Origin of the sequence: Aromatoleum tolulyticum (assembly GCF_900156155.1) — a bacterium.
Lineage (GTDB): Bacteria > Pseudomonadota > Gammaproteobacteria > Burkholderiales > Rhodocyclaceae > Aromatoleum > Aromatoleum tolulyticum.
The window spans coordinates 113,767-229,109 of the sequence record NZ_FTMD01000007.1 but is presented as its reverse complement, the minus strand read 5'-3'; the positions used below and the strand labels follow the sequence as shown (position 1 = coordinate 229,109).

The 115,343-nt window shown below is 67.6% G+C and carries 94 protein-coding genes, 1 tRNA gene and 1 pseudogene (2 of these 96 only partly in view); 42 read left to right on the top strand and 54 right to left on the bottom strand.

The window, feature by feature from the left end; translation table 11 throughout:
- The 10 genes from BW991_RS12650 to BW991_RS12605 form a co-directional block, all read right to left on the bottom strand.
- A protein-coding gene (locus tag BW991_RS12650) for a porin (RefSeq protein ID WP_076602473.1) crosses the window boundary here: on the bottom strand, window positions 1–564 show its 5' portion. 480 nt of this gene lie to the left of the window's left edge; the window shows 564 of its 1,044 coding nt (coding positions 1–564); the start codon lies at window positions 562–564; its stop codon lies off the left edge, out of view.
- Window positions 565–713: 149 nt separating this feature from the next.
- The gene (locus BW991_RS12645; protein ID WP_076602472.1) at window positions 714–956 is read right to left on the bottom strand and encodes a hypothetical protein; all 243 of its coding nucleotides are present in this window, start codon (window positions 954–956) and stop codon (window positions 714–716) included.
- A gap of 98 nt (window positions 957–1,054) precedes the next feature.
- Window positions 1,055–1,693: an urease accessory protein UreG gene (gene ureG / locus BW991_RS12640; RefSeq protein WP_076602471.1), complete on the bottom strand. Its 639-nt coding sequence runs from the start codon at window positions 1,691–1,693 to the stop codon at window positions 1,055–1,057.
- Window positions 1,690–2,370: an urease accessory protein UreF gene (locus BW991_RS12635; RefSeq protein WP_076602470.1), complete on the bottom strand. Its 681-nt coding sequence runs from the start codon at window positions 2,368–2,370 to the stop codon at window positions 1,690–1,692. The genes ureG and BW991_RS12635 overlap by 4 nt, the downstream gene beginning before the upstream one ends.
- Before the next feature lie 157 nt (window positions 2,371–2,527).
- Window positions 2,528–3,070, bottom strand: a complete 543-nt coding sequence (gene ureE / locus BW991_RS12630) for an urease accessory protein UreE (RefSeq protein WP_244551681.1) — start codon at window positions 3,068–3,070, stop codon at window positions 2,528–2,530.
- Window positions 3,071–3,082: 12 nt separating this feature from the next.
- Window positions 3,083–4,798 carry an urease subunit alpha gene (gene ureC, locus BW991_RS12625; protein WP_076602468.1) on the bottom strand — a complete coding sequence of 572 codons (1,716 nt, stop codon included), beginning with the start codon at window positions 4,796–4,798 and terminating at the stop codon, window positions 3,083–3,085.
- Complete coding sequence (locus BW991_RS12620) at window positions 4,798–5,103, bottom strand: urease subunit beta (RefSeq protein ID WP_076602467.1); 306 nt, start codon at window positions 5,101–5,103, stop codon at window positions 4,798–4,800. Before BW991_RS12620 ends, ureC begins: the two co-directional genes overlap by 1 nt.
- Window positions 5,104–5,308: 205 nt before the next feature.
- Entirely contained in the window at window positions 5,309–5,611 is a 303-nt protein-coding gene (ureA, locus tag BW991_RS12615; RefSeq protein WP_076602466.1) for an urease subunit gamma, read from the bottom strand.
- Window positions 5,612–5,639: 28 nt separating this feature from the next.
- The gene (locus tag BW991_RS12610) at window positions 5,640–6,518 is read right to left on the bottom strand and encodes an urease accessory protein UreD (protein ID WP_076602511.1); all 879 of its coding nucleotides are present in this window, start codon (window positions 6,516–6,518) and stop codon (window positions 5,640–5,642) included.
- A gap of 94 nt (window positions 6,519–6,612) precedes the next feature.
- Complete coding sequence (locus BW991_RS12605; protein ID WP_076602465.1) at window positions 6,613–7,227, bottom strand: alternative oxidase; 615 nt, start codon at window positions 7,225–7,227, stop codon at window positions 6,613–6,615.
- Between the two features lie 264 nt (window positions 7,228–7,491).
- On the opposite strand from BW991_RS12605, the gene BW991_RS12600 reads away from it, so the two are divergent.
- Complete coding sequence (locus BW991_RS12600; RefSeq protein WP_244551680.1) at window positions 7,492–8,409, top strand: YihY/virulence factor BrkB family protein; 918 nt, start codon at window positions 7,492–7,494, stop codon at window positions 8,407–8,409.
- A gap of 71 nt (window positions 8,410–8,480) precedes the next feature.
- Here the strand turns inward: BW991_RS12600 and urtE are convergent, their stop codons facing one another.
- From urtE to BW991_RS12535, 13 genes are all read right to left on the bottom strand, one after another.
- Window positions 8,481–9,173: an urea ABC transporter ATP-binding subunit UrtE gene (gene urtE, locus BW991_RS12595; protein ID WP_076602463.1), complete on the bottom strand. Its 693-nt coding sequence runs from the start codon at window positions 9,171–9,173 to the stop codon at window positions 8,481–8,483.
- 379 nt (window positions 9,174–9,552) lie between these two features.
- Window positions 9,553–10,407 carry an urea ABC transporter ATP-binding protein UrtD gene (gene urtD / locus BW991_RS12590; RefSeq protein WP_076602462.1) on the bottom strand — a complete coding sequence of 285 codons (855 nt, stop codon included), beginning with the start codon at window positions 10,405–10,407 and terminating at the stop codon, window positions 9,553–9,555.
- Entirely contained in the window at window positions 10,404–11,633 is a 1,230-nt protein-coding gene (gene urtC, locus BW991_RS12585) for an urea ABC transporter permease subunit UrtC (RefSeq protein ID WP_076602461.1), read from the bottom strand. The genes urtD and urtC overlap by 4 nt, the downstream gene beginning before the upstream one ends.
- A 272-nt stretch (window positions 11,634–11,905) precedes the next feature.
- Complete coding sequence (gene urtB / locus BW991_RS12580; RefSeq protein WP_076602460.1) at window positions 11,906–13,516, bottom strand: urea ABC transporter permease subunit UrtB; 1,611 nt, start codon at window positions 13,514–13,516, stop codon at window positions 11,906–11,908.
- Window positions 13,517–13,724: 208 nt separating this feature from the next.
- A complete protein-coding gene (urtA, locus tag BW991_RS12575; RefSeq protein ID WP_076602459.1) occupies window positions 13,725–14,978 on the bottom strand; it encodes an urea ABC transporter substrate-binding protein in 1,254 nt (417 codons plus the stop codon).
- 201 nt (window positions 14,979–15,179) lie between these two features.
- Window positions 15,180–16,646: a TrkH family potassium uptake protein gene (locus BW991_RS12570; RefSeq protein WP_076602458.1), complete on the bottom strand. Its 1,467-nt coding sequence runs from the start codon at window positions 16,644–16,646 to the stop codon at window positions 15,180–15,182.
- Window positions 16,643–18,049: a Trk system potassium transporter TrkA gene (gene trkA, locus BW991_RS12565; RefSeq protein ID WP_076602457.1), complete on the bottom strand. Its 1,407-nt coding sequence runs from the start codon at window positions 18,047–18,049 to the stop codon at window positions 16,643–16,645. Before trkA ends, BW991_RS12570 begins: the two co-directional genes overlap by 4 nt.
- A gap of 89 nt (window positions 18,050–18,138) precedes the next feature.
- The gene (locus BW991_RS12560; protein ID WP_076602456.1) at window positions 18,139–19,383 is read right to left on the bottom strand and encodes a sigma-54-dependent transcriptional regulator; all 1,245 of its coding nucleotides are present in this window, start codon (window positions 19,381–19,383) and stop codon (window positions 18,139–18,141) included.
- 10 nt (window positions 19,384–19,393) lie between these two features.
- Complete coding sequence (locus BW991_RS12555; RefSeq protein ID WP_076602455.1) at window positions 19,394–21,508, bottom strand: sensor histidine kinase; 2,115 nt, start codon at window positions 21,506–21,508, stop codon at window positions 19,394–19,396.
- Window positions 21,505–22,086 (bottom strand): DUF4390 domain-containing protein, encoded by a 582-nt coding sequence (locus tag BW991_RS12550; protein ID WP_076602454.1) that lies wholly within the window; start codon window positions 22,084–22,086, stop codon window positions 21,505–21,507. Before BW991_RS12550 ends, BW991_RS12555 begins: the two co-directional genes overlap by 4 nt.
- Complete coding sequence (gene rsmB, locus BW991_RS12545) at window positions 22,061–23,392, bottom strand: 16S rRNA (cytosine(967)-C(5))-methyltransferase RsmB (RefSeq protein ID WP_244551679.1); 1,332 nt, start codon at window positions 23,390–23,392, stop codon at window positions 22,061–22,063. Before rsmB ends, BW991_RS12550 begins: the two co-directional genes overlap by 26 nt.
- A 25-nt stretch (window positions 23,393–23,417) precedes the next feature.
- Window positions 23,418–24,314, bottom strand: coding sequence for a polyamine aminopropyltransferase (gene speE / locus BW991_RS12540; protein WP_076602509.1), 897 nt, complete (start codon window positions 24,312–24,314; stop codon window positions 23,418–23,420).
- 41 nt (window positions 24,315–24,355) lie between these two features.
- Entirely contained in the window at window positions 24,356–25,135 is a 780-nt protein-coding gene (locus tag BW991_RS12535) for a sulfite exporter TauE/SafE family protein (protein WP_076602453.1), read from the bottom strand.
- A gap of 612 nt (window positions 25,136–25,747) precedes the next feature.
- On the opposite strand from BW991_RS12535, the gene BW991_RS12530 reads away from it, so the two are divergent.
- On the top strand, window positions 25,748–27,472 hold the full coding sequence (locus BW991_RS12530) for an RNA-binding domain-containing protein (RefSeq protein WP_076602452.1): 1,725 nt from the start codon (window positions 25,748–25,750) through the stop codon (window positions 27,470–27,472).
- Window positions 27,473–27,743: 271 nt separating this feature from the next.
- On the opposite strand, the gene mnmE is transcribed toward BW991_RS12530, so the two are convergent.
- From mnmE to rpmH, 5 genes are read right to left on the bottom strand one after another with little or no spacing between them, the layout of a single operon-like run.
- Window positions 27,744–29,099 carry a tRNA uridine-5-carboxymethylaminomethyl(34) synthesis GTPase MnmE gene (gene mnmE, locus BW991_RS12525; protein WP_076602451.1) on the bottom strand — a complete coding sequence of 452 codons (1,356 nt, stop codon included), beginning with the start codon at window positions 29,097–29,099 and terminating at the stop codon, window positions 27,744–27,746.
- Entirely contained in the window at window positions 29,071–30,729 is a 1,659-nt protein-coding gene (yidC, locus tag BW991_RS12520) for a membrane protein insertase YidC (RefSeq protein WP_076602450.1), read from the bottom strand. The genes mnmE and yidC overlap by 29 nt, the downstream gene beginning before the upstream one ends.
- 26 nt (window positions 30,730–30,755) lie before the next feature.
- The gene (yidD, locus tag BW991_RS12515) at window positions 30,756–30,965 is read right to left on the bottom strand and encodes a membrane protein insertion efficiency factor YidD (RefSeq protein ID WP_212566894.1); all 210 of its coding nucleotides are present in this window, start codon (window positions 30,963–30,965) and stop codon (window positions 30,756–30,758) included.
- On the bottom strand, window positions 30,965–31,324 hold the full coding sequence (gene rnpA, locus BW991_RS12510) for a ribonuclease P protein component (protein WP_076602448.1): 360 nt from the start codon (window positions 31,322–31,324) through the stop codon (window positions 30,965–30,967). The genes yidD and rnpA overlap by 1 nt, the downstream gene beginning before the upstream one ends.
- Before the next feature lies 1 nt (window position 31,325).
- Entirely contained in the window at window positions 31,326–31,460 is a 135-nt protein-coding gene (gene rpmH, locus BW991_RS12505; protein WP_002926183.1) for a 50S ribosomal protein L34, read from the bottom strand.
- Window positions 31,461–31,744: 284 nt separating this feature from the next.
- On the opposite strand from rpmH, the gene dnaA reads away from it, so the two are divergent.
- The 3 genes from dnaA (at window position 31,745) to gyrB (ending at window position 36,981) form a co-directional block, all read left to right on the top strand.
- A complete protein-coding gene (gene dnaA, locus BW991_RS12500; RefSeq protein WP_076602447.1) occupies window positions 31,745–33,184 on the top strand; it encodes a chromosomal replication initiator protein DnaA in 1,440 nt (479 codons plus the stop codon).
- A gap of 98 nt (window positions 33,185–33,282) precedes the next feature.
- The gene (dnaN, locus tag BW991_RS12495; protein WP_076602446.1) at window positions 33,283–34,389 is read left to right on the top strand and encodes a DNA polymerase III subunit beta; all 1,107 of its coding nucleotides are present in this window, start codon (window positions 33,283–33,285) and stop codon (window positions 34,387–34,389) included.
- 84 nt (window positions 34,390–34,473) lie between these two features.
- Window positions 34,474–36,981, top strand: coding sequence for a DNA topoisomerase (ATP-hydrolyzing) subunit B (gene gyrB / locus BW991_RS12490; RefSeq protein ID WP_076602445.1), 2,508 nt, complete (start codon window positions 34,474–34,476; stop codon window positions 36,979–36,981).
- Between the two features lie 86 nt (window positions 36,982–37,067).
- On the opposite strand, the gene BW991_RS12485 is transcribed toward gyrB, so the two are convergent.
- The gene (locus BW991_RS12485; RefSeq protein WP_076602444.1) at window positions 37,068–39,272 is read right to left on the bottom strand and encodes an OsmC domain/YcaO domain-containing protein; all 2,205 of its coding nucleotides are present in this window, start codon (window positions 39,270–39,272) and stop codon (window positions 37,068–37,070) included.
- Between the two features lie 664 nt (window positions 39,273–39,936).
- On the opposite strand from BW991_RS12485, the gene BW991_RS12480 reads away from it, so the two are divergent.
- Entirely contained in the window at window positions 39,937–40,632 is a 696-nt protein-coding gene (locus tag BW991_RS12480) for a phosphatase domain-containing protein (protein WP_076602443.1), read from the top strand.
- A gap of 81 nt (window positions 40,633–40,713) precedes the next feature.
- Here the strand turns inward: BW991_RS12480 and BW991_RS12475 are convergent, their stop codons facing one another.
- The gene (locus tag BW991_RS12475; protein ID WP_076602442.1) at window positions 40,714–42,804 is read right to left on the bottom strand and encodes an LTA synthase family protein; all 2,091 of its coding nucleotides are present in this window, start codon (window positions 42,802–42,804) and stop codon (window positions 40,714–40,716) included.
- A 249-nt stretch (window positions 42,805–43,053) separates the two neighbouring features.
- Between BW991_RS12475 and BW991_RS12470 the strand changes: the two genes are divergently transcribed.
- Window positions 43,054–43,530, top strand: coding sequence for a hypothetical protein (locus tag BW991_RS12470; RefSeq protein ID WP_076602441.1), 477 nt, complete (start codon window positions 43,054–43,056; stop codon window positions 43,528–43,530).
- On the opposite strand, the gene BW991_RS12465 is transcribed toward BW991_RS12470, so the two are convergent.
- A complete protein-coding gene (locus BW991_RS12465) occupies window positions 43,527–43,925 on the bottom strand; it encodes a hypothetical protein (protein WP_076602440.1) in 399 nt (132 codons plus the stop codon). The two genes, BW991_RS12470 and BW991_RS12465, sit on opposite strands and share 4 nt — an antisense overlap.
- A gap of 199 nt (window positions 43,926–44,124) precedes the next feature.
- Here BW991_RS12465 and BW991_RS12460 point away from each other — a divergent pair.
- Window positions 44,125–44,209: transfer RNA gene (locus BW991_RS12460), tRNA-Leu, on the top strand.
- Window positions 44,210–44,384: 175 nt separating this feature from the next.
- Here the strand turns inward: BW991_RS12460 and ald are convergent.
- A complete protein-coding gene (gene ald / locus BW991_RS12455; RefSeq protein ID WP_076602439.1) occupies window positions 44,385–45,473 on the bottom strand; it encodes an alanine dehydrogenase in 1,089 nt (362 codons plus the stop codon).
- Between the two features lie 302 nt (window positions 45,474–45,775).
- Here ald and BW991_RS12450 point away from each other — a divergent pair, with 302 nt between their 5' ends.
- The 3 genes from BW991_RS12450 (at window position 45,776) to BW991_RS12440 (ending at window position 49,577) form a co-directional block, all read left to right on the top strand.
- Window positions 45,776–46,933, top strand: coding sequence for an HD-GYP domain-containing protein (locus tag BW991_RS12450; RefSeq protein WP_076602438.1), 1,158 nt, complete (start codon window positions 45,776–45,778; stop codon window positions 46,931–46,933).
- Window positions 46,934–46,944: 11 nt separating this feature from the next.
- Window positions 46,945–47,355 (top strand): bacteriohemerythrin, encoded by a 411-nt coding sequence (locus BW991_RS12445; protein WP_076602437.1) that lies wholly within the window; start codon window positions 46,945–46,947, stop codon window positions 47,353–47,355.
- 140 nt (window positions 47,356–47,495) lie between these two features.
- Window positions 47,496–49,577: a diguanylate cyclase gene (locus BW991_RS12440; RefSeq protein WP_076602436.1), complete on the top strand. Its 2,082-nt coding sequence runs from the start codon at window positions 47,496–47,498 to the stop codon at window positions 49,575–49,577.
- 12 nt (window positions 49,578–49,589) lie between these two features.
- On the opposite strand, the gene BW991_RS12435 is transcribed toward BW991_RS12440, so the two are convergent.
- Window positions 49,590–50,501 (bottom strand): LysR family transcriptional regulator, encoded by a 912-nt coding sequence (locus BW991_RS12435; RefSeq protein ID WP_076602508.1) that lies wholly within the window; start codon window positions 50,499–50,501, stop codon window positions 49,590–49,592.
- 287 nt (window positions 50,502–50,788) lie between these two features.
- On the opposite strand from BW991_RS12435, the gene BW991_RS12430 reads away from it, so the two are divergent.
- The 4 genes from BW991_RS12430 to BW991_RS12415 all read left to right on the top strand — a co-directional run bounded on the left by BW991_RS12430 (window position 50,789) and on the right by BW991_RS12415 (window position 57,218).
- Complete coding sequence (locus BW991_RS12430; RefSeq protein WP_076602435.1) at window positions 50,789–51,976, top strand: acyl-CoA dehydrogenase; 1,188 nt, start codon at window positions 50,789–50,791, stop codon at window positions 51,974–51,976.
- 297 nt (window positions 51,977–52,273) lie between these two features.
- Window positions 52,274–53,434, top strand: coding sequence for a sensor histidine kinase (locus BW991_RS12425; RefSeq protein ID WP_076602434.1), 1,161 nt, complete (start codon window positions 52,274–52,276; stop codon window positions 53,432–53,434).
- Window positions 53,431–53,862 carry a response regulator gene (locus tag BW991_RS12420; protein WP_076602433.1) on the top strand — a complete coding sequence of 144 codons (432 nt, stop codon included), beginning with the start codon at window positions 53,431–53,433 and terminating at the stop codon, window positions 53,860–53,862. Before BW991_RS12425 ends, BW991_RS12420 begins: the two co-directional genes overlap by 4 nt.
- A gap of 5 nt (window positions 53,863–53,867) precedes the next feature.
- Window positions 53,868–57,218 (top strand): EAL domain-containing protein, encoded by a 3,351-nt coding sequence (locus tag BW991_RS12415; RefSeq protein ID WP_076602432.1) that lies wholly within the window; start codon window positions 53,868–53,870, stop codon window positions 57,216–57,218.
- A gap of 1 nt (window position 57,219) precedes the next feature.
- On the opposite strand, the gene BW991_RS12410 is transcribed toward BW991_RS12415, so the two are convergent.
- Both BW991_RS12410 and BW991_RS12405 read right to left on the bottom strand, forming a co-directional pair.
- On the bottom strand, window positions 57,220–58,188 hold the full coding sequence (locus BW991_RS12410; RefSeq protein ID WP_076602431.1) for a recombination-associated protein RdgC: 969 nt from the start codon (window positions 58,186–58,188) through the stop codon (window positions 57,220–57,222).
- A gap of 111 nt (window positions 58,189–58,299) precedes the next feature.
- The gene (locus BW991_RS12405) at window positions 58,300–58,770 is read right to left on the bottom strand and encodes an SRPBCC family protein (RefSeq protein WP_076602430.1); all 471 of its coding nucleotides are present in this window, start codon (window positions 58,768–58,770) and stop codon (window positions 58,300–58,302) included.
- Between the two features lie 87 nt (window positions 58,771–58,857).
- Between BW991_RS12405 and BW991_RS12400 the strand changes: the two genes are divergently transcribed.
- The 5 genes from BW991_RS12400 to uvrA all read left to right on the top strand — a co-directional run bounded on the left by BW991_RS12400 (window position 58,858) and on the right by uvrA (window position 68,594).
- Entirely contained in the window at window positions 58,858–59,574 is a 717-nt protein-coding gene (locus BW991_RS12400) for a pseudouridine synthase (protein ID WP_076602429.1), read from the top strand.
- 1,012 nt (window positions 59,575–60,586) lie between these two features.
- Complete coding sequence (gene earP, locus BW991_RS12395) at window positions 60,587–61,753, top strand: elongation factor P maturation arginine rhamnosyltransferase EarP (protein WP_076602428.1); 1,167 nt, start codon at window positions 60,587–60,589, stop codon at window positions 61,751–61,753.
- A 55-nt stretch (window positions 61,754–61,808) separates the two neighbouring features.
- Window positions 61,809–62,366: an elongation factor P gene (efp, locus tag BW991_RS12390; protein WP_076602427.1), complete on the top strand. Its 558-nt coding sequence runs from the start codon at window positions 61,809–61,811 to the stop codon at window positions 62,364–62,366.
- A 132-nt stretch (window positions 62,367–62,498) separates the two neighbouring features.
- Window positions 62,499–62,906, top strand: coding sequence for a prolipoprotein diacylglyceryl transferase (locus BW991_RS12385; protein WP_076602426.1), 408 nt, complete (start codon window positions 62,499–62,501; stop codon window positions 62,904–62,906).
- 3 nt (window positions 62,907–62,909) lie between these two features.
- Window positions 62,910–68,594, top strand: a complete 5,685-nt coding sequence (uvrA, locus tag BW991_RS12380; protein ID WP_076602425.1) for an excinuclease ABC subunit UvrA — start codon at window positions 62,910–62,912, stop codon at window positions 68,592–68,594.
- Window positions 68,595–68,603: 9 nt separating this feature from the next.
- On the opposite strand, the gene BW991_RS12375 is transcribed toward uvrA, so the two are convergent.
- Entirely contained in the window at window positions 68,604–70,247 is a 1,644-nt protein-coding gene (locus BW991_RS12375; protein ID WP_170879095.1) for an outer membrane protein assembly factor BamB family protein, read from the bottom strand.
- A 283-nt stretch (window positions 70,248–70,530) separates the two neighbouring features.
- Between BW991_RS12375 and BW991_RS12370 the strand changes: the two genes are divergently transcribed.
- A complete protein-coding gene (locus BW991_RS12370) occupies window positions 70,531–71,223 on the top strand; it encodes a cytochrome b/b6 domain-containing protein (protein ID WP_076602423.1) in 693 nt (230 codons plus the stop codon).
- A gap of 7 nt (window positions 71,224–71,230) precedes the next feature.
- Here the strand turns inward: BW991_RS12370 and BW991_RS12365 are convergent, their stop codons facing one another.
- Together BW991_RS12365 and BW991_RS12360 are read right to left on the bottom strand one after the other, a co-directional pair.
- Window positions 71,231–71,713, bottom strand: coding sequence for a YbaK/EbsC family protein (locus BW991_RS12365; protein ID WP_076602422.1), 483 nt, complete (start codon window positions 71,711–71,713; stop codon window positions 71,231–71,233).
- 71 nt (window positions 71,714–71,784) lie between these two features.
- Window positions 71,785–72,705 (bottom strand): LysR family transcriptional regulator, encoded by a 921-nt coding sequence (locus BW991_RS12360; RefSeq protein ID WP_076602421.1) that lies wholly within the window; start codon window positions 72,703–72,705, stop codon window positions 71,785–71,787.
- A 110-nt stretch (window positions 72,706–72,815) separates the two neighbouring features.
- Here BW991_RS12360 and BW991_RS12355 point away from each other — a divergent pair, with 110 nt between their 5' ends.
- Both BW991_RS12355 and BW991_RS12350 read left to right on the top strand, forming a co-directional pair.
- Window positions 72,816–73,613: a thioesterase family protein gene (locus BW991_RS12355; RefSeq protein WP_076602420.1), complete on the top strand. Its 798-nt coding sequence runs from the start codon at window positions 72,816–72,818 to the stop codon at window positions 73,611–73,613.
- 69 nt (window positions 73,614–73,682) lie between these two features.
- Window positions 73,683–74,903, top strand: coding sequence for an MFS transporter (locus tag BW991_RS12350; RefSeq protein WP_076602419.1), 1,221 nt, complete (start codon window positions 73,683–73,685; stop codon window positions 74,901–74,903).
- Between the two features lie 84 nt (window positions 74,904–74,987).
- Here BW991_RS12350 and BW991_RS12345 read toward each other — a convergent pair whose 3' ends face one another.
- From BW991_RS12345 to BW991_RS12335, 3 genes and pseudogenes are all read right to left on the bottom strand, one after another.
- On the bottom strand, window positions 74,988–75,461 hold the full coding sequence (locus BW991_RS12345) for a c-type cytochrome (RefSeq protein ID WP_076602418.1): 474 nt from the start codon (window positions 75,459–75,461) through the stop codon (window positions 74,988–74,990).
- A 218-nt stretch (window positions 75,462–75,679) separates the two neighbouring features.
- A complete protein-coding gene (locus BW991_RS12340) occupies window positions 75,680–77,134 on the bottom strand; it encodes a DegQ family serine endoprotease (RefSeq protein WP_076602417.1) in 1,455 nt (484 codons plus the stop codon).
- A gap of 64 nt (window positions 77,135–77,198) precedes the next feature.
- Window positions 77,199–78,980: pseudogene (locus BW991_RS12335) on the bottom strand (TonB-dependent receptor plug domain-containing protein); the annotation flags it as partial.
- 313 nt (window positions 78,981–79,293) lie between these two features.
- Between BW991_RS12335 and BW991_RS12330 the strand changes: the two are divergent.
- Both BW991_RS12330 and BW991_RS12325 read left to right on the top strand, forming a co-directional pair.
- Window positions 79,294–80,232 carry a hydrogen peroxide-inducible genes activator gene (locus BW991_RS12330; protein ID WP_076602416.1) on the top strand — a complete coding sequence of 313 codons (939 nt, stop codon included), beginning with the start codon at window positions 79,294–79,296 and terminating at the stop codon, window positions 80,230–80,232.
- A 107-nt stretch (window positions 80,233–80,339) separates the two neighbouring features.
- A complete protein-coding gene (locus BW991_RS12325) occupies window positions 80,340–81,488 on the top strand; it encodes an FAD-dependent oxidoreductase (RefSeq protein ID WP_076602415.1) in 1,149 nt (382 codons plus the stop codon).
- 13 nt (window positions 81,489–81,501) lie between these two features.
- Here BW991_RS12325 and BW991_RS12320 read toward each other — a convergent pair whose 3' ends face one another.
- From BW991_RS12320 to BW991_RS12305, 4 genes are all read right to left on the bottom strand, one after another.
- On the bottom strand, window positions 81,502–84,096 hold the full coding sequence (locus tag BW991_RS12320) for a DNA topoisomerase III (RefSeq protein ID WP_076602414.1): 2,595 nt from the start codon (window positions 84,094–84,096) through the stop codon (window positions 81,502–81,504).
- Window positions 84,097–84,246: 150 nt separating this feature from the next.
- Window positions 84,247–84,714, bottom strand: a complete 468-nt coding sequence (locus tag BW991_RS12315) for a Smg family protein (protein WP_076602413.1) — start codon at window positions 84,712–84,714, stop codon at window positions 84,247–84,249.
- 16 nt (window positions 84,715–84,730) lie between these two features.
- Window positions 84,731–85,894 (bottom strand): DNA-processing protein DprA, encoded by a 1,164-nt coding sequence (gene dprA / locus BW991_RS12310; RefSeq protein WP_170879094.1) that lies wholly within the window; start codon window positions 85,892–85,894, stop codon window positions 84,731–84,733.
- A gap of 11 nt (window positions 85,895–85,905) precedes the next feature.
- Window positions 85,906–86,931 (bottom strand): LysM peptidoglycan-binding domain-containing protein, encoded by a 1,026-nt coding sequence (locus tag BW991_RS12305; protein ID WP_076602412.1) that lies wholly within the window; start codon window positions 86,929–86,931, stop codon window positions 85,906–85,908.
- A gap of 162 nt (window positions 86,932–87,093) precedes the next feature.
- Here BW991_RS12305 and def point away from each other — a divergent pair, with 162 nt between their 5' ends.
- From def to mobB, 6 genes are all read left to right on the top strand, one after another.
- The gene (gene def / locus BW991_RS12300; RefSeq protein ID WP_076602411.1) at window positions 87,094–87,597 is read left to right on the top strand and encodes a peptide deformylase; all 504 of its coding nucleotides are present in this window, start codon (window positions 87,094–87,096) and stop codon (window positions 87,595–87,597) included.
- Window positions 87,594–88,556, top strand: a complete 963-nt coding sequence (gene fmt / locus BW991_RS12295) for a methionyl-tRNA formyltransferase (protein ID WP_076602410.1) — start codon at window positions 87,594–87,596, stop codon at window positions 88,554–88,556. Before def ends, fmt begins: the two co-directional genes overlap by 4 nt.
- A gap of 97 nt (window positions 88,557–88,653) precedes the next feature.
- Window positions 88,654–89,502 (top strand): zinc metalloprotease HtpX, encoded by an 849-nt coding sequence (gene htpX / locus BW991_RS12290; RefSeq protein WP_076602409.1) that lies wholly within the window; start codon window positions 88,654–88,656, stop codon window positions 89,500–89,502.
- A 215-nt stretch (window positions 89,503–89,717) separates the two neighbouring features.
- On the top strand, window positions 89,718–91,793 hold the full coding sequence (locus BW991_RS12285; protein WP_076602408.1) for a sensor histidine kinase: 2,076 nt from the start codon (window positions 89,718–89,720) through the stop codon (window positions 91,791–91,793).
- Window positions 91,794–91,893: 100 nt separating this feature from the next.
- Complete coding sequence (locus BW991_RS12280) at window positions 91,894–93,282, top strand: sigma-54-dependent transcriptional regulator (RefSeq protein WP_076602407.1); 1,389 nt, start codon at window positions 91,894–91,896, stop codon at window positions 93,280–93,282.
- Window positions 93,283–93,316: 34 nt separating this feature from the next.
- On the top strand, window positions 93,317–93,820 hold the full coding sequence (mobB, locus tag BW991_RS12275) for a molybdopterin-guanine dinucleotide biosynthesis protein B (RefSeq protein ID WP_076602406.1): 504 nt from the start codon (window positions 93,317–93,319) through the stop codon (window positions 93,818–93,820).
- 18 nt (window positions 93,821–93,838) lie between these two features.
- Here the strand turns inward: mobB and BW991_RS12270 are convergent, their stop codons facing one another.
- From BW991_RS12270 to BW991_RS12240, 7 genes are all read right to left on the bottom strand, one after another.
- A complete protein-coding gene (locus tag BW991_RS12270; RefSeq protein WP_076602405.1) occupies window positions 93,839–94,462 on the bottom strand; it encodes a LysE family translocator in 624 nt (207 codons plus the stop codon).
- 4 nt (window positions 94,463–94,466) lie between these two features.
- On the bottom strand, window positions 94,467–94,721 hold the full coding sequence (locus BW991_RS12265) for a hypothetical protein (RefSeq protein ID WP_076602404.1): 255 nt from the start codon (window positions 94,719–94,721) through the stop codon (window positions 94,467–94,469).
- A gap of 8 nt (window positions 94,722–94,729) precedes the next feature.
- Window positions 94,730–94,990, bottom strand: coding sequence for a hypothetical protein (locus BW991_RS12260; protein WP_076602403.1), 261 nt, complete (start codon window positions 94,988–94,990; stop codon window positions 94,730–94,732).
- Window positions 94,987–95,445, bottom strand: a complete 459-nt coding sequence (locus BW991_RS12255) for a DUF2778 domain-containing protein (protein WP_076602402.1) — start codon at window positions 95,443–95,445, stop codon at window positions 94,987–94,989. Before BW991_RS12255 ends, BW991_RS12260 begins: the two co-directional genes overlap by 4 nt.
- A gap of 176 nt (window positions 95,446–95,621) precedes the next feature.
- Complete coding sequence (locus BW991_RS12250; protein WP_076602401.1) at window positions 95,622–96,545, bottom strand: helix-turn-helix transcriptional regulator; 924 nt, start codon at window positions 96,543–96,545, stop codon at window positions 95,622–95,624.
- A gap of 148 nt (window positions 96,546–96,693) precedes the next feature.
- Window positions 96,694–97,278, bottom strand: coding sequence for a molybdenum cofactor guanylyltransferase MobA (gene mobA, locus BW991_RS12245; RefSeq protein ID WP_076602400.1), 585 nt, complete (start codon window positions 97,276–97,278; stop codon window positions 96,694–96,696).
- Window positions 97,275–98,111 (bottom strand): formate dehydrogenase accessory sulfurtransferase FdhD, encoded by an 837-nt coding sequence (locus tag BW991_RS12240; RefSeq protein ID WP_076602399.1) that lies wholly within the window; start codon window positions 98,109–98,111, stop codon window positions 97,275–97,277. Before BW991_RS12240 ends, mobA begins: the two co-directional genes overlap by 4 nt.
- A gap of 117 nt (window positions 98,112–98,228) precedes the next feature.
- Here BW991_RS12240 and BW991_RS12235 point away from each other — a divergent pair, with 117 nt between their 5' ends.
- The 11 genes from BW991_RS12235 (at window position 98,229) to BW991_RS12185 (ending at window position 109,195) form a co-directional block, all read left to right on the top strand.
- Window positions 98,229–98,696, top strand: coding sequence for a DUF3305 domain-containing protein (locus BW991_RS12235; RefSeq protein WP_076602398.1), 468 nt, complete (start codon window positions 98,229–98,231; stop codon window positions 98,694–98,696).
- Window positions 98,693–99,256, top strand: a complete 564-nt coding sequence (locus tag BW991_RS12230; RefSeq protein ID WP_076602397.1) for a DUF3306 domain-containing protein — start codon at window positions 98,693–98,695, stop codon at window positions 99,254–99,256. Before BW991_RS12235 ends, BW991_RS12230 begins: the two co-directional genes overlap by 4 nt.
- Before the next feature lie 165 nt (window positions 99,257–99,421).
- Entirely contained in the window at window positions 99,422–101,476 is a 2,055-nt protein-coding gene (locus BW991_RS12225; RefSeq protein ID WP_076602396.1) for a 4Fe-4S binding protein, read from the top strand.
- Window positions 101,473–102,117, top strand: a complete 645-nt coding sequence (locus BW991_RS12220) for a TorD/DmsD family molecular chaperone (RefSeq protein WP_076602395.1) — start codon at window positions 101,473–101,475, stop codon at window positions 102,115–102,117. Before BW991_RS12225 ends, BW991_RS12220 begins: the two co-directional genes overlap by 4 nt.
- 52 nt (window positions 102,118–102,169) lie before the next feature.
- The gene (locus tag BW991_RS12215) at window positions 102,170–102,376 is read left to right on the top strand and encodes a hypothetical protein (RefSeq protein WP_076602394.1); all 207 of its coding nucleotides are present in this window, start codon (window positions 102,170–102,172) and stop codon (window positions 102,374–102,376) included.
- A gap of 15 nt (window positions 102,377–102,391) precedes the next feature.
- Window positions 102,392–105,298, top strand: coding sequence for a molybdopterin-dependent oxidoreductase (locus BW991_RS12210; protein ID WP_076602393.1), 2,907 nt, complete (start codon window positions 102,392–102,394; stop codon window positions 105,296–105,298).
- Between the two features lie 16 nt (window positions 105,299–105,314).
- On the top strand, window positions 105,315–105,920 hold the full coding sequence (gene fdh3B, locus BW991_RS12205; RefSeq protein WP_076602392.1) for a formate dehydrogenase FDH3 subunit beta: 606 nt from the start codon (window positions 105,315–105,317) through the stop codon (window positions 105,918–105,920).
- Entirely contained in the window at window positions 105,917–106,141 is a 225-nt protein-coding gene (locus BW991_RS12200; protein ID WP_076602391.1) for a hypothetical protein, read from the top strand. Before fdh3B ends, BW991_RS12200 begins: the two co-directional genes overlap by 4 nt.
- Before the next feature lie 10 nt (window positions 106,142–106,151).
- Entirely contained in the window at window positions 106,152–107,156 is a 1,005-nt protein-coding gene (locus BW991_RS12195; protein WP_076602390.1) for a formate dehydrogenase subunit gamma, read from the top strand.
- Window positions 107,157–107,307: 151 nt separating this feature from the next.
- Complete coding sequence (tpx, locus tag BW991_RS12190) at window positions 107,308–107,808, top strand: thiol peroxidase (protein WP_076602389.1); 501 nt, start codon at window positions 107,308–107,310, stop codon at window positions 107,806–107,808.
- 184 nt (window positions 107,809–107,992) lie between these two features.
- Window positions 107,993–109,195: an HD-GYP domain-containing protein gene (locus BW991_RS12185; protein WP_244551678.1), complete on the top strand. Its 1,203-nt coding sequence runs from the start codon at window positions 107,993–107,995 to the stop codon at window positions 109,193–109,195.
- Between the two features lie 12 nt (window positions 109,196–109,207).
- Here BW991_RS12185 and pbpC read toward each other — a convergent pair whose 3' ends face one another.
- Window positions 109,208–111,514 carry a penicillin-binding protein 1C gene (pbpC, locus tag BW991_RS12180; RefSeq protein ID WP_076602387.1) on the bottom strand — a complete coding sequence of 769 codons (2,307 nt, stop codon included), beginning with the start codon at window positions 111,512–111,514 and terminating at the stop codon, window positions 109,208–109,210.
- A protein-coding gene (locus BW991_RS12175; protein ID WP_076602386.1) for an alpha-2-macroglobulin family protein crosses the window boundary here: on the bottom strand, window positions 111,511–115,343 show its 3' portion. Its footprint extends 1,315 nt past the window's final position; 3,833 of the gene's 5,148 nt are visible here — the last part of the coding sequence; its start codon lies off the right edge, out of view; the stop codon is at window positions 111,511–111,513. The genes pbpC and BW991_RS12175 overlap by 4 nt, the downstream gene beginning before the upstream one ends.

Sequence of the window (115,343 nt, the reverse complement as noted above, 5' to 3'; positions counted from 1 at the left end):
CTTGAGCGCGTCGCCGTTGCCGCTCTTCTCCCCCAGCCAGTACCCGAGATCGAACTCGAGGCCGGCAAACGTCGGTGAACGGTACTTCACCATGTTGTCGAAGCGCGTCTCGTAGGCCGGCTTGATGCCGCCCGTCTTGCGCGTCAGCAGGCCGACGCTGCGGTCGGCCGAGCCGGTGGCGTCGAAGGGGTCGAGGGCGACGAAGGCCGGCGAGTACTGGCGGCCGAGCGTGAGGCGGCCCCAGCTGGCGCTTTCGAGGCCGACGAAGGACTGGCGCCCGAACAGCCGGCCGCCCTGCTCCGCGGTGCCGGTCGAGGGGTCGAAGCCGCTTTCGATGGTGAAGATCGCCTTCAGGTCGCCGCCGAGCGCCTCGCTGCCCTTGAATCCCAGGCGCGAGCCGTTCAGTTCGCCGTGATCGACGCCGGTGCGTTCCTTGTCGCCCGCCGTTTCGCGCGCGAGGTTGAGATCCAGCAGCCCGTAGATCGTGACGTTGGACTGCGCCAGCGCCGCGAACGGCATGGCGACGGCCGCCGCGATGGCCGCGGCGATGATTTTCTTGTGCATTGTGCTCCTCCGGTTGCGCTCATTCGCCCTCGGCCACACCTGCGTGGCCGGGTGCAACGCATTCGACACGAACTCGCTTTCAGTCTGCTTTCTGCGCACGGAGCCGAACGCAGTCCGCGTTCAAAGCGCGGAGCGAACGCCGTGCGCGCCTACAGCGCGAAAGTCAGCGCGCCCGCCGCCGCCGCAACGCCGCCCAGCGTCCAGCGCAGCGCTCCGCTCGAGCGGACGGCGAAGAAGGCGCTGACCAGTGCGACGAGGGCCGCCGGCAGGTGCTCGACGCCGGACGAGAACATGTGCGCGAGGCCCGGCACGAGGCCGTGATCGCCGTGCGCCAGCGCCGGGCCGGCGACGAGCGTGAAAGCCAGGGCGGCAGCGATGCGGGGTAATGTCATGGCGATATCCGTGGAATGCGTTATGGGAGGTTACTGGATCGGCGAAGGTCGAAACAAGGTAGGAGCCCACGGTTGCAGACGCGGCGGCGCCGGCGTGATCAGGCGCGCTCCGCCGCCGACGGGCGCAGCAGGCCCTGGCGCTCGATGAAGTCGATGATCTCGGCCAGCCCCTGGCCGGTCTTCAGGTTGCTGAAGACGAAGGGGCGCTCGCCGCGCATCTTCTTCGCGTCGCGGTCCATGACCTCGAGGCTCGCGCCGACCATGGGCGCGAGGTCGATCTTGTTGATCACCAGCAGGTCGCTGCGCGTGATACCCGGGCCACCCTTGCGCGGGATCTTGTCGCCGGCGGAGACGTCGATGACGTACAGCGTCAGATCCGAGAGCTCGGGTGAAAAGGTCGCCGCGAGGTTGTCGCCGCCGGATTCGACGAACACGATCTCGACGCCGGGGAAGCGGCGGATCAGGCGGTCGACCGCCTCGAGGTTGATCGACGCGTCCTCGCGGATCGCCGTGTGCGGGCAGCCGCCGGTCTCGACGCCGATGATGCGCTCGGGCGCGAGCGCCTCGTTGCGCACGAGGAACTGCGCGTCTTCGGCGGTGTAGATGTCGTTGGTGACGACGGCGATGTCGTAGCGCTCGCGCAGGGCAAGGCACAAGGCGAGCGTCAGCGCCGTCTTGCCCGAGCCGACCGGGCCGCCGATGCCCACGCGCAGGGGCTGGGAGGTGTGGGGGGTCATGATCTGAAGAGCCTCGTATATTGGGTTTCGTGCCGACTGCTCGCGAGCGCGAGGCCGGGAGTGAAGTTGCTCCATTGATCTGCGCGAAGCCGCGCGGCCTGCGCGGCAAGTTCCGGGATGCACGCCCCGAGCGTCGCGAGCAGGCGCTGGCCGGCGGACTGGCCCAACGGCACGGCCTTCACCGCGGCCATGACCTGGTTCTCCAACCACGCCCACAGGTAGGCGGGCAGCGCCATGTCGACCGGGATTGCCCACGCGGAGGCCGCCGCCGCCCAGGCTGCGGGAAAAGACGGCGTATCGAGCGCGCGCAGCCGCACCCGCCAGCCGGGCCGCGCGGCGAAGGCGTCGAGGTCCGTGAGCAGGCGCACCAGCGAATAGCCCATCTGGACCGTCTCGGCGCGCAGCTCCCCGGTCTCGCGGCTGGCGAGGAAATCGGCGTTGAGCGCTGCGACCTGCGCATCGTCGCCGTCCGCCCAGACGCGCATCAGTTGCGCGAGCAGCGGCGCCTCGAAGCGCGCGAGATTCCATTCGAGCAGATCGCCGATCCAGCGCCCGGCCGACGCCTCGTCACGCACCGCACCCGACTCGACCGCCCACTCCAGCCCCTGCGAGTAGGTGTAGGCGCCGACCGGCAAGGCCGGACTGGCGAGCTGCAGCAGGCGGATCAGCGGCAGCATCGCGGCCTCCCGAAGGCCGCGTGGCGGAGAACGCCTTCGGCTCCTCCCGCCCTGCGTTCCGTGCCAACGACACGCGCAGCTGAAGCACGGACCCCGTAGGGCGGGAGGAGCGCAGCGTATCCCGCCAATCCAGTCGCCGAAGGCCGCTCGAACATCATCAGCGACCGCCCATCATGTGGATGCGCGCCCCGCTGCCGTCCCCCGGATGCTGGTGCCCATGCGCGTAGGCCCCCGCCTCGGGTTCGAATGGCGCACGCAGCGCGGTGACCGTCGCGCCGAGCCCAACCAGCATGCCTTCGAGCACGTGATCGGCCTGGATGCGCAGCCAGTCTCCCGCCGCGTCGGCACCGACCTCGACCGCGACGTGGCGATTGCCGAGGTGGTAGGCCGCACGCGCGAGCGCCGACGGATTCGCGCATCGCGCTTCCAGCAGGTCTTCGGGCGCCGCGACGACCTCGACGATGCGACCGTCCCGCCCAGTGAGCTTCTGCCCGCCGCGCAGGATCGTGCCGCGCGGCAGGAACAGCCCGACCTCCTCGCCCGACACCAGCCTCGCGCGCAGACGGCTCTTGGTGCGGTAGGAAAAATCGAGCTCCAGCCGCTCGCTCGCGGCCTCGGGGCCATCGTACAGCGCCTCGAGCAGCAGCATCGGACGCACCGCGCCGGCGGTGGCGGGAGTCACGGAATCGCTTTCAGCCATCGCTGGAATCTCTCAGAACAGGAAATACCGCTGCGCCATCGGCAACACGTCGGCAGGCTCGCAGGTCAGCAGCTCGCCATCAGCGCGCACGACGTAGGTCTCCGGGTCGACGTCGATCGCCGGCGTCGCGTCGTTGTGGATCATGTCCGCCTTCGTCACCTTGCGGCAGCCGCGCACCGCTACGAGCCGCTTCGCCAACCCCAGCGCCGCGACCGCCGGATTCGCCAGCGCCGCCTGCGACACGAAGGTCACGGAGGTCTTCAGCCCGCCGCCGAAGGCGCCGAACATCGGCCGGTAATGCACCGGCTGGGGCGTCGGGATCGACGCGTTGGGGTCACCCATCGCGGCCGCCGCGATCATGCCGCCCTTGAGGATCAGCGAAGGCTTCACGCCGAAGAAAGCCGGCTTCCACAGCACGAGGTCCGCGAGCTTGCCGACCTCGATCGAACCGACGACGTGCGAGATGCCGTGCGTGATCGCCGGGTTGATCGTGTATTTGGCGATGTAGCGCTTCACGCGGAAGTTGTCCGCTTTTCCGTCACCTCGCACCGAATCCTCAGGCAGCGGTCCGCGCTGCACCTTCATCTTGTGCGCGGTCTGCCACGTGCGGATCACGACCTCGCCCACGCGGCCCATCGCCTGCGAGTCCGACGACATCATCGAGAACGCGCCGCTGTCGTGCAGGATGTCCTCGGCGGCGATCGTCTCGCGGCGGATGCGGCTCTCGGCGAAGGCGACGTCCTCGGCGATCGCGGGGTCGAGGTGGTGGCACACCATCAGCATGTCGAGATGCTCGTCGATGGTGTTCACCGTGTACGGCCGCGTCGGATTGGTCGACGACGGCAGCACGTTCGCCTGCCCCACCGCGCGGATGATGTCGGGCGCGTGCCCGCCGCCCGCCCCTTCGGTGTGGAAGGTGTGGATCGTGCGCCCCTTGAAGGCCGCGAGCGTCGTCTCGACGAAGCCCGACTCGTTGAGGGTGTCGGTATGGATCGCGACCTGGATGTCCAGCTCGTCGGCGACCGTCAGGCAGTTGTCGATCGCCGCCGGCGTCGTGCCCCAGTCCTCGTGCAGCTTGAGCCCGATGGCACCGGCTGCGACCTGCTCGCGCAAGGGCTCCGGCAGGCTCGCGTTGCCCTTGCCGAAGAAGCCCAGGTTCATCGGGAAGGCATCGGCCGCCTGCAGCATGCGGTGGATGTGCCACGGCCCGGGCGTGCAGGTCGTCGCGAAGGTGCCGGTCGCGGGGCCGGTGCCGCCGCCCAGCATGGTCGTCACACCGCTCATCAGCGCCTCATCGATCTGCTGCGGGCAAATCCAGTGGATGTGGCTGTCGATGCCGCCGGCGGTGAGGATCATGCCCTCGCCGGCGATGATCTCGGTGCCGGCGCCGATCGCGATCGTCACACCCGACTGGATGTCCGGGTTGCCCGCCTTGCCGATGCCGGCAATACGCCCGTCCTTGAGCGCGACGTCGGCCTTGACGATGCCCCAATGGTCGACGATCAGCGCATTGGTGATCACCGTGTCCACGACCTCGGCGGCGACCTTCTGGCCCTGCCCCATGCCGTCGCGGATCACCTTGCCGCCACCGAACTTCACCTCCTCGCCATAAATCGTGAAGTCGCGCTCGACCTCAATCCACAGTTCCGTGTCGGCAAGCCGCACGCGGTCACCGACGGTCGGGCCGAACATCTCCGCGTAGGCGCGGCGCGAGATTTTTACGCTCATCACAGCGCCCCCATCACGTCGCCATTGAAGCCATACACCTTGCGCTCGCCCGCCAGCGCGACGAGTTCGACGGTGCGCGACTGCCCCGGCTCGAAGCGCACCGCCGTGCCGGCGGCGATGTTGAGCCGGAAGCCGCGCGCCGCTGCACGGTCGAAGTCGAGTGCCGCATTGGTCTCGGCGAAGTGGTAGTGCGAACCGACCTGGATCGGCCGGTCGCCCGTGTTGGTCACCGCCAGCGTCAGCGTCGCGCGTCCGGCGTTGAGTTCGATCTCGCCGTCGGCGACGAGGGTTTCACCGGGAATCATCTATCTTTCTCCAAATGTCCGATTCGCCTCACGCCGGCAACGGCACGGCGTAGCGGTCGGCCTGTCGGGTGTTTGCGGAGCAGGCGAGGACTGTCTGAGCGCAGGCGCGGAAGCGCGCCGCTGCGCGAGTTCCGCAGCCAGCGGAGCAAATACCCGGCAGGACGAGCGCGGGCAGTCATCACCGAAGGTTGCACGGCCCTTTCCCTCACACGATCGGGTTATGCACGGTCACCAGCTTCGTGCCATCCGGAAAAGTCGCCTCGACCTGGATCTCCGGAATCATCTCCGGCACCCCTTCCATCACCTCATCGCGCGCGAGGATCGTCGTGCCCTCGCTCATCAGCTCGGCCACCGTGCGCCCGTCGCGCGCACCTTCGAGGATCGCGCACGAGATCAGCGCGACCGCTTCGGGGTAATTCAGCTTCAGGCCGCGCGCACGCCGCCGCTCGGCGAGCAGGCCGGCGGTGAACAGCAACAGCTTGTCCTTCTCGCGTGGGGTCAGTTCCATTTGTTCTTGTCCTCGTTCAGGTATTCCCTCAGGTGTTCCAGATGCGCGGCACGCACATCGGCAAGCCCGCAACCACCGGCCGAACCGCGCCCCACAGCCGCGTGAACCACTGCCGCCCCGGTTCGCACGCCGGACCGAGATAACGCGCCACCAACAACCCCGGCAACAAGGTCACCGCGCCCTCGCCCGCGCTCGGCCCGATGTCACGGCAGACATCGCGCAAAGCCGCGTCGCAGGCCGGCGCCGCCACCAGAAAAGTGCCCACGACAGGCTGGCCCGCCAGCCCCACCGGCGAATCCAGCAGCGCGCTGCCACCACCGATCCGCCCGCGCTCCAGCCACACAGGGCGCCCGTCGCGGCAGATGCGCGTATGCAGCGCCAGTTCGCCGCGGGTGAAACGCTCACCCGCGCCGGTACGGCCGAAACACAGCATCTCGGCACCGATGAAGCGCGCATCGCCGTGCAACGCCACTTCCGTGCCGAGCGTACCCAAAGCGCCATCGAAGACGATGCTCTCCTGCGGCAACCACTCGCACACGGCACCGTCGGCCACCGCGATGCGCTGCGTCATCCCTGCGGACGGCCCGGCGCTGCGATACCACTTGCCGGCACCCGGCGTCGTCAGCAAGGCGTGCGCCCCCGCATCCACCTTGATGTCGATCGCCAGCGAGTCGCCCCCGGCGATGCCGGCCGGCGGATGCAGCACGATGCCGTGGCACACGCCCTCGCCTTCCGGGTACAGCGCCTTCTGCACGCGCAACGGCCCAACATGGTGCCGACGCACGAGAACAGTGCGGGCACCCCGGCGTGCGAACTCGAGCCCGAGCTCGGCGCACCATCCGGATGCGCCCGGCGGCGGCGAAAACGTGGGCTCAAGGCCGGCAAGGGCTTCGACGACGGCATTCATGCACGTCATGTAGCAATCCTCAGGCCAGGCGCAAGCGATCGGAGATCCCCGCCACGTGCCGGTCGTCCGCCCCGCATGCCGGCACCGTTTAGGTTCAGCTCAACTCGTCGGCAAACGCGTGATTGACGTCGCGGTGATGGAGTTCATCCGCACGCACCGCGACGATGACCTCGCGCAGGCGCGCGTCCTCGGCGAGATGCCAGTAATCGATCGCGATCTTCGGCGCCGGGATGTTGGCGTAGGTGCCGTTGTCCACACCGGCCAGATACTCGGTGTAGCTGTACACCGCCTCCTCCTCGAAGTACCCGACGACGCGATGCGCGGTGCGGGGCGAGATCAGGTACAGCAGGAAGTACAAGTTGAAGAAAACGCCCTGCGCGATCACGATAAGCGCACGTTCGAGCCGCGTCGGCTGTGCGACGTGAATGAAGGTCATCAGGTGAATGCGTTCGTTGTCCGCTTCGTCGAGGAGCGTGCGGATCCAGCCGCGGTCGCCTTCGATCCGGCGCAGCGCGCGCAGGTGCTGCAGCGCGCCGCCCACCATGCCGGGCACGGCCGCAACCGTTTCCAGCACCACCGCACGATGGCCGTAGCGACGGGCGAAGACCGTGTCGGCGAAGAAGCGCATCGCCTTGGTGAAGGCGAGCGCAAAGCGGTCCGAGAAATCGCGCGGAACGTGGTGCCGCTCCAGCGGGGGAGTATCTGACATAAGCTGCCAAGGGTCGTGAACTAACGCAATGCTCGTCCTTGCTTCGTGCAATCTGACTGATATTGCGGCGCGCATCCGTTCGTTACCGAACACACGGGAAATTTTTCGGATGACCCGAATCGTCGTCTTTCGGGCTTCGCTAAAGCATCTGCTGAACGGTTGTCGATCGCCGCGCGAATCCGCGCATCCGATCCGGGTCCGCCCGCTGCGCAATGGTGCATGGCGCGGGTGCGGGTGTAGTCTGACGCCACCTTCCGACAACTTGTGCGCGCCTCCGCAGCCATGCTGACCGACCACGCCACAGAAGTCCTCAAGCATCCGGGTGCATTCGCGCTCCGGACGCTGAAGGCGTTCCGCGCCAACCAGGGCCTGCTGCTGGCCGGCGCGATCGCCTATTACGCGCTGCTATCGACCGTGCCGCTGCTCATCCTCACCGTGATCGGGCTGTCACACGTCATCAGCGAGAACGAGTTGCTGCAGACCCTCGGGCGATACCTCGAATGGCTGCTGCCGGGCCAGTCCCATGCGATCGTGGCGGAATTGGCGAATTTCCTGGCGCACCGCGAAGTCATCGGCTGGGTGTTGCTGGCCACCATGCTGTTCTTCAGCTCATTGGCGTTCACCGTGCTGGAGAACGCGATGTCGGTGATCTTCCACCACCGGGTGGCGATCAGGCGGCGCCACTTCCTCGTCTCGGCCGTGATGCCCTATGTCTACATCCTGTTCCTCGCGTTCGGCCTGCTGTTGGCGACGCTGGTGGCGGGAAGCTTGCAGGCCATGGGCCAGGAACAGGTGGAGTTCCTCGGGCACAGCTGGTCGCTCGGCGGCGTGTCCGGCGTGCTGCTCTATCTGCTCGGTTTCGCGGGCGAAATCTTCATGCTGACTTCCGTCTACCTCGTGATGCCGGTGGGTCGGCTGTCGCTGCAACACGCCCTGCTCGGTGCGGTCACCGCGGCGCTGCTGTGGGAGCTTTCGCGCCATGTGCTGGTGTGGTATTTCGCCACGCTGTCGCAGATCAGCACCGTCTACGGTTCCCTGACGACGGCGATCGCAGTTCTGTTGAGCCTGGAGGTTGCGGCGACCCTGTTGCTGCTGGGGGCGCAGGTCATTGCGGAGTACGAGCGCAGCGGCACTGGCGCCCCTGACGCACGCCCGCAACCGTTCACGACCGGACGGGGCTGACGGGCTCGACGGTCCGGCGCCGGATCGAACTGCCGGGGGCGATCGGGTCCGGAAGGGACTGAATCCCGGTCCTATACCGACAGCGCCTCGCGCACGCCGTCCGCGTCCATGTTGGCACCCTCCCCGCGCATCACGATCTCGCCGCGTTCCATCACGAGGTATTGGTCGGCGAGCGAACGGGCGAAGTCGTAATACTGTTCGACGAGCAGAATCGCCATCTCGCCGGTTTCGGCGAGGCTGCGGATGGCACGTTCGATGTCCTTGATGATCGAGGGCTGGATGCCTTCGGTGGGCTCGTCGAGGATCAGCAGTCGCGGCCCGAAGGCGAGCGCACGGCCGATCGCGAGCTGCTGTTGCTGCCCGCCGGAGAGGTCGCCGCCACGCCGCCCGAGCATCTGGCGCAGCACCGGGAACATGTCGAAGATGCGCGCAGGCAATTCGGTGCCGCGCGGACGCGTGGCGAGGCCCATGAGGAGGTTTTCCTCGACGGAGAGGCGCGGAAAGATCTCGCGCCCCTGCGGCACGAAGCCGATACCGGCGTGCACGCGAGCGTGCGAGGGCGCGCGGGTGATGTCCGCGCCGCCAAACGTAACCTTGCCGCTGGCAGCGGGCACCAGTCCCATCAGCGTCTTCAGGAGCGTGGTCTTGCCCACACCGTTTCGTCCAAGCAGCGTCGTGACCTTGCCGAGCGGCACGTCGAAAGAGAGGCCGCGCAGGATGTGGCTGCCCCCATAGTATTGGTTCAGATTGTCGACTTTGAGCATCTGACACGCCTTTCAGTAGTTTTCGATAAACCCCGGCGTGAGCCGGACATAGGGGGTGTTCCCGGAGCGGCGAGGACTGTCTGAGCGGAGGCGCGGAAGCGCGCCGTAACGCGAGTTCCGCAGCCGCGGAGGGAATTCCCCTGTGGCCGGCGCTTAGCAGCACGAACGTCTCGTTTCTTGTTCTCGGTAAACCCTGAACAGCGCCAGGACCTTCACTTCACGGGAGTAATCGCCGGCTGCGCCGGGTATTTGCTCCAGGGCTGCGGAACTCGCGCAGCAGCGCGCTTCCGCGCTTGCGCTCAGACAGTCCTCGCCCTTCCGCAAACACCCGCCACATCCGGCTTGCGGTGTTCGTTATCGACGGCCGCCAAACGCGCTCTTAACGACCCAGATACACCTCGATCACCCGCGCGTCCTCCTGCACCTCCGCGAGATCCCCCTCCGCCAGCACCGAACCCTCGCACAACACCGTCACCTTGCCGCCCAGCGCCTCCACGAAAGCCATGTCGTGCTCCACGACCACCAGCGAATGCTTGCCGGCGAGGCTCACGAACAACTCCGCGGTGCGCTCCGTCTCGTCGTCGGTCATGCCCGCGACCGGCTCGTCCAGCAACAACAGCTTCGGCTCCTGCATCAGCAGCATGCCGATCTCCAGCCACTGCTTCTGGCCGTGCGACAACAGCCCCGCCGGGCGATCGGCCTCGCCGTCGAGGCGGATCTGCGTCAGCACCTCCGCGATGCGGTCGCGGTCGTCGTCGAGGAGCTGCGCGAACAGCGTCCGGCGCACGCGCTTGTCGGCCTTCATCGCCAGTTCCAGGTTCTCGAACGCCGTGTGCTGCTCGAAGATCGTCGGTTTCTGGAACTTGCGGCCGATGCCCGCGTGCGCGATCTGCGGCTCGGTCAGGCGCGTCAGGTCGATCGTCTGGCCGAAGAACGCCCTGCCCGAATCGGGCCGCGTCTTGCCGGTGATGACGTCCATCATCGTCGTCTTGCCGGCGCCGTTCGGACCGATGATGCAGCGCAGCTCGCCGACATCGATTGCCAGGCTCAGCCGGTTCAGTGCGCGGAAGCCGTCGAAGCTCACCGTGATGTCCTCGAGATAGAGGATCACGTTGTGCGACAGGTCCAGCGCCCCCGGCTCAACGACGTGACCGGTCGAGGCGTTGCCGCTCCAGTTCTCGCGCTGGTCCTCGCTCTCCATCGCGGCGCGCTCCACGTCGGTGACGGTGCTCATGCCTCGGCTCCTTTCGCCGCCGGGAGACGGTTCGATTCGATCGGCACTGCAGCGGGCTGCATCTCCCTGCGCGCTTCCGCCTGCGGTTTCGACTGTTGCGGAGCCGGCACGGTCGGGGTGGCGGGGGCCGTCCGCGCACGCAGCCTGCGCCACAGGCCGACCACGCCGTCGGGCAGGTACAGCGTCACTGCGATGAACAGGAAACCGAGGAAGAACGGCCAGTACTCCGGGAAGGACATCGTGAACCAGCTCTTCGCGAGGTTCACGATCCCCGCGCCGAGCACCGCACCGACGAGCGTGCCGCGCCCGCCGACGGCGACCCACACGGCGATCTCGATCGAGTTCGCCGGACTCATCTCGGACGGGTTGATGATGCCCACCTGCGGCACGTAGAGCGCCCCCGCCAGCCCGCACAGCACCGCCGACAGCGTCCACATGAAGAGCTTGTAATGCAGCGGGTTGTAGCCGATGAACATGACGCGGCTCTCGGCGTCGCGGATCGCCGCGAGCACACGGCCGAAGCGCGAGGTCACGAGGTAGCGGCCGAGCACGAGGCAGGCCATCAGGAGCGCCGCCGACAGCGCGAACAACGTCGCGCGCATCTCCGGCGACGTGATGCTGTAGCCGAGGATGCGCTTGAAGTCGGTGAACCCGTTGTTGCCGCCGAAGCCGGTCTCGTTGCGGAAGAACAGCAGCATCGCGGCGTAGGTGAGCGCCTGCGTGATGATCGAGAAATACACCCCCTTGATACGCGAGCGGAACGCGAACCAGCCGAACACGAAAGCGACCAGCCCCGGCACCGCGACGACCAGCAACAGCGTCCCCAGGAAAGAGTCCGAGCCCGCCCAGTACCAGGGCAGTTCCTTCCAGTCGAGGAACACCATGAAGTCCGGCAGATCGCTCTGGTAGCTGCCGTCGCGACCGATCTGGCGCATCAGGTACATGCCGAAGGCGTAGCCGCCAAGCGCGAAAAACAGGCCGTGGCCGAGGCTGAGGATGCCCGCGTAGCCCCAGATCAGGTCCATCGCGACAGCGACGACCATGTAACACAGGATCTTGCCCAACAGGCTGACGGTGTAGGCCGACAGATGCAGCGGATGAGCCTCCGGCAGCACCGCGTGCGCGACCGGCACGGCGATCCAGGTAAGCGCGGCGAAGACCGCCAGCGCGATCCAGCCGGCGCGCGGAGTGCTGTGCAGGATTCGTAGCGTCAATGGGGTGCGCATGTGCGCCTCTCCTGTTGTTTTCGTTTCATCGCGCGTGCGCGGTTCGTGCCTGCGTTTTCGTCGGTCGGGGGTATTTGCTCCGGACTGCGGAACTCGCGCAGCGGCGCGCTTCCGCGCCTGCGCTCAGACAGTCCTCGCCCTCCGCAAACACCCCCGACCGACTTGTGTTCTCTGTTCGCAAATGCCGCAATTCGTAGGGCGGAACTAGCGCAGCGCATCCCGCCAAGCAGACCATCGAGCCGGCTGGCTCGATCCGCTTTGCTCCTCCCGCCCTACATGTCCGCAAACCGTCCCTTCAACGCAAAAATCCCCTGCGGCCGCTTCTGGATGAACACGATGACGAACACCAGCACGAGGATCTTCGCGATCACCGCGCCGGCCCAGCCTTCGAGAAATTTGCCGACGATCCCGAGCCCCAGCGCCGCCCACACCGCGCCGGCGAGCTGGCCGACGCCGCCCAGCACGACCACCATGAAGGCATCGACGATGTAGCCGGTGCCCATCGCCGGCCCGACGTTGGCGATCTGCGACAGCGCGAGCCCGCCCAGGCCCGCCACACCCGAGCCGATCGCGAACGCCAGCGTATCGACGCGCGCCGTCGGCACGCCGACGCAACCCGCCATCGCGCGGTTCTGCGTCACCGCGCGCACGAACATGCCCAGCCGCGTCCTCTGCATCATCAGCCAGATGAGCAACAGCACGAACACCGCGAAACCGACGATCACGATGCGGTTCCACGGCAGCACGACGCCCGCCGCGAGCGCGATGCCGCCCGACATCCACACCGGGTTCGCGAGTTCGACGTTCTGCGGGCCGAAGACCACGCGCGCCGCCTGGATCAGCACCAGCGACAGACCCCAGGTCGCGAGCAGGCTCTCCAGCGGACGGCCGTAGAGGTGACGCAGCACCAGGCGCTCCATCGCGACGCCGACCAGCGCGGCGGCGAGGAAGGCAGCGGGAATCGCCGCCGCGACGTACCAGTCCACATAGGCCGGCAGGTAGCTGCGGAACAGCCCCTGCACGAGGAAGGTCGCGTACGCGCCGACCATCAGCAGCTCGCCATGCGCCATGTTGATCACGCCCATCACGCCGTAGGTGATCGCCAGCCCCAGCGCCGCGAGCAGCAAAATCGAGCCCAGCGACAGGCCCGAAAACAAGGTGCCGACGGCCTCGGCGGTCGCAATGCGGCGGTCGATCGTGTGGATCGCCATGTCGGCCGCGGCGCGCACTTCGCTGCTCGGCTCGACCCACTCGCCGTCCTTCTTCTCGAGCAGCGCCGCGAGCAGGTTCTTCACCGCCGGGTCCGAGGATTCGCCGAGCGCCTCGGCCGCCTTCAGGCGCTTGGCCGCGTCGGCGGACGCGAGATTCACGCGCGCCGCCGCACGGGCGAGCACGCTGCGGATCTCGTCGTCCGATTCCTTCGCCAGCGCGCGCTCGAACATTGGCAGCAAGGATTCGGTCGTATTGTCGGCGAGCGTCCGTGCGGCGCTCAGGCGTACGTCACGATCGGACGCAGCGAGAGCAAGGGCCGCGCGCGCCGTGCCGAGCGCGCGGCGCACCCGGTTATTCACGGTGAAGGTTTCGGCCGCCGCCGGTGCAAGATCCAGCTTTTCGCCGGTCGCCGCGGAGACCACCGAATCGCCGGCGACGATGACGAGCACGCCCGCCGCAAGGCCCAGCCGGCCCCCTTCGAGCGCGTCGAGCACACGGCGCGCGTCGTCCCCGCCGGCTACGCCGAGCGCCTCGATGGTGTCGAGCCGGCTCTGGAAGTCGCCCGCAAGACCCGCGACCTTCGCCTCATCGAGCGCGGCACGCGCCGGTGCCGCCAGCATTCCCAGCAGGGCAAGACCGCACAGCAGCCGTGTGAATCCGGATCGCAGCATCGGAAGATCTTCCGCCTCGCGCCCCGCCGCGCAGGGCCGGGCGCAGAATGTCGCATGGAAAGAATGGGCCGGCCGTAGCCGGCCCCAAAGTGACGCGAGGAGAGATGGCTCGCAGTGCTGCAGGCGGCGGATCGACGATCCGCCCCGGGCCATGCCAGCCGCTGGCCCGGTGGTCTCCTCGTTCTCCCCCTCCCCGGTTAAATCCCCATCAGATCTTCTGCTTGCCCTCGTTGCCCGCAATGAACGGGCTCCACGGCTGGGCGCGGATCGGTTCCTTGGTCTTCCACACCACGTCGAACTGGCCGTCGGCGCGCACTTCGCCGATGTACACCGGCTTGTGCAGGTGGTGGTTGGTCTTGTCCATCGTCAGCGTGAAGCCCGACGGCGACTTGAAGGTCTGCCCGCCGATCGCCGCGATGACCTTGTCGGTGTCCGTCGACTTGGCCTTCTCGACCGCCTGCTTCCACATGTAGATGCCGACATAGGTCGCCTCCATCGGGTCGTTGGTGACCACGGTGTCCGCGTTGGGCACGCCGTTCTTCTTCGCCCAGTCCTTGTACTTCTTCGCGAACGCATCGTTCTCGGGGTTCTTCAGCGTCATGAAGTAGTTCCACGCCGCGAGGTGGCCGACCAGCGGCTTGGTATCGACGCCGCGCAGCTCCTCCTCGCCGACCGAGAACGCCACCACCGGCACGTCGGTCGCCTTCAGCCCGGCATTGCCGAGTTCCTTGTAGAAGGGCACGTTCGAGTCGCCGTTGATCGTCGAGATCACCGCGGTCTTCTTGCCCTCGGCGGCGAACTTCTTGATCTTCGCGATGATCGTCTGGTAGTCGGAATGGCCGAAGGGGGTGTAGTCCTCCATGATGTCGGCCTCGGCCACGCCCTTGCTCTTGAGGAAGGCGCGCAGGATCTTGTTCGTCGTGCGCGGATAGACGTAGTCGGTGCCGAGCAGCACGAAGCGCTTGGCGCCGCCGCCTTCGGCGCTCATCAAGTATTCCACGGCGGGGATCGCCTGCTGGTTGGGCGCAGCGCCGGTGTAGAAGACGTTCTTCTCGAGCTCCTCGCCTTCGTACTGCACCGGGTAGAACAGCAGGCTGTTCAGTTCCTTGAACACCGGGTTCACCGACTTGCGGCTCACCGAGGTCCAGCAGCCGAACACCGCGGCGACCTTGTCCTGGCTAATCAGCTGACGCGCCTTCTCGGCGAACAGCGGCCAGTTCGAGGCCGGATCGACGACCACCGGCTCGAGCTTCTTGCCCATCACGCCGCCCTTGGCGTTGATCTCCTCGATCGTCATCAGCGCCACGTTCTTTAGCGCCGTCTCGGAGATCGCCATCGTGCCCGACAGCGAATGCAGGATGCCGACCTTGATCGTGTCGGCCGCATGGGCCCCGACGGGCAGACCGATCGCGGCGATGGAAGCGGAAAGAGCCAGTGCCTGGACGAAAGTGCGACGATTCATCGACAGATCCCCCTGATGGAAAGTGGTACAACGCGCGCTGCGTTGTTACCGTTCCCACCGCAAGGGATATGCCAAGTTATGAAAATCGCTAACTTTCAATATGTTGCGATCAATAATCGCTTGCCGCGCATGCGGCTGCAGCGACGCTCCGCCCCGTCGTGACGCGCTGCATCAATCCGCGGCACCAGCCTGGTGCGCCGCTCAGCGCCGCCAGAACACCGGCGTCATCACTACCAGCAGCGTGAAGATCTCCAGGCGGCCGAGGATCATCGTGAAGGAGAGTACCCAGGTCTGGAAATCGGTCAGCCCCTGGTAGTTCGATGCCGGACCGAGCGCGCCGAGGCCCGGGCCGGTGTTGTTGAGGCAGGCCACCACGCCCGAGAACGCCGTGACGATGTCCAGCCCGGTCGCCGACAGCAGCAAGGTCAACGACACGATCGTCACCATGTACATAAAGCTGAAGCCGAGCACCGCGTGCAGGATGTCGTCAGACACCGGCTGGTTGCGGATGCGCACCGGATGCACCGCGTGCGGGTGCAGCGAGCGCACGATCTCGCGGAACACCTGCTTGTACAGGATCATCGCGCGCATCATCTTGATGCCGCCGCCGGCCGAACCGGAGCAGGCGATGAAGCTGCCGAGGAACAGCACCCAGATCTGCGCGAACATCGGCCATAGCGTGTAATCGTAGGTCGCCAGCCCGAGCGAGGTGGAGATCGACACGACGTGGAAGGCGACGTAGCGCAGCGTGCTGAGGAAATCCGGGTGGGCGCCGAACTGCATCAGGTAAATCGTGAGCACGACGATGCTCAGCGCGAGCGTCGCGAAATAGAACGGCAGCTCCGGATCGGCAAGGTAGGGCTTGAGGCTGCGCCGGGCCAGCGCCAGGTAATGCGTCGCGAAGTTCAGGCCCGACAGCAGCGCGAACACGATCACGATCATGTCGACCGACACGTTCCCGAAATGGCCGAGCGAGGCGTCCTTGCTCGAAAAGCCCCCCAGCCCGACGACGCTGAAGGTGTGGATGATCGCCTCCCAACCGTCCAGCCCGGCGAGCCACAGGCTCACGGCGCAGGCCACCGTGAGCAGGCAGTAGGTCATCCACAGGCCCTTCGCGGTCTCGGCGATGCGCGGCGTCAGGCTCTGCTCCTTCATCGGCGTCGGCACCTCGACCTTCATCAGCTGCCGGCCACCGATGCCCAGCAGCGGCAGGATCGCGACCACCAGCACGATGACGCCCATGCCGCCGATCCAGTGCATGAAGGTGCGCCACAGGTTGATCGACAGCGGCAGATGCTCCAGCCCCACCAGCACCGTGCCGCCGGTCGCGGTGAGGCCCGACACGGCCTCGAAATACGCATCCGTCACCGACAGGTCGGGAATGAAGTCGAGCAGCGGCAGCGCGCCGAACACCGGCATCACGACCCAGGTCAGCGCCACCAGCAGGAAGCCGTCGCGCGTATGCAGGTCGCGCTTGCGCCCGCGCGTCGGCAGCCACAGCAGCAGCCCGGCCGCGAGGGTGACGAGCACCGCGTGGTCGAATGCGACCGTCGCCCCGTCCCCCACGAACCACGACACCGCGAGCGGAAAAACCATCAGCACGGCGAACAGCATCACGATCAGGCCCAGTGCGTTGAGCACCGGGTGGGAAGCCGCGCGCCACCTCATAGGAAGCCGAAGCCCACCTGGAACAGCTTCTCGACCTGGCGCACGAGCTTCTTGTGCGTACAGAACACGATCACGTGGTCGCCGCTGTCGACCACCGTGTCATGGTGCGGCATCACCACCAGGCGGCGCGCGACCTTGCCGTCGGGCCGCATCTCGTCGCGCACGATCGCGCCGATGGTCGCCCCCTTGGGCAGCGCGATGTCCGCGATCGCGCGGCCGACCACCTTGGAGTCCTTGCGCGTGCCGTGGGCGATGATCTCCAGCGCCTCGGCCGCGCCGCGGCGCAGGCTGTGCACGGCGACCACGTCGCCCTGGCGCACATGCTGGAGCAGCGAGCCGATCGAGGTCTGCGCCGGCGAGATCGCGATGTCGATCGGCCCGCCCTGCACCAGGTCGACGTAGCTGCGGCGGTTGATCAGCGCCAGCGTGCGGTGCGCCCCCATGCGCTTGGCGAGCGACGCGGACATGATGTTGTCCTCGTCGTCGTTGGTCAGCGCGAGGAACATGTCTGCCTCGTCGATGCCCTCGTTCTCGAGCAGCTTCTCGTCCGTCGAGTCGCCGCGCAGCACCAGCGCACGGCGCAACTGGCTGGCGAGGAATTCCGCGCGACGGCGGTCGACCTCGATCACCTTGACGTTGTGATCGTCCTCGATGCCGCGCGCCAGGCGCAGGCCGATGTTGCCGCCGCCGGCGATGATGATGCGCCGGATCGGCCGGTCCTCGCGTCGGATCTCGCGCATCACCTGGCGGATATGCACCGTCGAGGCGAGGCAGAACACCTCGTCGCCGGGCAGGATCATCGTGTCGCCCTCGGGGATGATCGCCTCGCCGTCGCCGCGGTAGATCGCCGCGATGCGCACCTCGACGTTGGGCATGTGGTAGCGCAGCGCCTTCAGCGGATGCCCCACCAGCGGCCCGCCCTCGAAGGCGCGCACGCAGATCAGGCTCAGCACCCCGCCGGCGAACTCCATGACCTGCAGCGCCTCGGGGAAGGCGACCAGGCGCTTGATGTAATCCGTGACGATCTGCTCCGGGCAGATCGAGAAATCGACCGCGAAGTTGTTGCTGTCGAGCAATTCCGGGTAATCGACGAAATCGCTCGAACGCAGCCGCGCGACGCGCGTGGGCAGGTTGAACAGCGTCTTCGCGACGCGACAGGCGCACAGGTTGGTCTGGTCGGACTGCGTCACCGCGATCAGCAGGTCGGCGTCGTCCGCCCCCGCCTCGCGCAGCACCGACGGCGACGCGGCGTTGCCGATCACCGTGCGCAGTTCCAGGCGGTCGCGCAGCACCTCCAGATGCTCGGCACTGGTGTCGATCAGGGTGATGTCGTTGGCCTCGGAGACGAGGTTCTCCGCCACCGACGCGCCGACCTGGCCCGCTCCAAGGATGATGATCTTCACCTGAAAGACGCCCCGAGCATTATGGAAGCCTGATTCTACGCGAGCGCTCGGCCCGCGCAGCGGGACTGTTGTGCGGCCGCCTCAATCCCTCAGGTTTCCTCGGTGCGTCGGCTGCCGTGCAGGCCCAGTTGCTTGAGCTTGCGGTACAGGTGCGTGCGCTCGAGGCCGCTCTTCTCCGCGAGCCGCGTCATGTTGCTGCCTTCGAGGCGCAGGTGGTGCTCGAAGTACAGGCGCTCGAAAGCCTCGCGCGCCTCGCGCAGCGGCTGGTCGAGCGATACCGCGACCGCCCCCTCGCTGGCCGGGATCAGCAGCCTGCGCACGTCGGTCAGCGCAACCTCCTCGTCCAGCGTCCCCAGCGCCAGCGACTTCACCGCCGCCCGCAGTTCCGCATAGCCGCCCGGCCAGGGCTGCGCGCGCAGCGCATTCAACGCCGCCGTCGAGAAATGGCGACGCGGCACCTCGCCGGCCTCCACGAGGTGCAGCAGGAGCTGCGCGGCGATCTCCGGCAGATCGTCGCGCACGTCCGCGAGCGAGGGCGGCGCGAGGCTCACCTCGAACAGGCGGACCGCAAGCGACTCCTCCCAGCCTTCGCGCACCAGCGACTCCAGCGTGTGGTCGGTCGCGACGACCAGGCGCAGGTCGTAGCGCTCCAGCCGTTCCAGCGCGAAAGCGAGGTTCTTCTGCTGCGTGCGCGACAGGCGCGCGAGCTCGCCGACGAACAGCACCCCGCCCTGGCAGGCCTGCAGCTGGTTCACGTCCAGCGGCGCCGACACGGCAGCGAGGTCCAGCCACGGCGACGCCTTCGGCTGCACGCTGCGCGCGGCGAGTTCCGCGATACTTCCCTGCCCCACGCGCAGCAGCAGCACGCGCGAATTGACCACCACCTGCTGCACCAGCCGCGCCAGTTCGCGCAGCGGCGCCGAGCGCGTGAAGGCCGCGAGCGTCAGCGGCGCCGGCGCACCGGGTGCGGCGGGGCGCTGCAGGCCGCGCTTCACCGCCGACAGCAGTTTCTGCAGGCCGATCGGCTTCTCGAGATAGTCGATCGCGCCGATGCGCGTCGCCTCGACCGCGGTGTCGATCGTGCCGTGTCCCGACATCATCACGACCGGCATGTTGAGCTGGCCGTTGGCCGACCACTCCTTCAGCAGCGTTATGCCGTCGGTATCGGGCATCCAGATATCCAGCAGCACCAGGTCCGGACGCCGCGCATTGCGCACCGCGCGCGCCGCGGCGGCGTTCTCCGCCAGCGCCACGTCGTGCCCTTCGTCGCGCAGGATCTCCGACAAGAGTTCGCGGATACCGACTTCGTCGTCAACGATAAGTATGTTTGCCATCTGTCACTAATCACATTTCCGCGGTGGCGAGGCGCAGGCGGATGCGCACTTCGGCCCCGCCGGTTTCGCCGTTCAGCAGGCGAACCTCGCCACCATGTTCGTCGATGATCTTCTTCACCATCGCCAGACCCAGGCCCGTCCCGCGGCTCTTGGTCGTGAAGTACGGCTCGAACGCGCGCGTCAGCAGCTGCGCCGGGAAGCCCGGCCCGTTGTCGCGCAACTGCAGCGCCACCCGATCGCCTTCCAGGCGCGTCGTCAGCGTGACCACGCCGTCTTCCTGGCCGGCGAGCGCGTCCTCCGCATTCTGCAGCAGGTTGTGGATCACCTGCCGGATCTGGCTCGCGTCGCCCGCCACCGGCGGCAGGTTGCGCCCCAGCTCGGCGCGGATCATCACCGGCGAGCTCTCGTACAGGTTCAGCACCTCGCCGACCAGCGCGTTGAGGTCGAGGCGACCGAGCACCGGACTCGGGAGCTTCGCATAATCCCGGAAATCGTTCACCATGTTTTTCATCGCCTCGACCTGGTTCACGATCGTGCGGGTGCCGCGCTCGAGCACCTCGCGCCCCTCGTCGTCGAGACGGTCCGCGAGCTTGTACGCGAGCCGCTCGGCCGAAAGCTGGATTGGCGTGAGCGGATTCTTGATCTCGTGCGCCAGCCGGCGCGCCACCTCCGCCCATGCCGCCGTGCGCTGCGCGGCAATCAGGCGCGAAATGTCGTCGAACACCACCACCAGACCCCCACCCGAGGCCTGCGGCAGGCGCGCTCCATGGATCAGCAAGGTCTGCGATGCCCCCTCGTGCGACACCAGCTCCAGCTCCTCGTGCCAGTCGCCGGCGTTATCGGCGAAGCCCTTCACCAGTGCATCGCGAAAGCCATGATGCTTCGGCCACTGGGTCAGCGTGAGTTCCTCGTAGCCCTCCAGCTCGTCCTGCAGGATCGCCATCGCGCCGGCGTTGGCCGCCCGCAGCTTGCCGTCGGCGGCGAACGCCAGCACCCCGGTCGACAGGTTCGCCAGCACGCTCTCGAGGTAGGCACGCGACGATTCGACCGCGGCACGGTTGCGCTCGGCGAGATCGCGCGCCTCCACGAGCTGGCGCGTCATGCGGTTGAAGGACTGCGTCAGCACCCCCAGCTCGTCGCGTGCCGGCAGCGCCTGGCGCGGACTGAAGTCGCCCTGCGCCACCGCCTGCGTGCCCTCGGCTAGGATCAGCAGCGGCGCCGCCAGCCGCCGCGACAGCACGAAGGCCACCGCCACCGCCGCGAGCAGAGCGACCAGCAGGGTCAGCGTCAGGGTCAGCGTGTAGATGCGGTTCAGCCCCGCGCGACCGAGCGTCAGCTGCTGGTATTCGCGATAGGCCTCCTGCACCGCCTCCGCGTTGCGCACGAAAGACTCCGGCACCGCCTGCATGAGCTGCAGGTAGTGGGTATCCATGTTGAGCGTGCGCGACGGGATGGGCACCACGACGCGTATCGTCAGGCCTGCGCCCGCGCGGCTGTCGACGACGTGGTAGCGCTGCGTCTGGCGGGCCTCGCGCAGCTGCGCGGCACTGGGGAGCTCGGGAAAGAGTCCGCCGAGGCCGTCCGAGACGGTTGCCACGACCTGACCCGAGGGCCCGATCACGGTCGCGCTGCCGACGCCCGCCTGTTCGCGCAGACGGTTGAGCAGGGTCGGCGGCACCGGCTCGACCCCCTCGAGGTCGAGCGCCATCTCGCGTGCCTTGTCGCTGACCTGGCTGGTGAGGTAGTCGAGCGCATTCTGCCCCAGCGCGATTCCGCCCTCGAGCGCGGAATCGACGCGCACGTCGAACCACGACTCGATACTGCGCACGACGAACTGCAGCGACACGGCATACACCACGACGCCCGGCACCAGCGCCATCAGCGCGAACATCAGCATCAGGCGGTACTTCAGGCGCGAACCGAACTGGCGCGTGCGGTACTCGCGCCACAGGCGGCGCAACTGGAAAGCGACGAGCCCGAGCAGCGCGACGACGATCGCACCGTTGATCGCGAGCAGGTAGGGATAGCTTGCCGCGAAGAGGTCCGTATTCGAGGTCGCCGACGCGAGCAGGAACAGCGAGATGCCGGCGATCGCCGCGACCACGACGAGGAGCGTGCGCTTCATGGATTGCCGCCTGCGAGGAAGGTCCAGCGCTGCCAGTCGGTGGTGAGGTTCCAGTCGCGGCTGCCGATCGCCGTGACCTGGAAGGGCCTGGGCAGCAGGCTGGTGTCGAGCTGGAAGCGCAGCGCGGCACGATACGTGGTGCCGGTCTTGAGGTCGCCAGCGGGCGCGATCAGCCAGTTGCGGATGCGCTGCATCGTGCGCACCGCGGACTCCAGGGTCTCGAAACTCTGGTGGAAGTTGCCGACCGACAGCCGGTAGCTGCGTGCGATCGCGTTGTAGGTGAGGCGGAAATTCAGCGAGCGCTCGGCGACGACCTCGTCGAGCCAGTACCAGCGGTCGCGCTCGACGACGAACTGTGCGCTGAAATACAGCGATACGCCGCGATTGACGGCTTCGACCAGGCGCGGATTGAGCTCGAGGTCGATGTCGGCATTGACAACATAACCCTCGTCGCCCGGCACGATTTCGGCGTAATCGATGCGCCCCTCGGCAAGTGCCGCGAGCGGCACCAGCAGGCACAGCACGACGGCAGCGAGCGCGCGCCTCAGCCGCTCAGGCACGCTTGGCGAGCAGCGCATAATAGAACCCGTCGTGGTCCGCGTGCGGCAGGAGCTGGCACTCGGGCCGGCCGTCGATGTCCGCCCGCTGCGCATCGGCGTGGCGGGCGCAGAAGCGCGCGATCTGGCGCGCGTTCTCCTCGTCGAACACCGAGCAGGTCACGTACAGCAGCCTGCCGCCCGGCGCGAGCGTCGGCCACAGCGCGTCGAGGATCTCCGCCTGCTGCGCGGCGAAGCGCGCGATGTCGTCGGCACGGCGCAGCCACTTGATGTCCGGATGGCGGCGCGCCACCCCCGAGGCCGAGCACGGCACGTCGGCGAGGATGCGGTCGAAAGGCCGCCCGTCCCACCATTTCGCGCGCTCGCGGCAATCGGCGGTGCGCACCTCGCCCGCCAGCCCCAGCCGCGCGAAGTTGTCGGCGATGCGCCGGGTGCGCACCGGGTCCAGCTCCAGCGACAGCAGCTCGACCGGCGCGGTCTCGAGGATGTGTGCCGACTTGCCGCCCGGCGCGGCACAGGCGTCCAGCACCCGCTGACCCGCCGCGAGATCGAGCCAACGCGCAGCCCACTGCGCCCCCGCATCCTGCACCGACACGCGGCCTGCGGCAAAACCCGGCAGCGTCGCGACGGCCACCGGCCGCTCAAGCACCAGCGCATCGTTCCCAAGACGCCGGTGGCCCAGCCCGGCCGCCTCCAGCTCCTGCACGTACGCATCGACGCCGCCACGCAGGCGATTCACGCGCAGACCCATCGGCGGCCGTTCGTTGCCGGCGGCGAGCGCCGCCTGCCAGTCGTCGGGGAAGGACGCGCGCAGGCGCTCGATCCACCATGACGGGTGGCGGTAATACGCCGCCTGGTCAGCGACCAGCTCCGCATCGAGCTCGGCGGCGTTGCGCTGGCGATTGCGCAGCACCCCGTTCACGACCCCCTTCAACGGCGCCATCAGCGCCGCAGCGGCTTCGACCGCCTGATTCACGACGGTATGCGCCTGCTCCGGACGGGTCTCGAGACGATGCAGCGCGACCAGCAGCAAGGCGTGGATCGCCTCCGGCAGCGGCTTGTGCAGCAGGCGGCGCAACACTGCATCGCCGCGCCCATAGTCGCGCAGCGTGCCCCACGCCAGATCGCGTACGGCGCCGCGCGTCGCGTCGGGCCAGTCGGGATGCTGCGCGAGCATTCCCTCGAACGCATCGGTGAGGTTCGCCCCGGCCAGCACCGATTCAACGAGCGCCGCGGCGCAGCTGAAGCTGAACGCCAGGCTGTCGGCCGGCAGGACATCGGAACGGGGCTCGGGTCGCGGAGATCGGTTCGGTCTGTGATTCTTCAAAACTTGGGACTCGCTCGCGAAAAGCTCATGCGAGCAGTTCGCGCAGAAAATTCGGCTGGGCGAACTGCCCGGCGTGGACCTCGCCATTGTAATACCGCAGACCCGCGATCCCCCTGCGCACGAGCTCCGCGTCGATCGCCGAGGCCGAACGCGCCTGCGGATCGACGCGCTCCGACGCGCACGCCAAGCCCCACAGCCCGCCGTACAGCGGGATGAACATGAAATACGGCCGCACGATCGCGAACACCGTGCGCAGCCGCTGCACCAGCGCACGCACCTGCTCCGCCTGCCGCCACGGCGCACCGAGGTGCAGCGTCAGCGCCCCCTCCCCGTGCAGCAGCGTACGGCAATCGGCGAGGAAGGGTTCGCGGTACAGCGCCGCGGCCGGCCCCTCGCCCGGCTCGGTGAGGTCGAGCACGATCAGGTCGAAGACCTCGCCCGCCGCGACCGCGCCGCGCACGTAGTCCAGGCCGTCGCCGATATGCAGCTCGGTGCGCGGATCGTCGAACGCCCCCTGGTGGATCGCCCCGAGATGGCGGCGCGCCAACTCGACCACCTGTTCGTCGAGCTCGACGACGACCACCCGCTCGATGTCCGGATGCCTGAGCAGCTCCCGTGCCGAACCGCCATCGCCGCCACCGACCACCAGCGCACGACGCGGCGCCGGATGGCACAGCGCGGGCACATGCACGAGATTCTCGTGGTACACGAACTCGTCGCGCTCGGCGCTCATCAGGCTGCCGTCGAGGCGGAAGAGCCTGCCGAAGGTCGGCGTGTCCCACACCTCGTAGCGCTGGTAGCGCGACCGGCCCGCCTCCAGCAAGCGCGCACCGCGACAGAAGAAGCCGTGGTGCGGGTCGAGCTCCTCGATCAGCGTGTCTGAGGTAGGGAGCGGCTCTACCGGCCTCTCGTCGTCTTTCATCATCTCTCCCCGGACAACTGTTTCACGTGGAACAGCAGCGCTCAATGCAGGCGTGTGACGAGGTCATACGCAATCTTCCCGATCAGCACACACAGCACGCCGAGAAACATCCTGCGCACGAAGCCCGCCCCGTGCCGCAGCGCCAGGCGCGATCCCACCAGCGCCCCCGCCAGGTTGCACGAAGCCATCACTGCAGCCACCGCCCACAGCAGCTCGACCGAGCTCGCGAAGAACAGGATCGCGGCGACGTTGGTGGAAACGTTGAGAATCTTCGCGCTCACCGAAGCTCGCAGGAAATCCATGCCGAGCAGTCGGACAAACAGGAAGATCAGAAAGCTCCCGGTGCCCGGCCCGAAGAAACCGTCGTAGAAACCGATCACCGCCCCGATCCCCAGCGCCACCACCACTGACCGGCGCCCGTCGAGCAGCACGTCGCCGCCGGTACCGAAATCCTTGCGCCGGAAAGTGTAGATCGCGACGAGAATCAGCAGCCCGAGCACCAGCGGGCGCAGCAACTCCGGTGACAGGTAGGCGACGGTCCGCGCGCCGAACCAGGAACCGATGAAGGCGGCGAGCGCCCCCGGCAGAGCCACCCGCCACGGGATGGCCACCCGCCTGCCATACTGGATCGCCGCACTGGTGGTGCCGACAACGCTCGACAACTTGTTCGTCCCGAACAGCGTCGCCGGACTCCCGTTCGGAAAGGCCGAGAACAAGGCCGGAATCTGGATCAGGCCGCCCCCGCCGACAACAGCATCCACGACACCGGCAAAGAAGGCCGCCAGGCCGAGACCGACGAACAGCCACTCAGAGTCGAGCATCGTGGTCCTGTTTCACGTGGAACAATGGGAGCACCCCGGCAGCTCGCCCGGACATGCCCGATGCATTACATCGTACCAGTATAACCATTCACTTCCTGGTGCAGAATATGGAACTCGCGCTGAAGTCACGTATGTCTTGCGCGTCCGCACCATCGAATCACGAGATGGATACACTAATGGGAACGTCCAGAGAAAGGGACCGCCCATTCTACCGCCCGCCCCGACCCAAGGCATCCAATCGGCCGTTCCTGCACTTGCCCCGCATCCGTGCATCCCATGTAAGGACTGCATGTACCCCTGCTGCCTAGTCTCCTCTTGAACCAGAGCACAGCATCTAGATGATCAGGGGCTATCCGCGAAACCTGTGTTCGTGTTCAACACCCGACCTGAAGCTCTTCCTTAGTTCAGGTTTCAAGTTTGAATATGGACTTTCTTGCTTACGAAACTCGACTCTTCGTGCGGATCGGATAGGGCAGAGAAGTTGGAAAGGCGCACGAATGAAGACCAATTTCGAAATAGAATCCCTCTCCGCCCTGCGCGCCCCCCTGCCGCAGCGTCTGACCTCCGGCCCGTGCGCCTGCCAGTGGCGGAGTTGATGATGGACGAATCCCTATGAGCGTTCCGGACTGCACCGAACTCCTCCACTTACTCGATGCGTTAGAGCATTGCACCGCCGATGATCTGGAGAGCCAGTTCCTCGACTTCAAGCCGTGGCAAGGTCCAAAGGAGGACCTGCGAGTAGCCTGCGAATACGCCTCGTGCTTTGCGAACGGATCCGGCGGGGTTGTGGTATTCGGTGCGTCCGACAAGGTTCGCGGGCGCGCTCAGGCTATCCACGGCGCTGCGGGCTACGACCTCGACATGTTCCGCAAAGGCATCTACGCTGGAACCAAGCCCGGAATCGACGCCGAAATCATCGAACTCCGCGTTCCGGAGGGCACCGGCACCGTGCTCGCAGTGCGCATACCCGAAGGCACGCAGAAGCCCTATGGCACGGTCAGCGGAATGTTCAAACAGCGGATCGGCAAAAACTGCATGCCGCTCGATCCGGCTGTATTCCTGCGAACGCAAATCAGCACGGCAGCGGTGGACTGGAGCGGAGCGCCGGCGGCCGGCGTCACCATTTCGGATCTCGACCCACTGCAGATCGAACGCGCTCGTCAAATCCTTCGTAGCAAGGCCCCCTCGTCTGGTCTCATCGAGCTTCCGGACCAAGCGTTTCTCGAGGGATTGGAGGCCATACGCGCCGGCTACATCACCCACGCGGGAATGCTGCTGTTCGCGCGACGAGAAGTCCTGGCACGCCACTGCCCGCAGGCCCAATTCCACTACGTCTTCCACGACAGCGAAACGACCGTCGCGCGCAACGACCTTGACCGCTTACCCTTGCTGGAAGCCGTCGAGCGCATGGACCAGATCTTTTCCGGCCCGATCAACCCCGAGAAGGAAATAGAAATCGGACTGTTCAAACTGCGCATTCCCCAGTTCCCGCTAGAAGGCGTGCGCGAAGCGGTGCTCAATGCGCTGACGCATCGTGACTACCTGAACCCAGGGGAAGTGCTGGTGCGGCACTCTGCTAAGGAACTGGTAGTCACCAGCCCGGGCGGCTTCATCGATGGGATCACACCAGAGAACATTCTTCGTCACGAAGCCGTACCGCGAAATCGCACCCTGGCCAACGCGCTCGTGAAGCTTCGGTTAGTCGAGTCGTCCGGGATCGGTCGCCGGCGAATTTTCCGCTCGGCCTTGGTGTATGGAAAGCGCCGGCCCGAGTACTCCACAGACGGGCATTCAGTCACCTTGCGGATCTTCAATCAGGGAGCACACGAAGCACTCGCTCGTCTCATTGCACGCCTGGACGCTCAAGGGGCCGACGTCGGGCTGGACCAGCTATTGGTGCTGGATGCGCTGCGTTCACAGGACTACATCGACACGGCTCAGGCCGCGGAAGTGCTGCAACTCCCGCGAGACGATGCACGCAGAGTTCTCGACGCGATGTGCCAGCCTCCGCTACACCTGATCGAGCGCAAGGGCCATACACCGGCGGCCACATTTCACTTGTCGAAGGGCGTCGCGAAGGACTTGAAAGGCAAGGCTGCCTACACCAGAACGCGGGGCCTGAATCCGGTGCGATATGCCGAGATGGTTCGCGAGTACCTGAAGGACCACCGGGAAATCAAGAATCGCGAACTGCGAGAGCTTCTGGGTTTGGGCGATTCGCAGTCGGCACAGGTGGAAGCCTCGCGCCTGCTGAAAAAATGGAGCAGCCCGACCGGCTTCCTCGACCGACATGGCGCCGGAAATAGCATCTTCTACGTATCACGAAACAGCTCTTAGCAGTTGCTTAGCACTTCAGACCGCCCGTCCAGATTCGATTAAAAAGTACAGCACAAACAGCCACTTACAAAACTAACGTGCTAAGCACATTGTTAAGAAGTGATCAAAAAACGGCGTGAATCAGCCCAGGAAGAATGTCCGAAACCCACTCGGACAGGAAACGCCCGGTTGGCTGGGCGAAATGGGTTTCTCGGCGCTTCACGGACCGGACATCGCCCCCGAACGTGACCGGCTGGGCCGCCCTTGAGAGCGTAAGGGCCGAGCGGGATATCTACTTACCGATGCAGAAGCGCGAGAAGATCACCCCGAGCAGATCGTCGGCCGTGAATTCGCCGGTGATCTCGCCGATGCGCTCCTGCGCCTGGCGCAGCTCCTCGGCGAAGAGTTCGAGCGCCGCGCTCTGCCCCTGAGCGGCCTCGACATGCGCCAGCGCCGCGCGCAGCGCGACGAGATGGCGTTCGCGCGCGAGCACGACGTCCTCGCCGTGCGCATGCCAGCCCGCCACCCGCAGCAATTCCGTGCGCAGCAGATCGACCCCTTCGCCGCGCTGCGCCGACAGGTACACCGACACCTTGCCGTCGGTCTCGCTGCAACCCGGTGCGATCCCGCACAGGTCGATCTTGTTGTGCACCGTGATGCGCTCGACCCCGGCCGGTAGCGCCGCGTCGATCGCCTCGTCCGACTCCCCCGCGCCCGTGCGCGCATCGACCAGGCGCAGGATCACGTCCGCGCGCCCGATCTCGCGCCAGGTGCGCTCCACCCCGATCTTCTCCACCGGGTCCTCGGTCTCGCGCAGCCCCGCAGTGTCGATCACATGGATGGGGATGCCCTCGATCGCGATCGTCTCGCGCAGCGCATCGCGCGTGGTGCCGGCGATCTCCGTCACGATCGCGCGCTCCTCGCCGGCGAGGCAGTTCAGCAGGCTGGACTTGCCGACGTTCGGCCGGCCGACCAGCACGACGTTCATGCCGGTGCGCAGCAGCGCCCCCTGGCGAGCCCGCTCCAGCACATCGACGAGCTGGCTGCGGATGCCTTCTAGGCGCTCCAGCGCGCGCGCCTTTTCGAGGAACTCGACCTCCTCCTCGGGGAAATCCAGCGTCGCCTCGACCAGCATGCGGAGGTCGATCAGCGCGTCGGTGATGCGGTGCATCTCGTCGGAGAACGCCCCCGACAACGAGCGCAGCGCCGAGCGCGCCGCGGCGACCGTCGACGCCTCGATCAGGTCCGCGACGGCTTCCGCCTGCGCGAGATCCATCTTGCCGTTGAGGAAGGCGCGGCGCGAGAACTCGCCCGGCTCGGCCAGGCGCGCGCCGAGTTCGACGCAGCGCGCGAGCAGCATCTGCATCACCACCGGCCCGCCGTGCCCCTGCAGCTCGAGCACGTCCTCGCCGGTGAAGGAATTCGGCGCCGGGAAGTACAGCAGCAGGCCCTCGTCGATCGCGCGCCCTTCGCCGTCCAGAAAACGCGCGAACCCCGCAGAGCGGGGTTCGGGGGTCTTGCCGGTAAGCGCCCGCGCCATCGGCACGAGCGCTGCGCCCGACACGCGGATCACGCCGATCCCGCCGCGACCGGGCGCGGTCGCGACGGCGGCGATGGTATCAGGCAGGCTTCGCGCCGGACTTTCCACCTTCGATCATCCTCGTAATCTGCCACTGCTGGGCAATCGACAGCGTGTTGTTCACCACCCAGTACAGCACCAGGCCGGACGGGAACCACAGGAACATGAAGGTGAACACGATGGGCATCGCCAGCATCACCTTCGCCTGGATCGGATCCGGCGGCGTCGGGTTGAGCTTGGTCTGGATCAACATCGTCGCGCCCATGATGATCGGCAGGATGTAGTACGGGTCCTTGGACGACAGATCCTGGATCCAGCCCAGCCACGGCGCATGGCGCATCTCGACGCTGCCCAGCAGCACCCAGTACAGCGCGATGAACACCGGGATCTGCACGAGGATCGGCAGGCAGCCGCCCAGCGGGTTGATCTTCTCCCGCTTGTACATCTCCATCATTTCCTGCTGCAGCTTGACCTTGTCGTTGCCGTACAGCTCCTTCAGGCGCTGCATGCGCGGGCCGAGCACGCGCATCTTGGCCATCGACTTGTAGCTCGCCGCCGACAACGGGAAGAACGCCGCCTTGATCAGCACGGTGACGAGGATGATCGCCCAGCCCCAGTTGCCGAGGAGCTTGTGGAACCACGACAGCACCCAGAACAGCGGCGCCGCGATCACCGTGAGCCAGCCGTAGTCGACGACCAGGTCGAGGCCCTTGGCGACGCCTTCGAGCTTGTCCTGCTCCTGCGGTCCGGCATACAGGCGCGTCGCCACCGTGCCCTTCTCGCCCGGCGCAACCGCGGCGACCGGCATGATCAGGCCCGACGAGTACAGGCCGTCGCCGACCTTGCGCGCGAAGAACTCGCGCTCGACGCCGTCCTGCGGCAGCCACGCGCTGACGAAGTAGTGCTGCACCAGCGCCGCCCAGCCGTCGTTCGCCTTCTTCACGAACTTGGCCTTGCCCTTGTCGATCTCCTCGAACTGCACCTTCTGGAACTTCTCGGCCTCGCTGTAGAAGGCCGGGCCGGTGAACACGTTCACACCGAAGCCCTCGACTGCCTCCGCGGGTTTGCCGTCGCGCGTCATCTGGAAATACGCGTGCGCGTTCACCGGCGCGCCGCCGCCGTTGGCGATCTCGTAGGCGACATCGACGAGGTAGCTGCCGCGATGGAAGGTCATCAGCTTCGTGACCTTCACGCCGTTCTGCTCCGGCGCCTCTAGGCGCAGCGTAAGGGTGTCCTGGCCGTCCTTGAGCGACTGCTCGCCGGCGGGCAGCGCGAACACCGTCTTGTGGCTCGGCAGGCCGTCGCCGATCAGGCCCGACTGCGCGGCATACAGGTGCTCGGCACCGTCGTCGAAAAGCACGAAGTTGCGCGACACATCGGTCTTGGACTTGTGCTGCGCCAGTTCGAGGCGAACGATGCTGCCGCCCTCGGCGGAAACGTCCGCGACGAGCACGTCGGTGCGCACCGTCACGCGCGGGGCGTTCGACGCGGCAGCGCGCGCTTCCGGAACCACCGGCACGCCGGCCATGTTCGCGCTCGGGGTCGGCACCGCGCCGGGAACGGACGAACCCGGCGCCTGCTGCTCGGCCACCGCCGCGGTCGGCGCGGGGGCGGGACGGTTATGCTTCTGCCAGCCGTCCCACAGCATGATCACGGCGAAGGAGAAGATGAGGAAGAGTATCAGTCGACGCTGGTCCATCGGATTCTTATATGTTCTGGGAAGAGTCAGGGAACGGGATCATACCCGCCCGGATGGAATGGGTGGCAACGGCCCACCCGCTTGAACGCCAGCCACCCGCCCTTCAGGGCGCCGTGGCGCTGTACGGCCTCGGCCGCGTATTCGGAACAACTCGGATGAAAACGGCAGTTGCGCCCCAGCATCGGGCTGATCGCGTAACGATAGACGCGCAGCAGGCCGAGGAGCAGAGACTTGATCACGGTCGCAGGCGCGCGAAAAGTTGCGCGATGTCGTCGTTGATCATCGCGCGCGTCGCATCCCTGACGGGCGCGTGCAGGCGCACGATCAGGTCGTGATGAGGGAGCGTCACACGAATTTTGCGAAACTGTTCGCGCACGATGCGTTTCACCAGATTGCGCACGTTGGCGCGTTTCGCCAGCTTCTTCGCCACAACGACGCCGAGGCGTGCCGTGCCGAGTTCGTTGGGACGATAATGAACGACGAAGAAGCGTCCCTTGATCGCCCGCCGGAAAGCAAAAACGGATGAATACTCATCCGTTTTTCGTAATCTGTAGGCGCTGAGAAATCTTTGATCAACGCCCGACGGGCTGCTCACCTCAGACAGCGAGGCGATGACGGCCCTTGGCGCGACGAGCGCGGATGACGGCGCGACCGCCGCGGGTCTTCATGCGGACCAGAAAACCATGGGTGCGCTTGCGACGGACGACGGACGGCTGATAGGTGCGTTTCATTTCGGTTGGCCAGTGAAAGGGTCAAACCGCGGATTTAATTGGATAATACCCTGTTTGTCAAGCACAATTTTTGGCCCGGGCTGTGGATAACTCTTCCGCCGGGGGGTAGAATCCAGCGTTTCCCCTCCCGACCGCCCCTGTGCGCCGCCCATTCAGGCCCGTCGCGCTGCGCGGACGGCCGGGATGTCCCCGAAACGAGTTCGCGCCGCCGTTGCGCTTCACCGCTCCGACTGCCGAGCCGAGGTGTTTTGGAAATCGTGTCACAAGCCCTAACCATCGAGTCCGTGAGTCAAGATTTTTGGTCCTTCTGCCTGTCGCGCCTTGAGAGTGAGCTGCCCCCGCAGCAGTTCAACACATGGATCAAGACGCTGCGTGCGGAGGCCGGCACGAGCGACGAACCGTCGCTGCGCCTGTTCGCCCCCAACCGCTTCGTCATGCAGTGGGTGCGCGAACGCTACCTCAAGCGCATCGCCGAGCTCGGCGAGGAATTCCACGGCGGCCCGCTGCTGCTCGAACTCGTGATGGCCGAAGCGGGCAGCGCGCGCACGGCCGCGCGCCCCGTCGCCCCCGTCATGCCGGTCGCGTCGGAAGGCGCGGCCTCGGCCTCGGCCGCGAACGCCACCCGCGCGCCCATCGCCGCCCCCGCCATCATCACGCGCCCGGAACCCGAACCTGCCACCACCTCGGCCGACCTCGCCTACGAGAAGACGCGGCTGAACCCGGACTTCACCTTCGACACGCTGGTCACCGGCCGCGCCAACGACCTCGCGCGCGCCGCCGCGATGCAGGTCGCGCAGAACCCCGGCACGTCCTACAACCCGCTGTTCGTCTATGGCGGCGTCGGCCTCGGCAAGACCCACCTCGTGCACGCCATCGGCAACGCCGTGTACCGGCGCAACCCGCGCGCGGTGATCCGCTATGTGCACGTCGAGGACTACTACGCCGACGTCGTGCGCGCCTACCAGCAGAAGAGCTTCGACGCTTTCAAGCGCTACTACCGCTCGCTCGACCTGCTGCTGATCGACGACATCCAGTTCTTCAACAACAAAAACCGCACGCAGGAAGAATTCTTCCACGCGTTCAACGCGCTCACCGAGGCGCGCAAGCAGATCGTCATCACCTGCGACACCTACCCGAAGGACATCCAGGGCCTCGAAGACCGCCTCATCTCGCGCTTCGACTGGGGCCTCACGGTGCAGATCGAGCCGCCCGAGCTCGAGATGCGCGTCGCGATCCTGCAGAAGAAGGCCGAGGCGCTGCGCGTCGATCTGCACGACGACGTCGCCTTCCTGATCGCCAAGAACCTGCGCTCCAACGTGCGCGAGCTCGAAGGCGCGCTCAACAAGGTCGTCGCCTTCGCGCGCTTCCACGGCCGCGGCATCTCGCTGGAAGTCGCCAAGGACGCGCTCAAGGACCTGCTCAACGCGCACAACCGCCAGCTCACCATCGAGCACATCCAGAAGACGGTCGCCGACTACTACAAGATCAAGGTCGCCGACATGCACTCGAAGAAGCGCACGCGCGTCATCGCGCGTCCGCGCCAGGTCGCGATGTGGCTCGCCAAGGACCTCACGCCGATGTCGCTGCCGGCGATCGGCGAGGCCTTCGGCGGACGCGACCACACCACCGTGCTGCACGCCTGCCGCACCATCGCGGACCTGCGCCTCGCGGACCAGCAGCTCAACCACGACGTGCACGTGCTCACGCAGGTGCTGCGCGGATGAGCGCTCCCCGCATGCCCACGCCCTGCGTGCCTTCTCCCCGCAGCACCGCTTCCCTGCCCGGACAAACGGAATAACCTCAAACGGAAGATCCTGACGCCATGCTTCTGCTCACCACCACCCGCGATGCGCTCCTAGCCCCGCTGCAGTCGGTCGCCGGCATCGTCGAAAAGCGCCACACCCTGCCGATCCTGTCGAACGTGCTGATCGAGAAGCACGGCGACCAGCTCACGCTGCTCGCCACCGACATCGAGATCCAGATCCGCACGACCACGGGCGGGCACATCGGCGGCGAGGACACGTCCATCACCGTCGCGGCGAAGAAGCTGCAGGACATCCTGCGCGCGCTGCCCTCCGAGGGCGAGGTGGTCGTGACCCTCGACGACAAGCGCCTCACCGTCAAGGCCGGCCGCAGCCGCTTCGCGCTGCAGACCCTGCCCGCCGCCGACTACCCGCGCATGAACCTGCCCGACGGCGACGCCACGCGCTTCAGCATCAGCCAGAAGAGCTTCAAGCGCCAGCTCGCCCAGGTCGCCTACGCGATGGCGCAGCAGGACATCCGCTACTACCTCAACGGCCTGCTGCTGATCGCCGACGGCAAGGAACTGCGCATGGTCGCCACCGACGGCCACCGCCTCGCCTTCGCCTCCAGCCCGCTCGAGGCCGAAGTGCCGCGCACCGAGGTCATCCTGCCGCGCAAGACGGTGATGGAACTCGCGCGCCAGCTCGCCGACAGCGAAGACCCGCTCGAAGTCGTCCTCGCCGGCAACCAGGTGGTGTTCCGCTTCGGCCCGATCGAGCTCGTCTCCAAGCTCATCGACGGCAAGTTCCCCGACTACGAGCGCGTAATCCCGCAGAATCACCAGAAGCTGCTGACCTTCGAGCGCACCCCGCTGCTCGCGACCCTGTCGCGCGTCGCCATCCTGACCAACGACAAGTTCCGCGGCGTGCGCCTCGTGCTCGGCGACGGCACGCTGAAGATCGCCAGCACCAACGCCGAACAGGAAGAAGCCCAGGAAGAGCTGGAAGTCGACTACCACGGCGACCCGCTCGACATCGGCTTCAACGTCACCTACCTGCTCGATGTGCTCACCAACACCCACGAAGACCAGATCGAGTGGCGCTTCAACGACGGCAACTCCAGCGCGCTGGTGACCCTGCCGGGCAACGACCGCTTCAAGTACGTGGTCATGCCGATGCGCATCTGACGCGAACCGGCGCCCGCCGCCGACGCGTTCTGACGCCCCGGGACCTCCCGGGGCGCGTTCTTTGATGATTCATAGAGATTGACGATGTCCGATCCGCAAAACCTGCCTCAGTCCGCCCCTGTCCCCGCCCCCTCCGGCGAATACGACGAATCCAGCATCCAGCAGCTCGAAGGCCTGGAAGCCGTGAGGAAGCGTCCCGGCATGTACATCGGCGACACCTCCGACGGCACCGGCCTGCACCACATGGTGTTCGAGGTCGTCGACAACTCGATCGACGAGGCGCTGGCCGGCCACTGCGACGACATCGTGATCACGATCCACGCCGACAACTCGATCTCGGTGGCCGACAACGGCCGCGGCATCCCGGTCGGCGTGAAGATGGACGACAAGCACGAACCGAAGCGTTCGGCGGCCGAGATCGTCATGTGCGTGCTGCACGCCGGCGGCAAGTTCAACCAGAACAGCTACAAGGTGTCGGGCGGCCTGCACGGCGTCGGCGTCTCGTGCGTGAACGCGCTGTCGAAGTGGCTGCGCCTGATCGTGCGCCGCGACGGCAAGAAGCACTTCATGGAATTCCACCGCGGCGTGCCGCAGGACCGCGTGATCGACGTCGTCGACGGCATCGAGGTCAGCCCGCTGAAGGTCATCGGCGAAGCCACCAAGCGCGGCACCGAAGTGCATTACCTCGCCGACGAAGAGATCTTCGGCACCATCGAATACCACTACGACATCCTCGCCAAGCGCCTGCGCGAACTGTCCTTCCTCAACAACGGCGTCAAGATCCGCCTCGTCGACCAGCGCAACGGCAAGGAAGAGGACTTCGCCTTCGCCGGCGGCGTGAAGGGCTTCGTCGAATACATCAACCGCACCAAGTCCGTCCTGCACCCGACCGTGTTCTACGCCGCGGGCACCACGCGCATCCCCACCGGCCACGGCCACGACGCCGAACTGGGCGTCGAAGTGGCGATGCAGTGGAACGACACCTACGCCGAACAGGTGCTGTGCTACACCAACAACATCCCGCAGGCCGACGGCGGCACCCACCTCACCGGCCTGCGCGCGGCGATGACGCGCGTCATCAACAAGTACATCGAAGAAAACGAGATCGCCAAGAAGGCCAAGGTCGACATCACCGGCGACGACATGCGCGAAGGCCTCGCCTGCGTGCTGTCGGTCAAGATGCCCGACCCGAAGTTCGCCAGCCAGACCAAGATGAAGCTGGTGTCCTCGGAAGCGCGCCCCGCCGTCGAGGAAGTCGTCGCAAACAAGCTCACCGACTTCCTGCAGGAAAACCCGATCGACGCGCGCACCATCTGCGCCAAGATCGTCGAAGCCGCGCGCGCCCGCGACGCCGCCCGCAAGGCGCGCGAGATGACACGCCGCAAGGGCCTGCTCGACGGCGTCGGCCTGCCCGGCAAGCTCGCCGACTGCCAGGAGAAGGACCCCGCGCTGTGCGAGATCTACCTCGTCGAGGGCGACTCCGCAGGCGGCTCCGCCAAGCAGGGCCGCGACCGCAAGTTCCAGGCGATCCTGCCGCTCAAGGGCAAGATCCTCAACGTCGAGAAGGCGCGCTTCGACAAGCTGCTGCAGAGCCAGGAGATCGCGACGATGATCACCGCGCTCGGTACCGGCATCGGCAAGGAAGACTACAAGCCCGAGAAGCTGCGCTACCACCGCATCATCATCATGACCGACGCGGACGTCGACGGCGCCCACATCCGCACCCTGCTGCTGACCTTCTTCTACCGCCAGATGCCCGAGCTGGTCGAGCGCGGCCACATCTACATCGCCCAGCCGCCGCTGTACAAGATCAAGCACGGCAAGAACGAGATGTACATCAAGGACGAGGCGGCGCTGAACCAGCACCTGCTCAAGCTCGCCCTCGACGGCGCCGCGCTCGTGCCGCGCGCCGGTGCCGCCCCCATCGTCGACGAGACGCTCGGCGGCCTCGCGCGCAGCTACCTGCTCGCCGAAGCCGTCATCAACCGCCTGTCCGGCTACATCGACGGCGCCGTGCTGCACGCGATGCTCGCGCACGACATCGAAGTCAGCCTCGCCGACGAAGCCTCCACCACCGCCGCCGCCGATCGCATCCGGCCGCACCTGCCCGACGAAGTGCAGATCCGCGCCGAGTACCACGAGGAATCGGAAACCTGGCGCATCGCCATCGAGCGCATGCTGCACGGCAACCGCAAGCTCGGCTGGGTCGACGAGGAATTCGTCGTCTCCGGCGACTACCGCAGCATCCGCACCGCCGCCGCCGCCATCTCCGACCTGATCGGCGAAGGCGCCGAGATCCGCCGCGGCGAGAAGGGCCAGCCCGTCACCCGCTTCGCCGACGCCATCCGCTGGCTGCTCGCCGAAGTCGAACGCGGCCTCAGCAAGCAGCGCTACAAGGGTCTGGGCGAAATGAACCCCGAGCAGCTGTGGGAAACCACGATGGACCCCGCCGTGCGCCGCCTGCTGCGCGTGCAGATCGACGACGTCATCGCCGCCGACGAGATCTTCACGACGCTGATGGGGGACGATGTGGAGCCGCGCAGGGCGTTCATCGAAGGCAACGCGCTATACGCACGGAACATCGACGTGTGATGCGGTCTGTCGGGTCGCGCTGGTAACGAAAAGAGCTCCTTGCGGAGCTTTTTTCATGTTCGCAGATTGTGATCGAAGTCCGGCATTCAGCCCTGGCCAGCCGCCACATTGGCCCGCGCCCTGTGCAGTTTCCTGTAGCTATCGATCAGGCGCTGGTGCCTGTCGAGCCCGTCCAGTTTCATGCTCGTCGGCGTTAGCCCGAAGAAGCGCACGCTCCCGTCCACCGACCCCATCACCGCATCCATCCGCGGGTTGCCAAACATCCGGCGGAAATTGCCCTCGTAATCGTCCATTTCCAGGTCGTCGTCCAGCAGCACCTCGAGCACCACATTCAAGGCCTGATAGAACAATACGCGCTCGACCGTGTTCTCGTTGTACTGCAGGAAGGCTCCCACCAGCTCCTTAGCCGCTTCAAACTGCTGCAAGGCGAGATTAATCAGCAGCTTCAACTCCAGAATCGTTAGCTGACCCCAGGCCGTATTCTCATCAAACTCGATGCCGATCAACGTGATGATGTCGGTGTAATCATCGAGTTCACTGTCTTCCAGGCGTTCGAGCAGTGCTTCCAGGCCGGCATCGTCGAGGCGATGCAAGTTCAAGATATCGGCGCGGAACGACAATGCCTTGTTGGTGTTATCCCAGATCAAGTCTTCGACCGGATAAATCTCCGAATAACCCGGCACCAGGATGCGGCAAGCCGTTGCGCCTAGTTGGTCATACACCGCCATGTACGCTTCCTTGCCCATGTCTTCGAGAATGCCGAACAAGGTTGCGGCTTCCTCGACATTGGAGTTTTCACCCTGGCCGGAGAAATCCCACTCGACGAAATCGAAGTCGGCCTTGGCGCTGAAGAAGCGCCACGACACCACGCCGCTGGAATCGATAAAGTGTTCAACGAAGTTATTCGGCTCGGTTACGGCGTTACTTTCAAAGGTGGGCGGGGGTAAATCGTTCAGGCCTTCAAAACTGCGCCCCTGCAGCAACTCGGTAAGACTGCGCTCCAGCGCCACCTCCAGGCTCGGGTGCGCCCCAAACGAGGCAAACACCCCACCAGTACGGGGGTTCATCAGGGTGACGCACATCACCGGAAACTGCCCGCCCAGCGACGCATCCTTCACCAGCACCGGGAAGCCCTGCTTTTCCAGCTCCTCAATGCCGGCCAGAATGCCGGGATATTTCGCCAACACTTCATTCGGCACATCGGGCAGCGCGATTTCACCTTCCAGAATTTCGCGCTTTACCGCCCGCTCGAAGATTTCCGACAGGCATTGCACCTGTGCTTCGGCCAGCGTATTACCGGCACTCATGCCATTGCTGAGGCACAGATTGTCGATCAGGTTGGCGGGGAAATACACCACCGCGCCGTCCGACTGACGCACGTACGGCAGCGAACAGATGCCGCGCTGCACATTGCCGGAGTTGGTGTCGTACAAATGCGAGCCACGCAACTCGCCATCGGGGTTGTAGATCTGCAGGCAGTACTCGTCGAGAATTTCAGCCGGCACCGCATCTTTAGGACCCGGCTTGAACCAGCGCTCATTCGGGTAATGCACAAACGCCGCGCTGGCGATGTCCTCCCCCCAGAACTGGTCGTTGTAGAAGTGATTGCAATTCAGGCGCTCGATAAATTCGCCCAACGCCGACGCCAACGCGCTTTCTTTGGTAGCCCCCTTGCCGTTGGTAAAACACATCGGCGAGTGCGCATCACGGGTATGCAGCGACCACACGTTAGGAACAAGATTGCGCCACGAAGCGATTTCGATCTTGATGCCCAAACCCGCCAAAACCCCCGACATATTGGCGATGGTTTTCTCCAGCGGCAGATCCTTTCCCGCAATATAGGTGCTTGCTTCTGAATCCGGCTTCAACGTCAGCAAGGCCTGAGCATCGGCATCCAGATTTTCCACCTCCTCGATCACAAACTCAGGCCCGGTTTGCACCACCTTCTTCACCGTGCAACGCTCGACGGAGCGCAAGATACCCTGACGGTCTTTGGCGGAGATATCCTCGGGCAACTCGACCTGGATCTTGAAAATCTGCTTGTAGCGGTTTTCCGGATCAACAATATTGTTCTGCGACAGGCGGATGTTATCGGTAGGAATATTGCGAGTTTCGCAATACAACTTCACAAAGTAAGCCGCACACAAAGCCGACGAAGCCAGGAAGTAATCAAACGGGCCAGGCGCCGAGCCATCGCCCTTATAGCGGATAGGCTGATCGGCCACCACCGTGAAGTCATCGAACTTGGCTTCAAGACGGAGCTTGTCGAGAAAATTGACCTTGATTTCCATCGGGGAATCCTGAAATAGCGTTCAAATCGAATTGGCCGCCATTATCGCCGTTTTCCCAGTGGAAAAGCCGTGCTTCTCCGCAGTTTGAGGAACCGGGTGCTGGCTCGGACAACAGCATGCGCAGCCGCGACGAACGTTTCAAAGGTCGGGCACACCAGACAGCCAAGCCCGACCCGCCCTACGACAAGGCAAGTCCGAAGAAACGTTGATCTACACGCGTACCAGGAATCGGTGGGCCGTTCAGCTGCTGCGGGCTCATGCCAAGTTGGAATGCATGGCCAGGTATCTCGGGATCGAGGTGGACGACGCACTGGAGATTTCGAAGCGGACTGAAATCTTGCGAGCACCATGCGGTTGCTCATGACACGTGCGGCCGCTTTCTGGCTACACCGCGTACGCGGGCTGTCGGACAACGGCAAATTGCATGCACTGAATCGCCCCTCCAGAGTGCGATCACACGCATTAAAATGTCATCTTCCTCCGCTTGATGACGAACTAATTACTACAGCCTCCACGGGCGCACCCGCCACATGCGTCCGCGGCTACATCTTGCATCTGCCGTCGCGGAGTACCGACACCCGCTTCGCCCTTATCTTTCACAATGTCTTGACGCTGTCTTCACGCGTAAAGCCTATGCTTCACACCACCGATGCGCGGAGCCGTTATGCTCGTTTTCTCCCGACTCGATTCCCTTCTTCACAGCACTGCTGGCATCGTCGCCTTCTGCCTACTGCTAACCGGCCAAAACGCCGCGGCAGGCGCCGCGCCTGCCATGCCAAGCGCGCATCCGGACACCTGGGCCACGCCGGTGGACAAATCCATCAACCTCCACCGAATGTCGCCCACGCTTTACCGCAGCGCCCTTCCGAACCGCCAGAGCATGTCCCTGCTGCAAACGCTGCAGGTACGCACCGTCGTCAGCTTCGTCAAGGACGATGACGCCGAATGGCTCGGCAATGCCGCCGTCGAGCGCGTGAGTATCCCGCTGCACGCGGACCGGGTTAAGGACGCCGACGTGCTGCGAGTGCTGCGCGTGGTGCGGGACGCCGAGACCCGCGGCCCGGTGCTGATGCACTGCAAGCACGGACGCGAGCGTACCGGCCTGATGGCCGCGATGTACCGCACGGTAATTCAGGGCTGGAGCAAGGAGGAAGCCCTCAGGGAAATGCACAACGGCGGCTTCGGCGACGAAAAGGACATCGTTGACGCGACGCGCTACGTGGAAAAGGCCGACATCGCGAAGATCCGCCAGGCGCTCGCCGACGGCAAATGCAGCACGACGCTGCTCTCCACCTGTTACGTGCGCGACTGGTACCAGAAAACCTTCGGCAGCGCGTCCAAGACCGCGCTCACGCAGTGACGCCGCTACACCCGGCAAACGCGGGTGGGACCGCGAGCCGGCAGCCGTAACTCCCAACGGCTGCCGAAACGGTTGCCGTCCTCAATTCTTGGTCGGTACGCCGTCCACGATCCCGGCGGTGTTTTCCAGCAGACTCTTGGTTGCGGTCTGCAGGAAGGCGTCGAGCTTTCTCTGCAATTGCGGGTCGCTGTCCCCGGGAATGCGCTCGGCTTTCGGATTCGCGCCCAGTTCATAGCGGTACAGGCGCGGCGCGAAGTCCTTGGGCTGCACCAGGATGCGGTCGCTGCTGACGACGGCGACGGTCTGATCGCCACCCGACGGCTTGATCACGCCAATGCCCTGATCCCCAGCCGGCAGGTTGAGCAGATCGCGGCCCCAGCACTGGTGACGCACCTCACCACCCAGGCGGCCCATGATCGTCGGCACGATGTCGATCTGGGTGCCCACGGTGTCGCGGCGGGCACCGAACTTGTCCTGGATGCCCGGGGCGATCAGCAGCAAGGGCACGTTGAAGCGGAACAAGTCCATCTCGGTGAGCTGTTCATCGCTACCAAAGCCGTGGTCGCCGACGACCACGAACAGCGTGTCCTTGAAGTACGGCAAGCGGCGCGCCTTTTCGAAGAACTGGCCGAGTGCCCAGTCGGAATAGCGCATGGCGGTCAGATGCTCGTCCAGCGTCCCGTGGCCGGTGACCCGTTCGACCGGCAGGTCCTTGGGCAGCGCATAGGGGGTGTGGTTGGAGAGCGTCTGCAGCAGCGCATAGAACGGCTTGCTGCCGTAGCCCTTGGACAGTTCGGCGGCGGCACGGTCGAACATGTCCTGATCGGACACGCCCCAGGTCGGGTCCATGAAGACCGGATCGACGAAGTCTTCGCGGCCGACGAAGGTCGTCATGCCCTGGTTGCTGAAGAAGCCTGACTGGTTGTCCCACTGGAAATTGCCGTTGTAGACGTAGAGGTCGTCATAGTCGCGAGCGCTGAGCAACTGCGGCAGACCGGAGAATTTGTGTGCACCCTCGGGGGTGCGCATCAGGTATTCGAAGCTCGGCAGGTTGGGGAAGCACGCCATGGTGGCGAACATGCCCTGATGGGTGTGGGTGCCGTTGGAGAAGAAGCGGTCGAACAACAGGCCTTCCTTCGCGAGCTTGTCGAAGTAGGGCGTGATGTTGGCCGGACTGCCGAGCGCACCGACGTAATGGCCGGCGAAGCTTTCCATCAGGATAACCACCACGTTGCGGATCGGCAGCGTGCCGGCGGCCGGCGGCGTGAAGTTGCGGCGGATGGCTGCCTTGTCGGCGGCCACCAGCTGGTCGTACGTGGTCAGCAGCATCTCGCGCACGGTCTGCACCGCCTGCTGGTCCGGCATGGTCGGCTTCCAGGCATTGTCGCGATGCGAGGAGAAGCTGTTCCTCGCGGCGTCCACCAGGGTCAGTGTGCCGTTCAGGCCCAACTGGTTGGCGAACATCGAATCGGTGGTGTAGGCATCGCCCCAACGCAGCGGGGGGCCCTGGCGCAGGTTGCCGCGTGCGGCGGTGACGGCGACCAGCAGGCAGACGAAAAACACCGGAATGCGCCAGGACCAGGGCGGAATCACCCGAACCGCCGCGACTTGCGGCGCCGCCTCGGTCTTCGGCCGGCTAAGCCGGTCCAGGCCCTGAAACAGCTTGCACAGCAACCAGGTCGCAGCAGCCCACGCGAGCAGATAGCGTCCGACCGGAAAGCCGTTCCACAGCATGCTCAATACGGTCCGGGCATCTTCCTGGAAATACTGGAATACCAGACTGTTCAGTCGCTGATGGAACTCGCGGTAGAAATCCAGTTCGGTGATGCCGAGGAACAGGGTGAGGCTGGCGACCGCCGTCAGCCACAGGCGATGCAGCCCGCGCGCCGCCATGGCGCGGACGCTGAGCAGGGACAGCAGCAGCGGAACACACGCGAACACCACGACGCGCAGATCGAAGCGGATACCATTGTAGAAGGCTTCGGCGAGCGCGGCGGCCGAGGCTGTACCGATCAACTCGCGGTTGTATGTCAGCAGCGCCACGCGTAGCAGCGTGTACAGCACTAGCAACGCGAACGCGCTGGAAAGCGTGAACAACAGGTGATTCTTGATCGTCGGATGGGCCAAACGAAAGCTAGACGGATTAGAACTCTGGGCGTCCTTGGAGGTCATGCAGATCAGGATCCGTTCGATTGATAGTTGATTTCAAGATTGCGCATGCGGTCCGGCCGATCACTGAGCACCGCAATCGAAGGTCAAAATGGCCGGAAGTGTCGTGAGGGATTCGCTGTATGGCGCTCGCTCCATGGCGCCCCAGGAACGGCGGCAACACAAGGCCCCGCTGCCGTCGCCGCATGATTGAAGCAGCCGAGACTTTACCTGATACGCAGTGAAAAATTCGTTAATCAGAAGGGTACTGTGATGCGTGCCGTATGGATCTCCGGACTGACCGCGCTGGCGCTGCTCGCCGGTTTTTTCTGGTATCTCGCGCCGCTGGACCCCGGCGCTCTGGCGCTTCAGTTCGCGTTCACGCCCAGGATGTTCGGGCAGATCGTCCACTTCTGGTCGCCGGCCGATCTCGCGCGTTACCGCATCCATCTGCCGGTGGATGTCGCCTTGCTGCTCGCATACGGACTGTTCGGCTATCTGTACGCGACGCGGGCGGACGTGTTCGCTGCCCGTGCGCCAGCGTTCCGGCACGTTCTCGCGTGGCTGCTGCCGGTCGCGGCATGCCTCGACGCGCTGGAGAATGCGCTGCACTGGTGGCTCACGGAGGTGCCGCGCTTCGGGGTCGCGCCGCTGTACGCGCTGTCGGGTGGCGCGTCGTCGCTGAAGTGGCTGCTGATCCTGGGATTCGGGCTGCTGAGCGTGTATGCCCTGTATCGCGCGGACGACTAGCCGCGCTCGAACTGCACGCGGCAGTCGCTGCGCCCGCCGCACATCACCGCGTCCGCCAGCTGCTCGACCGCATCCATGTTTTCCGCGTAGTTGTGGAGCGGAATGCGCACGGTGCGGCTGGCGAGCTGTGCAGGATCCTGGCCGATCACATGTACCAGGACGGGCAGCGGCCGGCGGATGCGCTCGCTTGTCGGCACAAGCCACGGTACCGCCGATTCGGCACTGGTTTCGTCGATCCGCGGGGGCGCGGTCAGCAGGCGGCACAACACGGATGCCGATCCGTTGTACCAGCACGTCCACACCGTTTCGATGCCGGTTTCGGCGGCTCCGCCGGACGCAGCGACACCGTTCGCAAGCACGCAGAAACCGCCCAGATACGCACGAAATTTTCCCATCCCATGCCGCTCCAATATCCGCAGGGCATTCTAGCGGTCGCCCTGGCACGGATCGCGGTAATCCCTCACGACGGACGGGCTTTGCGCCCTGCCATGTCCGATGCGGCGACGATTGACGAGCACCCGGCAACCCGGGCTATAATCCGCGCCCTTCCGCAGTGATTGCGGTCCGCCACGAGCGGCCGCAGACCGCGATGAAGCCTTGGTGGTGAAATTGGTAGACACGCTATCTTGAGGGGGTAGTGTCGAAAGACGTGCGAGTTCGAGTCTCGCCCAAGGCACCATTCAGAAATCCAGAGCAGTCCGATCGAGGCCAGCAATCCCAAGCAGCACGAGGGTTCTGGCCTTTTTCACGTCTACGGCCTGCCGCGACCCCGCGTGCGGGAACGGGGCGCTTCCGGGGGCATTCGCGGGGGCACGCAGCGCTCCTCCTCCGCCCGATGCCCCAACCCCCTGCACTCACGCCGCCGCGAAGGCCTCGGCGACCGCCGGGCAGACGATGCGCCCGGCATCGATGTTCACGCCCGCGGCGAGATGCGGATCCTCCGCGGTCGCGAGTTGCCAGCCCTTGTCGGCGAGCGCGAGCACGAAGGGCAGGGTGGCGCTGTTGAGGGCGAAGGTGGAGGTGCGCGCGACCGCGCCGGGCATGTTGGCGACGCAGTAATGCACGATGCCGTCCACGACGTAGGTCGGGTCGGCATGGGTGGTGGGGTGGCTGCTCTCGAAGCAGCCGCCCTGGTCGATCGAGACGTCGACCAGCACGGAGCCGGGCTGCATGCGCGCCAGCCACTCGCGCGGCACGAGGCGGGGGGTGCGCGCGCCGGGCAACAGCGCGGCGCCGATCGTGAGGTCGGCCTTCAGCACCAGCGACTCGATCGCGCCGCCGGTCGCGTGGCGGGTGCGGATGCGCCCGGCGAAGAGTTCGTCGAGACGGCGCAGGCGGTCCAGCGAGGGGTCGGCGACGGTGACGTCGGCACCCAGCCCGACGGCCATGCGCGCGGCGTTGTAGCCGACCACGCCGCCGCCGAGGATCACGACGCGCGCGGGCGCGACGCCGGGAACGCCGCCGAGCAGCACGCCGGAGCCGCCGTGCGGCTTCTCGAGGCAGCTCGCGCCGGCCTGGATCGACATGCGTCCGGCGACCTCGCTCATCGGCGCGAGCAGCGGCAGGCCGCCCGAGGGGCTGGTGACGGTCTCGTAGGCGATCGCGGTCGTCCCGGATGCGAGCAGCAGGCGCGTCTGCTGCGGATCGGCGGCGAGATGCAGGTAGGTGAACAGCACCTGTCCGGGCCGCAGCAGCGCGCATTCCTGCGGCTGCGGTTCCTTGACCTTGACGACGAGTTCGGCGCGGGCATAGACCTCTTCCGCGCTATCGACGATTTCTGCGCCTTCGGCACGGTACTGCTCGTCGGCCAGGCCGATCGCCGCACCGGCGCCGCTCTGCACCAGGACGCCATGACCGTGGGCGACCAGTTCGCGCACGCTGTGCGGCGTCGCGCCGACCCGGTATTCGTGGGTCTTGATTTCCTTCGGGATTCCGACTTGCATGATCGAGGGTCCGTTGCAGCGCAGGCGGCCCGCCTGCGGGGTCCGTGCCGGAGCGATGCGTGGCGGCTGCGGGAACTGCCGATGATGAACGCCTTGGTGCCCGCCTGTCATGCTGCAGCACAACATGCGTGCGAAGGTCCGAGGCGGTATCTGCGGCACTATTACCAAGGTGTTAGACGTCGTCGCGCCGCGGCGCACCACGGCGCGATTTGCGGTTTTTCTTTTCATTCCTCCGGATAGCCTGCTAGCCTGTCGGCATCGCAAGAAAGATCCGACCGACCACACGCTGTCACTCGACGAAAATGACACCTCGGCAAGGTTTCGAACGCGTCTCACCCACCGACATCCGTCTCGGCGAGCCGCTGCCCTACGCGGTGTATGACGGGTCCGGGATGCTGTTGCTGCAGGCCGGTTTCGTCATCAATACCGCGAAGCAGCGCGATGTGCTGATCGCCAACGGCTGCTTCATCAGCAACGACGCACGGCACCCCAAGCCGGCGCATCCTGCGCTGCCGGTGGCGTCGGTGAGCGAGGAGCACAGCTCCTTCGAGATGTTCGATCTGCTCAAGCTGCGCCTCAAGCGCACCTTCGACCTGTACAAGCACGGCGGCCTGGGTAACGAATTCGTGCCGCGCATCGAGGGCATCGCGCTGACGATCCAGGAGGCGTGCACGCACGACACCGACTCGGCGCTGGCCAACCTGCATCTCGACTACGACAGCTCCTACGCGGTCATTCATCACCTGCAGGCGGCGATGTTGTGCGAGCTGATCGGCAAGAAGCTGGGCGTGCCGGACGAGTCGCGCCTGCCGCTGATCAAGGCGGGCCTCACCCACGACATCGGACTGCTCGACATCCAGGACGTGCTCGACCAGCAGCTCGAGCCGCTGACCCCGCTGCAGCGCGAGCGCATCAACCGCCACCCGATCGACAGCGAATCCATCCTCGCGGACCTCGGCGTGCGCGAGAAGACCTGGCTCGACCCGGTGCGCCACCACCACGAACGGCTCGACGGCACGGGCTACCCCGACGGCAGCTCGGGCGACGCGATCAGCCTGCCGACGCGGGTGCTGGCGATCGCCGACATCTACAGCGCGATGGTGCGCGACCGCCCTTACCGCAAGGCGATGGTGTCGACCGAGGCGATGCGCAAGCTGATGCTGGAGCAGGGCTCGGCGACCGACAACCGCCTGATCGGCATGATGATCAAGGAGATCGGCGTGTTCCCGCCGGGTGCGACCGTGCGCCTCGCGAACGGCGAGATCGCGGTCGTGAAGAAGCGCACGACGAACACGGCCTGTCCGCTGGTATTTTCCTTCGTCCGCGCCGACGGCATGCCGATGCTGACCCCGGCGCAGCGCGACACCGCGCACGAGCACTGCCGCATCGAGGGCATGGTGCCGTTTTCCAGCCACCGCGGTTCGGTCGTGGTGCTGCGCGGCCTGTGGAACCGCCACTGAGGACGAGCCCGATGAACCGTTTCGAATGGAAGCCCGAATACTCCGTCGACGACGCCGAGATCGACCGCCAGCATGCGGAACTGATCGCGATCATCAACGAACTCGCCGGCCAGCTGCACGGCGAGGGTCCGTCGGACGGGGCACGTCGCGTCTTCGACCACCTCGCGCATTACGTGACGACGCATTTCGCGTACGAGGAGGAACGCGTCATCCGCGCCGGCTACCCCGACGACAAGGTCGCCGCGCACCAGGCCGAGCACAACGCGATCCTGCGCCAGCTGCAGGAATTCGAGCGCGTGTTCGAAAGCGGCGATGCCGCGGCGCTGCAGGCGATGATGCCCTTTCTCTATGGCGAATGGCTGATCCATCACATCTGCGGCACCGACAAGGAATACGTGCCCTATCTCACGGCCGCCCGCTGAAGCGGCGCGCCGGCCGGGCTGCCGCGACCGCCCAATCCGGGTAGCCTTACGACATCGGCAACACGCCCCGCTCATGACATTCTGATCGATGGCGGACTAGAATGGGTCGTTAACCCGTTTCTTGCGCGGCTCCTATCGCCATGCTCCGCATCCCTGACCGCTTCTACTGGGTGCTTCCGCTCGGGGCATGGACGGTACTGATCCTGCTGTCCCTCGGCGTGATGCTGCACCAGAACCAGACTGCCGCGTTCGCGACCGCACGCCAGCAGGGCCGCGACATCTTCCACATGATCGAGGCGATGCGCCTGTGGAATTCCGAGGCCGGCGGCGTGTTCATGCGCCAGAGCGCGTCGACGCCGCCGAACAAGTACCTGGAGCTGCCCGAGCGCGACCCGGTCACGACTTCCGGCATCCCCCTCACCACCGTCAATCCCGCCTACATGACGCGCCAGATGGCCGGCGTCATCGAACGGGAGAGCGGCATCCGCATCCACATCACCAGCCTGCGCCCGATCAACCCCGGCAACCTCGCCGATCCGTGGGAGACGGCAGCACTGCAGGCCTTCGAGAAGGCCGCCGAAAAGGAACGCAGCGAGATCCTCCACACCACGGGCGACCCGGTGATCCGCTATATGGCGCCGCTGTATGTGCGCAAGGAATGCCTGAAGTGCCACCAGAAGCAGACTTACAGCATCGGTGACGTGCGCGGCGGCATCAGCGTGTCGATCCCGGCGACGGATTTCGTCGCACGGCTCGACGCGTCGCGGCGCCAGCTCGTGATCACGCACGCCGGCGTGTGGGCGCTCGTCGCGCTGATGCTGACGATCTATCTGCATCGGTATCGCGCGCAGTGGACCAGCCTCAAGGTCCTCACCGCAACCCTCGAGGACCGCGTGCGCGAACGCACCGCCAAACTCGAGGAGGAATCCGCCGCACACCGCGCCAGCGAGCTGGAGGCGCGGCAGCACCACCAGCGCTTCCTCGACCTCGTGAACACCACCGACGGCATCGTGTGGGAAGCCGACGCACGGACTTTCGTGTTCGGCTTCGTCAGCCGCAAGGCGGAGAGCCTGCTCGGCTACCCGATCGAGGACTGGCGGACGCCCGGCTTCTGGGTCGCGCACCTGCACCCCGAGGACCGCGAATGGGCGCCGCAGTACTGCGCCTCATGCACCGGCCGGCTCGAACCCCACCGCTTCGAGTACCGTTTCATCGCCGCCGACGGCCGCGTCGTGTGGCTCGAGGACATCGTCACCGTGGTCGCCGAAAACGGCGAACCGAAGCTGCTGCGCGGCCTGATGGTCGATATCACCGCGCGCCGGGAAGCCGAACTCGAAGTGCGCCACCTGACGCAGCGCCTGACGCTGGCGACGCGCGCGGCCCACATCGGCATCTGGGAATACGAACCGCACAGCGGCAAGGTCGTGTGGGACAGCACGATGTACGAACTCTACGGCCTCAGCCCGGACGAGTTCAGCGGCCGCTTCGACGACGTGCTGGCGCGGGTCGTGCCCGAAGACGTGCCGCACCTCACCAAACTGATCGACGAGTCCCTGCGCACCGGCAGCGACTTCGTCACGACCTTCCGCATCCTGCGCCACGGCACCGAGATCCATCACATCGACGCCCAGGCGGTGCTGGTGCCCGGCAACGGCCACCAGCCGGTGCGCATGATCGGCGTCAATCGCGACGTCACCGATCGCAAGCGCAACGAGCAGGAGCTGCTGCGCCTGGCGACGACCGACGTGCTGACCGGCTGCTACAACCGCGGCTACCTGCAGCGCATGCTGGAACTGGAGATCGACCGCTCCCGGCGCCACGGCGACGTGCTGTCGCTGCTGATGTACGACCTCGACCGCTTCAAGACCATCAACGACACCTGGGGCCACGGCGTCGGCGACGCGGTGCTGGCGGACGGCGCAGCGGTCGTGCGCGAGACCATCCGCCGCACCGACACGCTGGCGCGCTGGGGCGGCGAGGAATTCATGGTGCTGTGCCCGCGCACCCCGGCCGCGGAAGCGAAGGTGCTCGCCGAACGCGTGCTGCAGGCGCTGCGCGAACACCCGACGCCGCCCGCCGGGGTCGTCACCGCGAGCATCGGCGTCGTCACGCTGCGCCCGGAAGACGGTGCCGACACCCTGCTCAAGCGGGCCGACGACCTGATGTACCGCGCCAAGGAATCGGGCCGCAACAACGTCTGCTGCGACGCGGACGCGGCCTGAGCACGCCCGCGCTCACGCCAGCCCCGCAGCCACCCGGTAGCCGGCCGCCGCCTCCACCAGCCAGTCGCGGAAGGCCGCCAGCGACGCCGTCTCCGCCTTGCGCTCGGGGATGATCAGGTAGTACGCCTTGGTGCTGAGATAGACGTGCTCGCACGGGATCACGAGGCGCCCGCTGTCGAGTTCCTCGCGGATCAGGAAGGGCGGAATCAGCGCGATCCCCATGTCCTGCATCGCCGCCTGCGCGAGCATCGAGAACAGCTCGTAGCGCGTGCCGGTCATGTCGTGCGCGACCTGCAGCCCCTGCGAGCCGAACCAGTCGCGCCAGCCATAGGGCCGCGTCGACTGCTGCAGCAGCGGCAGCGTCGCGATCTCGTCCGGCGCGAGCGCGGTGCGTCCCTGCAGCATCCGCGGACTGCACACCGGGGTGGCGTTCTCGCGCATCAGGAAATGCGCCTCGGTGCCGGGCCAGCCGGCGTCGCCGAAGTACAGCGCGGCGTCGAACTCGGTGTCGGCGAACAGGAAGGGGCGCGTGCGGTTGTTCATGTTGACGGTGACGTCAGGATGGCGCGCGAGGAACTCGCCCAGCCGCGGCAGCAGCCAGCGGGTCGCGAAGGTCGGCATCACCGCGAGCTCGATCGTCGCGCCGCGGCCGTGGTGGGCCATCACCGACAGGGTGTCGCGCTCCATCGCGTCGAGGCGCGCGCTGATCTGGCGGCTGTAGGACAGGCCCGCCTCGGTGAGCGTGACGCCGCGCTTGGTACGGCGGAACAGGCGCAGCCCGAGGAAGTCCTCGAGCGAGGCGATCTGGCGGCAGATCGCGCTCTGCGTGAGCGCGAGCTCCTCGGCCGCGCGCGTGAAGCTCTCGTGCCGCGCAGCGCGCTCGAAGGCGAGCAGGGCGGCGGTGCTGGGGATCTTGCGGCGCATCGAAGGCTCCATAAAGTGCGCAATGCGCATGACACTAAGAACGTAGGAAGGAAAAGCGCAGCGCATTCCGCCATGCAGCAGTCGATTCCGCAAAGCCGATCATTCGGCGGAAGGCGCCTGCGGCTTTTCCGCCCTACGAGTCTACGCGTCTCTCGAAGTGCGTTTTACGCACAAGCTACCACGAAATTTTCGTTTGTCGGGACGCGCTGCGCTGACTACAGTTCAGTCACCGAGCAGAGCCGGGTGGTCCCGGCCCACGACCAAACGCCGCATTGAGGAGATTCAACATGGCAACGAACCGCGTGACTTTCGACTGGGCCGACCCCCTGTATCTCGACAGCCAGCTCACCGACACCGAGCGCATGGTGCGCGACAGCGCCCGCGCCTACTCCCAGGAGCGCCTGCTGCCGCGCGTGCAGGAAGCCTTCCGCCACGAAAAGACCGACCCGGCGATCTTCCGCGAGATGGGCGAACTGGGCCTGCTCGGACCGACCATCCCCGAGCAGTATGGCGGCGCCGGCATGAACTACGTCGCCTACGGCCTGATCGCCCGTGAAGTCGAGCGCGTCGACTCCGGCTACCGCTCGATGATGAGCGTGCAGAGCTCGCTCGTGATGGTGCCGATCAACGAATTCGGCTCCGAGGCGACCAAGCAGAAGTACCTGCCCAAGCTCGCGACCGGCGAATGGATCGGCTGCTTCGGCCTGACCGAGCCCAACCACGGCTCCGACCCCGGCAGCATGGTCACCCGCGCCAGGAAGGTCGACGGCGGCTACAGCCTGTCGGGCGCCAAGATGTGGATCACCAACAGCCCGATCGCCGATGTGTTCGTCGTGTGGGCCAAGGATGACGAGGGCCAGATCCGCGGCTTCGTGCTGGAGAAGGGCTGGAAGGGTCTGTCCGCCCCGGCGATCCACGGCAAGGTCGGCCTGCGCGCCTCGATCACCGGCGAGATCGTCATGGACGAGGTGTTCTGCCCCGAAGAGAACGCCTTCCCGACCGTACGCGGCCTGAAGGGTCCCTTCACCTGCCTGAACTCCGCCCGCTACGGCATCGCCTGGGGTGCCCTCGGTGCCGCGGAAGCCTGCTACGAGACCGCACGCCAGTACACGATGGACCGCAAGCAGTTCGGCCGCCCGCTCGCCGCCAACCAGCTGATCCAGAAGAAGCTCGCCGACATGCTCACCGAGATCACGCTGGGCCTGCAGGGCTGCCTGCGCCTCGGCCGCCTCAAGGACGAGGGCAACGCGCCGGTCGAACTGACCTCGATCATGAAGCGCAACTCCTGCGGCAAGTCGCTCGACATCGCCCGCGTCGCCCGCGACATGCTCGGCGGCAACGGCATCTCGGACGAGTTCTGCATCGCGCGTCACCTGGTGAACCTCGAAGTGGTGAACACCTACGAGGGCACGCACGACATCCATGCGCTGATCCTCGGCCGCGCCATCACCGGCCTCGCCGCGTTCTCGAACTGAGTTCCGCGCCCTCGCCGGCCCGGCACCGACCTCATGCGGGTCGGGCGCCCGGGCAGGGCGACGACCCCGGCCACCGGGGTTCCTTCTTCCTCCGGGACGCGACCGGGCAGCATCCGCCGGTCGCGGCTCATCCCTCCGCGCGACGCACAGCGTCCTGATTACCCGATTCCGGCACACCGGCGGCATTGGCGCGGAACACTCCACAGCATCCGCCGGGCAGGGCGGTAGAATCCTCCGACAAGCAGCCCGGGCGCCCCGCACTGGCGGTCCCGCGACGCACCAGGCCGGAGGAACACGATGGAAAAACCGACGGATGCGACCGCCCCGTGCAACGCGACGGACGCCGCCCGCATCACCGCGCTGATCAACCGCTCGCCGGTGGTGGCGATCGAGTGGCATAACCAGCCCGGTTGGCCGGTCCGCTTCGTCAGCGACGGCGTCGCACAGTGGGGCTACGGCCGCGACGACTTCATCTCGGGCAGGATCCAGTACGCCGACCTGATCCACGCCGACGACCGCCCGCGCATCGAGCGCGACGTCGCCGAACACCTCGCCAACGGGCCGGACGACTACCGCCAGGAATACCGCATCCGCACCGCCTCCGGCACGTGGGTGTGGCTGGACGACCGCACCTGGCTCACGCGCGACGAACACGGCGCCGTGACCGAGATCCACGGCGTGCTGCTCGACATCACCGCGACCAAGGCCGCCGAGGCCGAAGTCCGCCGCCTCAACGCCACGCTGGAAGACCGCGTCGCCGAGCGCACCGCGCAGCTGCAGGCCGCCAACCAGGAACTGCGGTCCTTCTCCTACACCGTCTCGCACGACCTCAAGGCGCCGCTGCGCGGCATCGAGGGCTACAGCCAGCTGCTGCTCGAACAATACCGCGATCGCCTCGACGAGGACGGCCGCCACTTCCTGATGAGCATCCGGCGCGGCGCGCTGACCATGCACGAGCTGATCGAGGACCTGCTCGCCTACTCGCGCATCGAGCGCCAGGCGCTGGACATCCGCGCCGTCGATCTGCCCGCCGTCGTGCAGGGCGTACTCGACGGCTTCGCACACGAGATCCAGACGCGCGCCGTCGAGGTCGTCGTGAAGGAGCTGCCGCCGCAGGTCCGCACCGACCCGAGCGGGCTCACGCTGGTGCTGCGCAACCTCGTCAGCAACGCCCTCAAGTTCACCCGCACGGCGCCCGCAGCGCACATCAGGATAGATGCGTACCGGCATGACCGTCACATCGTCCTGACGGTGGCCGACAACGGCGTGGGCTTCGACATGAAGTATCATGATCGCATCTTCGAGATATTCCAGCGTCTGCATCGCGCCGAAGACTATCCCGGCACCGGCATAGGGCTCGCGCTGGTACGCAAGGCGCTGCAGCGCATGGGTGGAACGGTCTGGGCGGTCAGCGAACCGGGCCAGGGCGCGACCTTCCACGTGGAGCTTCGGCAATGACAGGCGAGCACGGCGGACGCAGCATCCTGCTGGTCGAGGACAATCCGGTCGACCTGGACCTCGCGCTGCGTGCCTTCGCGCGCCGCGGCCCGGACCGCAGGATCGAGGTCGCCCGCGACGGCGAGGAAGCGCTCGCCTACCTCCGCCGCTGGGAGCAGGGACACCCGCCGCCGGCGCTGGTGCTGCTGGACATCAAGCTGCCGCGCGTCAACGGCCTGGAGGTGCTGCGTCAGCTGAAGTCGCATCCGCGTTTCGGCTGCCTTCCGGTCGTGATGCTCACGACTTCGGGCGAAGATGCCGACGTCGGCCAGGCCTACGAACTCGGCGCCAATTCCTACATCATCAAACCGGTCAACTTCGCGCGCTTCATCGAGGTGACCGAACAGATCGAGCAATACTGGTGTCTGCTGAACGCACTTCCGAGTTAGGCGGATTGCGCGTCCTCTACGTCGAGGACAACACCGCCGACGCCGATCTCGCGCAGCGCATGCTCGCGCGCGTCGCACCGGACATCGCGCTGGATGTCGTGCCGACGCTGGCAGCGGCGCTGGCGCTGCTGTCCGGCCCCCTGCCTTACGACCTGCTCTTGTCGGACCTGAGACTGCCCGGCGGGTCGGGCCTCGAGCTGCTCGCCGAGGTGCGCCAACGTCAGCTGCCGCTCGCCGTCGTGATGCTCACCGGTTCCGGCGACCAGGTCGCCGCACTGGCGGCGCTGAAGGCCGGCGCCGACGGCTACGTGGTCAAGCGCGGCGACTACCTCGCGCAGCTGCCGGCGACGCTACGCGCCGCATTCGCGCGCTTTCTGGCCGCTCCGGCGCGCCGGCTGGCGCCGCTGCACGTACTGTACGGCGAACACGACACCCGCCGCGCGACGCTGACGCGCCAGCACCTCGCCCGCCATGTGCCGCATATCCGCCTCGACGTCGTCGCCGACGCGGCCGCGGTGCTCGCCGCCGTTCCGGCGGACCCGGCGCAGGCGCCCGACTTCGACGTGCTGCTGCTCGACACCGGCATCGGCGGCATGGACGGCCTCGAACTCGTGCGCGTCCTGCGCGAGCAGCGCGGCCTCGCGCGCCCGATCGTGCTGCTGACCGGCAGCGGCGCCGAGGAAATCGCGGTACAGGCGCTGAACGCCGGTGTGAGCGACTGCATTGCGCGCTACGAGGGCTATCTCAATGCCCTGCCGGCCACCCTGGAAAAAGTGCGCGAGCAGGCTGAACTGCTGCGCGAACGCGCCGAACTGCGGGCGACCAGCGCGCACCTCGCCTACCTGCTGTCGGCCAGCCCGGTCGTGCTGTACACGCTGCGCCTGCACGACGGCAGCCTCGTCGCGAACTGGGTCAGCGCAAACGTCGGGCGCATCACCGGCAGCAGCGTCGACGAGGTCCTCGTTCCCGGATGGTGGCTCGCCCACCTGCACCCGGCGGACCGCAAGGCGGTGCTCGACGCGCAGACCGGCCTGCTGCGCGACGGCCGGCTCGACCATGAATACCGCTTCGTCGCCGACGACGGCCGCGTGATCTGGATCCGCGACCAGATGCGCGTGATGCGCGCCGACGGCGGCGGGCTGCTCGAAGTGGTCGGCACCTGGACCGACATCAGCGCGCCGAAACAGGCCGAACAGCTGAAAGCCGCGCGCGGTGCCGTGCTCAACCGCCTGGTCGCGGGCGACCCGCTGCCGGTGATCCTCGAGGACGTCGTGCAACGCCTCGAACAGCTTGTTCCGCAGATGCGCGCGTCCATCCTGCTGCTCGACCCGGCGACCGGCCGCCTCACGCACGGTGCGGCGCCCCGGCTGCCCGACTATTACCGCGACGCCGTCGAGCAGCTGCAGCCGCGCGAGGGCATGGGCTCCTGTGGCACGGCCGCCGCGCGCGGCACGGCGGTGATCGCCGCGGATGTGACGACGGACATCAACTGGGTGCCGTTCCGCGACATCGCCGCGCGCGTCGGCTTCCGTGCCTGCTGGTCCTTCCCCGTCCGCGACGCCGGCGGCACGGTGCTCGGCACCTTCGCCGCGTACTTCGACACCCCGCGCGAGAAGGACGAGGCGCTTGTCGCGATCATCGACGAATTCACCGCGATCACCGCGCTGGCGGTGCAGAAAGTGCGCGCCAACGACGCGCTGCGCCAGGCCGCGGCGGTGATCGAGAGCACCCGTGACGGCGTCATGATCACCGACCTCGATCGCCGCATCGTCAGCGTGAACCGCGCGTGGTGCGAGATGACGGGTTTCTCGCGCGACGAAGCGATCGGCCACGCGCCGCAGCTGCTGAAATCCGGCCTGCAGAACGACGCCTTCTACCGCCGCATGTGGACACAGATCGCGCGCACCGGCGACTGGCAGGGGGAAATCTGGAACCGGCGCAAGAACGGCGAGCTGTACCCGCAGTGGCTCAGCATCAGCGCCGTGCATGACGACGAGCGCCGGCCGACGCACTACGTCGGGGTCATGACCGACATCAGCAAGCTCAAGCAGTCCGAAGCCCAGCTCGAACACCTCGCGCACTACGACCCGCTCACCGACCTGCCCAACCGCCTGCTCGTGCAGTCGCGCCTGGAGCATGGGATCGAGCGCGCTGCGCGCCAGGGCAGCCACATCGGCGTGCTGTTCATCGATCTCGACCGCTTCAAGACGATCAACGACAGCCTCGGCCACCGCGCCGGCGACGATGCGCTGATCGCGATCGCGCAGCGCCTGCGCGGCTGCCTGCAGCGCGACGACACCTTGGCGCGCTGGGGCGGCGACGAGTTCCTCGTGGTCCTGGAAGACCTCGCCAAGCCGGACGAGGCCGCCCACGTCGCGCAGACCCTGATCGACCGCCTGCGCGAGCCGCTGGAGCTCGCGGACGGCCAGCCGGTGTATGTCGGTGCCAGCATCGGCGTGAGCATGTATCCGCAGGACGCACGGACCGCGGCACCGCTGATCCAGCATGCCGACACCGCCCTGAACCAGGCCAAGGCGCAGGGGCGCAACACCTACCGCTTCTTCACCGACGCGATGAGCGCGGAGGCGCAACGCCACCTGAGCCTGGAACGGCGCCTGCGCCACGCCCTCGAACACGAGCGCTTCGTGCTGCACTACCAGCCGCAGGTCGACATCGCCAGCGGCCGCATCGTCGGCTGCGAGGCGCTGCTGCGCTGGAACGATCCCGAGGAAGGCCTCGTCGCGCCGGGACGCTTCATCCCCTTCGCCGAGGAAAGCGGCCTGATCGTGCCGATCGGCGAGTGGGCGCTGCACTCCGCGTGCCGGCAGGCGCGACGCTGGGCCGACGCCGGCCTGCCGCCGCTGCAGGTGTCGGTGAACCTGTCGGCGCGCCAGCTGTGGCAGGCCGAGCTGCCCGACCGCATCGCCGCAATCCTCGAGAGCACCGGCCTGCCGCCGCAGTCGCTGGAACTCGAGCTCACCGAGAGCATGATCATGGGCCACGAGGCGCAGGCCGTCGAACGCCTCGGCCAGCTGCGCAGCATGGGCCTGCGGCTCGCGATCGACGACTTCGGCACCGGCTACTCGTCGCTGTCCTACCTGAAGAACCTGCCGATCGAGGTGCTCAAGATCGACCAGAGCTTCGTGCGCAACATCCCGCAGGACCGCAACGACATGGAGATCGCCGGCGGCATCATCGCGCTGGCACGCAAGCTCAACCTCGCCGTGACCGCCGAGGGCGTCGAGACCGCCGCCCAGCTCGCCTTCCTCGCCGAACAGGGCTGCGACAGCTACCAGGGCTACCTGTTCAGCCGCCCGCTGCCGGCGGAGGAATTCGAGAAGCTGCTGACGCGCTGAGTCAGAACGGCGCGTCGCTCGCGGCCTCGGTGGCAAACGCGACACCACCCGCGGCCGCCGGCGCGTCGCCGCCCTTCAGTTCGCCGCCCAGCGCACCGACAACGGCCGGCAGCAGGCGCTGCAGCTCGCCGGTCATCAGCGCGAAGCCCGCATCGAACAGCGCGCGCGCGTCCTCGGCCCCCTGCTGATCGAGGTTTTCCTTCACGACGTCGAGGAAGTCGAGGCGCTTGATCTCGAACTTCTCGGTCAGCACGAAGCTCACGCGGTCGTCGAAGGTCAGCGCGAGGCGGGTCGGCAGCTTGCCGGCGGTCAGGTGGCCGCGCACCTCGTCGCCTTCGAGCGGATGGCGCACGTAGCGCACCGCGGCCTTGTCCTCGGTGACCGAACGCAGTTCGCAGTCCTGGTCGATCGTGAAGCCGGCGGGCGCCTCGCCGCCCGCGAGCCAGTCGGCCATCGCGCTGGTAGGCGACAGCTCGGTGCGCACCAGCGCGAGCGGCAGGGTGTCGAGGGTCTGGCGCAATACCTCCAGGACGTCCTCTGCGCGGGCCTGGCTGGGTGCATCGATGCCCAGCCACCCCCCGGTGGGGTCGATCCATGCAAAGACCTTCCTGCGCCTTGTAAACGCGCGTGGCAGCAATTCCTGCAAAACCTGCTCGCGCAGATCCTTCATCTGCTTGCGTCCGGGCTTGTAGCCCTGCTGCTCGGCCAGCGCCTCGGCGCGTTCCTCGGCTTCCTGCTTCACCACCGACGAGGGCAGCAGCTTCTGCTCCAGGCCCAGCGCGATCAGCCACTGGCCGCCGACGCGATGGACGAGGAATTCGTCACCGGTGGGCGAGAGCCATCCGCGGGTTTCCTGGTCCTGGCTGCCGCAGGGCACGAAGCGCTTGCGCGCGAGCTGCTCCTCCAGGGCTTCGGCCGTCATCGTCCAGCCGGCGGGAACGCGATAGATCTGCAGGTTCTTGAACCACATGGGAAATTCGTCCGTGTGCGGGGTTGTTTGGAAAATGCGCGAAAAATGCGCCGGAAATGCGGGCGGCGCTGCCGGAAGAAGCGCCGCCGCAGCAAGGGCCGGGCGGGTGCGCTACTGGATGCGGCCCGACTCCGCGATCATGCGGATCACGCGCAGGGTGTCGACGTCGGACTGGTGATAGGCCGACTTGACGTATTCGACATAGGGAACGTCGTCGCCGACGCCCTGTTCGGTCAAGGTCGTACGGTAGTGGAAGCGCAGCACCATCGTGTCGGGGGCCGGTTCCTCGATGCCGATCGTGAGGCTGCCGCCGGCATGCGCGTCGGTGTGCTCGGTGTCGAAACGCACCCATTCCATCGGCTGCAGCGTCACGCGGTCGCGGATCACCGCGCTGCCGAACCTGAGTTCGCGCACCAGCTCGGTGTCGCTGCGCGACAGGATCGTGCACGCCTCCAGGCCGGGCAGGAAGGGCCGCGAATCCTCGGCCCGGCACAGCAGGCCGAACCACAGCTCCTCGCGCGTGAGCGGCGCGACGAGCGGATTGTCCGGGTCGTTCACGACCAGCAGATGTTCAAAATTCACCAGCAGGCTCCAAGTGCGGGGTCGATGCTCGGGTCGACCATGGTACCGGGGCGATAGTGTCCCACATGTTTCGGTTAGCATCCGCCCATGCAGATCGAACGACTACTCCATTCCCAGGGGTTCGGCAGCCGCAAGGAATGCCGCACCCTGATCCGTGCCGGCCTGGTCGCTGTCGCAGGCCGGATCCTCGACAACCCCGCCGAAGAGTTCATCCCCGAGGGCCTCGAATTCAGCGTAGACGACGAAACCTGGGTGTATCGCGAAAAAGCCTACCTGATGCTGCACAAGCCCGCCGGCTATGAGTGCTCGCGTCATCCCCAATTCCACCCCTCGGTGTTCGCGCTGCTGCCCGACATGCTGGCGAACCGCGACGTGCAGTGCGTCGGTCGGCTCGACCAGGACACCACCGGCCTGCTGCTGCTCTCCGACGACGGCCAGTTCATCCACCGCTGGAGCTCGGGCAAGAAGCGCACGCCCAAGGTCTATGAGGTCACGACCAAGCATCCGGTCGACGATGCGCTGGTCGCGGCCCTGCTCGCGGGGGTCGAGCTCGTCGACGAGCCGGCGCCGATCGCCGCGGCGGCCTGCCTGCAAACGGGGGAGCGGAGTCTAAGGCTCACGATCACCGAAGGCAAGTACCATCAGGTCAAGCGCATGCTCGCAGCGGCGGGCAACCGCGTCGAAGCCCTGCATCGCAGCGTCGTCGGCGGCTTGGCCCTGCCCGGGGAGCTCGCAGCGGGCGAATGGTGTTGGCTCGACGACGCCGACCTCACCCGACTCGCCACGTATTCCGAAGAAGCCTGAACACCGGCCCGCACCGGGCCTCCCTGCACGGGCTGCGTCCGCAGCGCCGTTTCCGGACCGTGCATTTCCCCTTCTCTGCAGACCACGCTCCCCTTGATCGAGGGGAGCACCCTATTCCGGGGGTACCCCGGCCGTCTTCCGCAGCCTTGTGTTTTGTTCTTCTGTATTTCTTTAAATTTAAAAGATAAAGAAGAAGATAGGCGACGGATTTCTGTGGATAAGTGCTGAACCGCCAATGCCTGCAGCGGTTTTGGCGTTGTAGAACCCCGTACACAAGTGCCCGGTTCACCTGTGCACCGAATGTGACCCGTTTTGGCCGTTGGGGAATATTCGCCCCCTGCCCACAAACGCTCCCTGTGCTCCTCCACGGACTTATCCACTGCGGGGACCTGCAGAATGCGATTGATGCCGCCGCGGAGGCCTTATCGACTCCGGCAAGTACCCACGTGACCAGTCCGGTCGCTCCCTCCGCGACCGGACTTCACGTATTCGATTGCCGGAGTGAAACGAAACCCGGCTTGCAGCACCGAGCGATGTTCGCGAACACGAGGCGACGGAATTCGCTGCGATCGACCATCCGCAAAACCGCAGGCGTGACGACGCGATGGTTGGTCCGATCGTCAAGGGGTCGTCACGGCCTTGCGCTGCCGCGGTCGGTCATGAGCGTTTGCAGCCGGTAGAGGGGCTCCGGACATCGGACGGTCGGAGAGTCCTTCGCTGTCGCAGCCGCAGGTGAAGTGCCTGTTTGCGTCCGTGCCGGCTGTCCGCCGGGCGTTTTGGGTTTTGCTTTTTGTATTTAGTTTTAATTAAAAGATAAAGATATATATAGTGTCGCGTTTTCTGTGGATAAGTTCGGATTGGCCAGTGTCTGCGGGCACTCCGGGACGGTAAAAGTCAGTAGATAAGCCCCGGGTTCACCTGTGTGCCGATTGTGTCCAGTTTTACGGTCCATGCCGATCCAGCCCTTTTCCCACAAAGCATTCCTGCCCTTTTCCCGCACTTGTCCACTGCCATGAGCCTTTCCGACGCCCCGTCCGTCTTCGACTGGGACATCTTCTGCCGGGTTGTGGATAACTTCGGGGATATCGGCGTCTGCTGGCGGCTTGCCAAGGCATTGGCGCACGACCACGGGTGCTCGGTCAGGCTGTGGGTGGACGACTGGACGACCTTCGCGCGCCTGTGTCCGGCCGCCGCCGCAGCGGGCGATTCGCTGCGCGCACAGGGCGTCGAAGTGCGCCGCTGGCGCGAGCCTTTTCCCGACGTGCTGCCGGCGCGTGCGGTGGTCGAGGCCTTCGCCTGCGAACCGCCCGCGTCCTACGTCGCGGCGATGGCAGCCGCTACGCCGCCGCCGCAGTGGATCAACCTCGAATACCTGTCGGCCGAGGAGTGGGTCGAGGATTGCCACGGCCTGACCTCGCCGCATCCGCGCCTGCCGATGACCAAGCGGTTCTGCTTTCCCGGCTTCACCGCGCGCACCGGCGGCCTGTTGCGCGAAAAAGGCCTGCTCGTGGCGCGCGAGCGTTTCCAGGCCGATGCGGCGGCGCGGCGCGACTGGCTCGCCGGCCTCGGCATTGCGGCGGTGCCGGAGGGCGCGCGCCTCGTGTCGCTGTTCGCCTACGAGCAGCCGCAACTGCCGGAACTGCTGCGCCTGTGGGCCGACGCGCCGTGCCCGACCCTGCTGTTGGTGCCGGAAGGCCGCGTGCTGGGCGACGTGCTGCGCTTCTTCGGGCACGCGGACGCGCAGGCGGGCGAGATCCTGGCCGCGGGCGGGCTGACGGCCGCGATCCTGCCCTTCCTCGACGCCGAAGACTATGACCGCCTGCTGTGGGCGTGCGAGCTCAACTTCGTGCGCGGCGAGGATTCCTTCGTGCGCGCGCAATGGGCCGCGCAGCCCTTCGTGTGGCACATCTACGAGCAGGACGAGGCCGTGCATCACGACAAGCTCGACGCCTTCCTCGCCCGTTACCTCGCCGGCCTCGATGTGCCGGCCGCGCAGGCGACGCGCGCGTTCTGGAAGGCGTGGAACGGCGAGGGGAGCCTTGCCGCGGCCTGGCCCGCCTTCGCCGATGCGCTGCCGCGGCTCGCGCCGCACACGCGCCGCTGGTCGGACGGGCTCGCGAGCCGGCAGGATCTTGCTTCGGCGCTGGTGCAATTTGCAGAACTAAAGGTAAAATCATAGGTTTATTACAATGTGCGGCCAAAATGTCCGCGCCCGATCTACATCAGGAAACAGCATGAAAACCGCACAGGAACTCCGCTCCGGCAACGTCATCATGGTTGGCACCGACCCGCTGGTCGTGCAGAAGGCCGAATACAACAAGTCCGGCCGCAACGCTGCGGTCGTGAAGATGAAGCTCAAGAACCTGCTCACCGGCGCTCCGTCGGAGTCGGTGTACAAGGCCGACGACAAGTTCGAAGTCGTCCAGCTCGACAAGAAGGAAGTGACCTTCTCGTACTTCGCCGATCCGATGTACGTGTTCATGGATGCCGACTACGAGCAGTACGAAGTCGAAGCCGAGAACATGACCGACGCGCTGAAGTACCTCGAAGACGGCCTGCAGTGCGAAGTGGTGTTCTACAACGGCAAGGCGATCTCGGTCGATCTGCCGAACTCGGTGGTGCGTGAAGTGGTCTACACTGAACCCGCCGTGAAGGGCGATACCTCGGGCAAGGTGATGAAGCCCGCCAAGCTCGCGACCGGCTTCGAACTGCCGGTGCCGGCGTTCGTCGAAATCGGTGACAAGATCGAAATCGACACCCGCACCGACGAGTACAAGAACCGCGTGAAGTAATCCGCGCGTTCCGCGTCGCGACCGGAAGGGCCCGCCGAGTGCGGGCCCTTCGTCTTTTCCGGACCGCATTTGCCTTGAACTTTCGGCGCCGGGCGATATCTTGAGAGCACCCTGTCAGCAAGGAGCAAAAGAATGAACAAGACCCTGTTTGTCGTGCTGATCGCGAGCCTTTCCCTCGGACTGGCCGCCTGTGGCAAGAAAGAACCCGACAAGGCCAGTACCGCCGGCAGTCAGGCAATCGAGGCGGCGAAGGAGTCGGCGCAAAAGGCCGGCGAGGCCGCGCAGAAGGCCGGTGAAGCGGCATCCGCTGCGGCCGAATCGGTGAAGGAATCGGCGAAAGAAGGCGTCGAGAGGAGCAAGGAAGTCGCCGGCGAGGTCGGGCAGGCCGCGAAGGAGAAGGCGGCCGAGGTCAAGGAGGCGACGACCGAGGCCGCGCAGAAGGCCGCAGACTCCGCACGCGCGACGGCCGAGAAGCTCAAGGAAGCCGGCAAGGATGCGGTCGACGCCGCAAAGGACGCGACGCGCAAGGAAGAAAAATAAACGATGTCCGACCGCATCCGCATCTTCGGCGCGCGCCAGAACAACCTCAAGAATCTCTCGCTCGATATCGCGCTGAACGAGCTGACGGTCGTCACCGGAGTCTCGGGCTCCGGCAAATCCTCGCTGGTCTTCGACACCCTGTACGCCGAGGGCCAGCGCCGCTACGTCGAGACCTTCTCGCCGTACGCGCGGCAGTTCCTCGACCGCATGGACAAGCCGCAGGTCGATCGCATCGAAGGCGTGCCGCCGGCGATCGCGATCGACCAGACCAACCCGGTGCGCACTTCGCGCTCGACGGTCGGCACCATGACCGAGCTGACCGACCACTTCAAGCTGCTCTACGCTCGCGGGTCGAGGCTCTACTGCCGCGGTTGCGGCAAGGCAGTGCGGCGCGACGATCCGGACAGCGTGCATGCGGCCCTGGCCGAACGCTGTGCGGGCGAGGATCCGCGCCTGGTGCTGACTTTCGCGGTGCCGGTGCCGGCGAACTTCAGCGAAGAAGAAGTCACGCAGCTGCTCAACCAGCAGGGCTATACGCGCATCCATGCGCGCGAAAGCGGTAATGGCAGCAACGGCGGCGACGTGCTGCACGTCGTGCAGGACCGCTTCCGCTTCGCGAACGCCGAACGCAGCCGCGTGATCGAGGCCGTCGAGACCGCGATGACCCACGGCCACGGCAAGCTCGCGGTGCGCGCGCAGGGGGAGGGTGGCGAGACGGTGTGGCGCTTCTCGCGCGATCTGCACTGCGCCGACTGCGACATCCACTACTCGGATCCGACGCCCGGCCTGTTCTCCTTCAACTCGCCGATCGGCGCCTGCGACACCTGCCGCGGCTTCGGGCGGGTGATCGGCGTCGACTTCTCGCTCGTCGTCCCCGACGAATCGAAGACGCTCGCCGAAGGCGCGGTCAAACCCTGGCAGACCGCGAGCTACCGCGAATGCCAGGACGACCTCGCGAAGATGGCGAAGAAGTACGGCGTCGCGATGGACGTCCCCTTCCGCGAGCTGCCGCCCGAACACCGCCAGTGGGTGCTCGAAGGCGACCCCGAGTGGAAGAGCTGGGAGTCGTCGTGGCCGCGCAAGTGGTACGGCGTCCGTCATTTCTTCGACTGGCTGGAGACGAAAGCCTACAAGATGCACATCCGCGTGCTGCTGTCGCGTTACCGCAGCTACACGGAATGCCCCGCGTGCAAGGGCGCGCGGCTCAAACCGGAAGCGCTGTTGTGGCGTCTGGGCGAGAAGAAAGCGGGTAGCGAAATAGGGGACAGACCCCAATTTGAGATTCATGAATTGGGGTCTGTCCCCTATTTCGCGGGATCCGGGCAAGGCCTCGCGATCCACGAACTGATGGCCCAACCGGTGAGCCGCGTCCGCGACTTCATCGCCCGCGTCGAGCTCCCGTCCGGTCTCGACGAAGCCACCGAACTGCTGCTCGGCGAGATCCGCAGCCGCCTCGACTACCTCGCCAACGTCGGCCTCGCCTACCTCACGCTCGACCGCCAGTCGCGCACGCTGTCCGGCGGCGAAGTCCAGCGCATCAACCTCACCACCGCGCTCGGCACCTCGCTTGTGAACACCCTGTTCGTGCTCGACGAACCCTCGATCGGCCTGCATCCGCGCGACATCGACCGCATCCTCGCGGTGATGACGCGGCTGCGCGACGCCGGCAACACGCTGGTGGTCGTCGAACACGACCCGCAGCTGATGTCCGCCGCTGACCGCCTGCTCGACATCGGCCCCGGCCCCGGCGAACGCGGCGGCGAGATCGTCGCCTATGCGACCCCGGCCGAGCTCGCCGCCGACCCCGCCTCGTTGACCGGCGCCTACCTCGCCGGCAAGAAACGCGTCGACGCCGGCCGCAAGCTGCGCCCGGTCGCCGCCACGGATCCCGTGCTGCGCCTCGTCGGCGCGCGCCAGCACAACCTGCGCGACGTCGATATCGCGATTCCGCTCGGCAAGCTGGTGTGCGTCTCCGGCGTGTCCGGTTCCGGCAAGTCCAGCCTGATTCAGGACGTCCTCTATCCCGCGCTCGCCAAGCACTTCGGCCAGGCGACCGAAGCCCCCGGCGCGTTTTCCCGCCTCGAAGGGCTCGACCAGCTCGCCGGCGTCGTGATGGTCGACCAGTCCGCGATCGGCAAGAGCGCGCGCTCGAACCCCGTCAGCTACGTCGGCGCGTGGGACGCCATCCGCACCCTGTTCGCCGTGCTGCCCGAAGCCAAGACACGCGGCTACACGCCCGGCACCTTCAGCTTCAACTCCGGCACCGGCCGCTGCCCGACCTGCACCGGTTCGGGCTTCGAGCACGTCGAGATGCAGTTCCTGTCCGACGTCTATCTGCGCTGCCCGGACTGCGACGGCAAGCGCTACCGCCCGGAAGTGCTCGAACTGCAGTGGCGCGACAAGTCGGTATCCGACGTACTGGATATGACGGTATCCGAGGCGCTCGCCTTCTTCGCCGACCAGCCTGCGGTGCAGGCCGCGCTCGCGCCGCTCGCCGATGTCGGCCTCGACTACCTGAAGCTCGGCCAGCCGGTGCCGACGCTGTCGGGCGGCGAGGCCCAGCGGCTGAAGCTCGCCGGCCATCTCGCCGAAGCGGCGAAGCTCGCCGGGAAGAAGTCCAAATCCAGGGCCAATCCCGGCCGCCTGCTGTTCCTGTTCGACGAACCGACCACCGGCCTGCACTTCGAGGACGTCGCGACGCTGCTGCGCGCCTTCGAAAAACTGCTCGACGCCGGCCACGCGCTGGTCGTCATCGAACACAATCTCGACGTGCTGCTCGCCGCCGACTGGATCCTCGACCTCGGCCCGGAAGGCGGCGAAGCGGGCGGCGAGCTGGTCGTCGCCGGCACGCCGCGGAGCGTGATGGCCTGCGCCGCGTCGCACACCGGCAAGGCGCTTGCCGCCTACGCGGATTCGCTCGGCAAGCCGGTGACGGCGGTCGCCGAACCGGTCGCGCGCTACCGCCCGGTCGCCGCCCCCGCGATCGAGATCCGCCACGCGCGCGAGCACAACCTGAAGAACGTCAGCCTGACGATCCCGCGCGACCGCTTCACGGTGATCACCGGCCTGTCCGGCTCGGGCAAATCGACATTGGCCTTCGATATCGTCTTCGGCGAAGGTCAGCGCCGCTACCTCGAATCGCTCAACGCCTACGCGCGCCAGTTCGTGCAGCCGGCCGCGCGCCCCGACGTCGATGCGCTGTTCGGCATCCCGCCGACCGTCGCGATCGAGCAGCGCGTCAGCCGCGGCGGACGCAAGAGCACGGTCGGCACGTTGACCGAGATCCAGCCCTTCCTGCGCCTGCTGTACGTGAAGCTGGGCACGCAGTACTGCCCGAAGTGCGACGTGCCGGTGTCGCCGCAGAGCTTCGATGCGATCGCGGCGCAGATCCTGCGCGACTACCGCGGCGCGTCGGTCGAACTGCTCGCACCGCTGGTGACGAACCGCAAGGGCCTGTACACGGCGCTGGCGAAATGGGCCAAGGGCAAGGGCTACGACCAGCTGCGCGTCGATGGCGGCTACCTGCCGACTTCAAAATGGCCGCGGCTGGACCGCTACGTCGAACATACGATCGAGCTTCCCGTAGGCATGGCGGTGGTCGGTCCCGAACACGAAGCCGTGCTGCGCACCCAGCTCGCCGAAGCGCTCGAGCACGGCAAGGGCGTCGTCAAGGTGCTCGAGCTCGGCAAGGTCGGCGCGCAGCCGCACACCTTCTCGACGCTGCGCGCCTGCCCGTCCTGCGGCGACAGCTTTCCGGAACCCGATCCGCGCCTGTTCTCGTACAACGCCAAGCACGGCTGGTGCCCGAGCTGCTACGGCACCGGCCAGCGCACCATCGGCCGCGTCGAGGACGCCAACGAACTCGATCTCGCCGACACCGAACAGGTCACCGAAGAAGTCTGCCCGTCCTGCGACGGCGCGCGCCTGAACCCGGTCGCGCGTGCGGTGCGTTTCAGGGACCTCGGCATCCATGAGTTGTCCGCGCAGCCGGTCGCGAAGGTGTCGGGCTTCTTCGACAGCCTGAAACTGGCAGGCCGCGAGACCGATATCGGGCGCGATCTCGTCAGCGAGATCCGCGGCCGCCTCGACTTCCTGCAGCAGGTCGGCCTCGCCTACCTCGCGCTCGATCGTGGTGCGCCGACGCTCTCCGGCGGCGAAGCGCAGCGCATCCGCCTCGCCGCGCAGCTCGGCTCCAACCTGCGCGGCGTGTGCTACATCCTCGACGAGCCGACCATCGGCCTGCACCCGCGCGACAACCGCATGCTGCTCGACACGCTCGAAGCCTTGCGCGACCGCGGCAACACGCTGCTCGTCGTCGAGCACGACGAGGACACCATCCGCCGCGCCGACCACGTCATCGACCTCGGCCCGGGCGCCGGCGTGCGCGGTGGAGAAGTGGTCGCCGAAGGCACGTTGGCCGACCTGATGGCTGCGCCGCAATCCGCGACCGGCATGTGTTTCCGCGCGCCGCTGCAGCACCCGATGCGTCCGCCGCTGGCGATCGCCGACGACCACCCCTACCTCGGCGTGCGCGACGCCACCTTGCACAACCTGCAGGCGGTCGACGCGCGCGTGCCGCTCGGCCGCCTCACCGTCGTCACCGGCGTGTCCGGCTCGGGCAAGTCGACGCTGGCGCGCGACGTCATCCACGCCAGCCTGCACGCGCTGCTCGGCGACCCCGACGCCCAGCGCGCGCGCAGGCGCGGCGAAGCGCAGACGAGCGCCGCGGAGCCGGTCGGCTGCGCGAGTATCGAAGGCTGGCAAGCGGTCGGCCGCGTGCTCGAGGTCGACCAGACCCCGATCGGCAAGACGCCGCGCTCCTGCCCCGCGACCTACGTCGGTTTCTGGGACGCGATCCGCAAGCTGTTCGCCGAGACCTTCGAGGCCAAGACGCGCGGCTGGAACGCGTCGCGCTTCTCGTTCAATACCGGCGCCGGCCGCTGTCCCGTGTGCGAAGGCCAGGGCCAGACCACCGTCGAGATGAGCTTCCTGCCCGACGTGAAGCTGCCCTGCGACGCTTGTGGCGGTGCGCGTTTCAACCCCGAGACGCTCTCCGTGCGCTGGCGCGACAAGAGCGTCGCCGAAGTGCTCGCGATGCCGGTCGACGAGGCCGTCGACTTCTTCGCCGCGCATCCGTCGATAGCGCATCCGCTGGCGCTGCTGCAGGACGTCGGCCTCGGCTACCTGACGCTCGGCCAGCCCAGCCCGACGCTGTCCGGCGGCGAGGCGCAGCGCATCAAGCTCGTCACCGAGCTCGCGAAGGTGCGCGGCCGCGCAGGAGAGAGCGCCAAGACCGGCGGCCGCCCGTTGCCACCGGAAAAGCACACGCTGTACGTGCTCGACGAGCCGACCGTGGGCCTGCACATGGCCGACGTCGACAAGCTGATCCGCGTGCTGCACCGCCTGGCGGATGCCGGCCACACCGTGCTCGCGATCGAACACGACCTCGACGTCATGGCGGAGGCCGACTGGCTGATCGACCTCGGCCCGGAAGGCGGCGACGGCGGCGGGCGCATCGTCGCGCAGGGGCCGGTCGCGGACGTGTGCGGAACGTCCGGTTCGCACACCGCGCGCATCCTCGCGGAGTTTCTGGCCGCGCGGGCGCGTCCTTCTGGCGACGACGGGCGCGGCGCTGCTGCCGCGCCCGTGCCAGTCCGTCGTGCAAAGGCGAAGAAGGCCGCCGGTTGAGCGGCGCGTTCAGCGCGCCGTTGCCGTCGCGGTGTTCGAATACGGGGAAGTCCCGGCGCTGTTGGACGCCCGGAGCCGGTAGGAATAGGTCGATCTCGATTTCACGCTCGCGTCGGTCCACCGACTGGCCGTCGGCGCGAGCAGGGAGACGGCCGCGAAATTCGTGCAGCCGCTTCCCAGGCAGCGTTCGATCGTGATCGAGGTCGCGTTGGTCGCCGTGTTGGTCCAGCCGAGCTCGATCCGGCGGCGCACGCTCGAACTCGCCGCGAGATTCGTCGGGGCGGTCGGAGCGAGCAGCGGGGGCGGTGGAGGTGGAGGCTCGGTCGCGTCGTTCGGCGGCACCGACCAGCAGGTAATCAACGCGTCGTAGCCGCCGACGGCACAGACGTCGCCGTTCGGCAGGGCCGTCGCCCATGTGGTCGCCATCGCCGAAAAGGCTTCCCACAGGCGCGCGCCGCCCGAGCTGTAGCCGGTGGTGACGCCGGGGATGTAGCCGCCGGGGAGGTTGGGCCCGCCGGGGCCGCTCACGACGGTCGTGCCGTCGGGCAGGACCAGCACCACGCGCGGGATTTCATCGGTATTCAATCCGCCGTCGCGGACCGCCTCCCAGCGTACGGCACCCGTCTTTTCCAGTGCCACCGTGTACCAGTCGAGGAATCCGCGGTACGCATGCCCTGCGACGGCCAGGCTGCCATCCGGCGCCAGGCTCATACGCAAACCGGTTGCGCCTGAACTGTCCGCGGGTTTCCTGTCGGTCCGCCACACGCGCTTTCCGGTCGCCCGGTCGTAGGCCACGACGCTGAGATAGTAGGTCAGCGCGGGCGTCCCGCCACCCGTCGCGCCCTGCCCGGTCACGTACACGCGCGTTGCATCGACGACGACGTCCAGCGCGCCCAAGCCTTCCGCCGCCGTTGCCTGCCACTTGCGCACCCCGGTTGCGGCGTCATGCACAGCGGTATTCCACACCGCGCCACCCGAGACGCTGCCGGTCACGACGACGTCGCTGCCGTCCGGACTCAGTGCCAGCGAGGCGGCGATCACGAACCCCCCGGCACTCGCATCCAGTTGCGACCACAGCAGCTCGCCGCTGGGACCGTACTTCTGCACGAAGCGACCGGTGCCGCGTCCCGATGCCGCGAGGTAGGCGTTGCCGTCCACGTCGACGACGATCCGCCCGACCGTCGGGAAGAAGCCGACCGACGGCTCCTTCCGCCACAGCAGCGCGCCATTGGCGTCGAATCGGGCGAGCGTGATCTGGATCGGATTGCCGCTGCTATTCACATTGTGGCCGACCGCCACGAAGTCGCCGTTCGGCGCCGCGACCACCCAGTCGCCGGAGAAGGTACCCGACGCCGGGCTGAGCGTGCTGCGCCAGCGCAGGATGCCGTTTTCGGTATAGCTCGTGAGCGCGAGATCGCGGCCGCTGGGGCCGGACAGCACCGCGACGTTGCCCCAGGCGTCGGTCGCGACGCGGGCCGCCTGGCCGGCGCTGTCGGTGCCGGCGGACAGGCCGCCTGCGGTCCACTGCACTACGGGCTCGGTCGGGGCTGCGGCGGCAGGCCCGCTCAGTCCGAGGATCAGCATCAGACCGGCGATCGCGGCGCCTGCCCGGCGCTGCATCCGGCATGCTTTCAGGTAGAGGTTCTGTCGCATGGTCCGATCCTTCATCCGCTGCCGGCATTGCGCAAAGACGACAAACCCCGCCGGCGGAGCAAGCTCGCCGCGGGAGCGTACATAAGACTTATAGGAAATGCCCGTGGCGTAGGCCGGTCTACCTGCTGGCAATTTGAGCAGGGTCAACAAAATAGGGGGTCCGCTCGTACATCGCGCGCATCCCTGAGGAATTTCTTGCGTCCCGCGCTGTTAACGGGGAAGGTGACGCGGCGGTAGCATCGGTGCCCGCCGCGAAGGGAAAGGCAAAGAAAGGAAGCAAGGTATGAAGCACCCCATCCTGCTGTGGGATCTCCCCACCCGCCTCGCGCACTGGCTGCTCGTCGCGCTGGTCGCGAGCGCGATCGTCAGCGTGAAGATCAGCGGCAACGCGATGGAATGGCATGGCCGCATCGGCCTGGCGATCCTCGGCGTCGTCGTGTTCCGCATCGTGTGGGGCGTCGTCGGCTCGACCTACGCACGCTTTACGCAATTCCTGCCGACGCCGGCCGCGATCCGCGCCTACCTGCGCGGACACTGGCGCGGCGTCGGACACAACCCGCTGGGGGCGCTGTCGACGGTCGCGCTGCTGTCGCTGATGGCCGGGCAGGCGCTTGCGGGCGCCTTCGCCAACGACGACATCGCCTTCTACGGCCCGCTCTACCACGCGGTGTCGAGCGAACTGTCGGGCTGGATCAGCGGCCTGCACCGTCAGGCCGAATGGATCGTGTACGGCCTGGTCGGCGTGCACGTGGCCGCGGTGATGTGGCACACGCACGTGAAGAAGGACAACCTGATCCGGCCGATGATCACCGGCGTCAAGACGGTGGACGACCCGGCGATTCCGCCCGCGCGCGGCGGCGGCCCGGTCGCGCTGGTCGTCGCGCTGGCGATTGCCGGGTTCGCGGTCTGGGCGGTGTCCGGCGGCCTGCTGCCGCCACCCGCCCCCGTTCCGGCCGCGACGACGCCCGCGTGGTAGCGCGGCCTTACTGCCGCACGTCGCTCCAGGCGGCGCCGGTCAGCGCCTGCAGCTGCGCCGGACTGAGCGGGAACACCGAGAATGGCGTTCCCGCGGCCGCCCACACGATGTCGAAGCGCTGCAGGTCCTCGTCCAGCAGCAGCTTCGCCGGCTGGGCGTGGCCGAGCGGCGCGACACCGCCGATCACGTAGCCGGTCGCGCTGCGCACGAAATCCGCGTCGGCACGCGCGAGCCCTTCGCCGACCCGGGCCGCGACTTTCGCCTCGCTGACGCGGTTGTCCCCGCTCGCGACGACCACGACCGCCTGCCCGCTGTCCTTGCCGCGGAAGACGATGGATTTCGCGATCTCGGCGACAGTGCAGCCGATTGCCGCTGCCGCCTCCGCGCTGGTGCGCGTCGGTTGCTCGAACTCGACGACACGCGTGTCGATGCCGGCTTCATTCAGGAGTTGTGCGGTGCGTAGGGCAGTGGGATGCTGGGCGGGCTTCATGGCGGTACGGGAACGCAAAGCGTGGAATCTTAGCGCCGCGTCCCGCTCAATCCAAGCGATCGACACCGGCGTCAGTCGCTGAGCTTCCCCCACGGCGGCACCGGCTTCAGCATCGCCTCCAGCTCGTCCAGCAGCACCTTCACCTTGGGCAGTCGCGCCCGGCTGGGCATGTAGCAGGCGTACAGGTGGCGGCCGAAGTCGATGCGCGGCGTGTAATCGGTCAGCACGCGCACCAGCCGTCCGTCGGCCAGCTCGTTGCAGCACAGGTAGGTCGGCAGGATCGCCAGTCCGTGCCCGGCCAGCGTCGCATCGAGGATGCTCGCGGGCTCGTTGAACTGGATGCGGCCGCGCACCGGGATCGCGATTTCCGCGCCCGTGCGGTCGAGCAGGTGCCAGATGCGGTTGTCCGACAGCAGGAAGCTGAAGCACTGGTGATCGACGAGCTCGCGCGGCTGCCGCGGCGCGCCGTGCCGGGCGAGGTAGGCGGGCGCGGCGCAGATCACCGTTTCCATCGTGAAGATGCGCTTGGCGACGACGTCCTCGGGAGGCGTCTTGCAGAAGCGCAGTGCCAGGTCGATGCGGTCCTCGGCGAGGTCGACCAGCGTGTTGGTGAGGATCAGCTCGCATTCGAGCTCGGGATAGCGGGCGGTCAGCCGTGGCAGCAGCGGCGCCAGCCAGATGCGGCCGAACACCACGCTGGCGCTGATGCGCAGCAGCCCGCTCGGCACGTCGCCGAGGTTGCGCACGGCCACTTCGGTCAGCTCCACCGACTCGAGCGCACGCAGCGCGTGCTGGTAGAACACTTCGCCCGACGGCGTCAGGAAGAGCTTGCGCGTCGAGCGGTCGAACAGGCGCACGCCGAAGCGCCGCTCGAGCTCGCCGATCTGCTTGCTGACCTGCGCGCGCGTGCAGTCCAGGCGCCGTGCGGCGGCGGCCATGCTGCCGCTCTCGACGACTTTCACGAAGGTTTCCCAGCTTGCGAGCCAGCTCATGTGTCAATTTCAGCTGTCAATGTATCGTTGACGTAGCAGCAATGATTATCGGCTTTTTGTTTCCTGATCGGTCGGGTAAATTGCGACCTACCTAAGCTAGGGTATCCATCATGCACAAGAGCATCGCGCTTCCCGAAGCCTTCTTCCAGCCGCTCGGCGACAACGCCTACCAGCCCACCGAGGCCACGATCGGCCCGTGGTCGGTCGACAGCCAGCACGGCGGCCCCCCGATCGCATTGCTCGCGCAGGCGCTGCGGCGCTTCCCGTCCGAATTCGGCCTCGACATCGCGCGCATCACCTTCGAGATCCTCGGCCCGGTGCCGGTCGAGCCGTGCGAGCTGCGCGTGCGCGTGCTGCGTCCGGGCCGGCGCATCGAGCTGATCCAGGGCGAGATGCTCGTGCGCGGCAAGCCCGTCCTGCTCGCCCACGCCTGGCGCGTCGAGCGCAGGCCCGAGAGCGCGGTCGCCGTCGCGGACCCCTTCGCGGTGCCGCCGCTGCCCGAGGCGCAGGCGCAGGTGTTCTTCCACGGCGTCGACTACTTCCCCTACGCCGATGCGCTCGAATGGCGCTTCGCCGACGGCAGCTTCCTCGAGCCCGGGCCGGCGACGGTGTGGGCGCGCCCGCGCATCCCGCTCGTCGCCGGCCAGCCGACCGACGGCATCGAGGCCCTGCTGCTGATCCTCGACTCGGCCAACGGCATCAGCGCCGAGCTCGACATCCGCCACTGGACCTTCGTGCCGGTGGATCTCACGATCAACATGCACCGCCATCCGACGGGCGAATGGTTCGGCATGTCGGCGCGCACCATCATCGACACGGGCGGCATCGGCACCGTGACGACCGCGGTGTTCGACCTCGACGGCGCGCTCGGCCGCAGCCTGCACACGCTGTTCGTGCGCAAGAAGTAGCCGGCAAGCACACCCCTGCCCCAACCCCAACCCCAACCCCGACCATAACGACAAAGAAAGAAGACCACCATGCTGCGATCCCTCAACAGCCGCGCCGCGCTGATCGTCACCCTCTCGGCCGCCGGTATCCTGATGGTGACGATGGGCGCACGCCAGTCGCTGGGCCTGTTCGTGTCGCCGCTCAACACCTCGACCGGGCTGGGTATCGCGACGATCAGCTTCGCGCTCGCAGTCGGCCAGTTCATGTGGGGCGCGATCCAGCCGGTCGCCGGTGCCTTCGCGGACCGCTACGGCGCGGCGAAGGTGCTGGTGTGGGGCCTCGTGATCCTCGCGCTCGGCAGCGCGATCACGCCCTTCATGGGTTCGGGCTTCGGGCTGGTCGTGTCGCTGGGGCTGCTCTCGGCGATGGGTTCCGGCGCGGGCAGCTTCTCGGTGCTGATCGGCGCCGCAGCGCAGCGGCTGCCGCTCGAGGCGCGTGGCACCGCCTCCGGCGTCATCAACGCCGGCGGCTCCTTCGGCCAGTTCGTGTTCGCGCCGGTGCTGCAGAAGCTGATCCAGAGCATCGGCTGGATGGGCGCGATGTGGTCGCTGGCGCTGATGACGCTCGCCGCGCTGCCGCTCGTGCGCGTGCTCGTCGACCCGAAGCACGCGACGCACCAGCACGCCGCGCACGAGGACGCCGGCCTGTGGCGTACCGTGCGCCAGGCGATGGGCGACCGCAGCTACCTGCTGCTGCACGCCGGCTTCTTCACCTGCGGCTTCCACATCGCCTTCCTGGTCACCCACCTGCCCGGCGAAGTCGACCTGTGCGGCCTGCCGCCGACGGTCGCGAGCTGGTCGCTGGCGATCATCGGCCTGTCGAACATCGTCGGCAGCCTGTACGCCGGCGCCTCGGTATCGCGCTACCGCAGCAAGCACATACTTGCGGCGATGTACGCGTCGCGCGCGCTGCTCGTCGCGATCTACCTGATGGCGCCGAAGACCGCGCTGACCTTCTACCTCTTCGCCGCCGGCCTCGGCTTCACCTGGCTCGCGACCGTGCCGCCGACCGCGGCCATCGTCGGCAAGCTGTTCGGTATCCGCTACCTCGGCACGCTGTTCGGGCTGACGCTGCTGTCGCACCAGATCGGCGGCTTCCTCGGCGCGTGGCTGGGCGGCATTGCGATCACGCGCTTCGGCGACTTCTCGTGGATGTGGTACGCCGACATGGCGCTCGCCGCGATGGCCGCCATCGTCAATCTGCCGATCCGCGAGGCGCCGGTGCTGCGCCCGATGGCGCAGCCGGCCTGAACTCCGCCTCCGAAGTGAAAATGGCCACCCCTCGGGGCGGCCATTTTCCGCTTCACCGCACCGGATGCCCCGGTGCGCGGCGCATCACTCCTCGATGCGGAACTTGTCGTGACAGGCCTTGCAGGCCTTGCCCATTTCGCCGAACTGGGTCTTGATCGCGGCCTGGTCGCCGGCCAGCGCGACCTGCTGCAGCTTGTTGGCCTGTTCGACGAAGTTCTTCGCGATCTTGCCGACTTCCTCCTTGTCGGTGAAGAGCTCCGGCTTCACGCGCGTGTCCTTCCAGCCCTTGCCCTTGTCGGTGCCCGGCAGGTACAGCGAGCCCATCCCCGAGTTCGCAACCGCGGCGATGGCGTTGGCGGCCGCAGCGACCTGGTCCTTGTTGAACGGCGTCGTGCCGTCGACGGCCTGTGCCTTGATCTTGCCCATGTTCCACGCCATGAAGGTGTAGCCGGACTGGCGGAACTTGATCGCGTCCTCGGGCTTCATCTGCGCGGACGCGAGGCCGGCGAGGGACAGGGCGAGGAGGCCGGCGGCGGCATGGGTGAGGAGTTTCTTCATCGGTCGTTCTCTCGTTTCGGGTGGTTGGAAAATACCGTATGGCACGCGGCCGGCGCGCAAGCGCGCCGGCCGCGCGATGATCCTGCGCGAACATGAACAGCAGTCTAGCGGGATTTATTCCACGGCCAAGGCGCGTGTGACCCAGGTCACACAGTCCTCGGCCGCGACGCGAAGCATGAGGCACGCGGCGGTGTCGCGCACCCCGCTCGTCGGGGGGCTCAACCGATCTTGATCGGCACGAAGATGCGCGTGCCGCCGCGCTGCACGAGCAGTGCGAAGCGGTTGCCGATCTTCTCCATCAGCTGGCGGAACGCCTGCACTGTGGTCACCGGCTGGTTGTTCACGGCCAGCACGATGTCGCCCTGCTGCAGGCCCGCCTGTGCCGCCGGACCGTTCACGCGTTCGACCAGCAGGCCGCCGCGCACACCGAGCTGTGCCGCCTCCTCGTTCGTGAGCGCTCGCCCGGCCAGGCCCAGCTTGCCGCCGGCATCCTCGCCGCGCTTGCCGTCGCCCCCGCCGCTCGGCACTTCGGCCAGGGTCTCGGGGCTCATCTCGCCCAGCGTCGCGCTCACCGTGCGGCTCTTGCCCTCGCGCCAGATCTCCAGCTTCACGCTCGAGCCGGGGCGCTTGTCGCCGATGATGCGCGGCAGGTCGCCCGACTCGCCGACGTTCGTGCCGTCGACGCCCAGCACCACGTCGCCCGGCTTCAGGCCCGCCTTGTCGCCGGCGCTGTCGGGCTCCACGCTCGCGATCAGCGCGCCGCGCGGCTCGGAGAGGCCGAAGGACTGCGCCAGCTCCTTGTCCAGCCCCTGGATCGTCACGCCCAGCTTGCCGCGCTGCACGCGGCCGTACTTGACGATCTGGTCCTTGACCTTCAACGCGACGTCGATCGGGATCGCGAACGAGATGCCCATGAAGCCGCCCGAGCGCGAGTAGATCTGCGAGTTGATGCCGATCACCTCGCCGGCGAGGTTGAACAGCGGCCCGCCCGAGTTGCCGGGGTTGATCGCGACGTCGGTCTGGATGAAGGGCACGTAGTTCTCGTCCGGCAGGCGGCGCGCCTTGGCCGAAATGATGCCGGCCGTCACCGTGTTGTCGAAGCCGAAGGGCGAACCCACGGCCACGACCCATTCGCCGACGCGGGAGCGTTCCGCATCGCCGGTGCGCACGGTCGGCAGCCCGGTGGCGTCGATCTTCAGCAGCGCGATGTCGGTGCGCTTGTCGGTGCCGACCACCTTGGCCTTGAACTCACGCTTGTCGATCAGCTTGATGGTGACTTCCGACTCACCTTCGCCGACGACGTGCGCATTGGTGAGCACGTAGCCGTCGCTGCTGACGATGAAGCCCGAGCCCACGCCGCGCTGCGCGCGCGGGCCACGGTTGCCATGCCCCGGCTGGCCGGGCATGCCCGGCGTCGGCACGCCGAAGCGGCGCAGGAAGTCGTAGAACGGATCGTCGGGCGACAGGCCTTGGGCGTCCTCGCCCATCGGACGCGTCTTTTCCTTCTGCGTCACGGCGATGTTCACCACGGCGGGCCCGACCTGCTCGACCAGATCGCCGAAATCGGGCAGGCCGAAGCGGTTGAGCTGGGCTGCCTGTGCCGCCGCTACCGGGCTCGCGGCGAGCGCCGCGGGAAGCGCGAGGCCGTCGATGAAGGCGGAGCCGAGGCCCATCGCCAGGGCGGTGACGCACCGGGAAGTTCGCCAGCTCCTGGTGGCGTCCGAGCAGGTTGAGGCCCGTCAGCCGCACTTCCAGCGTCCGTCCGCCATCGAGGCGGAACTCGCGCGCGATGCTCGCGTCCAGCGTCGTGTAGTCCGGCACGGTATAGCGGAAGCTCGGCGTGAACCCGTTGCCGGCGCGCACCGGCCCGACGCGCAGCAGGCTCAGCGCGCTCTGCCATGCACCCATGCGCTGCAGCCACGTGATGCTGGCCGAATAGGGCGCGACGCTCTCCGTGGTGCCGTCGTCGTCGGCGCGCACGCGCGTCAGTGTGTGGCGCAGCAGCAGCGTGCCGTCGTTCCAGGGCTTGAAGTCGAACTGCGTTTCGACGCCTTCGAGCCGGACCGTGCCATGGCCGTTTGCCCACTGCGACGGCGGCAGGAAACGCTGTACGAGTTGCTGGAAGGGATTCTCGATCGGGGAGTCGGCCTGCTGGCGCACGATCTGGTCGCGGATGCGCTCGTGGAACACGCGCACGTCGAGGTTGCCCTGCAGGGCCGGGAAGCGGCGTGCATATCCGAGCTCGAAGCTGTCGAGGCGCGACGGGTCGATGCCCGCATTGGGCACGAAGCGATGCTGCAGCAGCAGGCCGAGCGTCGGATGGAAGATGCGCACGTCGCTGTAGCGGCTGAAGACTCCCGGATTGCGCCATGCGCGCGCGTAACCGGCGCGCCAGGTCTCAGTCTCGTCCGGCAGCCAGTTGAGGAACACGCGCGGCGACAGGCGGGTGCGGTCGTGCTGGAAGCGTTCCGCCATCGCACCGAAGTTCCATTGCCACTGCGGCGCCGCCCGCCATTCGACGTTCGCGTACAGGCGCCGGCTTTCCTCGGTCGGATCGGAGCGGCCGAAGAAGATGAACGGCGCGTGGACCTGGTCGCGGCGCCATTCGGCCCCCCAGCTCAGCCTCAGGCCCTGCCGGGGCGAGACGTTGTGCTGGAACTCGAGGTTCTGGCGCCGCGTCGTGAAGCTGTCATTCACCGGGATCGAGACGGGGCCGAGGATGGCCTGGAGCGGCCCGGTGTTGACCGCCCATTCGTTGCGCGTGCGCTCGTAGGCGTAGTAGCCGGACAGCAGGAACTCCTCGTCCGGACTGACGGCATGGCGCCAGCGCAGGTGGCCGAAGTGCTCGCGCGTGTCCATGTCGCGCTCGGGATGGGAGTTGAACGGCGTGTTCGGGTAACCCGTTCCGCGCTCGATGTCGGTGAGGCCGGCGAGCAGGGTCAGCTCGTCGTGCTCGCCCATCTGCAGGTCGCTGCGCAGGCTCACGCGGTGGCGGTTACGGCTGTCGTTCAGGTCGTGCACACCCTCGTCGCGCAGGTGCTGCGCGGTGATGCGCAGGCCCAGCGGACCCGAGCGCGTGACCACGCGGCCGCTGACCTCCGAATACTCGCCCGTACCGGCCGCGACCGAAACCGTCCCGCCGCTTTCCTCCGCGGTGTGGCGCGTGATGATGTTCACCACGCCCATGTAGGCGTTCGTGCCGTACGAGGCCGCGTCGGTGCCGCGCACGACCTCGATGCGCTCGATGTCCTCGATCGCCAGCGGGAATGAATTGCGCCCGAAGCTGCCGAAGTAGGCCGCGCTCACCGAGCGCCCGTCGATGAGGATCTGCAGCTCCTGCGGCCAATCGCGGTTCGGGCCGTGGTAGCTGACCCACTGCTCGCTGCCGCGTTCCTTCGCGACCAGCATGCCCGGCACCAGACGCAGCAGGCGGTCCAGGCTGCGGTAGCCGGTCGCGCGGATCGTCTCGCGATCGAGCACGGTGATCGCCGCAGGCGCCTCGTTCTGCGGCCGCGGCATGCGCGAAACGGTGAGCACCACCGGGAGGGAATCGAAATAGCTCGCTTCCGGAATCTGCGGATCCGGTGAGTTGTCCGACCCGGTGCCGGACTGCGCCGCCGCGACGGAAGTGCACGCGGCAATCGAAGCCGCGGCCACGGCGCGCAAATATAAGCGGAAAGTCATAGATCGTTATTGTTTGAAGCCCCGCCCCGCGGGACATTGGCACAAATCGAAGTATAAGGGCAGCGGCACTCGGCCGGTTGCCGGAGGTGTCCCGATGTGCCCATGCGGAGTAACATCTTCGACGCATGCCATCGCCCAGCGCACCCCCATGACCCTCACCGATCTCCGCTACCTCATCGCCCTCGCCCACGAGCGCCACTTCGGTCGCGCGGCCGAGAAGTGCCATGTCAGCCAGCCCACGCTTTCGGTCGCGATCAAGAAGGTCGAGGACGAGCTCGGCGTGCAGCTGTTCGAGCGCAGCGCGACCGAGGTCAAGATCACCTCCACCGGCCAGCGTATCGTCGCCCAGGCCGAGAAGGTGCTGATGGAGGCGGCGCAGATCCCGGAGATCGCCGCTGCCGGCAAGGATCCGCTGTCCGGACCGCTGCGCCTGGGAGTGATCTACACCATCGCGCCCTACCTGCTGCCGCGCCTGATCCCGCGCGTGCACAAGCTCGCGCCGCGCATGCCGCTGATCATCCACGAAAACTACACGACGCGGCTCCTCGAGGCGCTCAAGCGCGGCGAACTCGACGTCATCGTGCTGTCGCTGCCCTTCGACGAAGCGGGCATCGTCGCCCAGCCCGTGTATGACGAACCCTTCCGCGTGCTGATACCCGCGACGCACCCGTGGACGGCGCTCGCGCACATCGACCCCGAAAAGCTCGCCGACGACCAGCTGCTGCTGCTCGGCGCCGGCAACTGCTTCCGCGACCAGGTGCTCGAAGTGTGTCCGCACTGCCGCAACGTCAGCGGCCTGCAACGCACGCTGGAAGGCAGCTCGCTGGAGACGATCCGCCACATGGTCGCGACCGGCCTCGGCGTCACGGTGCTGCCCAGCACCGCCGCGGACGACCTGCCGACGCAGAACGCGCTGGTCGCGGTGCGTCCCTTCTCCGACCCCGAGCCCTCGCGCCGCGTCGCGCTCGCGTGGCGCGTCACCTACCCGCGCAGCGGCGCGATCGACGTCCTGCGCACCGCCATCCTCGAGAGCGACCTGCCCGGCGTGCGCCCGATCGGCCGTGTGGCGCCGCTGGAGATTGCCTAAGGTAGACCTGAAGCACGCCTGCCGGCGCAGGCCGGCGTGAACGATTGCCGCGCCGTCCCGCGCGTTGGCGGCTAGGTTGAAATCATGCCTTGTGCAGGGGGTGCGCCGTGGATGCACCGCTCGTGATCGTCGGTACCGGTTTTGCCGGCTACGCGCTGTTGCGCGCGCTGCGCCAGCGCGACCGTCACCGCGAGATCCACCTGATCGGCGCGGGCGAGGCCTCGGCCTACGCCAAGGACCAGTTCCCGGCGGGCCTCGCGCACCGGCGTGACGCGGACGAGCTGGTGATCGCGACCGCCGAACAGATGGCCTACCGCTTCGAGGCCACGATCACACCGCACCGCCGCGTGCTCGCGATCGATCCGGCAAGCCGCGTGCTGCGCACCGACAACCCCGCGCAGCCCGAGCAGATCTGGTCGCAGCTGGTGCTTGCGACCGGCGTGGAATCGCTCAGGCCGGCGAACGTGCGCGGCAGCGGTGCCGCGTCCGTCCTCACCGTCGGCAGCCTCGCCGAGTACGCCTATCTGCGTTCCGAACTCGCGGGGCGCGGGCGTGTCGCCGTCGTCGGCGGCGGCGTCCCCGGCTGCGAGCTGGCGGAAAGCCTGAAGCGCGGCGGCTGCGAGGTGACCCTGCTGGAGTCGGACCCGCACCTGCTGGGCGGCAGCGTACCCACCCTGTGTGCCGAACGCATCGCCGACGCACTGGCCGCCGCCGGGGTGCGCATCCGCACCGAGGACGGCGTGCAGCGCATCGACCAGGGCATGGACGAACTGCACGTCACGATGCTCGGCGGCAAGCCGCTCGCCGTCGATGTGGTCGTCGCCGCGCTGGGCACCCGGCCGCGCGTGCAGCTCGCGCGGGCCGCGGGGCTGGACGTCGCGGCAGGCATCGTCGTCGATGCCGCCCTGCGCACCTCGGCCGAGGCGATTCACGCCGTGGGTGGCTGCGCGGAATTCGAGGGGCGTGTGTTCGAGTTCGGCGAAGACATCGATTCCTGCGCGCAGGTGCTTGCCGACGTGCTCGCGGGACACGGCGCACGCATGCGCTGGAAGGCGCGCGTCCGGCGCCTGAACCTGGAGTGCTGCGCGGTCGCGATCTGCAAACCGCCGCCGGTCGCCGGCGAATGGCACGAATCGGCCACCGCCCGCGGCGTGCGCGCGCTGTTCCACGACCGTACGGGGGCCCTGCGCGGCTTCGCGCTGGTCGGCGATCCTGCCGGCGAGAGCGGCAGCCTGCTCAGCCGCGTCGCGCGCTGAAGCGCGACCCGGCTCAGGCTTCCTTGCGCGCCCGCGGGCTGGTCTTGCGCGCTGCCGGTTTGGCCTTCTCGGCCTTTTCGGCCGTCTCGGCCGCCGCGCCTTCCTTGCCGGCGCCGTCGCCCGCCTTGGCCTTCGCGCCGGCCTTGGGTGTCTTGGGCTCGAACTCGAAGCCCACCTTGCCGTCCGCGCCGCGCACGAGGAAGGCCGAGAACTTGCGCTTGGTGCGCGTCGACACGAACCCCTTGAGCAGGTCGGTGCGGCCGTCGGCGAGCAGCTTGGTCATCTGCTCGCGCTCCACCGGCTGCTGCAGGATCACCTTGCCCGAGCGGAAATCGCAGGACTTCTCCGGCCCCACCGACTTCGCGCACACATAGGCCATGCCGTGCTCGTACACCGGCGACGCACACTTCGGGCATGCGCCCAGCGGCTCCTGGCCGGAGAAATCGACCGGTTCAGCGCCCTCGCCGTCGTCCTTGGGCTGGCCGAAATCGAACTCGGGCTGCTTGTCGTCGTTGAGTCGGATCTCGGCGTTGAAGAGCCGTCCCATCTTGCTGCGGAAGCCCATCAGCGGTCCGACCCTGCCCTCGCGCAGCAGCGTCTCGATCTCGTGGATTTCGAACTGGCGCCCGGCGACGATCTTCCACGCGCTCCAGTCGCAGGCCTGGCACGCGAACTTCTTGTAGTTCTCCTTCACCACGCCGCCGCACTTCGGGCACCGCGTCGACAGCGTGACGAAGTCGCCCGGCACCGTGTCGGACTCGAAGCGCTTGGCGCGCTCCACGACTTCGCGCGCCATCTCGGCGATCTCGCGCATGAACTCGGGGCGCGACAGCTGGCCGCGCTCCATCTGCGCGAGCTTGTGCTCCCATTCGCCGGTCAGCTCCGGCGAAGTCAGCGCGGAAACGTCGAGGCCCTTCAGCAGCGTGATGAGCGAGAAGGCCTTCGCGCTGGGGATCAGTTCGCGCCCCTCGCGGTGGATGTACTGCTCGGCGATCAGGCCCTCGATGATCTGCGCGCGCGTCGCCGGCGTGCCGAGGCCGCGTTCGGCCATCGCCGCGCGCAGCTCCTCGTCGTCGACCATCTTGCCCGCGCCTTCCATCGCCGACAGCAGGGTCGCTTCGTTGTAGCGTGCGGGCGGCTTGGTCACGAGCGACTTCACGAGGATGTCGTCGGTCGACACGGTCTCGTTCGGCTGCACCGCGCACAGCTGCGCGCCCCCGCCGCTGCCATCCTCGTCTTCCTTGACCGCCTCCTTGCCGTACACGGCAAGCCAGCCCGAATTCACGAGCACCTTGCCCTCGGTCTTGAAGGCCTCGTTCTCGACGCGCGTGATGCGCGTCGTGATGCGGTATTCGGCCGCCGGGTAGAACACCGACAGGAAGCGCCGCGTGACCAGGTCGTAGATCTTGTGCTCGGCTTCCGACAGGCTCTTCGGCACGGTGCCGGTCGGGATGATCGCGAAGTGGTCGGAGATCTTGGCGTTGTTGAAGATGCGCTTGTTGGGCTTCACCCAGCCCTGCTTCGCGATCTCGTTCGCGAACGGCGCGTAGTCGTCGGGCAGCGCGCGCATCACGTCCTTGACGGTGCCGAGGTAGTCCTCGGGCAGCGCGCGCGCATCGGTACGCGGATAGGTCAGCGCCTTGTGCTTTTCGTACAGCGCCTGGGCGATCTGCAGCGTCACGCGCGCCGAGAAGCCGAAGCGGCCGTTGGCCTCGCGCTGCAGGCTGGTGAGGTCGAACAGCAGCGGCGAGAGCTGCGTCGACGGTTTGGACTCCTCCGTCACGGTGCCCGGCTTGCCGTCGCACTTCGCCTTGATCGCCTCGGCGCGCGCCTTGTCCCACAGGCGGAAGGCGGTCGCGTGCTCATCGCCCTCGGGCTTCTTGAACTTCTCGTCGAACCAGCGTCCCGCGTAGCTGCCGGCCTGGCAGCCGAAGGAGGCTTCCAGTTCCCAGTAGTCGCGCGGCTTGAACTGGCGGATCTTCTGTTCACGCTCGACCACGATGGCGAGCGTCGGCGTCTGCACGCGCCCGACCGTGGTGAGGTGGAAGCCGCCGGTCTTGGAATTGAACGCGGTCATCGCGCGTGTGCCGTTGATGCCGATCAGCCAGTCGCTCTCGGCGCGGCACACCGCCGCCGAACGCAGGCCCTCGACCTCCTGCGCCGAGCGCAGGTGGGTGAATCCGTCGCGGATCGCCGTCGCCGTCATCGACTGCAGCCACAGCCGGCGCACCGGCTTGTCGCTCTTGGCGTGCTGCGCGATGAAATTGAAGATCAGCTCGCCTTCGCGCCCCGCGTCACACGCGTTGATCAGGCCGGTGACGTCCTTGCGCTTGATCAGCCGCGTCAGCAGCTTGAGGCGGTCATCGGTCTTCTCGATCGGTTTCAGCGCGAACTGCGGCGGGATCACCGGCAGGTGGGCAAAAGTCCATTTGCCGCGCTTGACCTCGTACTCGTCGGGCACCACCAGTTCGAGCAGGTGGCCGACGGCCGATGAGAGCACGTACTCGTCGGACTCGAAGTAGTCCTTTTCCTTCGTGAAGCCGCCCAGCGCGCGGGCGATGTCCTGCGCGACCGAAGGTTTCTCCGCGATGATCAGTTGCTTGCTCATGCCGCTTGGCCGCCTTGGAAAACCCTGTCGGTTTTCGTGTATGGGGTGATCGAGCGGCGCATGATAAGCAGGCCGCAGTCAAGGGTGCAAGCGCCGCGGATGCGCCAGTTGTCCCGGTCAGTGCATTCGACGCACTTGCAACTCGGGACACTAGTGCTTTGCGAGCGCGCCTTCTTCCGCCTCTTCCCCGAGCAGTTCGTCGACGATCAGGCTGTCGAGCGGCAGCTCGCGCTGCCACAACACCATCAGCACGATCACCTTGAGCCGGGCGAGGCTGGCCGTGACGCCGTTCAACGCCAGCGTGCGCTCGATGATGATCTCGCGCGTTCCGGCGTCGAGGGCTCCGGCATTCTCCAGGAAGGCGAGGAAGCCGCGGCACTCGGTGCTCAGCCGCGCCTCTTCCTCGGCCGCATACACGCGGAAGGCGCCTGCTGCGGGCGTCATCGCGAGCGGCGAGGCGTCGGAAATGCTGCGCAGGCCCGAGAGCCAGTCGAGCGCCTCGGTGATTTCATCCTCCTCGAAACCGGCTGCCGAAAGCTTGCGGGCGAGCTGGTCGATTTCGGGGCAGGCGGCGGCGTGAACGTAGTTCTCGAAGAGGTATACAAAAATGTCGAACATGGCGGCACACCGTCAGTCAATGGCGCTGGAAGCGCCCGCCGGGGAGTCGGCTGATCCGCCCGTCGAGCTCCAGTGCCAGCAGAATGGCGTAGAGCGCATCGAGCGTCAAGCCGCTGCGCGCGGCCAGCGTGTCGATGTCCAGCGGATCGTGGCCCAGTGCGGCGAGTACCGCGGCCTGCTCGGGAGGCGCTTCGGCGGTGGGGGGCGGCGCGAAGAGCGGCGCCGGGTCGCCGGCCGCGCCGCGTTTGCGTCCGCGTGTCGGGTTCGCGGTAGCCGCCGGCCGCGCATTCGTCGGCGCGCCCGCCGGCCGGCCCCACGCCAGTTCGTCGAGGACGTCGGCGGCGGTCTCGACCAGCTTGGCGCCGTCGCGGATCAGGCGGTGGCAGCCGCGTGCGAGCGGCGAATGGATGGAGCCGGGGATCGCGAACACCTCGCGCCCGCACTCGGACGCGAGCCGCGCGGTGATCAGCGAGCCGCTGCCGATCGCTGCCTCGACGACCAGCACGCCGCGCGCGAGTCCGGCGATGAGGCGGTTGCGGCGCGGGAAGTTGTGCGGCAGCGCGGGAGTGCCGAGCGGCAGTTCGCTGACGATGGCGCCGCGCCGGGCGATTTCGCGCGCGAGCGCCTGGTGGCGGGCGGGATAGACGCGGTCGGCTCCGGTACCGATGACCGCCACGGTCTTGCCGTCGGCGTGGTCGAGCGCACCGCGGTGGGCCGCGGCGTCGATGCCGAGCGCGAGCCCGCTGACGATCGTGAGGCCGGCGCCGGCGAGATGTTCCGCGAAGGCCTGGGCGTTCGCGACGCCGCCCGGCGTTGCGGAGCGGGCGCCGACGATCGCCAGCGCGGTGCCGGCGAGCAGCGCCGGATCGCCCTTCACGTACAGCAGTACCGGCGGATCGGGGATCTCGAGCAGGCCGCGCGGATAGGCGGCGTCGCCGAGGGTGAGGATGTGGTTGTCCGGTTCCGCGGCCCACGCGAGGGCTGCGGCGATGCGCGCCTCGTCGGGCGCGGCGAAGAGGAGGTCGGCGGTATCTGCGCCGGCCACCGCGGTGATCGCACTGCGCCCGGCGGCGAAGACTTGCCCGGGTAGTCCGAACGCCGCGAGCAGGCTGCGCTGGCGTTCGGGGCCGATGCCGGGGAGGAGGGTCAGCCGCAGCCAGGCGGCGAGATCGTCCTCCACACTTGGGTCCGTCAGGGTCTGCGCACGCTGTCGCCGACCGCGACCTGGCCGTCGGTCTCCATCACCAGCGCGTAGGAGACGCGGTCGAACACGCGGAACACGAAGACGAGGCCGTAGCGCTTCTCGGGCAGGTCGTAGGTTTCCTTGTTGCCGTCGTCGTCCTTGTACACGACCGAGCCGCGGTTGCGGTGCAGCGCGAGCACATGGCCGCGCTCGATGCCTTCGCGCGCGCCGACGCCGAGCGTCACGACGTGGTTGCGGCCGGTTTCGGCGACGCCGCGGTAGATGCCGATCAGGCGGCCGGCGACCTCGTTCTGCGGCGCATGCGGCATGTACGAGAAGATCTCGGGCTTGTCGCTGACGACCAGGCGGTCGCCGGTGCCGATCTCCTCGACCGCGCTGATGATCTCGAGCGTGGCGGGTGTGCCCTGCTCGGTGACGCGCGCGCTGCCGAGGAAGGCGGCCTCGTAGCCGAGCACTTCCTTGGTGACCGGGTCGGTGAGCGGCTTGGCCGGACGCAGCACCTGCCACACCTTCTGGTCGTCCTTGACGTTCTTGGCGAAGATCGTGTCGCCGGGGCCCATGAAGACGCGGCTCGTCTCCGTCGCGACCACGGTGCCGGCGTCGGCCAGACGTGCCTCGTCGACGACCAGCGGCTTGGTCAGGAAGGGCTCGATGTCCTGCATCGGGATGCTGGTGACGGCGTCCTTGAGGTCTTCGTGATAGACCTGCGGCTGCAGCCTCTGGTCGCCGACGCGGCGGCCGATCGACAGGTAGGGGCCGCTGCGGTCGAGCACGATGATCTGGCCGGGATAGATCAGGTGCGGGTTGCGGATCTGGTCGCGATTGAGGCGCCACACTTCGGGCCAGCGCCAGGGTTCCTTGAGGAACTTGCCCGAAATTCCCCACAGCGTGTCGCCGCGCACGACGGTGTGGCTGTCGGGGGCGTTGTCGGCGATGGCGGCAGGTGCCGCGAGCGCGGGCGCGCCGAGAAGGGTCGCAACGCTGAAGAGGAGAGGGAATATAATGCGGGTCATCGCTCGCTTCCGATTGGAACGGACCGGATTTTCCGCTACCGGAACGCGTTCCGCCGGTCGAGGGATCCAATCCGCAGACTCGATTCGAATGCCGGGGCGACCCCGACAGCATGCCAAAGCACTTGAAATTCTGCACGTAATGACTTAACCCGGCAAGCATTTATGGCGCTATTACCGATCCTTCGCTATCCCGACCCCCGTTTGCACACGCGCGCCGCCCCGGTCGCGCAGGTGGACGATTCGATTCGCCAGCTCGTCCAGGACATGGCCGAGACGATGTACGAGGCGCCCGGTATCGGGCTCGCCGCGACGCAGGTGGATGTGCACAAGCGGGTGGTGGTGATCGACGTCAGCGAGGACCGCTCCGACCTACGCGTGTTCATCAACGCCGAGATCGTCGAGAAGTCCGGCGAGCATATCGGCGAGGAAGGCTGCCTGTCGGTGCCCGGCATCTACGAGAGCGTGCGTCGCGCCGAGCGCGTGCGCGTGAAGGCGCTCGACGCCGCCGGCAAGCCCTTCGAGCTGGAGGCCGACGGCCTGCTGGCGGTGTGCATCCAGCACGAACTCGACCACCTCGAAGGCAAGGTCTTCGTCGAATACCTGTCGCCGCTCAAGCTCAACCGCATCAAGACGCGGCTGGCGAAAAAAGCGCGGATCACCGCGTGAGCGCGGCCGCCCCCTCGCGTAGCTCGCTCCGCGTCGCCTTCGCGGGCACGCCGGAGTTCGCCGCCGCGGCGCTGGAGGCGATCCTCGCCGCGGGTTTCGCGGTGCCGCTGGTGCTGACCCAGCCCGACCGCCCCGCCGGGCGCGGCATGAAGCTCACCGCGAGCCCGGTGAAGCAGGTCGCGCTCGCGCACGGCATCGCCGTCGACCAGCCGGAGAAGCTGCGCAGCGAGGAGCAGCGTGCGGCGCTCGTGGCGTGCGCGCCGGACATCCTCGTCGTCGCGGCCTACGGCCTGTTGCTGCCGCCCGCGGTGCTGGAACTGCCGCGCCTGGGCTGCATCAACATCCACGCTTCGCTGCTGCCGCGCTGGCGCGGCGCGGCACCGATCCATCGCGCGATCGAGGCGGGCGACGCCGAGACCGGCATCACGATCATGCAGATGGACGAGGGCCTCGACACCGGCGCGATGCTGATGAAGCGCTCGCTGGCGATCGGCCCCGACGACACGACGGCGACCCTGCACGACCGCCTTGCGGCGCTGGGCGCGGAGATGGTCGTCGAGGCGTTGCGCGCGCTGCCGCAGGGCACGCTGAAGGCCGAGCCGCAGCCCGAGGCCGGCGTGACCTACGCGGCGAAGATCGGCAAGGCGGAGGCGGCGATCGACTGGCATCGTCCGGCAGTGGAGATCGGGCGCGCGGTGCGTGCGTTCAATCCCTTCCCGGGCGCGGTCGGCACGCTGCGCGACGTCGCCGTGAAGATCTGGCGCGCGGAGCCCGTTGCCGGATCCGGCGCGCCGGGCACGGTGCTGTCGGCGGACGAGTCCGGGGTCGTCGTTGCCTGCGGCGAAGGGGCGCTGCGCCTCGTCGAACTGCAGAAGCCGGGCAGCCGGCGCATGCCCGCCGGGGAATTTCTGCGCGGATTCCCGGTCAGTGCAGGCGAACGCTTCGGCAGCGGGAGCTGAAGGCGCGCGGGGAGAAATCCCCGCCCCGCATTGAAGCCGCGGCGTCCGGCCCCACATAGGGGCAGACAACCCCAATCACTGAGGAAGGAAAACGCACATGTTCGGCAACTGGCTGAAGACCTCGATCCTGATGGCAGGTATCGTCGCCCTGTTCGGTGCCGTGGGTGCCATGCTCGGCGGCAAGCAGGGCATGCTGATGGCGCTGGTGTTCGGCGGCGCGATGAACGTGTGGGCCTACTGGTTCTCCGACAAGATGGTGCTGCGCATGTACAACGCGCGCCAGGTCGACGAGACCAGCTCGCCCTACCTGTACAACATGGTGCGCGGGCTCGCGCAGCGCGCCGGCCTGCCGATGCCCAAGGTGTACATCATCGACGAGGAGCAGCCCAACGCGTTCGCGACCGGGCGCAACCCGGACCACGCGGCGGTTGCGGCGACCACGGGCATCATCCGCATGCTGTCCGAGCGCGAACTGCGCGGCGTGATGGCGCACGAGCTCGCGCATGTGAAGAACCGCGACATCCTGATCTCGACGATGTCGGCGACGGTGGCCGGCGCGATCTCGATGCTGGCGCAGTTCGGCATGTTCTTCGGCGGCAGCCGCGACGACGAGCGGCCCAACCCGGTGCTGTCCATCCTCGTGATGATCCTCGCGCCGCTGGCGGCGATGATCATCCAGATGGCGATCTCGCGTACCCGCGAGTTCGGCGCGGATCGCGGCGGCGCCGAGATCTCGGGCGATCCCGAGGCGCTCGCGAGCGCGCTGGCGAAGATCGACGCCTACGCGCGCGGTATCCCCATGCACGCCGCCGAGGCGCATCCCGAGACCGCGCAGATGATGATCATGAACCCGCTGTCGGGCGGCGGCCTGCGCGGCCTGTTCTCGACCCACCCGTCGACGCAGGAGCGCGTGGCGCGCCTGCGCGAGATGATGGTCCGCGGCTAATAACTCAGTACGCAATTACGCGAGTCAAATTGAGTCCTGCACCGTCAAGCACGCGTGGCAGAAACCCATCCCCCTCCTGACCGTCCGGGTCCGGCTTTGCACAGCCGGACCGCTCAGCCGGCGCGAAGCGGTGCTTCGCGAAACCCCGGCTTCGCCCCCCTTGAAGGGGGAGGAACAGCGCTTTCCCGTGCTCGCTCCGCGCGGAGCGTGGGCTGATGTCTCGGCAACCGCGCCCGCCCTGGACCGAAAGGCTGCGCAGCTCGGTCCGCGCCAAGCTGCTCGTGCTGGTGCTCGCCCCGCTGGTGGTGGGCGTGCCGGTGCTGCTGGGGCTGGTGTGGACCTGGGGCAACGAGGCCTACGAGCGCCTGCTCAACTTCAAGATCAGCTCAGATCTCGTCACCGCGCACGAGTATTTCGACCGCGTGCGCAGCGGCGTCGGCTACGACGTGCAGGCGCTTGCCGAATCGCACCGCGTGGTCGGAACGCTGGCCGCACCGCCGGCCGCGATGTCGACGCTGCTGGCGGAACTCGCCCCCGGGCGGCGGCTGGACTTCCTGCTGCTGCTCGATCGCGAGGGCCGTCCGCTGGCGGCATCGCAGCCGCTGGCGGGCGCGGCGGCCGCGCGCCTGGATTGGCCGGCGGTCGCGTCGGCGCTGCACGGATCGGCGCTGACGACGGTAGAACGATTCTCCGCCGACGCGCTCCAATATTTGTCCCCGGCCCTGCGCGAGCGCGCCTGGCTGCCGCTCGTGGAAACGCGCGCGGCGGCACCCGATGCGCGTACGGCGGAGGATCGGGGACTGGTGATCCACGCCGCCGCACCGGTGTATGACGAAAAGCGCAACCTCGTGGGGGTGCTCGAGGGCGGCGTCCTGCTCAATGGCAATCTGGAGATGGTCGACCGCATCAACGCCATCGTCTATCGCGACGGCTCGCTGCCGCTCGGCAGCCGCGGGACCGCCACCCTGTTCCTCGACGACACCCGCATCGCCACCAACGTGCGCCTGTTCGGCGACACGCGGGCGCTCGGCACGCGCGTGTCGCAGGCGGTGCGCGACCATGTGCTGGGGCGCGGCGAGACCTGGCTGGGCGCGGCCTTCGTCGTGAACGGCGACTATGTCTCGGGCTACGAACCGATCGCGGATGGTCGCGGCGAGCGCGTCGGGATGCTGTACGTGGGCTTCCTCGAGGCGCCTTTCCGCGATGCGGGCCGCATGGCGATGGGGGCGCTGTTCGTGCTGTTCATCGGCATCAGCGCGGCCGGCGCGGCGCTCAGCCTGCGCTGGGCGCGCAGCGTGTTCCGGCCGATCGAGCGCATGAACGCGGTGATCCAGCGTGTCGAACAGGGCGAAGCGGACGCACGCGTCGGTGAGGTCGCGAGCCGCGACGAGCTGGGGCGGCTGGCGGGCGAGTTCGACCACCTCCTCGACACCCTGTCGGCCAAGCGCGAGGAACTGCAGCGCTGGGCCGATGAGCTCGACCGCAAGGTCGCCGAGCGCACGGTGGAACTGAGCGAGGCCAACGAGACATTGCGACGTGCGCAGCAGCAGCTGGTGATGAGCGAGAAGCTCGCGGCGATCGGCGAGCTGACGGCGGGGGTCGCGCACGAGATCAACAATCCGGTCGCGGTGATCCAGGGCAACCTCGACGTGATGCGCGACGTGCTGGGGGCGGCGGCCGAGCCCGTGCGCCAGGAGATCCGCCTGATCCACCAGCAGGCCGACCGCATCCGCCAGATCGTCACGAAGCTGCTGCAGTTCGCGCGTCCGGGCGAGTTCGCGGGCTACGCCGAAGCGGTGGAGGTGAACGAGGTCGTCGCCGACTGCCTGTTCCTCACGCAGCACAGCTTCGATCGCCGCGCGATCGAGGTCGCGACCGACTTCGCGGCGAAGGCGCGCATCGAGATCAACCGCAGCGAGCTGCAGCAGGTGCTGATCAACCTGATCGTGAATGCCGTGCAGGCGATGCCCGACGGCGGGCGACTGAGCCTCGCGACGACGGACTGGAGCGAGGACGGCGCGACCGTCGGCGCGGTGATCCGGGTGCGCGATACCGGACATGGCATCGCGCCGGAGGACCTGTCGCACATCTTCGATCCCTTCTTCACGACCAAGAAGGGCAGCGGCACCGGCCTGGGCCTGTCGATCAGCTACACGATCGTCGAACGCTACGGCGGCCGCATCGTGGTCGACAGCCGGCCCGGCGAGGGTACGGAGTTCGCGCTGTGGCTGAGGCGCGAGCCGCGTTACGACGAATCCCCGAGCGCCCCGGGGTTTTTACGGCGCTGGTGAGGCGTAGTTGGGGCGCAGGCCCGGACGACTCGGTTATTATCAAAATGTAACTGCGTGCGGCGCGGCCGCGCACACCGGGCGACACATGAAAAGGACAGCGATGCAGCACGAGCGCGAGGGGGGAGCCGCCGGCCCCGCCGGCACTCCCGAGTTCAACTGGCAGGCGCATTCGGTCCTCATCGTCGATGACGAAGAGGGCATGCGCAGCTTTCTCGAGCGCGCGCTCAAGCCGCGCTGCGGGCTGGTCGAGACGGCGCCGGACGCAGAGCATGCGATGCGCCTGATGGCGCGGCTGCACTTCGACCTGCTGATCCTCGACATCGCGCTGCCAGGCAAGTCCGGCCTCGACTGGCTGCACGAACTGCGCGAGTCGGGTTTCGCCGGCGACGTGATCCTGATCACCGCCTTCGCCGACCTCGATACCGCGATCAATGCGCTGCGCGGCGGCGCGTCGGACTTCATCCTCAAGCCCTTCCGCGTCGACCAGATCCTCAACTCGATCAAGAACTGCTTCCAGCGCGCCCACCTCGCGCGCGAGAACTTCATCCTGCGGCGCGAGCTCGCGGGCCTGTCGGCGGACGTCGAAGGTCTGGTCGGGCATTCGGCGGCGATGGAAGAGCTGCGCACGGTGCTGCGCCGTGTCGCGCAGATGCCCAGCACGGTGCTGCTGCTCGGCGAATCGGGCACCGGCAAGGAAGTCGCCGCGCGCGCGCTGCATCGCATGAGCCCGCGCGCGCAGCGCCCCTTCGTGCCGGTGAATTGCCCGGCGATCGCGGCCGGGCTGATCGAGAGCGAACTCTTCGGTCACGTGAAGGGCGCCTTCACCGGCGCGACCGAGACGCGCAACGGGCTGTTCTATTATGCTCACGGCGGCACGCTGTTCCTCGACGAGATCAGCGAATTGCCGCTCGCGCTGCAGACGCGCCTGCTGCGCGTGCTGGAGGAGCGCAAGCTGCGGCCGGTCGGTTCGGAACGCGAGGTACCGGTGGATGTGCGCATCATCGCCGCCTCGAACCGCGATCTCGCCGCCGAGGTGGCCGCGGGGCGCTTCCGCCAGGACCTGTATTTCCGCCTCGCGGTGGTCGAGATCGTGATCCCGCCGCTGCGCGAACGCGCCGAGGACATCCCGGATCTGGTGCGGCATTTCATGCAGCTCCTGACGGTGCAGCTGGGGGTCGCGCCGCTCGCCTTGTCGAACGCGCTGTTCGCGCGCCTCGAGGCGTACGGCTGGCCGGGCAACGTGCGCGAGCTGCGCAACTTCATCGAGCGCTCGCTGATCCTCGGCGGCTTCCCGGTGGAGGCGCTGGGGGCACGCGGGGACGTGCTCGCGGGCGGCATGGACCTGCCGCTCGACGAGGTCGAGAAGCGCCACATCCTGCGCATGCTGGATGCCTGTGGCGGCAACAAGTCGGAGGCCGCGCGGCGGCTGGGGGTGTCGCGCAAGACGCTGGAGCGCAAGTGCGCGGAGTGGGGCGAGTCGGTCGCGTGAGCGCGCGCCGACGCCCGTGAGACAGGACAGAGCATTGAAAGTGATCGGATTCGCCGGCTGGTCCGGCAGCGGCAAGACTTCGCTGATCGAGAAGGTCGTCGCGGTGCTGTGCGGGCGCGGCCTCGACGTGTCGCTGATCAAGCACGCGCACCATACGTTCGACATCGACCACGAGGGCAAGGACTCGTGGCGCCACCGCAACGCCGGCTGCCGCGAGGTGCTGGTCAGCTCGGGGCGGCGCTGGTCGCTGATGCACGAGCTGCGCGGCGACCCCGAGCTGCCGCTGGACGAGCTGCTGCAGAAACTCTCGCCCTGCGACCTCGTGCTGGTCGAGGGCTTCAAGTACGCGTCGATCCCGAAGATCGAGGTGCGTCGCACCGCAGTGCGCGAGGCGCCGTTCTACCTGCAGGATCCGCACATCGTCGCGGTTGCGACCGACGTCGAACTCGACACCGCGCTGCCGCAGCTCGACATCAACGACCCGCAGGCGGTCGCCGATTTCGTCGTGGATTACATGTTCAGGATGGCTCGGGCCTAGTCACGGGGGGGCGGCCGATCAGGGCCGGATCTCGCTGCAGGCTTGCTGGATCAGCTTCAAGCCCGTTCCGCCCAGGATCACGCCGACCGCCGCGGACAGGCGGTGGCAGTGCGTGGCGTACCAAGTCCGCACCGGGCCGCGTGAGAACAGGTAGGCGACCAGCCCGTACCAGCTCATCGCGTTCAGCAGGACGATCAGGACCGCTGCGCCGGCCAGCCAATGGGGCGGATCGGCGGGAAACGCCGCCGCAAAAATGCTGCCGAAGAACACAACGGCTTTCGGGTTCGTGAGATTGGTCAGCAAGCCGACGCGAAATGCGCGCTCGTGCCGGCCGATGCCGCAATCCGGCGCCGCGCGCGCGCGGGCGGACAGGCAGAACTTCGCGCCCAGCCACGTCAGATAGACGCCCCCCGCCGCCTGCATCGCCGCGCGGGCGTGCGGAAACGCGTCCAACAGGGCGCCGACACCGGATACCGCGAGGGCCGCCCAGACGACAGATCCCGTGGCGATGCCCGCGGCCGCGCGCGCCGCGGCACCGCGCATGCCGCCGGCCGCGACCTGCATCACGAGCACGGTGTTCGCGCCCGGCGTCAGCGTGGCGATGAGGTGCAGGATCCAGATCGTGGCGAGCGCAGCGGACATGGCGCTATCGACCCAGGCATTCAACGAGTGACTTGATCGACCCGCGCACGGCGGGGATCACGAGGACGAGGACAACGAGGTCGATCATGGCCAGGATCGGCAGGGGACTCTCCCACTTGTCCATGTTCGTCGTACGCCCGTAATAGGGCGGGCCGTCGCCGAATGCCTCGATGAGGGCATCGACGTTCACCCATCCGACGAACGCGAGTGACGCAATGCCCAATCCGAGGGTCAGCCAGGCGTCGAAGCGGTTCGCCATGGATGGATTCAGCGCTTTCCTCGCCACACCCAATATGTGCCGATCCACGCGAGAAGGACGGCTGCAGATGAGATCGTGAAGGTAACGATGAATTCGAGATCGCCGATCTCTTCAGCATTGGCGGCCTGATAATGCGAGTCAGCCCATTGCCACAGGGCCATGGGCAAGGACGGAAAGATCTCCGGGTTTGTAACCCACGCGCGAGAAATCAGTGCGGAAATGGCGAGCCAGGCCGTGAGACAAGAGACGGCGTACGAAAGTCTTTTCATCGTACGACCAGCTTGGCGTAGGCATTGAGGGCTCCGCCACGAACGGGTACCGGCTTCAGGCTTCGCAGTAGGTTGCGCAGGTGATGGAATTCGTCGGGCCTGTCGCTGACGATGCAACCCTTGCTTATACGGTACGGTCCCTTGGGGTGAAGCCGAAAGTTTCCGCGCTCGACCTCGTTGCAGTATGTCACGTCATCGATTCGGGTGTCGTCCGCATAGAGCGCAAACCAATCGGTACGCCCCTTGATGCGACTCCAAAGCGTGCCGAGCACGCCGCCGGCTTCCCGATCCACGATGTAATAGGTTCCAGGGGGGATGGGCCCTGCATTCGCAAGGCACGCCGACTCCCGGCGATTGACGTGAGGGGCTGATCCGGAAAACGCGTCAAACGACAATCCCCCAAGGCAGAAGGCGCTCATCGGATTGTCGTTCAACTCGAAACTGCACAGTCGCATCGTTGAGATTCCTGCAGGAGCGGGTGTCGCGTACGTCGATTCCGGCGTGATGTGCAGCTTCTCCGGTCGTACGTGTCAATGCCTTTGAAATAATGATATTAAGATAAACTGGCGGTGCATGCACGCGCTCTCCATGCGGATTCCGCTTGGCCGGAACGGGATGGAAGCCGTGACGATCAGGACGCAGCCAGCACCCGTCCCAGCGCCGTAAGTTCGTAGCCGCCCAGTTGGGCGGCGAGTTCGCGCATCTCGGCGCTGCCGAGGCGCGCGAGCAGGCGCTGGAAGAGGTGGCGGAAGTAGATTTCCTTCGGCAGCGCGAGGTCCAGCGCTTCCCAGCCCAGCGGCAGGAAGTCGAGGCCGAATTCGCTCGCGGTCGCGCGCGTGCCGGGGGTGCAGTCGGCGGCGTCGCGCACGAGGAGTGCCGCGGCTTCGCGCTCGCCGGCGACCGTCGCGACGGCGCTGCAGTCTTGCGGGCGCAGGCCGCGCGCCTTGAGCGCCGAGGCGAGGAAGTGCGCGGCGCCGGAACCGGCTTCGCGCATCGCCCAGCGGACGTCGAAGGCGGCGAGCGTCTCGAGCTGGTCGATGCCGAGGCCGGGACGCAGCAGCACGCCCTGCTCGCGCTGGCCGATGCGTACCAGCGTCCAGCGGGCGTGGCCGGGGTGGGCGCGCAGCAGCGTGGCGTGCAGGGCAGCGCTGTGCTGCGCGTCGCCCCAGTGCACGACGGAGATGTCGGCGCGGCGGCGCGCGAGCTGTTCGAGGCCGGGCAGGGTCGCAGTCGGGCTGTAGGCGACGAAGGCTTCGGCGCCGAGTTCGGCGGCCAGTGCGCGCACCGCCGCGGCGAGCAGTGGGTCGTCGCCGCCGGCGATCAGCAGCCGGTCGGCGAGCACGCCGCCGTGCGCCTGTTCGAGCAGCCAGTCGTCAAGGAGCCGCCGCGGAAAGAGCCACTTGCCGCCGACGCGCGCGGCCGGGACTTCTCCGCTGTTGGCGAGCTCGTAGAGCTTCTTCTCGTTGAGGTGCAGATAGGCCGCCGCCTGCTTCGCGGTGAGGCAGGGGCTCTGCGGCGCAAGGTGTTCGACGACTGGCGACTCGTGCGCGCTCATTGAACTACCCTCCTGTCGCTGCGCGGCGGAGGATCAGCTTTGCACAGCTGACCCGTTTCGCAGGCGCGGAGCAGAGCTCCGCGAAACCCCTGCTTCACCCTCCCCGAGGAAGGAGGAGCGCCCCCTTCGGGCGGCCGGGCGGGGACGCTCATCGTCCGACGTCGTCGAGCTCGTCGCGGGTGTTGATGTTGCGGAACGCGTCTTCCTCGTCGTCGAACTGCACTTCGACGACCTTCAGCGTCGCGTACCAGAAGTCGATCTTGCGTCCGCCGCCGGCGAGGAATTCGTCGAGGTGCGCCAGCACGTCGCGCCGGCACAGGCAGAACACCGGGTGGGGCTGGTCGAAGGTGCGCGCGACGGCGAGCTCGGCGTCGGCCTGCGTGAGGCCGCGATACAGACGTTCGACGAGATCCGCCGGCAGGAAGGGCGAATCGCAGGGCGCCGTCGCGACCAACGGATGCTGCGCCCGCGCGAGCGCTGCATGCAGCCCGGCGAGTGGGCCGGCGAAGCCGCCGATGTCGTCGGGGAAGACAGGGTAGCCGAAGGCGGCATAGCGTTCGGCGTTCTGGTTGGCGTTGATGATCAGCTCGTCGACCTGGGGGCCGAAGCGCTCGATCACCCATTCGGCCATCGGCCGCCCGCGCAGCTCGACCAGACCCTTGTCGACGCTGCCCATGCGCCGCCCCTGCCCGCCGGCGAGGATGACGCCGGTGATTTTTTCGCGCGTGCTCATCGCGTGAATCGCTCCTCGCCGGTGAATAGAAGGTAGTGCTTGCCCTGCGCGCGGCCGATCATCGTGAGGCCGATCTTGCGCGCGATGTCCCAGCCCATCTGCGTCAGGCCGGAGCGCGAGACGAGGAAGGGGATCCCCATCTGCGCGGTCTTGATGACCATCTCGGAGGTGAGCCGGCCGGTGGTGTAGAAGATCTTGTCGCCGCCGTCGAGTCCGTCCAGCCACATCTGCCCGGCGATCGCATCGACGGCGTTGTGGCGGCCGACGTCTTCTACGAACATCAGGATCTCGCAACCGTCTGCCGCGGGCCGCGCGAGCGCGCAGCCGTGCACGGCGCCGGCCTGCTTGTAGATCGATTCGTGGTGGCGCACCGCGTCCATCAGCGCGTACAGCGTCGCCTGCGTGAGTGTGCGGTCGGCCGGCAGGCGGATCGCGTCGATCTCGTCCATCAGCCCGCCGAACACCGTGCCCTGGCCGCAGCCGGTGGTGACGGTGCGGCTGCCGAGGCGCTCGTCGGCGTCCACCAGGCCGTTGCGCGTCTTCACCGCGACGGCATTGACCTCCCAGTCGACCTGCACCGCCTCGATGTCGTCGAGGCTCGCGACCAGGCGCTGGTTGCGCAGCCAGCCGATCGTCAGCGCCTCGGGCGCGGCGCCCAGGGTCATCAGCGTGACGATCTCGCGGCGGTCGACGTAGATCGTCAGCGGGAATTCGCCGGCGATCTGCGTCGGCACGTGTTCGCCGTTTTCGTCGACGGCCGGGATCGTCACCGTCAGCGGGTGGCTCGCGTGGCTCAGCAGCGGACGGCGCGGCGTGTCGGGGGCTGGGGGCATGGAGATGGACGGGTAGGTTCGAGGCACCATTCTAGCCGCAGGCGCCGGTCGCGAGGTTCGCCCGCCGCGGCCGCATCGCCTATCCTATGAGAGACCGAGTCACCCGGAGTTCGCCGCATGGACCACTTTCCCGTTGCCGTCATCATGGAGCGCCGCCGCCTGCAGAGCCGCTGGGCGGACGAGGCCTGGGAGGCCGTCGGCGTCGTGCCGGCCTTCGGTGACAACCCTGCGGCGACGCGTCAGCTGGTGGCCGAGACCGACCGCGACCAGTACCTCGTCGGCGGTTTCGCGCTGGAGCTGTTCCGCGACGAGGCGGACAACTACTTCCTCAACCTGAGCTCGCCGGTGCCCAAGGTGTTCGTGATGTGGCGCAAGGAGGACGGCGTCGCCAAGCCGCTCGTCGCCACCGTGAGCTACGGCGAGGCGGCGCGCCTGCTCGACTCGGGCGAGCAGGTCGACGGCGTCGCGATGCCGCGCGAGATCGCCGACTGGGTCGGTGCGTTCGTGAACCTGCACTACAAGCCGGCACCGCGCAAGAAGATCCGCCGCAACGACCCGCTGGCGCAGGACCGGGAGCAGGGATGAGCCGTTTCCTCGAACGCTGGTCGCGGCTGAAGCGCGGCGACGCTGCCTCGACCGAGCCCGTGGCCCCGGTGGTGCCGGCGGCCCCGGCCGAGCAAGATGTCCCCGCTCCCGTTGCGGGGCCGCCGGCTGAAACCGGGTCCCCGGTGTCGCACGCGGAAGCCGCGCTGCCGCCCATCGACAGCCTGGACCTCACGGCGGACTTCAGCGCCTTCATGAAGGAGGAGGTCAGCGAGTCGCTGCGCCGCGCGGCGCTGCGCAAGCTCTTCAGCGACCCGCACTTCCATTTCGAGCGCATGGACAAGCTCGATATCTACATCGACGATTACTCGGGCAGCGACCCGATCCCGGCCGACATGCTGCAGCGCCTGCGCCAGTTCGAGACGCTGCTCAAGGACGAGGAAGCCGAAGCTGCGGCTCCCGATGCGCCGGCGCCTGCAGCAAAGCGGGCGGCGGAGGGGGCACCCGGCGAGCCGCCCGCCGGAGCGGCGCAGGGAAGCGGGCACGGCGAAGCGCCGATGCCGGCCGGTAGCGGTGACGCCGCGGCCGCCGATAAGGCGTAACAAATGCGACATTTTGGGGACGCTGCGACTTTTAGTCCCGACTGACCCGATTCGGGGCGCTACGCTGCGGTAAATCGGCGATTCCTGCTCCGTTTTATTGCCGTTCCCTTGGTACGTCCTCTGCTTGGCCTGCTGCACCTCAATCAGGCAGGCAGACCATCCAAAGTGGAGAGACAGCTCAGGCTGTGCGACTGCAACCGCAGTTTCGCGGTCGATGAAAAAGCCCTCGCGGCGGGCACGGTGCCGCTCAAAGTCCATCACGAACTGTGCCGACGGGAGATCGGCGAGTTCGAGTCTGCGCTCGCGTGCGGCGACGTGCTCGTCGGCTGTACGCAGGAGGCTGCGCTGTTCGCCGAGGTGGCGGCGGAGCGGCCGACGGCGCGCATCGACTTCTTCAACCTGCGCGAGAACGCCGGCTGGTCCGCCGAAGGCCGGGGCGCGACGCCCAAGATGGCGGCGCTGATCGCCGCGGCGATGCTGCCCGAGCCGGAACCGGTCGCGGGCGTGACGCTCGCGGCGGGCAATCAGCTGCTGATCGTCGGCGAGGCGGGCGCGGCGCTGGGCTGGGCCGAGCGGCTGACGGCACGCTTCGACGTGTCCGTGCTGCTCACCGGCATGAGCCGCGATGCCGAACTGCCGACCGAACGGCGCTACCCGGTGTGGTCCGGCGCGGGCGTGACGCTCACCGGCCACCTCGGCGCCTTCGACGCCGCGTGGACGCAGCAGAACCCCATCGACCTCGATCTGTGCGTGCGCTGCAACGCCTGTATCCGCGCCTGTCCCGAGGGCGCGATCGGCTGGGACTACCAGGTCGACGCTGCGCGCTGCCGCTCGCACCGGGCGTGCGTGACGGCCTGCGGCACGGTCGGCGCGATCGATTTTGCGCGCACCGACACGCGCCGCGAAGGACGCTTCGACCTCGTGCTGGACCTCTCGGCCGAACCGCTCATCAAGCGCGTCGAGCCGCCGCAGGGCTACGCCGCGCCGGGGCGCGACCCGCTCGACCAGGCGCTCGCGGCGCAGGCGCTGGGCGATCTCATGGGCGAATTCGAGAAGCCGCGCTACGTCGCGCTCGACCCCAAGCTGTGCGCGCACAGCCGCTCGCGCAAGACCGGCTGCACGGCGTGCATCGAGTCCTGTGCGGCGGAGGCGATCGCGTCGGCGGGCGACACGGTGCGCGTCGATCCTTACCTGTGCCAGGGCTGTGGCACCTGTTCGACGGTGTGTCCGACGGGCGCGCTCGCGTCGCAGTATCCGCGCGTCGAGGACCTCGGTCTGCGCGTGAAGACGGTGCTGGCGCGTTATCGCGAAGCCGGCGGCGAGGCGCCCGCGCTGCTGTTCCATTCCGCCGAGGCCGGCCGCGCGCTGATCGACCGGCTCGCGCGCCGCGGCAAGGGTCTGCCGGCGCGCGTGATCCCGTTCGAGACCTGGAGCGCCGATGCGGTGGGCCTCGACCTGATGCTCGGCAGCCTCGCGCTCGGCGCCTGCCAGGTCGCCGTGCTCGCGGCCGGCACGCACGACGCGACGCCGCTGCGCGCGCAGGCCGCGCATGCGCAGACGATCCTCGCGGGTCTCGGTTATGGCGGCGCGCACGTCCGCGTGATCGATGCCGGCGACTGGTCCGAACTCGAAGCCGCGCTGTGGGACTGGACGCCCGCGCAGGGCGTGAGCCGCCCGGCGACTTTCCGCCTCGTGGCGCGCAAGCGCGACACGCTGGACTTCGCGCTGCGCCACCTGCACGCGCTGGCACCGGTGCCGGTCGCCGAGATTCCGCTGCAGGCCGGCGCCCCCTTCGGCGCCGTCGCCGTCAGCGATGCCTGCACGCTGTGCATGTCCTGCGTCGGCGTCTGTCCGACCGGGGCGCTCAGCGCCGCGACGGACGCGATGCGCCTCGGCTTTCTCGAGAAGAGCTGCGTGCAGTGCGGACTGTGCGCGAGCTCCTGTCCCGAGAACGCCATCGCGCTCACGCCGCGCCTGCTGCTCGACGACGCGGCGCGCCGCGTGGTGCCGTTGAAGGAAGCCGAGATCTTCCATTGCGTGCGCTGCGGCGCGGCGATGGGCGCGAAGCCGATCATCGACACGATGCTTGCGCGCCTGGCCGGCCACTCGATGTTCGCGAGCGAGGCGCAGCGCCGGCGCCTGCAGATGTGCGCCGATTGCCGCGTGATCGACCTGATGGAAAACGAGAACGGCACCAAAGCCTGGGACATGACCGAATGAACGCCCCTGCCACGATTTTCCAGCCGCAGCACCCGACGCCCGGCGACGGGCCGGTGCTCACCGACGAGGACCGCGCGCGTGCGCACCACTACGCGCTGCTGGGCAACCTGTTCTTCGCCGCGCCGGAGGCGCCGCTGCTCGCCGCGCTGGAGGCCTCGGCGCGGGTGCTCGGCAGCGGCGACACGCCGTTCGCGGCCGCCTGGGCGGTGCTCGGCGAGATCGCCGCGGGCAGCGAAGCGGCCGCCGTGCATGACGAATACGACACCCTGTTCTACGGCATCGGCCGGCCCGACGTGATGCTCTTCGGGTCCTTCTACCTCGCGGGCTTCCTGATGGAGGAGCCACTCGCCGAGCTGCGCGACGACCTCGCCGAACTGGGCCTCGCGCGCCGTCCCGGCGTCGCCGAGACCGAGGACCACATCGCCGCGCTCGCCGAGGTCATGCGCCACCTCGTGCTCACCGGCCCCGACGAGGCCGGCCTCGCGCGGCAGCGCCGCTTTTTCATCCGTCACCTGCAGCCCTGGTACGCGCGCCTCGCCGACGCGCTCGCCGCGGCGCCGCAGGCACGGTTCTATGCCCGCGCCGGTGCGCTGATGCGGGCGTTTTTCGACATCGAGAGCGAAGCTTTCGCAATGGAGTAGGTCGCTCCCGGTCCGCGGGACCGGCCACGCGATCCGATACGGGAGAAGGACCATGGAAGACAAGAAATCCGGCCTGCAGCGCCGTCATTTCCTGCTGACCCTCGGCGCCGGCGGCGCCGCGGCCGCGGCGGCCGTCGCGACCGTTGCCGGCAAGCCGGCCGCGGTCGCCGCCCCGCTCGCGCAGGCGGCGGGCGAAACCGGGGCGGAACGCGGCGTCAGCGAGCACGCGCGCAACTACTACCGCACTGCGCGCATCTAGGCGGGGGGACAGGCGATGCTTACGAGGAAATCCACCCAGGCGACGGGCGCGGCCCGTCAGCTGCGCAGCTCGGCGGCGCGGCACTTCGGCCAGACCATGGACCGGCGCACCTTCCTCAAGCGCTCGGGCCTCGGCGTGGGCGCCGGCGCGCTGGCGGCGCAGCTGCCCTACCACCTGATCGGCAGCGCCGATGCGGCGAGCCCCGAAGCGGCGGGCGCGCCCGGCGACACGACCGTGCGCCGCACCGTGTGCAGCCACTGCTCGGTCGGCTGCGCGATCGACGCGGTGGTCAAGAACGGCGTGTGGATCCGCCAGGAGCCGGTGTTCGACTCGCCGATCAACCTCGGCGCGCACTGCGCCAAGGGAGCGTCGATCCGCGAGCACGGCCACGGCGAGCACCGCCTGAAGTACCCGATGAAGCTCGTCGACGGCAAGTACCAGAAGATCACGTGGGACCAGGCGATCCAGGAAGTGGGCGACCGCCTGCTGAAGATCCGTGAGGAGTCCGGCCCCGACGCGGTGTACTGGATCGGCTCGTCGAAGCACAGCAACGAGCAGGCCTATCTGCTGCGCAAGTTCGTGTCCTTCTTCGGCACGAACAACATGGACCACCAGGCGCGCATCTGCCATTCGACCACCGTCGCCGGCGTCGCCAACACCTGGGGTTACGGCGCGATGACGAACTCCTACAACGACATGCAGAACGCGAAGGCGATGCTGTTCATCGGCTCCAACGCCGCCGAGGCGCATCCGGTGTCGCTGCTGCACATCCTGCACGCCAAGGAGAACGGGTCGAAGATGGTCGTCGTCGACCCGCGCTTCACGCGTACCGCGGCGAAGGCCGATTACTACGTGCGCATCCGCTCGGGCACCGATATCCCCTTCATCTGGGGCATGCTGTACCACATCTTCCAGAACGGCTGGGAAGACAAGGAATACATCCGCCAGCGCGTGTACGGCCTCGACAAGGTGCGCGAGGAAGTCGCGAAGTGGACCCCGGACAAGGTGCAGGAAGTCACCGGCATCCCCGAGGAGCAGGTGCGTACGGTCGCCGAGACGCTGGCCAAGAACCGCCCCTCGACCGTCGTGTGGTGCATGGGCCAGACCCAGCACACCGTCGGCAACGCCAACGTGCGCGCGATGTGCATCCTGCAGCTGGTGCTCGGCAACGTCGGCGTGTCGGGCGGCGGCACCAACATCTTCCGCGGCCACGACAACGTGCAGGGCGCGACCGACGTCGGCCCCAACCCCGACTCCCTGCCCGGCTACTACGGCCTCGCCGCGGGCTCGTGGAAGCACTGGTGCAAGGTGTGGGGCGTCGACTACGAGTGGGTCAAGGCGCGCTACAAGTCGGAAGACTTGATGACCAAGTCGGGCATCACCGTGTCGCGCTGGATCGACGGCGTGCTCGAGAACCCGGAACTCATCGACCAGCCCAACGGCAACCTGCGCGCGGTCGTGTACTGGGGCCATGCGCCGAACTCGCAGACGCGCGGCGCCGAGATGGTCGAGGCGATGAAGAAGCTCGACACGCTGGTCGTCATCGACCCCTATCCGTCGGCCACCGCGTCGATGGCGGCGATGGTCAGGAAGGACGGCGTGTATCTGCTGCCGGCGTGCACCCAGTTCGAGACCTCGGGTTCGGTCACCGCGTCGAACCGCTCGCTGCAGTGGCGCGAGAAGGTCATCGAGCCGCTGTTCGAGTCCAAGCCCGACCACACCATCATGTACGCCTTCGCGAAGAAGTTCGGCTTCGCCGACGAACTGGTGAAGAACATCCCGCTGGTGAAGGACAAGCAGGGCTGGGACGAGCCGGTGCCCGAGGACATCCTGCGCGAGATCAACCGCGGCACCTTCACGATCGGCTACAGCGGCCAGTCGCCCGAGCGGCTGAAGCTGCACATGCAGAACATGGCGACCTTCGACGTGAAGACGCTGCGCGCCAACGGCGGCCCGTGCGACGGCGAATACTTCGGCCTGCCGTGGCCGTGCTACGGCACGCCCGAGCTCAAGCATCCCGGCACGCCCAACCTGTACGACACGTCGAAGCACGTGATGGAAGGCGGCGGCAACTTCCGCGCCAACTTCGGCGTCGAGCGCGACGGCGTGTCGCTGCTCGCCGAGGAAGGCTCCGCCTCCAAGGGTGCCGAGCTGCAGATGGGCTATCCCGAGTTCGACGACGTGCTGCTGAAGAAGCTCGGCTGGTGGGACGAGCTCACCGACGCCGAGAAGGCCGCCGCCGAAGGCAAGAACTGGAAGACCGACCTCTCGGGCGGCATCATCCGCGTCGCGATGAAGAACCACGGCATGCACCCCTTCGGCAACGCCAAGGCGCGCGCGCTGGTGTGGAACTTCCCCGATCCGGTGCCGCTGCACCGCGAGCCGATCTATTCGCCGCGTCCGGATCTGGTCGAGAAGTACCCCACGCACGACGACAAGATGAAGTTCTGGCGCCTGCCGACGCTGTACAAGTCGCTCCAGGACAAGGTCAAGGACATCTCCAAGGAGTATCCGCTGATCATGACCTCGGGGCGTCTCGTCGAGTACGAGGGCGGCGGTGAGGAAACGCGCTCCAACCCGTGGCTCGCCGAGCTGCAGCAGGAGATGTTCGCCGAGGTCAATCCGAAGGACGCCAACGACGCCGGCTTCCGCAACGGCGACTACATCTGGGTCGAGTCGCCGACCAAGGCCAAGCTGAAAGTGCGCGCCCAGGTCACGCAGCGCGTCGCGCCGGGCACCGTGTTCCTGCCCTTCCACTTCTCCGGCTGGTGGCAGGGCAAGGACATGCTCGAGTTCTACCCCGAAGGCGCGGCGCCGATCGTGCGCGGCGAGGCGGTCAACACCGCCACGACCTACGGCTACGACTCGGTGACGATGATGCAGGAAACCAAGACCACCCTGTGCCGCGTATCGAAGGCCTGAACAAGGGGACAAACAAATGGCACGCATGAAATTCCTGTGTGACGCCGAGCGCTGCATCGAGTGCAACAGCTGCGTCACCGCCTGCAAGAACGAGCACGAGGTGCCGTGGGGCGTGAACCGCCGGCGCGTCGTCACGATCAACGACGGGGTGCCCGGCGAGCGTTCGATGTCGGTCGCCTGCATGCACTGCTCGGATGCGCCGTGCATCGCGGTGTGCCCGACCAACGTGATCTACCAGACCGAGGAAGGCGTCGTCCTGCACGACAAGGACGGCTGCATCGGCTGCGGCTACTGCTTCTACGCCTGTCCCTTCGGCGCGCCGCAGTTCCCCAACGGTCCGGCGGCCTTCGGTGCGCGCGGCAAGATGGACAAATGCACCTTCTGCGCCGGCGGCCCGGAGGAAAACGGCTCGCAGGCCGAACTCGAGAAGTACGGCCGCAACCGCCTCGCCGAAGGCAAGCTGCCGCTGTGCGCCGAGATGTGCTCGACCAAGGCGCTGCTCGGCGGCGATGCGACCGAGATCTCCGACATCTTCCGCGACCGCGTCCTGCGCCGCGGCAAGGGCGTCGAGGCGTGGGGCTGGATGACCGCCTACGGCAAGGAAAAGGAGGGGGCGAAATGAAAGCGCGCATTCCGTACGTGATCGCCGCCGTGTGCGCGGCGACCCTCCTCGCGGGCTGCGGCGAGCGGCCGCAGGTCGGGAAGCTGGAACAGGGCAGATATGCCGGCAAGGCCGACACCCGGCCGTGGGAGGGCGGCACGTTCAAGGGCGACAAGGGCGCCTGGGAGCAGGCCGAACGCAACCGCGTCCGCGCGCAGAACGAATACAAGCGTGTCGAATGAGGAGGCGGCCATGAGCACAATCCTCGGACGGCGCAGCGGCTTCGGACTGCTGCTGGCGCTGGTGGCGTGGCTGTTCATGCTGGGCAGCGGGTCGGTGCTGGCCCAGGCCGGTCCGGCCGCCGCGCAGGTCGAACGCCAGCAGACGCAGCCGCTCAACAACGCGCCGGTGTGGCGCGAGGTGCGTTCCGGCGAGGCGCACTTCACCACCGTGCGCGGCCCCGAAACCGGCGTGCTGATCCAGACCGAAGGCCAGGCGTGGCGCCAGTGGCGCAACGGCCCGATCACGTTCTGGGGCGGCGTCCTGCTGCTGGTCGTGCCCACCGCGATCGGGCTGTTCTTCGCGGTCAAGGGCGCGGTCAAGCTGCACGGCGCACCGACCGGGCGCAGGATGCAGCGCTTCAGCACCTTCGAGCGCGTCGTGCACTGGGGCACCGCGATCAGCTTCGTCGTGCTCGGGATCACCGGCGTGTGCATCCTGTTCGGCAAGCACTTCATCGAGCCGGTGTTCGGCAACGCGGTGCTCGGCGGGCTGCTGTGGGCGGGCAAGACCGTGCATAACTACGTCGGCCCGGTGTTCGGCGTGTTCACGCTACTGATGATTCTCGCCTTCCTGCGCGACAACGTCTGGCAGGCGATCGACAGCGTGTGGATCCGCAAGGCCGGCGGCATCGCCAGCGGCGAGCACGTGCCTTCGGGGCGCTTCAACTTCGGCGAGAAGACCTGGTTCTGGATCGGCGTGACCTTCCTCGGCCTGATCGTCGCCGGCTCCGGCCTCGTGATGGACTTTCCCAACTTCGGCCAGACGCGCGCGACGATGCAGCTCGCGAACATCATCCACGGCGTCGGCGCGATCCTCCTGATCGCCCTGTCGCTGGGCCATATCTACATGGGCACGATAGGCGTCGAAGGTGCATACCAGTCGATGAAGACCGGCTACGTCGACGAGACCTGGGCGAAGGAGCACCACGAGTTCTGGTACGACGAGGTCAAGGCCGGCCGCTCGGGCCGTCCCTGAGCCGCGGCATGCGGGAGGCGCGCCCCGCGGCCGCCTCCCGCGAAGACCCCTCCGTCCGCGCGGTTCCCCTGCGCGGAATTCCCGACTAGACTGATTCGATAAGGCCGGCGCCCGCCGCCGGCTCCGACATCTCAACGGAGGAGACGTACCCATGAGCACCGTGACCCTGGGCGGCAACCCGATCGAAGTCGCCGGCAAATTCCCGCAGAAGGGTGACAGCGTTCCGCCGCTGTCGCTGGTCGGCGCGGACCTCAAGGACGTGACGCTCGCCGACTACGCCGGCAAGCGCAAGGTCCTCAACATCGTCCCCAGTCTCGACACCCCGACCTGCGCGACCTCGACGCGCAAGTTCAACGCCGAAGCCGGCAAGCTCGACAACACCGTCGTGCTGATCGTCTCCGCCGACCTGCCCTTCGCGTCGAAGCGCTTCTGCGTCGCCGAAGGGCTGGAGAACGTCGTCACGCTGTCGACCATGCGCGGGTGCAACTTCATGAAGGACTACGGCGTCGAGATCGCCTCCGGCCCGCTCGCGGGCGTCACCGCGCGTGCCGTTGTCGTGCTCGATGCCGACAACAAGGTGCTGCATTCGCAGCTCGTCGGCGAGATCAAGGACGAACCCGACTACGCGGCGGCACTCGCGGCGCTGAAGTAGGCGCCCCTCGGGAATCCGCTGGCGCAATTGGGTTTATCATGCCCGGATGGCGCGCGACCGGTTTCCGGTCGCCTCGCCGTTCCGCATCCGGCTGGCGGAAACAGCCGCTTCCCGATCCGTCGCCCGATGTAACGAGATGCCGGACCCACTTCCGAAAGTCGGCGTCGAACAACTGCAGGTAGGCATGTTCGTGTCTCTGGACATGCCTTGGCTCGACCACCCCTTCCTGGTCAATTCCTTCCGCATCAGCAGCGAGAAGCAGCTGCGGGCCCTGCGCGAACTCGGCCTGCCCCGCATCGCCTACGATCCCGCACGTTCGGCGGTCGGGCCGCGCGAGTCGGCAGGCGCCCCGCCGGCGCCGCCCGCATCCGCGCCCGGACCGGACAGCGGGACCCTGATCGAGGCCAAGCGCCGGGGCGCAACGCGCATGGTGGAGCGGCGCGAACTCATCCGCAGCTGCGAGAAGGCCTACGGGGAATGCGTCGATTCGACGCGGAACCTGATCGCCGACCTGCTGCGCGAGCCCGCCGCGGCCACCGCACTGGCCGGTGCCATGGTCGGGGAGCTCACATCGACCTTCCTCGAGGACGCAGGCGCGACCGTGATGCTGGTCGCCTCGCGCAAGCGCGACGATGCGACGCACCAGCACGCGCTCAACGTCATGATCCTGACGATGATCCTCGCGAAGGGGCTGGGGCTGAAGCGCGAGGTGTTCGAGGCGGCCGGCATGGGCGCGCTGCTGCACGACATCGGCGCCAAGCGGATCAATCCCATCGTGCTGCGCACCAAGGAACGCAGCCGTCCGGAAGAGTCGCTCTACCGCATGCACGGCGAATACGGGCTGCAGATCGTCGGCAAGCACGTCTCGGCCCCGGTGTGCGCGATCATCCGCGAACATCACGAATGCGTGGACGGCAGCGGTTTCCCGGCCGGCCGCAAGGGCCCGGACATCAACCCGCTGGCGCGCATGGTCGCGATCGCGAACCGCTACGACAACCTGTGCAATCCCCACTCGCTCGCCGAGGCCCTGACGCCCGCGGAAGCGCTATCGCAGATGTACGCGCGCGAGTCCGCGCATTTCGACCCCTTCATGCTGTCGACCTTCATCAAGGAGCTGGGGATCTATCCGCCCGGCTCCTTCGTACGCCTGTCGACCGGCTCGATCGCGATCGTCGTCGCGGTCACGCGGGGCAACACGCTCAAGCCGACCGTGCTGGTATACGAACCGGGCGTGCCGCGCCGCGATGCGCTGGTGCTGAGCCTGGCCGACTCCGACGAGGTCACGATCGACGCCGTGCTCAAGCCGCGCGCGCTGCAGCGCGAAATCGTCGATTACCTCAACCCGCGCATGAACCTCGCGTACTTCGCGCAGCGCGCGCACGGGTGACGCAGCGCCTCATCAGCGCACGCTGATCTCCACGCTGTCGAAGCGGCCCGCGTCGTCCATCGCCGTGATCCGGTACGGGCCGGCGACGGGAAATTTCCACAGCAGCGACCGGCCGGCCGCCACGCGCCCGACCTGCACGCCGTTCACGAGCCAGGTCAGGCTGTCCTGCCCGCCGCGGGCCTCCAGCCGCAGCTCGGGGGCGGGGCCGGTGCCGGCGCGGCGTATCGTTTCCCCGTCGGCGACGCCGACGATCTTCAACCCCGCCTCGGGCGCGACGGCATCCCTGCACGCCGGCGCCCAGGCGGGGGGCAGGGCGTGCCGCCGCGTGCCGCTGTCCAGCCAGGGTTCGAGCGCGGCGGGCCAGCGTGCCATCTCCACCGCGCGCATCTCGCCCGGCGCGCAGCCCGCGCGCACCCGCAGGCCGCTTTCCGCGTCGCGGTAGTCCGTGTAGCGCGGCGCGCCGCCGCGCAGGCGATCGGGAAAGGTCGGCGGCGCGGCGCCGTTGAGGATCCAGGCGGTACGCTGCTCGTGGCACAGCCCGGGCGGAAGGTCCGCGCTCCAGGTGCCCAGCGGCCAGCAGACCTTCGCCTGCGACACGCCCTCGGGCGGGAGGCGTGACCCGGGCGGTCCGGGCGGCGCGCCATCGACCGCGGCGAATACGTCGATCAGCAGCGGTGCGGCGATGTTTGCGCCGAAGAAGCCGGGGTTGGGCGTGCCGTCGGGGCGGCCGACCCACACGCCTACCGTCAGGCGGTCGCTGACGCCGACCGACCAGGCGTCGCGGAAGCCGAAGCTCGTGCCGGTCTTGAAGGCGATGCCGCGCCGCACCCCCACGCCGCCTTCGACCGCACGGGCCAGCGGCCCGCCCGATTCGAGGATGTCGCGCACGATGAAGGCCGCACCCGCGCTCATCATGCGCGTCTCCTCGAGCGGGGCGTCCTGCACGTAGCGCGGCCGGGCGGCGATGCCGCCGCGCGCGAACGAGGAATAGGCGCCGACCAGGCCCTCCAGGCTCGTCGCGGCGCCGCCGAGGATCACGCTCAGGTTGGGGCCGGCGCCGCGCGGCAGTTCCAGCCTGAGGCCGCCGCGGCGCAGCTGCGCGACGAAGCGCTGCGGCCCGAGATGGTCCAGCACCTCCACGGCGGGCACGTTCAGCGACTTCTGCAGCGCGTGCGACACGCTCACCGGGCCGCTGAAGTTCGCCTGGAAGTTGCCCGGCTGGTAGCCGGAAAACGACTGCGGCACATCGGCCAGCAGCGATTCGGAGTGGATCAGGCCCTCGTCGAGCGCCAGTCCGTAGAGGAACGGCTTCAGCGTCGAGCCGGGCGAGCGCATCGCCCGCACCATGTCCACGTGCGCGAAGCGGCTGTCGTCGGCGAAGTCGGCGGAGCCCGCGTACGCGAGCACTTCCAGCGTCGCGTTGTCGACCACCAGCGCCGCCATCGACACGCGCGGCGGCAGCACCGACAGCCGCGACGCGATGAGCTGCTCGATCATGCCCTGCATGCCCGCGTCCAGCGTCGTCTCCACGCGCGGCTGACGGGAGTGCTCGCGGCGCACGCGCTCGGCGAACAGCGGCGCGAGCAGCGGTTCGCGCACCGTCTGTGCGATCACCGGCTCCTCGCGCGCTTCGCGCACGACGTCGGCGCCCCAGTGCGGCGCCATGCGCGCGAGCACCTTGTCGCGCGCCGCCCGCGCGCGTTCGGGATAGCGGTCCGGGCGCAGCAGCGAGGGGGCCTGCGGCAGCACCGTCAGCAGCGCGGCCTCGGATTCCGTCAGGCGTGCCGCGGGCTTGCCGAGATAGGCCCGGCTGGCTGCCTCGACGCCCTCGAGCACGCCGCCCATCGGCGCGTAGCCGAGGTAGAGCTCGAGGATCTCGCGCTTGGACAGCCGCAGTTCCAGCTGCAGCGCGCGAACCATCTGGCGCAGCTTGCCGCGCAGCGTGTGCGGCGTCGGCTCGAGGATGCGCGCGACCTGCATCGTCAGCGTCGAGCCGCCCGAGACGACGCGGCCGCTGGTGGCCCACTGTCCCGCGGCACGCAGCAGCGCCAGCGGATTCACGCCGGGATGCCAGTGGAAGAAGCGGTCCTCGTAGGCGATCAGGGCTTCGAGGTAGCGTGGCGACACCTCGTCCTTACGGACGGGATGGCGCCAGATGTGGGTGCGGTCGGGGAAGGCGCGCAACGGGGTGCCGTCGCGCGCCAGCACCACCTGCGCATGCGGTGCCGCGCGCCCGGGGAGGGGCGGCGGGAAGAGCTGGTCCGCCAGCAGCAGCAGGGCCAGCGCCGTCGCGAGCGCAAGGCGCAGGCGGCGGATCATTGCCCGTTGCCGGCTCCGTCGCCGTGTCCGTCGGTGATCTGCAGCGTTTCCTCGCCTCCGGCGATGCCGTAGATGTGCGGCTGGTACATGTCCTCGGCGTAGGTCGGCGGCACGACGAAGCGCCCCGGTGTGACCACGCGCACGCGGTAGAAGAAGTTCATCTCGCCCCGCAGCCGCGCGGCGACGACGAAGCGGTCGTCGCGGAACTCGACGTGCTGGATCGCGCCGTCCTGCATCGCCTGGCGCGGGTCGATCCCGGCGATGCTGATCGCCGACTGCTCGCCCTGCACGATGTTGGCGTTCTCGATCTCGACCCCTGCCGGCACGTAGTCGACGACCAGGCCGTTGCTGTGGCGTCCGGCGGTGCCGACGCGCAGGCGGACCATCAGCGTCTCGCCGACGCGCAGCGGACGCTTGCCGAGCGGTTGGCCGTCCGGCGTGTACCACTCGCGCCTGAGGTCGAACGCATCGCGCCGTGCCGCGGGCATCGCCGCGGGGTTGCCGGCGAGATTGAGCTCGGCGAAGAGCTTTTCCTGATGGGTATTGGTGAGACGGACGCCGCCGGCGACGTCCTCGGCGGACAGGGACAGGAACTGCGTGCCCTTGCCGCCGATCGCCTGCGTCCTGCCGCCGCTGCCCGCTTCGGCCGTCCAGTTGCCGCCGGCCCCGGTGATGAAGCTGCGGCCGAGCAGGAACAGTGCGAGTTTCTCCTGGGTGCTGTGGTAGTAGTAGCGGCCGCGCTCCAGCTCGCCGGCGACGAGGTTCACGAGGTTCTCGCGGCCTTCGGGCTTGAGGCCGTGCTTCTCGAGCAACACGTACATCAGCGCCCAGTCGCGCAGGTTGCTGCCGTAGTCGCCCCACCAGTAATTGTCCGGACGGTTCTTCCGGATGCCGGCTTCGACTGCGCTAGTCGCGCGCGCCTCGTCGCCCATGAGCTTCAGCGCGATGCCGAGGTGCACCAGGCCGAGGCCCGAGTGCGCCGCGGCCTGCGACTCGTGCAGCTGCCGCAGCGTCGCCAGCGGGGCCTTGCCCTGCCGGGCGAGGACATAGGCGCCGTAGGCGAGCACCGCGAAGCGGCCCGATCCGGCGTAGCGGTGGTCCGCCCACACCGAATCGGCGCTGTACTTCACCGCTTCGCGCGGCAGGCCGGCGACGCCTTCCTGCAGGCCCTTCAGCAGGAATTCGACGGCGCGCTTCTCCATCTCGGGCGGGACATTGAAGCCCTGTTCGCGCGCGTCGAGCAGGAAGTTCGTGACGTAGGCCGACAGCCAGTACTCGTAGTTGCCGACGTTGCCCCACAGGCTGAAGCCGCCGTTGGGCGCCTGCATCCCGGCCAGCCGCCCGATCGCCTTCTCGAGCATTTCGGCGCGCTGGGCCTGCGTGTAGGGCTTCAGGCCGAACTGCTTCGCGGCCGTCTCGTCGATGAACACGTGCGGGTACGCGGTGCTCGTCGTCTGCTCGGCGCAGCCGTACGGGTAGGTCAGCAGGCCGCGCACGGCGCTGCGCACGTCGATCGGAGCCTTGTCGGATACTGCCAGCGTCGCCGCGACGCTGTGCTTAAGGAAACCGCCCAGTTCGGCGTCGCGCAATTCCACCGTTTCGCCCGGCGCGACGACGACGCGCTTCATCACCGACTGGCGCGGCGTCGGTGCCTGCACCTGCAGCGGGAAGCTGCGGTCGAGCTTCACCGCGTCGCTCTCGACATGCACGCGAACCTCGGTGAGTCCCAGCGCCGTCCCGGCTTCGACGGGGATGCGCAGGATGCGCTTCTGCTGGTCCTTGAGCGCGATGCGCTGTTCGCCGGCCCGGATCGCGAGGCCGTCGCCGTTGGTCACGCTGATGCGTACGTCCTGGGCGGCGCCGGAGAGGTTCTGCACGTCCATCGCGAGCACCGCGCTGTCGCCGACCGACAGGAAGCGCGGGGTCGCGAGTTCGACGACCAGCGGCGCCGCGACGACGACCTCGGCCTCCTGCATGCCGAAGCGCTCGCCGCTGGTCGCGACGGCCATCAGGCGCAGGCTGCCGTTGAAGTCCGGCACGGGCAGCGAGATCTCCGCCTCGCCCTTGTCGTCGAGCGCCACCGGGCCGCTGAAGAGATCGACCAGGCGCACCTTCTTGGGCAGGCTCTTGGTCGGCTTGGGTGCCGCGTCGCCGCCGAACTTGAGTCGTCCCTTGTCGCCGGCCATCTTCTCGATCAGGCGCCCGTACACGTCATGCGCGTCGGCGCCGTAGCGCAGCTTGGCGAAGAAGAAGCCGAACGGGTCGGGGCTCTTGAACGCGGTGATGTTGAGGATGCCGGCATCGACCGCGGACAGCGTGACCATCGCCTTCTGGCCCTTGGCCTCCGGGACCTTCACGCGAACCTTCAGCGGCTGTTCGGGTTTCATTTTCTGCGGCGCTTCGAGCGCCACGTCGAGCTTGCGCTGGCTGCGGTCGAGCGGCAGGTGGATCAGACCCAGCGCGCGTGCCGGCGTGACCGTGTCGCCGCTGCTGCCCGGACGCAGCACCATGACCGAGACGTACAGGTCGTGGCGCTTCCATTCCTTGTCCACGGGGATGTCGATCGTCGTGCCGTCGGCGCCGACCGAGAGGCGGCGCACCCACAGCGCCTTGTCGCCCTCGACGGTCACGAGCGCCTCGCCGGCATGCGGCGGCGTGATCGTCAGGCGCGCCGTTTCGCCGTCGGCGTAGCCCGCCTTGTCCAGCTTCAGCGCGACGAGGTCCGGGCGCACGCCCCGGGTTTCGTCGTCCTGCGCGTACCAGCCGGCGTAGAAGCGGTAGCGTGCGGTCTGCTGCGTTTCCGGGTCGAACACCTCGAGCCGGTAGCGGCCGTACTTGACCGGTAGCGCGAGCTTGCCGCGGCCACCGGCGGGCATGGACACCTGCGTGGTCGACACCAGCTCGTCGGTTTCGGTGAAACCCGAGTTCCAGCCGCGCTGGTCGTCGAAGCGCCAGTAGTAGTTGCGGTTCTCGCGGAACAGCCGTACCGGCAGCGCGGTGCCCGCCTTGAGGGTGGCGGCGGTGTCGGCGCGCACCACTTCGAACTCCGCCGCGGCGCCTTCGCGCGCGTAGGCGCCGACGAACAGCGGGCGTACGCCGACCAGCACCGGCGCGGGCCAATGCACGCGCTCGATGCTGCGGATGACCGGCCGGCCGCCGCTCTCGAGCAGGCCGATGGTGGCGCGCACGGTGAAGGGCGAGCGCCGGTCCGCGACCGGTGCGAGATCCACGTCGATGCTCGTCTTGCCCGCGTCGTCGAGCGCGTTTTCCGACAGCTCGGTGCGCGATTTGACCGTGTCCTCGTCTGCATCGCCGAACACGAAGCCGGGCAGCTTCTGTGCGAGCGGATTGCGGTTGCGCTCGGTGTTCACGACGCCGACGAGGCTGTTGCCGGCGGCGGGGGCGCCGTACAGGTAGCGCCCGCTGACGTCGATGCGCCAGCTCGCGCCGTCCGCGAGACTGGCCTCGGTGCTGGTCAGGTCGAGCTTCATCCGCTCCGGCAGGAATTCCTCGACGCCGAAGCGCATCACCGCCGCGGCCGTGCTGGCCGCCGGATCGGTGCGCAATTCCAGCGCCCACGAGCCGGTCGCGGCGTCGATCGGCAGCTCGATCGCCTGGGTGTAGTAGCCGGGGTCGAGTTCCAGCGGCTTCCACGTCCGCGTCCATTGCAGCTTGCCGTCCGGGCGGCGCAGCGCGGCCTGGATCGGCTGCGGCGGCACGGCGCGTCCGTCGGCGTCGCGGGCGATCACCGACACGTCGAAGCGCTCGCCCGGGCGGTACAGGTTGCGTCCGCTGTAGGCGAACAGGCGCACCGGGACGAAGGGCGTGC

Excerpts from the sequence above, each read along its gene's own strand:
- BW991_RS12645 (WP_076602472.1), bottom strand. The coding sequence starts at position 956 with ATGACATTACCCCGCATCGCTGCCGCCCTGGCTTTCACGCTCGTCGCC.
- ureG (WP_076602471.1), bottom strand. The coding sequence starts at position 1,693 with ATGACCCCCCACACCTCCCAGCCCCTGCGCGTGGGCATCGGCGGCCCG.
- BW991_RS12635 (WP_076602470.1), bottom strand. The coding sequence starts at position 2,370 with ATGCTGCCGCTGATCCGCCTGCTGCAGCTCGCCAGTCCGGCCTTGCCG.
- ureE (WP_244551681.1), bottom strand. The coding sequence starts at position 3,070 with ATGGCTGAAAGCGATTCCGTGACTCCCGCCACCGCCGGCGCGGTGCGT.
- ureC (WP_076602468.1), bottom strand. The coding sequence starts at position 4,798 with ATGAGCGTAAAAATCTCGCGCCGCGCCTACGCGGAGATGTTCGGCCCG.
- BW991_RS12620 (WP_076602467.1), bottom strand. The coding sequence starts at position 5,103 with ATGATTCCCGGTGAAACCCTCGTCGCCGACGGCGAGATCGAACTCAAC.
- ureA (WP_076602466.1), bottom strand. The coding sequence starts at position 5,611 with ATGGAACTGACCCCACGCGAGAAGGACAAGCTGTTGCTGTTCACCGCC.
- BW991_RS12610 (WP_076602511.1), bottom strand. The coding sequence starts at position 6,518 with ATGAATGCCGTCGTCGAAGCCCTTGCCGGCCTTGAGCCCACGTTTTCG.
- BW991_RS12605 (WP_076602465.1), bottom strand. The coding sequence starts at position 7,227 with ATGTCAGATACTCCCCCGCTGGAGCGGCACCACGTTCCGCGCGATTTC.
- urtE (WP_076602463.1), bottom strand. The coding sequence starts at position 9,173 with ATGCTCAAAGTCGACAATCTGAACCAATACTATGGGGGCAGCCACATC.
- urtD (WP_076602462.1), bottom strand. The coding sequence starts at position 10,407 with ATGAGCACCGTCACCGACGTGGAGCGCGCCGCGATGGAGAGCGAGGAC.
- urtC (WP_076602461.1), bottom strand. The coding sequence starts at position 11,633 with ATGCGCACCCCATTGACGCTACGAATCCTGCACAGCACTCCGCGCGCC.
- urtB (WP_076602460.1), bottom strand. The coding sequence starts at position 13,516 with ATGCTGCGATCCGGATTCACACGGCTGCTGTGCGGTCTTGCCCTGCTG.
- urtA (WP_076602459.1), bottom strand. The coding sequence starts at position 14,978 with ATGAATCGTCGCACTTTCGTCCAGGCACTGGCTCTTTCCGCTTCCATC.
- BW991_RS12570 (WP_076602458.1), bottom strand. The coding sequence starts at position 16,646 with ATGAGGTGGCGCGCGGCTTCCCACCCGGTGCTCAACGCACTGGGCCTG.
- BW991_RS12560 (WP_076602456.1), bottom strand. The coding sequence starts at position 19,383 with ATGGCAAACATACTTATCGTTGACGACGAAGTCGGTATCCGCGAACTC.
- BW991_RS12555 (WP_076602455.1), bottom strand. The coding sequence starts at position 21,508 with ATGAAGCGCACGCTCCTCGTCGTGGTCGCGGCGATCGCCGGCATCTCG.
- BW991_RS12550 (WP_076602454.1), bottom strand. The coding sequence starts at position 22,086 with ATGCGCTGCTCGCCAAGCGTGCCTGAGCGGCTGAGGCGCGCGCTCGCT.
- speE (WP_076602509.1), bottom strand. The coding sequence starts at position 24,314 with ATGAAAGACGACGAGAGGCCGGTAGAGCCGCTCCCTACCTCAGACACG.
- BW991_RS12535 (WP_076602453.1), bottom strand. The coding sequence starts at position 25,135 with ATGCTCGACTCTGAGTGGCTGTTCGTCGGTCTCGGCCTGGCGGCCTTC.
- BW991_RS12530 (WP_076602452.1), top strand. The coding sequence starts at position 25,748 with ATGAGCGTTCCGGACTGCACCGAACTCCTCCACTTACTCGATGCGTTA.
- yidC (WP_076602450.1), bottom strand. The coding sequence starts at position 30,729 with ATGGACCAGCGTCGACTGATACTCTTCCTCATCTTCTCCTTCGCCGTG.
- rpmH (WP_002926183.1), bottom strand. The coding sequence starts at position 31,460 with ATGAAACGCACCTATCAGCCGTCCGTCGTCCGTCGCAAGCGCACCCAT.
- dnaN (WP_076602446.1), top strand. The coding sequence starts at position 33,283 with ATGCTTCTGCTCACCACCACCCGCGATGCGCTCCTAGCCCCGCTGCAG.
- gyrB (WP_076602445.1), top strand. The coding sequence starts at position 34,474 with ATGTCCGATCCGCAAAACCTGCCTCAGTCCGCCCCTGTCCCCGCCCCC.
- BW991_RS12485 (WP_076602444.1), bottom strand. The coding sequence starts at position 39,272 with ATGGAAATCAAGGTCAATTTTCTCGACAAGCTCCGTCTTGAAGCCAAG.
- BW991_RS12480 (WP_076602443.1), top strand. The coding sequence starts at position 39,937 with ATGCTCGTTTTCTCCCGACTCGATTCCCTTCTTCACAGCACTGCTGGC.
- BW991_RS12475 (WP_076602442.1), bottom strand. The coding sequence starts at position 42,804 with ATGACCTCCAAGGACGCCCAGAGTTCTAATCCGTCTAGCTTTCGTTTG.
- BW991_RS12470 (WP_076602441.1), top strand. The coding sequence starts at position 43,054 with ATGCGTGCCGTATGGATCTCCGGACTGACCGCGCTGGCGCTGCTCGCC.
- BW991_RS12465 (WP_076602440.1), bottom strand. The coding sequence starts at position 43,925 with ATGGGAAAATTTCGTGCGTATCTGGGCGGTTTCTGCGTGCTTGCGAAC.
- ald (WP_076602439.1), bottom strand. The coding sequence starts at position 45,473 with ATGCAAGTCGGAATCCCGAAGGAAATCAAGACCCACGAATACCGGGTC.
- BW991_RS12450 (WP_076602438.1), top strand. The coding sequence starts at position 45,776 with ATGACACCTCGGCAAGGTTTCGAACGCGTCTCACCCACCGACATCCGT.
- BW991_RS12445 (WP_076602437.1), top strand. The coding sequence starts at position 46,945 with ATGAACCGTTTCGAATGGAAGCCCGAATACTCCGTCGACGACGCCGAG.
- BW991_RS12440 (WP_076602436.1), top strand. The coding sequence starts at position 47,496 with ATGCTCCGCATCCCTGACCGCTTCTACTGGGTGCTTCCGCTCGGGGCA.
- BW991_RS12435 (WP_076602508.1), bottom strand. The coding sequence starts at position 50,501 with ATGCGCCGCAAGATCCCCAGCACCGCCGCCCTGCTCGCCTTCGAGCGC.
- BW991_RS12430 (WP_076602435.1), top strand. The coding sequence starts at position 50,789 with ATGGCAACGAACCGCGTGACTTTCGACTGGGCCGACCCCCTGTATCTC.
- BW991_RS12425 (WP_076602434.1), top strand. The coding sequence starts at position 52,274 with ATGGAAAAACCGACGGATGCGACCGCCCCGTGCAACGCGACGGACGCC.
- BW991_RS12420 (WP_076602433.1), top strand. The coding sequence starts at position 53,431 with ATGACAGGCGAGCACGGCGGACGCAGCATCCTGCTGGTCGAGGACAAT.
- BW991_RS12410 (WP_076602431.1), bottom strand. The coding sequence starts at position 58,188 with ATGTGGTTCAAGAACCTGCAGATCTATCGCGTTCCCGCCGGCTGGACG.
- BW991_RS12400 (WP_076602429.1), top strand. The coding sequence starts at position 58,858 with ATGCAGATCGAACGACTACTCCATTCCCAGGGGTTCGGCAGCCGCAAG.
- earP (WP_076602428.1), top strand. The coding sequence starts at position 60,587 with ATGAGCCTTTCCGACGCCCCGTCCGTCTTCGACTGGGACATCTTCTGC.
- efp (WP_076602427.1), top strand. The coding sequence starts at position 61,809 with ATGAAAACCGCACAGGAACTCCGCTCCGGCAACGTCATCATGGTTGGC.
- BW991_RS12385 (WP_076602426.1), top strand. The coding sequence starts at position 62,499 with ATGAACAAGACCCTGTTTGTCGTGCTGATCGCGAGCCTTTCCCTCGGA.
- uvrA (WP_076602425.1), top strand. The coding sequence starts at position 62,910 with ATGTCCGACCGCATCCGCATCTTCGGCGCGCGCCAGAACAACCTCAAG.
- BW991_RS12375 (WP_170879095.1), bottom strand. The coding sequence starts at position 70,247 with ATGCGACAGAACCTCTACCTGAAAGCATGCCGGATGCAGCGCCGGGCA.
- BW991_RS12370 (WP_076602423.1), top strand. The coding sequence starts at position 70,531 with ATGAAGCACCCCATCCTGCTGTGGGATCTCCCCACCCGCCTCGCGCAC.
- BW991_RS12365 (WP_076602422.1), bottom strand. The coding sequence starts at position 71,713 with ATGAAGCCCGCCCAGCATCCCACTGCCCTACGCACCGCACAACTCCTG.
- BW991_RS12360 (WP_076602421.1), bottom strand. The coding sequence starts at position 72,705 with ATGAGCTGGCTCGCAAGCTGGGAAACCTTCGTGAAAGTCGTCGAGAGC.
- BW991_RS12355 (WP_076602420.1), top strand. The coding sequence starts at position 72,816 with ATGCACAAGAGCATCGCGCTTCCCGAAGCCTTCTTCCAGCCGCTCGGC.
- BW991_RS12350 (WP_076602419.1), top strand. The coding sequence starts at position 73,683 with ATGCTGCGATCCCTCAACAGCCGCGCCGCGCTGATCGTCACCCTCTCG.
- BW991_RS12345 (WP_076602418.1), bottom strand. The coding sequence starts at position 75,461 with ATGAAGAAACTCCTCACCCATGCCGCCGCCGGCCTCCTCGCCCTGTCC.
- BW991_RS12340 (WP_076602417.1), bottom strand. The coding sequence starts at position 77,134 with ATGGGCCTCGGCTCCGCCTTCATCGACGGCCTCGCGCTTCCCGCGGCG.
- BW991_RS12330 (WP_076602416.1), top strand. The coding sequence starts at position 79,294 with ATGACCCTCACCGATCTCCGCTACCTCATCGCCCTCGCCCACGAGCGC.
- BW991_RS12320 (WP_076602414.1), bottom strand. The coding sequence starts at position 84,096 with ATGAGCAAGCAACTGATCATCGCGGAGAAACCTTCGGTCGCGCAGGAC.
- BW991_RS12315 (WP_076602413.1), bottom strand. The coding sequence starts at position 84,714 with ATGTTCGACATTTTTGTATACCTCTTCGAGAACTACGTTCACGCCGCC.
- BW991_RS12305 (WP_076602412.1), bottom strand. The coding sequence starts at position 86,931 with ATGACCCGCATTATATTCCCTCTCCTCTTCAGCGTTGCGACCCTTCTC.
- def (WP_076602411.1), top strand. The coding sequence starts at position 87,094 with ATGGCGCTATTACCGATCCTTCGCTATCCCGACCCCCGTTTGCACACG.
- htpX (WP_076602409.1), top strand. The coding sequence starts at position 88,654 with ATGTTCGGCAACTGGCTGAAGACCTCGATCCTGATGGCAGGTATCGTC.
- BW991_RS12285 (WP_076602408.1), top strand. The coding sequence starts at position 89,718 with ATGTCTCGGCAACCGCGCCCGCCCTGGACCGAAAGGCTGCGCAGCTCG.
- BW991_RS12280 (WP_076602407.1), top strand. The coding sequence starts at position 91,894 with ATGCAGCACGAGCGCGAGGGGGGAGCCGCCGGCCCCGCCGGCACTCCC.
- BW991_RS12270 (WP_076602405.1), bottom strand. The coding sequence starts at position 94,462 with ATGTCCGCTGCGCTCGCCACGATCTGGATCCTGCACCTCATCGCCACG.
- BW991_RS12265 (WP_076602404.1), bottom strand. The coding sequence starts at position 94,721 with ATGGCGAACCGCTTCGACGCCTGGCTGACCCTCGGATTGGGCATTGCG.
- BW991_RS12260 (WP_076602403.1), bottom strand. The coding sequence starts at position 94,990 with ATGAAAAGACTTTCGTACGCCGTCTCTTGTCTCACGGCCTGGCTCGCC.
- BW991_RS12255 (WP_076602402.1), bottom strand. The coding sequence starts at position 95,445 with ATGCGACTGTGCAGTTTCGAGTTGAACGACAATCCGATGAGCGCCTTC.
- BW991_RS12250 (WP_076602401.1), bottom strand. The coding sequence starts at position 96,545 with ATGAGCGCGCACGAGTCGCCAGTCGTCGAACACCTTGCGCCGCAGAGC.
- mobA (WP_076602400.1), bottom strand. The coding sequence starts at position 97,278 with ATGAGCACGCGCGAAAAAATCACCGGCGTCATCCTCGCCGGCGGGCAG.
- BW991_RS12240 (WP_076602399.1), bottom strand. The coding sequence starts at position 98,111 with ATGCCCCCAGCCCCCGACACGCCGCGCCGTCCGCTGCTGAGCCACGCG.
- BW991_RS12235 (WP_076602398.1), top strand. The coding sequence starts at position 98,229 with ATGGACCACTTTCCCGTTGCCGTCATCATGGAGCGCCGCCGCCTGCAG.
- BW991_RS12230 (WP_076602397.1), top strand. The coding sequence starts at position 98,693 with ATGAGCCGTTTCCTCGAACGCTGGTCGCGGCTGAAGCGCGGCGACGCT.
- BW991_RS12220 (WP_076602395.1), top strand. The coding sequence starts at position 101,473 with ATGAACGCCCCTGCCACGATTTTCCAGCCGCAGCACCCGACGCCCGGC.
- BW991_RS12215 (WP_076602394.1), top strand. The coding sequence starts at position 102,170 with ATGGAAGACAAGAAATCCGGCCTGCAGCGCCGTCATTTCCTGCTGACC.
- BW991_RS12210 (WP_076602393.1), top strand. The coding sequence starts at position 102,392 with ATGCTTACGAGGAAATCCACCCAGGCGACGGGCGCGGCCCGTCAGCTG.
- fdh3B (WP_076602392.1), top strand. The coding sequence starts at position 105,315 with ATGGCACGCATGAAATTCCTGTGTGACGCCGAGCGCTGCATCGAGTGC.
- BW991_RS12200 (WP_076602391.1), top strand. The coding sequence starts at position 105,917 with ATGAAAGCGCGCATTCCGTACGTGATCGCCGCCGTGTGCGCGGCGACC.
- BW991_RS12195 (WP_076602390.1), top strand. The coding sequence starts at position 106,152 with ATGAGCACAATCCTCGGACGGCGCAGCGGCTTCGGACTGCTGCTGGCG.
- tpx (WP_076602389.1), top strand. The coding sequence starts at position 107,308 with ATGAGCACCGTGACCCTGGGCGGCAACCCGATCGAAGTCGCCGGCAAA.
- BW991_RS12185 (WP_244551678.1), top strand. The coding sequence starts at position 107,993 with ATGTTCGTGTCTCTGGACATGCCTTGGCTCGACCACCCCTTCCTGGTC.
- pbpC (WP_076602387.1), bottom strand. The coding sequence starts at position 111,514 with ATGATCCGCCGCCTGCGCCTTGCGCTCGCGACGGCGCTGGCCCTGCTG.